Annotated in this window: 104 protein-coding genes and 1 tRNA gene (2 of these 105 cut by a window edge); 56 read left to right on the plus strand and 49 right to left on the minus strand. The window is 64.3% G+C overall.

Features of this window, described 5'->3' with window-relative positions; all coding sequences use genetic code 11:
* Together KXR72_RS14295 and KXR72_RS14300 are read left to right on the plus strand one after the other, a co-directional pair.
* On the plus strand, positions 1 to 367 hold the 3' end of the coding sequence (locus KXR72_RS14295) for a nitroreductase family protein (protein ID WP_437421755.1). Its footprint begins 692 nt before the window's first position; only the last 367 of its 1,059 coding nucleotides appear in the window; its start codon lies beyond the left edge, outside the window; the stop codon is at positions 365 to 367.
* 8 nt (positions 368 to 375) lie between these two features.
* On the plus strand, positions 376 to 1,560 hold the full coding sequence (locus tag KXR72_RS14300) for a polysaccharide pyruvyl transferase family protein (protein WP_437421756.1): 1,185 nt from the start codon (positions 376 to 378) through the stop codon (positions 1,558 to 1,560).
* 69 nt (positions 1,561 to 1,629) lie between these two features.
* On the opposite strand, the gene KXR72_RS14305 is transcribed toward KXR72_RS14300, so the two are convergent.
* From KXR72_RS14305 to coxB, 5 genes are read right to left on the minus strand one after another with little or no spacing between them, the layout of a single operon-like run.
* On the minus strand, positions 1,630 to 2,922 hold the full coding sequence (locus tag KXR72_RS14305; RefSeq protein ID WP_437421757.1) for a c-type cytochrome: 1,293 nt from the start codon (positions 2,920 to 2,922) through the stop codon (positions 1,630 to 1,632).
* Positions 2,903 to 3,532, minus strand: coding sequence for a cytochrome c oxidase assembly protein (locus tag KXR72_RS14310; protein WP_437421758.1), 630 nt, complete (start codon positions 3,530 to 3,532; stop codon positions 2,903 to 2,905). The genes KXR72_RS14305 and KXR72_RS14310 overlap by 20 nt, the downstream gene beginning before the upstream one ends.
* Positions 3,529 to 3,954, minus strand: coding sequence for a hypothetical protein (locus KXR72_RS14315; protein WP_437421759.1), 426 nt, complete (start codon positions 3,952 to 3,954; stop codon positions 3,529 to 3,531). Before KXR72_RS14315 ends, KXR72_RS14310 begins: the two co-directional genes overlap by 4 nt.
* Entirely contained in the window at positions 3,951 to 6,479 is a 2,529-nt protein-coding gene (gene ctaD, locus KXR72_RS14320) for a cytochrome c oxidase subunit I (protein ID WP_437421760.1), read from the minus strand. The genes KXR72_RS14315 and ctaD overlap by 4 nt, the downstream gene beginning before the upstream one ends.
* Positions 6,476 to 7,483, minus strand: a complete 1,008-nt coding sequence (gene coxB, locus KXR72_RS14325) for a cytochrome c oxidase subunit II (protein WP_437421761.1) — start codon at positions 7,481 to 7,483, stop codon at positions 6,476 to 6,478. Before coxB ends, ctaD begins: the two co-directional genes overlap by 4 nt.
* Positions 7,484 to 7,620: 137 nt before the next feature.
* Between coxB and KXR72_RS14330 the strand changes: the two genes are divergently transcribed.
* Positions 7,621 to 8,262 (plus strand): DUF2238 domain-containing protein, encoded by a 642-nt coding sequence (locus KXR72_RS14330; RefSeq protein ID WP_437421762.1) that lies wholly within the window; start codon positions 7,621 to 7,623, stop codon positions 8,260 to 8,262.
* 18 nt (positions 8,263 to 8,280) lie between these two features.
* On the opposite strand, the gene KXR72_RS14335 is transcribed toward KXR72_RS14330, so the two are convergent.
* Positions 8,281 to 8,688, minus strand: a complete 408-nt coding sequence (locus tag KXR72_RS14335) for a VanZ family protein (protein ID WP_437421984.1) — start codon at positions 8,686 to 8,688, stop codon at positions 8,281 to 8,283.
* A 268-nt stretch (positions 8,689 to 8,956) separates the two neighbouring features.
* Between KXR72_RS14335 and KXR72_RS14340 the strand changes: the two genes are divergently transcribed.
* From KXR72_RS14340 to KXR72_RS14355, 4 genes are read left to right on the plus strand one after another with little or no spacing between them, the layout of a single operon-like run.
* Positions 8,957 to 10,144, plus strand: coding sequence for an MlaE family lipid ABC transporter permease subunit (locus KXR72_RS14340; RefSeq protein ID WP_437421763.1), 1,188 nt, complete (start codon positions 8,957 to 8,959; stop codon positions 10,142 to 10,144).
* Positions 10,141 to 10,929, plus strand: a complete 789-nt coding sequence (locus KXR72_RS14345) for an ABC transporter ATP-binding protein (RefSeq protein WP_437421764.1) — start codon at positions 10,141 to 10,143, stop codon at positions 10,927 to 10,929. The genes KXR72_RS14340 and KXR72_RS14345 overlap by 4 nt, the downstream gene beginning before the upstream one ends.
* A 1-nt stretch (position 10,930) precedes the next feature.
* Positions 10,931 to 11,869, plus strand: coding sequence for an MlaD family protein (locus KXR72_RS14350; RefSeq protein WP_437421765.1), 939 nt, complete (start codon positions 10,931 to 10,933; stop codon positions 11,867 to 11,869).
* A complete protein-coding gene (locus KXR72_RS14355; RefSeq protein ID WP_437421766.1) occupies positions 11,866 to 12,489 on the plus strand; it encodes an ABC-type transport auxiliary lipoprotein family protein in 624 nt (207 codons plus the stop codon). Before KXR72_RS14350 ends, KXR72_RS14355 begins: the two co-directional genes overlap by 4 nt.
* A 163-nt stretch (positions 12,490 to 12,652) precedes the next feature.
* Here the strand turns inward: KXR72_RS14355 and KXR72_RS14360 are convergent, their stop codons facing one another.
* A complete protein-coding gene (locus tag KXR72_RS14360) occupies positions 12,653 to 12,901 on the minus strand; it encodes a hypothetical protein (protein WP_437421767.1) in 249 nt (82 codons plus the stop codon).
* A gap of 214 nt (positions 12,902 to 13,115) precedes the next feature.
* Between KXR72_RS14360 and rfbB the strand changes: the two genes are divergently transcribed.
* The 9 genes from rfbB (at position 13,116) to dctM (ending at position 23,249) form a co-directional block, all read left to right on the plus strand.
* Positions 13,116 to 14,186, plus strand: coding sequence for a dTDP-glucose 4,6-dehydratase (gene rfbB, locus KXR72_RS14365; protein ID WP_437421768.1), 1,071 nt, complete (start codon positions 13,116 to 13,118; stop codon positions 14,184 to 14,186).
* Positions 14,183 to 15,055, plus strand: a complete 873-nt coding sequence (rfbA, locus tag KXR72_RS14370) for a glucose-1-phosphate thymidylyltransferase RfbA (protein WP_437421769.1) — start codon at positions 14,183 to 14,185, stop codon at positions 15,053 to 15,055. Before rfbB ends, rfbA begins: the two co-directional genes overlap by 4 nt.
* The gene (gene rfbC / locus KXR72_RS14375; protein ID WP_437421770.1) at positions 15,052 to 15,597 is read left to right on the plus strand and encodes a dTDP-4-dehydrorhamnose 3,5-epimerase; all 546 of its coding nucleotides are present in this window, start codon (positions 15,052 to 15,054) and stop codon (positions 15,595 to 15,597) included. Before rfbA ends, rfbC begins: the two co-directional genes overlap by 4 nt.
* Positions 15,594 to 16,490, plus strand: a complete 897-nt coding sequence (gene rfbD / locus KXR72_RS14380) for a dTDP-4-dehydrorhamnose reductase (RefSeq protein WP_437421771.1) — start codon at positions 15,594 to 15,596, stop codon at positions 16,488 to 16,490. Before rfbC ends, rfbD begins: the two co-directional genes overlap by 4 nt.
* A gap of 72 nt (positions 16,491 to 16,562) precedes the next feature.
* Complete coding sequence (locus KXR72_RS14385; RefSeq protein ID WP_437421772.1) at positions 16,563 to 18,362, plus strand: sensor histidine kinase; 1,800 nt, start codon at positions 16,563 to 16,565, stop codon at positions 18,360 to 18,362.
* Between the two features lies 1 nt (position 18,363).
* Positions 18,364 to 19,752 (plus strand): sigma-54-dependent transcriptional regulator, encoded by a 1,389-nt coding sequence (locus tag KXR72_RS14390; protein ID WP_437421773.1) that lies wholly within the window; start codon positions 18,364 to 18,366, stop codon positions 19,750 to 19,752.
* Positions 19,753 to 20,133: 381 nt separating this feature from the next.
* Complete coding sequence (dctP, locus tag KXR72_RS14395; protein WP_437421774.1) at positions 20,134 to 21,129, plus strand: C4-dicarboxylate TRAP substrate-binding protein DctP; 996 nt, start codon at positions 20,134 to 20,136, stop codon at positions 21,127 to 21,129.
* A 213-nt stretch (positions 21,130 to 21,342) separates the two neighbouring features.
* Positions 21,343 to 21,969, plus strand: coding sequence for a TRAP transporter small permease (locus KXR72_RS14400; RefSeq protein WP_437421775.1), 627 nt, complete (start codon positions 21,343 to 21,345; stop codon positions 21,967 to 21,969).
* Positions 21,969 to 23,249 (plus strand): C4-dicarboxylate TRAP transporter large permease protein DctM, encoded by a 1,281-nt coding sequence (gene dctM, locus KXR72_RS14405; protein ID WP_437421776.1) that lies wholly within the window; start codon positions 21,969 to 21,971, stop codon positions 23,247 to 23,249. The genes KXR72_RS14400 and dctM overlap by 1 nt, the downstream gene beginning before the upstream one ends.
* A gap of 58 nt (positions 23,250 to 23,307) precedes the next feature.
* Here dctM and KXR72_RS14410 read toward each other — a convergent pair whose 3' ends face one another.
* Positions 23,308 to 23,916, minus strand: a complete 609-nt coding sequence (locus KXR72_RS14410; RefSeq protein WP_437421777.1) for a 2OG-Fe(II) oxygenase — start codon at positions 23,914 to 23,916, stop codon at positions 23,308 to 23,310.
* A gap of 107 nt (positions 23,917 to 24,023) precedes the next feature.
* Between KXR72_RS14410 and KXR72_RS14415 the strand changes: the two genes are divergently transcribed.
* The gene (locus KXR72_RS14415) at positions 24,024 to 24,788 is read left to right on the plus strand and encodes a hypothetical protein (RefSeq protein ID WP_437421778.1); all 765 of its coding nucleotides are present in this window, start codon (positions 24,024 to 24,026) and stop codon (positions 24,786 to 24,788) included.
* A 3-nt stretch (positions 24,789 to 24,791) separates the two neighbouring features.
* Here the strand turns inward: KXR72_RS14415 and KXR72_RS14420 are convergent, their stop codons facing one another.
* The gene (locus KXR72_RS14420) at positions 24,792 to 25,730 is read right to left on the minus strand and encodes an alpha/beta hydrolase (protein WP_437421779.1); all 939 of its coding nucleotides are present in this window, start codon (positions 25,728 to 25,730) and stop codon (positions 24,792 to 24,794) included.
* Positions 25,731 to 25,812: 82 nt separating this feature from the next.
* Here KXR72_RS14420 and KXR72_RS14425 point away from each other — a divergent pair, with 82 nt between their 5' ends.
* Positions 25,813 to 26,394 carry a DUF6436 domain-containing protein gene (locus KXR72_RS14425; RefSeq protein ID WP_437421780.1) on the plus strand — a complete coding sequence of 194 codons (582 nt, stop codon included), beginning with the start codon at positions 25,813 to 25,815 and terminating at the stop codon, positions 26,392 to 26,394.
* A gap of 3 nt (positions 26,395 to 26,397) precedes the next feature.
* Here the strand turns inward: KXR72_RS14425 and KXR72_RS14430 are convergent, their stop codons facing one another.
* The 8 genes from KXR72_RS14430 to KXR72_RS14465 all read right to left on the minus strand — a co-directional run bounded on the left by KXR72_RS14430 (position 26,398) and on the right by KXR72_RS14465 (position 35,740).
* Entirely contained in the window at positions 26,398 to 27,291 is an 894-nt protein-coding gene (locus KXR72_RS14430) for an ABC transporter permease subunit (RefSeq protein WP_437421781.1), read from the minus strand.
* The gene (locus tag KXR72_RS14435; protein WP_437421782.1) at positions 27,288 to 28,184 is read right to left on the minus strand and encodes an ABC transporter permease subunit; all 897 of its coding nucleotides are present in this window, start codon (positions 28,182 to 28,184) and stop codon (positions 27,288 to 27,290) included. The genes KXR72_RS14430 and KXR72_RS14435 overlap by 4 nt, the downstream gene beginning before the upstream one ends.
* Positions 28,181 to 29,332, minus strand: a complete 1,152-nt coding sequence (gene potA, locus KXR72_RS14440; RefSeq protein WP_437421783.1) for a polyamine ABC transporter ATP-binding protein — start codon at positions 29,330 to 29,332, stop codon at positions 28,181 to 28,183. Before potA ends, KXR72_RS14435 begins: the two co-directional genes overlap by 4 nt.
* A gap of 103 nt (positions 29,333 to 29,435) precedes the next feature.
* Positions 29,436 to 30,521 carry a polyamine ABC transporter substrate-binding protein gene (locus tag KXR72_RS14445; RefSeq protein ID WP_437421784.1) on the minus strand — a complete coding sequence of 362 codons (1,086 nt, stop codon included), beginning with the start codon at positions 30,519 to 30,521 and terminating at the stop codon, positions 29,436 to 29,438.
* Positions 30,522 to 30,776: 255 nt separating this feature from the next.
* Entirely contained in the window at positions 30,777 to 31,874 is a 1,098-nt protein-coding gene (locus KXR72_RS14450; protein ID WP_437421785.1) for a polyamine ABC transporter substrate-binding protein, read from the minus strand.
* Positions 31,875 to 32,137: 263 nt separating this feature from the next.
* The gene (locus KXR72_RS14455) at positions 32,138 to 33,496 is read right to left on the minus strand and encodes an aspartate aminotransferase family protein (RefSeq protein WP_437421786.1); all 1,359 of its coding nucleotides are present in this window, start codon (positions 33,494 to 33,496) and stop codon (positions 32,138 to 32,140) included.
* Positions 33,497 to 33,591: 95 nt separating this feature from the next.
* On the minus strand, positions 33,592 to 34,950 hold the full coding sequence (locus tag KXR72_RS14460; RefSeq protein ID WP_437421985.1) for a glutamine synthetase family protein: 1,359 nt from the start codon (positions 34,948 to 34,950) through the stop codon (positions 33,592 to 33,594).
* Positions 34,951 to 34,993: 43 nt separating this feature from the next.
* The gene (locus KXR72_RS14465) at positions 34,994 to 35,740 is read right to left on the minus strand and encodes a gamma-glutamyl-gamma-aminobutyrate hydrolase family protein (RefSeq protein ID WP_437421787.1); all 747 of its coding nucleotides are present in this window, start codon (positions 35,738 to 35,740) and stop codon (positions 34,994 to 34,996) included.
* A 251-nt stretch (positions 35,741 to 35,991) separates the two neighbouring features.
* Between KXR72_RS14465 and KXR72_RS14470 the strand changes: the two genes are divergently transcribed.
* The 3 genes from KXR72_RS14470 to KXR72_RS14480 all read left to right on the plus strand — a co-directional run bounded on the left by KXR72_RS14470 (position 35,992) and on the right by KXR72_RS14480 (position 39,384).
* Complete coding sequence (locus KXR72_RS14470) at positions 35,992 to 37,368, plus strand: glutamine synthetase family protein (RefSeq protein ID WP_437421788.1); 1,377 nt, start codon at positions 35,992 to 35,994, stop codon at positions 37,366 to 37,368.
* A gap of 175 nt (positions 37,369 to 37,543) precedes the next feature.
* Entirely contained in the window at positions 37,544 to 38,659 is a 1,116-nt protein-coding gene (aguA, locus tag KXR72_RS14475) for an agmatine deiminase (protein ID WP_437421789.1), read from the plus strand.
* Between the two features lie 47 nt (positions 38,660 to 38,706).
* Positions 38,707 to 39,384, plus strand: coding sequence for a hypothetical protein (locus KXR72_RS14480; protein ID WP_437421790.1), 678 nt, complete (start codon positions 38,707 to 38,709; stop codon positions 39,382 to 39,384).
* A 108-nt stretch (positions 39,385 to 39,492) separates the two neighbouring features.
* Here KXR72_RS14480 and KXR72_RS14485 read toward each other — a convergent pair whose 3' ends face one another.
* From KXR72_RS14485 to KXR72_RS14495, 3 genes are all read right to left on the minus strand, one after another.
* On the minus strand, positions 39,493 to 40,491 hold the full coding sequence (locus tag KXR72_RS14485) for a GGDEF domain-containing protein (protein ID WP_437421791.1): 999 nt from the start codon (positions 40,489 to 40,491) through the stop codon (positions 39,493 to 39,495).
* A 137-nt stretch (positions 40,492 to 40,628) separates the two neighbouring features.
* Positions 40,629 to 41,816, minus strand: coding sequence for a delta-9 fatty acid desaturase DesA (desA, locus tag KXR72_RS14490; RefSeq protein ID WP_437421792.1), 1,188 nt, complete (start codon positions 41,814 to 41,816; stop codon positions 40,629 to 40,631).
* 210 nt (positions 41,817 to 42,026) lie between these two features.
* Positions 42,027 to 42,641 carry a hypothetical protein gene (locus tag KXR72_RS14495; RefSeq protein ID WP_437421793.1) on the minus strand — a complete coding sequence of 205 codons (615 nt, stop codon included), beginning with the start codon at positions 42,639 to 42,641 and terminating at the stop codon, positions 42,027 to 42,029.
* A 645-nt stretch (positions 42,642 to 43,286) separates the two neighbouring features.
* On the opposite strand from KXR72_RS14495, the gene KXR72_RS14500 reads away from it, so the two are divergent.
* The 10 genes from KXR72_RS14500 to KXR72_RS14545 all read left to right on the plus strand — a co-directional run bounded on the left by KXR72_RS14500 (position 43,287) and on the right by KXR72_RS14545 (position 57,070).
* Positions 43,287 to 45,062 (plus strand): PAS domain S-box protein, encoded by a 1,776-nt coding sequence (locus tag KXR72_RS14500; protein WP_437421986.1) that lies wholly within the window; start codon positions 43,287 to 43,289, stop codon positions 45,060 to 45,062.
* Positions 45,063 to 45,157: 95 nt separating this feature from the next.
* On the plus strand, positions 45,158 to 45,544 hold the full coding sequence (locus tag KXR72_RS14505; RefSeq protein WP_437421794.1) for a response regulator: 387 nt from the start codon (positions 45,158 to 45,160) through the stop codon (positions 45,542 to 45,544).
* A 47-nt stretch (positions 45,545 to 45,591) separates the two neighbouring features.
* A complete protein-coding gene (locus KXR72_RS14510; RefSeq protein ID WP_437421795.1) occupies positions 45,592 to 47,994 on the plus strand; it encodes a PAS domain S-box protein in 2,403 nt (800 codons plus the stop codon).
* Positions 47,994 to 48,380: a response regulator gene (locus tag KXR72_RS14515; protein WP_437421987.1), complete on the plus strand. Its 387-nt coding sequence runs from the start codon at positions 47,994 to 47,996 to the stop codon at positions 48,378 to 48,380. The genes KXR72_RS14510 and KXR72_RS14515 overlap by 1 nt, the downstream gene beginning before the upstream one ends.
* Positions 48,373 to 50,001, plus strand: a complete 1,629-nt coding sequence (locus tag KXR72_RS14520; RefSeq protein WP_437421796.1) for a diguanylate cyclase — start codon at positions 48,373 to 48,375, stop codon at positions 49,999 to 50,001. The genes KXR72_RS14515 and KXR72_RS14520 overlap by 8 nt, the downstream gene beginning before the upstream one ends.
* Positions 50,002 to 50,157: 156 nt before the next feature.
* Positions 50,158 to 53,037, plus strand: a complete 2,880-nt coding sequence (locus KXR72_RS14525) for a CHASE3 domain-containing protein (protein WP_437421797.1) — start codon at positions 50,158 to 50,160, stop codon at positions 53,035 to 53,037.
* The gene (locus KXR72_RS14530; RefSeq protein ID WP_437421798.1) at positions 53,034 to 53,423 is read left to right on the plus strand and encodes a response regulator transcription factor; all 390 of its coding nucleotides are present in this window, start codon (positions 53,034 to 53,036) and stop codon (positions 53,421 to 53,423) included. The genes KXR72_RS14525 and KXR72_RS14530 overlap by 4 nt, the downstream gene beginning before the upstream one ends.
* Positions 53,420 to 54,556, plus strand: coding sequence for a YaiO family outer membrane beta-barrel protein (locus tag KXR72_RS14535; protein WP_437421799.1), 1,137 nt, complete (start codon positions 53,420 to 53,422; stop codon positions 54,554 to 54,556). The genes KXR72_RS14530 and KXR72_RS14535 overlap by 4 nt, the downstream gene beginning before the upstream one ends.
* Positions 54,546 to 55,670 carry a HEAT repeat domain-containing protein gene (locus KXR72_RS14540; protein ID WP_437421800.1) on the plus strand — a complete coding sequence of 375 codons (1,125 nt, stop codon included), beginning with the start codon at positions 54,546 to 54,548 and terminating at the stop codon, positions 55,668 to 55,670. The genes KXR72_RS14535 and KXR72_RS14540 overlap by 11 nt, the downstream gene beginning before the upstream one ends.
* Entirely contained in the window at positions 55,667 to 57,070 is a 1,404-nt protein-coding gene (locus tag KXR72_RS14545) for a glycosyltransferase family 2 protein (protein ID WP_437421801.1), read from the plus strand. Before KXR72_RS14540 ends, KXR72_RS14545 begins: the two co-directional genes overlap by 4 nt.
* A gap of 98 nt (positions 57,071 to 57,168) precedes the next feature.
* Here KXR72_RS14545 and KXR72_RS14550 read toward each other — a convergent pair whose 3' ends face one another.
* Positions 57,169 to 58,662, minus strand: a complete 1,494-nt coding sequence (locus KXR72_RS14550) for an aldehyde dehydrogenase (RefSeq protein WP_437421802.1) — start codon at positions 58,660 to 58,662, stop codon at positions 57,169 to 57,171.
* A 202-nt stretch (positions 58,663 to 58,864) separates the two neighbouring features.
* Here KXR72_RS14550 and KXR72_RS14555 point away from each other — a divergent pair, with 202 nt between their 5' ends.
* Positions 58,865 to 60,184 carry an aspartate aminotransferase family protein gene (locus KXR72_RS14555; protein ID WP_437421803.1) on the plus strand — a complete coding sequence of 440 codons (1,320 nt, stop codon included), beginning with the start codon at positions 58,865 to 58,867 and terminating at the stop codon, positions 60,182 to 60,184.
* Between the two features lie 123 nt (positions 60,185 to 60,307).
* Here the strand turns inward: KXR72_RS14555 and rpmG are convergent, their stop codons facing one another.
* Complete coding sequence (rpmG, locus tag KXR72_RS14560) at positions 60,308 to 60,463, minus strand: 50S ribosomal protein L33 (RefSeq protein ID WP_045423166.1); 156 nt, start codon at positions 60,461 to 60,463, stop codon at positions 60,308 to 60,310.
* An 11-nt stretch (positions 60,464 to 60,474) separates the two neighbouring features.
* Complete coding sequence (gene rpmB, locus KXR72_RS14565; RefSeq protein ID WP_025243688.1) at positions 60,475 to 60,711, minus strand: 50S ribosomal protein L28; 237 nt, start codon at positions 60,709 to 60,711, stop codon at positions 60,475 to 60,477.
* 380 nt (positions 60,712 to 61,091) lie between these two features.
* Between rpmB and KXR72_RS14570 the strand changes: the two genes are divergently transcribed.
* Positions 61,092 to 61,880 carry an IclR family transcriptional regulator gene (locus tag KXR72_RS14570; RefSeq protein WP_437421804.1) on the plus strand — a complete coding sequence of 263 codons (789 nt, stop codon included), beginning with the start codon at positions 61,092 to 61,094 and terminating at the stop codon, positions 61,878 to 61,880.
* A 6-nt stretch (positions 61,881 to 61,886) separates the two neighbouring features.
* Here the strand turns inward: KXR72_RS14570 and KXR72_RS14575 are convergent, their stop codons facing one another.
* The gene (locus KXR72_RS14575) at positions 61,887 to 62,465 is read right to left on the minus strand and encodes a TetR/AcrR family transcriptional regulator (RefSeq protein WP_437421805.1); all 579 of its coding nucleotides are present in this window, start codon (positions 62,463 to 62,465) and stop codon (positions 61,887 to 61,889) included.
* A 96-nt stretch (positions 62,466 to 62,561) separates the two neighbouring features.
* On the opposite strand from KXR72_RS14575, the gene KXR72_RS14580 reads away from it, so the two are divergent.
* The 5 genes from KXR72_RS14580 (at position 62,562) to KXR72_RS14600 (ending at position 69,026) form a co-directional block, all read left to right on the plus strand.
* A complete protein-coding gene (locus KXR72_RS14580; protein WP_437421806.1) occupies positions 62,562 to 63,443 on the plus strand; it encodes an alpha/beta hydrolase family protein in 882 nt (293 codons plus the stop codon).
* A gap of 127 nt (positions 63,444 to 63,570) precedes the next feature.
* Entirely contained in the window at positions 63,571 to 64,902 is a 1,332-nt protein-coding gene (locus KXR72_RS14585; RefSeq protein WP_437421807.1) for a spinster family MFS transporter, read from the plus strand.
* 325 nt (positions 64,903 to 65,227) lie between these two features.
* Positions 65,228 to 66,106: an SH3 domain-containing protein gene (locus KXR72_RS14590; RefSeq protein ID WP_437421808.1), complete on the plus strand. Its 879-nt coding sequence runs from the start codon at positions 65,228 to 65,230 to the stop codon at positions 66,104 to 66,106.
* Complete coding sequence (locus KXR72_RS14595; protein WP_437421809.1) at positions 66,106 to 68,016, plus strand: hypothetical protein; 1,911 nt, start codon at positions 66,106 to 66,108, stop codon at positions 68,014 to 68,016. Before KXR72_RS14590 ends, KXR72_RS14595 begins: the two co-directional genes overlap by 1 nt.
* Positions 68,013 to 69,026 carry a hypothetical protein gene (locus KXR72_RS14600; protein ID WP_437421810.1) on the plus strand — a complete coding sequence of 338 codons (1,014 nt, stop codon included), beginning with the start codon at positions 68,013 to 68,015 and terminating at the stop codon, positions 69,024 to 69,026. Before KXR72_RS14595 ends, KXR72_RS14600 begins: the two co-directional genes overlap by 4 nt.
* A 113-nt stretch (positions 69,027 to 69,139) precedes the next feature.
* Here the strand turns inward: KXR72_RS14600 and KXR72_RS14605 are convergent, their stop codons facing one another.
* From KXR72_RS14605 to gabD, 4 genes are all read right to left on the minus strand, one after another.
* Positions 69,140 to 70,282, minus strand: a complete 1,143-nt coding sequence (locus tag KXR72_RS14605) for an acyl-CoA dehydrogenase family protein (protein ID WP_437421811.1) — start codon at positions 70,280 to 70,282, stop codon at positions 69,140 to 69,142.
* Positions 70,283 to 70,294: 12 nt separating this feature from the next.
* Entirely contained in the window at positions 70,295 to 71,491 is a 1,197-nt protein-coding gene (locus KXR72_RS14610; protein WP_437421812.1) for an acyl-CoA dehydrogenase family protein, read from the minus strand.
* A 43-nt stretch (positions 71,492 to 71,534) separates the two neighbouring features.
* Positions 71,535 to 73,640 (minus strand): 3-hydroxyacyl-CoA dehydrogenase NAD-binding domain-containing protein, encoded by a 2,106-nt coding sequence (locus KXR72_RS14615; protein ID WP_437421813.1) that lies wholly within the window; start codon positions 73,638 to 73,640, stop codon positions 71,535 to 71,537.
* 389 nt (positions 73,641 to 74,029) lie between these two features.
* Positions 74,030 to 75,478: an NADP-dependent succinate-semialdehyde dehydrogenase gene (gene gabD / locus KXR72_RS14620; RefSeq protein ID WP_437421814.1), complete on the minus strand. Its 1,449-nt coding sequence runs from the start codon at positions 75,476 to 75,478 to the stop codon at positions 74,030 to 74,032.
* Between the two features lie 329 nt (positions 75,479 to 75,807).
* Between gabD and KXR72_RS14625 the strand changes: the two genes are divergently transcribed.
* The 4 genes from KXR72_RS14625 (at position 75,808) to KXR72_RS14640 (ending at position 80,111) form a co-directional block, all read left to right on the plus strand.
* Positions 75,808 to 75,884: transfer RNA gene (locus tag KXR72_RS14625), tRNA-Arg, on the plus strand.
* Between the two features lie 178 nt (positions 75,885 to 76,062).
* Positions 76,063 to 78,255, plus strand: a complete 2,193-nt coding sequence (locus tag KXR72_RS14630) for an OsmC domain/YcaO domain-containing protein (protein ID WP_437421815.1) — start codon at positions 76,063 to 76,065, stop codon at positions 78,253 to 78,255.
* A 131-nt stretch (positions 78,256 to 78,386) separates the two neighbouring features.
* Entirely contained in the window at positions 78,387 to 79,229 is an 843-nt protein-coding gene (gene yghU, locus KXR72_RS14635; RefSeq protein ID WP_437421816.1) for a glutathione-dependent disulfide-bond oxidoreductase, read from the plus strand.
* Positions 79,230 to 79,397: 168 nt separating this feature from the next.
* A complete protein-coding gene (locus KXR72_RS14640) occupies positions 79,398 to 80,111 on the plus strand; it encodes a hypothetical protein (protein WP_437421817.1) in 714 nt (237 codons plus the stop codon).
* A 58-nt stretch (positions 80,112 to 80,169) separates the two neighbouring features.
* On the opposite strand, the gene KXR72_RS14645 is transcribed toward KXR72_RS14640, so the two are convergent.
* The 3 genes from KXR72_RS14645 to KXR72_RS14655 all read right to left on the minus strand — a co-directional run bounded on the left by KXR72_RS14645 (position 80,170) and on the right by KXR72_RS14655 (position 82,717).
* Positions 80,170 to 80,670, minus strand: a complete 501-nt coding sequence (locus KXR72_RS14645; RefSeq protein ID WP_437421818.1) for a DUF4126 family protein — start codon at positions 80,668 to 80,670, stop codon at positions 80,170 to 80,172.
* 73 nt (positions 80,671 to 80,743) lie between these two features.
* Positions 80,744 to 81,427 (minus strand): potassium channel family protein, encoded by a 684-nt coding sequence (locus tag KXR72_RS14650; protein WP_437421819.1) that lies wholly within the window; start codon positions 81,425 to 81,427, stop codon positions 80,744 to 80,746.
* A gap of 105 nt (positions 81,428 to 81,532) precedes the next feature.
* On the minus strand, positions 81,533 to 82,717 hold the full coding sequence (locus tag KXR72_RS14655; RefSeq protein WP_437421820.1) for a TrkH family potassium uptake protein: 1,185 nt from the start codon (positions 82,715 to 82,717) through the stop codon (positions 81,533 to 81,535).
* Between the two features lie 220 nt (positions 82,718 to 82,937).
* Between KXR72_RS14655 and KXR72_RS14660 the strand changes: the two genes are divergently transcribed.
* Positions 82,938 to 84,749: a bifunctional metallophosphatase/5'-nucleotidase gene (locus KXR72_RS14660; RefSeq protein WP_437421821.1), complete on the plus strand. Its 1,812-nt coding sequence runs from the start codon at positions 82,938 to 82,940 to the stop codon at positions 84,747 to 84,749.
* A 44-nt stretch (positions 84,750 to 84,793) separates the two neighbouring features.
* Here the strand turns inward: KXR72_RS14660 and KXR72_RS14665 are convergent, their stop codons facing one another.
* The 4 genes from KXR72_RS14665 to pnuC form a co-directional block, all read right to left on the minus strand.
* A complete protein-coding gene (locus KXR72_RS14665; RefSeq protein ID WP_437421822.1) occupies positions 84,794 to 85,198 on the minus strand; it encodes a hypothetical protein in 405 nt (134 codons plus the stop codon).
* Between the two features lie 59 nt (positions 85,199 to 85,257).
* Positions 85,258 to 85,779, minus strand: a complete 522-nt coding sequence (locus KXR72_RS14670; protein ID WP_437421823.1) for an AAA family ATPase — start codon at positions 85,777 to 85,779, stop codon at positions 85,258 to 85,260.
* 25 nt (positions 85,780 to 85,804) lie between these two features.
* The gene (locus KXR72_RS14675) at positions 85,805 to 87,640 is read right to left on the minus strand and encodes an ABC transporter ATP-binding protein (protein ID WP_437421824.1); all 1,836 of its coding nucleotides are present in this window, start codon (positions 87,638 to 87,640) and stop codon (positions 85,805 to 85,807) included.
* A 248-nt stretch (positions 87,641 to 87,888) separates the two neighbouring features.
* Entirely contained in the window at positions 87,889 to 88,455 is a 567-nt protein-coding gene (gene pnuC / locus KXR72_RS14680) for a nicotinamide riboside transporter PnuC (protein WP_437421825.1), read from the minus strand.
* Positions 88,456 to 88,670: 215 nt separating this feature from the next.
* Here pnuC and KXR72_RS14685 point away from each other — a divergent pair, with 215 nt between their 5' ends.
* From KXR72_RS14685 to KXR72_RS14725, 9 genes are all read left to right on the plus strand, one after another.
* Positions 88,671 to 89,627: a sugar ABC transporter substrate-binding protein gene (locus KXR72_RS14685; protein ID WP_437421826.1), complete on the plus strand. Its 957-nt coding sequence runs from the start codon at positions 88,671 to 88,673 to the stop codon at positions 89,625 to 89,627.
* Positions 89,624 to 91,192, plus strand: a complete 1,569-nt coding sequence (locus KXR72_RS14690; protein ID WP_437421827.1) for a sugar ABC transporter ATP-binding protein — start codon at positions 89,624 to 89,626, stop codon at positions 91,190 to 91,192. The genes KXR72_RS14685 and KXR72_RS14690 overlap by 4 nt, the downstream gene beginning before the upstream one ends.
* Complete coding sequence (locus KXR72_RS14695) at positions 91,189 to 92,169, plus strand: ABC transporter permease (RefSeq protein ID WP_437421828.1); 981 nt, start codon at positions 91,189 to 91,191, stop codon at positions 92,167 to 92,169. The genes KXR72_RS14690 and KXR72_RS14695 overlap by 4 nt, the downstream gene beginning before the upstream one ends.
* A 6-nt stretch (positions 92,170 to 92,175) precedes the next feature.
* A complete protein-coding gene (locus KXR72_RS14700; RefSeq protein ID WP_437421829.1) occupies positions 92,176 to 93,174 on the plus strand; it encodes a LacI family DNA-binding transcriptional regulator in 999 nt (332 codons plus the stop codon).
* 49 nt (positions 93,175 to 93,223) lie between these two features.
* Entirely contained in the window at positions 93,224 to 94,132 is a 909-nt protein-coding gene (gene rbsK / locus KXR72_RS14705) for a ribokinase (protein ID WP_437421830.1), read from the plus strand.
* Complete coding sequence (rbsD, locus tag KXR72_RS14710; protein WP_437421831.1) at positions 94,129 to 94,533, plus strand: D-ribose pyranase; 405 nt, start codon at positions 94,129 to 94,131, stop codon at positions 94,531 to 94,533. Before rbsK ends, rbsD begins: the two co-directional genes overlap by 4 nt.
* Before the next feature lie 208 nt (positions 94,534 to 94,741).
* Complete coding sequence (locus KXR72_RS14715) at positions 94,742 to 95,116, plus strand: hypothetical protein (RefSeq protein WP_437421832.1); 375 nt, start codon at positions 94,742 to 94,744, stop codon at positions 95,114 to 95,116.
* Positions 95,113 to 95,310 carry a helix-turn-helix transcriptional regulator gene (locus KXR72_RS14720; protein ID WP_019341454.1) on the plus strand — a complete coding sequence of 66 codons (198 nt, stop codon included), beginning with the start codon at positions 95,113 to 95,115 and terminating at the stop codon, positions 95,308 to 95,310. The genes KXR72_RS14715 and KXR72_RS14720 overlap by 4 nt, the downstream gene beginning before the upstream one ends.
* Before the next feature lie 62 nt (positions 95,311 to 95,372).
* Positions 95,373 to 95,771 (plus strand): hypothetical protein, encoded by a 399-nt coding sequence (locus tag KXR72_RS14725; protein ID WP_437421833.1) that lies wholly within the window; start codon positions 95,373 to 95,375, stop codon positions 95,769 to 95,771.
* Between the two features lie 51 nt (positions 95,772 to 95,822).
* Here the strand turns inward: KXR72_RS14725 and KXR72_RS14730 are convergent, their stop codons facing one another.
* The 5 genes from KXR72_RS14730 to KXR72_RS14750 form a co-directional block, all read right to left on the minus strand.
* On the minus strand, positions 95,823 to 96,140 hold the full coding sequence (locus tag KXR72_RS14730; RefSeq protein ID WP_437421834.1) for an antibiotic biosynthesis monooxygenase family protein: 318 nt from the start codon (positions 96,138 to 96,140) through the stop codon (positions 95,823 to 95,825).
* Positions 96,141 to 96,179: 39 nt separating this feature from the next.
* Positions 96,180 to 96,746, minus strand: coding sequence for a DUF1993 domain-containing protein (locus KXR72_RS14735; protein WP_437421835.1), 567 nt, complete (start codon positions 96,744 to 96,746; stop codon positions 96,180 to 96,182).
* A 101-nt stretch (positions 96,747 to 96,847) separates the two neighbouring features.
* Complete coding sequence (locus tag KXR72_RS14740) at positions 96,848 to 97,234, minus strand: ACT domain-containing protein (RefSeq protein ID WP_437421836.1); 387 nt, start codon at positions 97,232 to 97,234, stop codon at positions 96,848 to 96,850.
* Positions 97,235 to 97,628: 394 nt separating this feature from the next.
* The gene (locus KXR72_RS14745; protein ID WP_437421837.1) at positions 97,629 to 99,677 is read right to left on the minus strand and encodes an ATP-binding protein; all 2,049 of its coding nucleotides are present in this window, start codon (positions 99,675 to 99,677) and stop codon (positions 97,629 to 97,631) included.
* A gap of 109 nt (positions 99,678 to 99,786) precedes the next feature.
* A complete protein-coding gene (locus tag KXR72_RS14750; RefSeq protein ID WP_437421838.1) occupies positions 99,787 to 99,984 on the minus strand; it encodes a DUF2934 domain-containing protein in 198 nt (65 codons plus the stop codon).
* A 270-nt stretch (positions 99,985 to 100,254) separates the two neighbouring features.
* Between KXR72_RS14750 and KXR72_RS14755 the strand changes: the two genes are divergently transcribed.
* On the plus strand, positions 100,255 to 102,024 hold the full coding sequence (locus KXR72_RS14755) for a sensor domain-containing phosphodiesterase (protein WP_437421839.1): 1,770 nt from the start codon (positions 100,255 to 100,257) through the stop codon (positions 102,022 to 102,024).
* 38 nt (positions 102,025 to 102,062) lie between these two features.
* On the opposite strand, the gene KXR72_RS14760 is transcribed toward KXR72_RS14755, so the two are convergent.
* The 4 genes from KXR72_RS14760 to pbpG all read right to left on the minus strand — a co-directional run bounded on the left by KXR72_RS14760 (position 102,063) and on the right by pbpG (position 106,931).
* A complete protein-coding gene (locus KXR72_RS14760) occupies positions 102,063 to 103,370 on the minus strand; it encodes a diguanylate cyclase domain-containing protein (protein ID WP_437421840.1) in 1,308 nt (435 codons plus the stop codon).
* Positions 103,371 to 103,513: 143 nt separating this feature from the next.
* The gene (locus tag KXR72_RS14765; protein WP_437421841.1) at positions 103,514 to 103,696 is read right to left on the minus strand and encodes a hypothetical protein; all 183 of its coding nucleotides are present in this window, start codon (positions 103,694 to 103,696) and stop codon (positions 103,514 to 103,516) included.
* Between the two features lie 44 nt (positions 103,697 to 103,740).
* On the minus strand, positions 103,741 to 105,810 hold the full coding sequence (treS, locus tag KXR72_RS14770) for a maltose alpha-D-glucosyltransferase (RefSeq protein ID WP_437421842.1): 2,070 nt from the start codon (positions 105,808 to 105,810) through the stop codon (positions 103,741 to 103,743).
* Positions 105,811 to 105,986: 176 nt separating this feature from the next.
* Positions 105,987 to 106,931 carry a D-alanyl-D-alanine endopeptidase gene (gene pbpG / locus KXR72_RS14775; RefSeq protein ID WP_437421843.1) on the minus strand — a complete coding sequence of 315 codons (945 nt, stop codon included), beginning with the start codon at positions 106,929 to 106,931 and terminating at the stop codon, positions 105,987 to 105,989.
* Positions 106,932 to 107,391: 460 nt separating this feature from the next.
* On the opposite strand from pbpG, the gene KXR72_RS14780 reads away from it, so the two are divergent.
* Positions 107,392 to 107,703, plus strand: a complete 312-nt coding sequence (locus KXR72_RS14780) for a DUF883 family protein (RefSeq protein WP_437421844.1) — start codon at positions 107,392 to 107,394, stop codon at positions 107,701 to 107,703.
* 15 nt (positions 107,704 to 107,718) lie between these two features.
* Positions 107,719 to 108,330 (plus strand): NAD(P)-dependent oxidoreductase, encoded by a 612-nt coding sequence (locus tag KXR72_RS14785; RefSeq protein ID WP_437421845.1) that lies wholly within the window; start codon positions 107,719 to 107,721, stop codon positions 108,328 to 108,330.
* A gap of 6 nt (positions 108,331 to 108,336) precedes the next feature.
* Here KXR72_RS14785 and aroE read toward each other — a convergent pair whose 3' ends face one another.
* Complete coding sequence (aroE, locus tag KXR72_RS14790; RefSeq protein ID WP_437421846.1) at positions 108,337 to 109,158, minus strand: shikimate dehydrogenase; 822 nt, start codon at positions 109,156 to 109,158, stop codon at positions 108,337 to 108,339.
* A gap of 62 nt (positions 109,159 to 109,220) precedes the next feature.
* Entirely contained in the window at positions 109,221 to 110,144 is a 924-nt protein-coding gene (gene hemF / locus KXR72_RS14795) for an oxygen-dependent coproporphyrinogen oxidase (protein ID WP_437421847.1), read from the minus strand.
* A 140-nt stretch (positions 110,145 to 110,284) separates the two neighbouring features.
* Here hemF and KXR72_RS14800 point away from each other — a divergent pair, with 140 nt between their 5' ends.
* A complete protein-coding gene (locus KXR72_RS14800; protein WP_437421848.1) occupies positions 110,285 to 111,262 on the plus strand; it encodes a quinone oxidoreductase family protein in 978 nt (325 codons plus the stop codon).
* Between the two features lie 12 nt (positions 111,263 to 111,274).
* Here KXR72_RS14800 and KXR72_RS14805 read toward each other — a convergent pair whose 3' ends face one another.
* From KXR72_RS14805 to KXR72_RS14815, 3 genes are all read right to left on the minus strand, one after another.
* Positions 111,275 to 111,832: an L-threonylcarbamoyladenylate synthase gene (locus KXR72_RS14805; protein WP_437421849.1), complete on the minus strand. Its 558-nt coding sequence runs from the start codon at positions 111,830 to 111,832 to the stop codon at positions 111,275 to 111,277.
* A gap of 60 nt (positions 111,833 to 111,892) precedes the next feature.
* On the minus strand, positions 111,893 to 112,993 hold the full coding sequence (gene dprA, locus KXR72_RS14810) for a DNA-processing protein DprA (protein ID WP_437421850.1): 1,101 nt from the start codon (positions 112,991 to 112,993) through the stop codon (positions 111,893 to 111,895).
* A gap of 85 nt (positions 112,994 to 113,078) precedes the next feature.
* Positions 113,079 to 113,118 carry the final stretch of a LysM peptidoglycan-binding domain-containing protein gene (locus tag KXR72_RS14815; protein ID WP_437421851.1) on the minus strand. 986 nt of this gene lie beyond the right edge of the window, so 40 of the gene's 1,026 nt are visible here — the last part of the coding sequence; its start codon lies off the right edge, out of view; it ends in the stop codon at positions 113,079 to 113,081.

The following is a 113,118-nucleotide window of genomic DNA, read 5'->3' on the forward strand; positions in this document are numbered from 1 at the left end:
GGCCAAGGCGGCCGACATCGCGCAGTGCGCAGGCGGCACCGGCGGCTTTCACGACAACCTGCCCTGCGTGATCGCCGTGGTCGGCGACCTGGGCTGCTATCCGGAAGCGCGCGACCGCCACGTTGTGTATATCGACGGCTCGCTGGCGGCCATGCAACTCATGCTGGCGTTCGAGAGCCTTGGGCTGTCGACCTGCCCGATCAACTGGCCTGACATCGAGTCGGCCGAGCGCAAGCTGGAAAAGAAACTGGGCCTGGCCTACTACGAACGCACCGTGATGCTACTGGCGGTGGGTTATGCCGATCCAACGGGAGGGATTCCTTATTCGGACAAGAAGACCGAGCACGATTTGATCGTCTACAACTGAGGCAAACGATGATTATCGAGATCAGAAAAGCAGGCTTCGTCAATAAAGGTGCAGAACTGATGCTGCACGCTGCGCTGGAGAAGTTGAAGTCCCGCTATCCCGACGCGACTTTCGTCATGGCCCCGACCACTGAGAAGTCCGACCACCCTTATCGCAAGTTCGTGAAACTGGGCTTCTTCCCCAAAGCCTCGCTATGGCGCTACGGCATTCAGTGGGGCGACCTGGCGAATCTCGCGCCGCGCCAGTTGCGCGAGATGTATGGCGTGGTGCTGGACAAGGAAATCGACGTTGTCATCGACGCGGCTGGCTTTGCCTACAGCGACCAATGGGGCGACGAACCCAGCGCCGAACTCGCTCAATCAGCCAAGCGCTGGAAGAAGAACGGTACCCGCGTCATCCTGCTGCCCCAGGCGCTGGGCCCGTTCAAATCCGAGAAGAACCAGGCGGCGATGAAAACCGCGGTGGAGAACATCGACCTGATCTTCCCGCGTGAGCGTATTTCCTACGACTACCTCACCGAACTGGTCGGCGAGCAGGGCAAGATCCGCCAGGCGCCGGACTTCACCAATCTGATCAAGGGCGTGCTGCCGCCGGACTTCGATGTCGAGCAAAACCGCTTCTGCATCGTCCCCAACTGCCGGATGCTGGACAAGACTGACCAGCAGACCCGTGACGCCTATCTTCCCTTCCTGATCCGCTGCGCCAGCTATCTGGTGGAGAAGGGTGCCAAACCGTTCGTGCTCGTGCACGAAGGTCAGGGCGACCGGCGGCTCGCCGAGCAGGTATCAGCGGCGGTGGGCGGCATCCCGATCGTCAAGGAGAGCGGCCCGCTGGAAATCAAGGGCATCCTCGGCGCCTGCAGCGGAACCCTGGGCAGCCGCTTCCATGGGCTGGTCAGCGCGCTGTCGCAGGGCGTGCCGGCGCTGGCAACCGGCTGGAGCCACAAGTACCAGATGCTGTTCGACGACTACGGCTTCCCCGAGGGGCTGGTACAGGTCACGACCGATGAAGCGGAAATCAAGCGCAAGATCGACCTGGTGCTCGACGAGCGCGACCGGATCGCTGGCGTGATCCAGGCCCGCACCGATCAGCTCAAGCAGCAATCCGAGCTGATGTGGCAACAGGTATTCGATGTCATCGACCAATGCGAGCGCGTGAGCCAGGCCAACCCCAGGACCGCGGGCGCCGCGTAAGACTGCAGGAATGAGCGCCGCCGGCAAGGCCGGTGGCGCTTGGCTGGGCGCTCAACGATGGCGGCGTGCTTACCTGCGCTGTTGGGATGAAGAATCCTGCGCCGCAGTTTCGGCACCTGTTTGCACCGGCTTCTCAAGCGAAGGCGCAGGCTGTTTGACCTCCGGTGCGGACGCAGCCGGCAACGAGGCATAGTAATCCGCCAACGCACCCATCTGCTCCGGCGTGAGCCGCTGCGCAGCGCTGTGCATGATGTGGGCGTATTCGGTGCCGCCACGCTTACCGGCGGAGAACAGCTCTAGCTGCAACTTCAGATAGCGGGCGTACTGTCCGGCGATATTGGGGTACATGGGATTGCGTGGGCTGGCCTTCGGTCCATGACAATGCACGCAGGAAGGTATACCGCGCTCCCGTGCTCCGCGCTCGGCTAGCGACAGGCCCTGGGCAAGAATGTCCGGGGCAGGCTCCGGGGCCTCGGTTCGGCTGACCGGTGGCAGTTCGGCATAGTGCTGGGCCAATGCCCGGAGCACCTCCGGCTCCAGGCCAGCGGCGATCGGCTGCATGACGCCGCTATGCCGCTCGCCGCTGGCGTAGGCCTGCAGCGCACCGAGCAGGTAGGGCTCGCTCTGCCCGGCTAACCGTGGAAAAGCACCCTCGCCCCGGCCTCCGCCATCTTCGGCATGGCAGCGGTTGCAGTTGGCCAACACAGGACCGAGCGGGTCCTTCACCGGTCGCAGATGATCGGGCGTGACGGGCTTGGCTGCCTCATCGCTGCGCCCGCCCAACGCGAGCTGTTTATAGCGCTCGGGGGACATGCTCGGCATCGCCTGAAGGAACGCCACCATGGCCCAGACTTCATCGTCCCGCTTCTGGGCAGGCCAGGCCGGCATAGCGGTGAACTTCACGCCGTTCTTCACGATCCAGAACAGTTCCTGGGGCCCCCAGCGAACGATCCGTGGTGGAAGGTACGGAGGCTCAGGTGTCATCTGCTGAACGATCAACGAGCGCTCCTGGCCTGGACCGCCATGGCAGGCCAGGCAGCCGGTGTGATAGTGCCCAGCCCCTTTGAGCAACAGCGCAGGATCATCCAGCGGCGGCACCTTTATACCCATCGACTGCGTGCTCACCGCACGCCGCATGGCGTAGTGCAGAAGCCAGCCGGTCGCTTTCCAATGGCCCGAGCTGGCACTGATCGAGACCAGCCCCAGCGAAACCATGACGAACGCGCCCGTGCCCGCGAGCGCCGCTATCAACGCGACCGCCGCTATAACCCGCTTCCAGGAGCCACCGGTCAGCCAGCACAGCCAGCGCCGCAAGGGCGCCGACCACCGCCAGACCCTGCGTTTAGCTGATTGAAACGGCATGGCGCTTGTCCTGTAAAAGCCCGAACAGCAGATACAACCCGCCGATGAGATAGGCGCTGCCGCCAAAGGCCAGCATGATCACACCGCCCATCTGCTGGTCCTCCAGCGGGCTCATGCCCGATAGCGCCGAGCCGGTGTGCTCGAACAGCGGTCGGCTGGACATGGCCAGCAGGACGCCGAGCAGCGTCATGTGCATCGACGTCAGTAGCAGGCCGGCAATACCCGCAAGCGCGCGCCGGTGCCGCACGCCGCCAAACGCTGCAAGCCATACCAGCAGGCCGACAAACAGGTAGCTGCCCTGCTCCAGCAGTTGTGCCCATTGCGATGTGCGTGCCGCATGGTGCAGCGCCGGCATGTGCCAGGCCCAGACCACGAACAGTTCGATCACCGAGGCCAGGATCGGTGAGAACAGAAAAGGAATGCGGCTGGAGAAATCAAACCGGCCGCCGGCCAGGCCGATCGCCAATAGCGGCGCCGCAACCGCGACAACCATCACGTGCATCAGCATATGACCGACGAACAGCCTATCCGCCATATCAGGCAACGGCCCGAGCCAGACTGCTCCTAGCGTGGCCAGACCAAGCATCAGCGACAACGGGCGCCAGATCATGCGCAGCTCCTGATAAATACCACGCACAGGGCCACGAATATCGTCGCGACAAAGCTCAGGCCACTGAGTAGCAGCGTCGAAAAACCCAGGAAGCGGTGGCGGTCGCCCGGTGTGTCGAAGTCATGCGGCGCGGTCGCATGCCCGAAGGTGTGCTTGCGCCAACCGCGCCAGCCGGTCAGGGCGATGCCGACCAAGGCGACCAACGTCAGCACACCAATGGCCACGCGGATATCACCCAGCGCGCCGCTGCGGCCCGCGACCTTCGCGCACCATACGGACGTCGCCAGGTAGGACAGCAGGAAGTGCAGCGCCCAGATAGTCGGGCTAAAGGTGATCAGCCAGAGCGAGTCGCGCTCCTGCGGCGGTGCTTCCGGCGCCTGCTGATCGGCCAGCCGTTGCTGTTCGCTCAGGTTCTCGCTCATAGCACCTCCGGAAAGCCGGCGATGACGGCCACGGTCACGCCGACGGTGATGAGCATGAAGTGCCAGAACAACGCGACGTTGCGGATATCGATGTCATGCACCGCCGTCATCCGGCCGGCAGCGCGGCGCGCCAAACAGTAGAGCTGCATGATCAGGCCGATGGACAGGTGTATCAGGCACCAGAGCACCAGCACCCAGACCGTGGCGGGATACACGTGACTGGTGGGGTCGAGGCCACTGAAGTGCGGTCCGGCCCACATCGAATAGGCACCCGCCACGGTGCAGACCGCCGCCAGCCCCAGCGAGCCGTAGAAGCCTGCCGCCTGATCGCGGACATTGCAGCGCCGTGCCAGCAACGTCAGCGCCCAGGACAGGGCAATCAATCCCAGCCCCAGTACCGGCCAGAACACACCTGGGCCGGCCGCATCAGCAGGCGGGAAATCCTCGTGTACGGTCCAGAAGAAGAAGTAGCCGAACACCAGGCTGCCAAAGGCGCTCATGTCACCGATCATGGTGATGAACATCGCCCACCAGCCCACCGACTTGGCGCCCGAGGCATAGAGCGGCACCGTCACGTCCAGGCCGATGTCCTTTTTCGGCTTCTCCGGGATCACGGCCGTGCCGGTCCACAGCCAGATCAAGATGGTGATCAACGCGAGGCCACCACTGACCAGCGCCGCGGCGTACCAGCTGTAGGTCGCAAAGATGAACAAGCCGCCGGTGAAGATCGCCGCCCACATGCTGAGAAAGGTAGGGCCTGGCACGCGCAGGCACTGGATTGGCTCGGCATCGATGATGCTGCTGATCAAGGTCTCGCGCTTTCCCTCCTCGGCATCGGGCAGGTAGAAGCGGCCAGCGTCGACGTCGCGCATCAGGTTGGGCTGGTCCCACAGCGGGTAGCGGCTCTTGATGATCGGAATCGAACGCGCACCCCAGGGCATGCCGGGCATCTCAGCCAGCCATTCAAGCGTCCCGGCGTTCCAGGGATTGCGCTGGCTGTAAGGCTGTTTGCCCTTGGGCCGCAAGACGTCCCAGACGAGCACAGCGACGCCAGCCGCCAGGATAAAAGCACCGACCGTGGACACCATGTTGAGTACATCGAAGCCCATGTCTGGCGCATAGGTGTAGACCCGCCGCGGCATCCCGAGCAGACCGGTGAAGTGCATGGGCAGGAAAGCAATGTTGAAGCCGATGAACATTAGCCAGAAGGCGATGCGGCCGAGGCGGTCGGACAGCGTCTTACTGCGCGCCAACGGGAAGAAGTAGTAGAGCCCGGCGATCACCGGGAACAGCATGCCGCCGATCAACACGTAGTGCAGGTGAGCGACGATGAAGTAGGTGTCATGTGCCTGGAAATCGAACGGCGCCAGCGCCACCATCACACCGGTCAGCCCGCCAAGGACGAAGATCGCCAGCGCACCGGCGACGAACAGCATCGGCACCGATTTGACGAAGCGCCCGGCCAGGGCCGTCGCCAGGAAGCAGAAGATCTGCACGCCAGTGGGAATCGCCACGGCCTCGGAGGCGGCCGAGAAAAAGGCCAGCGAGATACCGGGCATCCCGGTGGTGAACATGTGGTGTACCCACAAGCCGAAACTGATGAAACCGGTGCCCACCGCCGCCAGCACGATAAAGCTGTAGCCAACGATTGGCCGCCCGGCCGCGGTGGGCACGATGGTCGCCACCAGCGCCACGGCAGGCAGGAAGATGATGTAGACCTCAGGATGGCCGAATATCCAGAACAGGTGTTGCCAGAGCAATGGATCGCCACCGCGGGTGTGATCGAAGAATGGCCAGTCGAAAGCACGCTCCAGTTCGAACAACAGGTCGCCCGCGATCAGCGGGGGAAAGGCGAAGAGGATCATCCCGGCCACAACCAGGATGTACCAGGAATACAGCGGGATCAGGTTGATGCGCATGCCCGGCGGCCGGGTCTTCAGCACACCTACGATCAGCTCCACCGCCGCCGCAATCGACGACACCTCGATGAACGACAGCCCGAGCAGCCAGATATCTGCGCCGAGACCGTCCTGATAGGTGGTGGTGAGCGGTGGGTACATGAACCAGCCGCCCTGCGGAGCGACGCCAAAGAAGATCGAGCCGCACACGAACACGCCGCCAATGATGAAACACCAGAAGCCGTAGGCCGACAGCCGCGGAAAGGGCAGGTCCCGCGCGCCGAGCATCTGCGGCAGGATCAGGATGGAAAAGGCTTCGAAGATCGGCACGCCGAACAAGAACATCATCACCGAGCCGTGCAAGGTGAAGACCTGATTGTAGGTTTCGGCAGACAGCAAATCGTTGTCTGGCACCGCCAGCTGAGCGCGGATCAGCATCGCCAGCACGCCGGCAAACAAGAAGAACAGGAACGACACGCCGGTGTACCAGAGGCCCACCTCGGTGTTGTTCACTGCGGACCAGTAACGCCAGCCGGTGGGTGTCTTCCAGGCCGCAGCCAGGCGATCGGCCTGCGCTTTGGCGCGGGCTTCCTCCTGCGGGTCGCTGTACTGGATCGGCTCGCTCATTTAAGTCCGCTCAGGTAGTGCGCCATGGCAGTCAGCTGCGCCTCGGGCAGCATGCCAAAGGCGGGCATTTTCACGTCGGGTTTGATCGCGCTGCTGTGGCCGATCCAGCGTTTGAAGGCTTCAACATCGGCTGGCAGGGTGCCGGCTGCGAGGGTCAGGCGGCTGCCGACGTGAGTCAGGTCCGGCCCGAGCGTGCCGTCCGCCTCGGTGCCTCGCACCTGATGACAGGCACCGCAGCCGTTGGCGAGAAAGGCCTGCTGGCCTGCCTGCTGCAATTCGGTAACCGGCTGCTGCGCAGGCTCGGCCTGCTCGGCGAGCCATTGATCGAAGGCCTCCCGGGCCATCACCACCACGGCGAAATTCATCAGCGCATGGGACGTGCCGCAATATTCGGCGCAGGCACCGCGGAAGGTGCCGGTCTCGGTCGGCTCCAGCACCAGCTGGTTGGTGCGACCGGGGATCATATCGACCTTGCCGCCCAGCGAAGGAATCCAGAACGAATGGATCACGTCCGGACTGGTCAGGCTGAAGGCCACTCGCTCGCCCACCGGCAGGCGAATCTCGTTCGCCAGCTCGACCGCATCACCCGCTTCGGTCTGATAGCGCACCCGCCACCACCACTGTTCCCCCGACACATCGACATGCAGGGCGACGTTTTCTGAGGAGCGCAGCTGGGGCATCAACATCAGCCCGTAGATCAGCAGCCCCGTCAGCACCACCACGGGAAAGACGATTCCGCCACCCATGATCAACCAGCGCGCACTACGGATGCCGTGCGCTTCGGGGTGCGCCTGAGTGGCATACAAGGCGATACCCATCACCACCAGCCAGATGACCAGCGCACCGCCCGCCATCCACCAGAACAGCGTGGCAATGCTCTGCGCGCCGACACCGGCCGGGTCTAACGCGGACTGTTGCCCCTCGCAACCTGCGACCAGCGCCAGCAGCAGCAACCGGCTAATGCCGGGCGCGGGAAGGAGGTCATGTATCGAAGAGCGCCGCATGGTCCGCCTCGCTGGGAGCTAAGGGTTGTGACCCCTGCGTGGCAAGAAAAGTTGGAAATCTGCACCGAACCGAGCGCGCGAGGACCCTCTCACCGCTGCGCTGGTCCTAGCAGAAGAACAACCTGCAAGGAGCACCTATGGAAACAGACAGACATCACCGGCACTTCCTGCTGACACTGGTCGGCTTGTTCCTGGTGATCTGGGGTGTACTGGCGATTGATCCGTTCAATCGGCACGACTGGCTACTAGAGAACCTGCTGGTATTCGGCCTCGCCTTGGCCCTGCTGCTTGGGCACAAGCACTACCTACCCTCGCGTAGCGCGGCGACCTTGATCTTCCTCTACCTGTGCATCCACCAGCTGGGCGCGCACTACACCTACGCCAACGTCCCTTATAACGATTGGTGGCAGACATTGACCGGCGAAGGGCTGAACGAGCAAATGGGTTGGGAGCGCAACCAGTTCGACCGGCTTGCGCATTTCAGCTACGGGCTGTTGCTGGCCTACCCGATGCGCGAGGTGCTGATTCGCCTGGGTGTGCGCCCCGGGCTGTGGAGCCTGATCCTGCCAGTGGACATCGTGCTATCGACCTCAGCCATTTACGAGCTGATCGAATGGTGGGGCGGCGAAATGCTTGGCGATGGGCTGGGCCGCCGATTCCTCGCCACGCAGGACGACCGCTGGGATCCGCAGAAAGATATGGCCCTTGCAGCCCTAGGCGCCGTCATCACCATGATCATCACGGCAATCGCGACACGGGCGCGACGACCGGAGCGCTGATAGAAGGATCAAGTGTCTTCAGGGGCGGGTGGCATCAGCGCTGCGCCCGGCAGGCTCCGCAGCTTCCGGCTCGGTCGTCACGCCGATGCGGCGCAAGTACCAGCGATAGGCAAGGGTCGAAGCCGCCCAGCCCAACAGCACGCCAAGCGTGTTGGCGAGCATGTCACCCATGGACGACTCGCGTGCCGGCAGCAGGCCCTGCGCGATCTCGATCAGCAGGGCAGCGGCGAGGCTCAGCACCACGGTCCAGGCCAGTCGCCATTGCGCAAAGGCCAGGCGCATGGTGAACATCAGCGCGGCGAAGCCAAGCAGGTGATGCAATTTGTCCTGCTGGTCGAAGGCCTGCGGAATCGGGTCGGGGCGCAGGCCAGTGAAGAGGATGACGACCAGCACAGCGAGAAAGGGCAGGTAACGCAGAAGATTCATCGACAAGGCAAAGGCTCTCGCGGGTCGGTGGAAGAAGGTACGAACGGCAGGGCCTCAGGGAGGCGGTAGAAGGCGGGTCGTCAGGACGACCAGCTCAGCAGCCGTCGAGCGCGGCTTGCCCGCTATGAGGCCGGCGCGGGGCGATAGTTCGCCGGCGTGCTGTAACAAATTGCGCCGCGCCGACGGGCGCACAACCTGCCTTGGCAAAACGGAATCACGTCTCACCGGTCGAACTGATAGCATTCGCCAACGTTACGGCGACAGGCGCATGCCTCGCACGCCACAAGCCAAACGGGACAGCACCTTGACGCAACCCTCCTCGCCGCCCGGCAGCCTGCAGCGGCTCTCGACAAGCGATTCACCGGCCGCGACCCTGGCCATCGCCGGTGACTGGACGCTGCGCCACTACGCCAGCTTGCGCCGTGAAATCGAGCGCAACCGCCGGCTTGTCAGCGACACCGACCGCATCGAGCTGAGCGCCATCGGCGAACTGGATACCGCCGGCGCCGGCCTGCTGGTCGAGCTACTCGGCCCCAGCCGCGCGCGGCAGGTCGACGACTGGGCGCCCCATCTACCCGCCGAGCGCAAAGCGTTGCTGCGCACCGTCGCCAACGCGCTGGACAAGCCCGAGGCCGAACTGCCGCAGCCGACCAACGCGCTGGCCGACGTCCTCGCGCACATCGGCGGCACGGTGTCCGGCGTCTGGAACCAGCAGCGCACCTTGCTCGGCTTCATCGGGCTGACGCTGCAGACGCTGTTCACGGTGCTGCCCAACCCTCGGCGCTGGCGCATCACCGCACTGGTCGCGCATATCGAGCAGACCGGCCTGGATGCCATCCCCATCGTCGCCCTGCTGACCTTTCTGGTCGGTGCGGTGGTGGCCTTTCTCGGCGCCACGGTGCTGGCCGACTTCGGCGCGACCATCTACACGGTCAACCTGGTGGCCTTTTCCTTCCTGCGCGAATTCGGCGTGTTGCTGGCCGCCATTCTGCTCGCCGGGCGCACCGCCAGCGCCTTCGCCGCGCAGATCGGCGCGATGAAGTCCAACGAAGAGATCGACGCCATCCGCACCCTGGGCCTGAGCCCGATCGAGCTGCTGGTGCTGCCGCGGGTGCTGGCGATGCTGATCACCCTGCCGATCCTGACCTTCATCGGCATCCTCAGCGGCATCGTCGGCGGGCTGGTGGTCTGTTCGCTGGCACTGGATATCTCGCCGACCATGTTCTTCACCATCCTGCAGCGCGACATTCCGCTCAATCACTTCCTGGTGGGCATCGGCAAGGCGCCGGTGTTCGCCTTCCTGATCGCCGTGATCGGTTGCCTGGAAGGCTTCAAGGCTAGCGGCAGCGCGCAGTCGGTGGGCGAGCACACCACCTCCAGCGTGGTGCAGTCGATCTTCATGGTGATCCTGCTCGACGCGGTGGCCGCGCTGTTCTTCATGGAGATGGGCTGGTGAACGCAGACGATCCCGTGATCCAGGTCCGTGGCCTGGTCAACCGCTTCGGCAAGCAGGCGGTGCACGTCAATCTGGACCTGGACATCCGCCGCGGCGAGATCCTCGGTGTGGTCGGCGGCTCCGGCACCGGCAAGTCGGTGCTCTTGCGCAGCATCGTCGGCCTGCGGCGGCCCAACGCCGGCAGCGTCAAGGTGTTCGGCGAAAACCTGCTGAAGCTCTCGACCCAGCGGCGCTCGGAAGTCGAGCGTCGCTTCGGCGTGCTGTTCCAGGGCGGCGCGCTGTTCACCTCGCTGAATCTGCAGGAGAATGTCGCCCTGCCGCTGATCGAGCACGCCGGGCTCAAGCGCAGGGATGCCGAACACCTGGCACGACAGAAATTGGCGCTGGCCGGGCTGCCGCCCGAGGCGGCCTGCAAATACCCGGACGAACTGTCCGGCGGGATGGTCAAGCGTGCGGCGCTGGCCCGCGCGCTGGCGCTAGACCCGGAAGTGCTGTTTCTCGACGAGCCGACTGCCGGCCTCGACCCGATCGGCGCGGCGGCCTTCGACCAGCTGATCCTGACCCTGCGTGATGCGCTGGGCTTCAGCGTATTCCTGGTCACCCACGACCTGGACACGCTCTACACCATCTGTGACCGCGTCGCCGTGTTGTCACAGAAGCGCGTGCTGGTGGTCGACACCCTCGAACGGGTCGCCGCCACGGACGACGCCTGGATTCGCGATTATTTTCACGGCCCACGTGGCCGCGCCGCGCAAGATGCTGCGCTGAAGCTGGAGATGCCCTGAGATGGAAACCCGAGCCCATCACGTCCTGATCGGACTGTTCACCGTGGTCGCCGTCGGCTGCGCCCTGCTGTTCGCCCTCTGGTTGGGCAAGTCCAGCATGGACCGCGAATACGCCTACTACGACATTGGCTTCAGCCAGGCGGTGAGCGGGCTGTCGAGTGGCAGCTCGGTGGAATACAGCGGTATCAAGGTCGGCGACGTCACCGAACTGTGGCTAGAGCCCGACGACCCGCGCAAGGTGCGTGCGCGCATTCGCGTCTATGGCGGCACGCCGATCAAGGAAGACACTCAGGCACGCCTGGCGCTGGCCAACATCACCGGCAGCATGGTCATTCAGCTACACGGCGGCACGCCGGAAAGCCCGCGCCTGGAAGGCGACCGCGACGACCCGCCGCTGATCGTCGCCGACCCGTCCTCGCTCAATGCGCTGTTGGAAAACGGCGAAGACCTGATGAGCAACATCAACAACCTCTTGCTCAGCGCCAACCAGATCTTTTCCGAGGACAACATCAACCGCCTGAGCGACACGCTCGAGCATCTGGAGCAGGCCACCAGCGTGTTGTCCGATCAGCGCGGCGACCTCGCCCAGACGCTGCAGCAGTTCAACCAGCTAAGCCAGCAAGCCAACACCGTGATGGGTGAACTGTCGAGCCTGGCGCGCAACGCCAACGGCTTGCTCGACGATCAGGGCCGCAGCGTGCTGACCAGCGCCGCGCAGTCGATGCAGACGCTCGACCGGACCACCGCCCGCCTCGACCGGTTGCTGGAAGAAAACCAGGGCGCGCTGAACAACGGCATGCAGGGCTTCAATGAACTTGGCCCGGCGATCAACGAGCTGCGCACCACCCTCGGCGCGCTGCGCCGAGTCACCCAGCGCCTGGAAGACAACCCCAGCGGCTTCCTGCTCGGCCGCGACAAACTGCAGGAGTTCACACCATGAGCCTTCGCCCGCTGTCCCGCCTCGCCCTGCTCGGGCTGTTCTCCCTGTTGGCCGCCTGCTCCATTTTTCCGGAGTCGGAAACGCTGCGGATCTTCCTGCTGCCCACCACCACGCCGCCACCGGAAAGCGCGCAGCCACAGATGCAGCAGTCACTGCGAATCAACACGCCGCAAGCCAGCCGCATCCTCGCCAGCCAACGCATCGCCGTGGTGCCACAAGGCAACGAAATCAGCGCCTACAGCGGCGCACGCTGGGGCGATGCGGCACCGGTATTGTTGCGCGACCGCCTGATCGAAGCGTTCCAGCGCGACGGACGCATGCCCTCGGTGAGCAACGAAGACGCCAATCTCTACGCCGACCTCAGCCTGCACAGCGATTTGCGTGCCTTCCAGAGCGAATATGTGGATGGGAAGCCCGTGGTGGTGATCCGTCTCGACGCGCGCCTGGTGGATCGCAACAACCAACACACCCTGGCCAACCGCCGCTTCGAGGTCCGTCAGCCCAGCACCGGCACCGACGTGGAACGCGTCGTCGAAGCCTTTGGCCAGGCCAGCGATCGGCTCAGCGCCGACCTATTGCAATGGACCCTCGAACACGCCCGCACGCTAGACCGCCGTTGATGGGCAGAGCGTCGGACGCGTCAATTGGGAGTCGGCACGGAGCGTGCCTGCTTCAGACCCTGGCGCAGGCACACTAAGCGCGCCGAAAGGCTCGGTAGCGCCTCGCCTGCTCGTGATTGCAGGCGCTGGCTGTCTCCAGACGCGTGCGCCGCTCGCAGAAGGCTCAGCGGCCGTCTTCAGGCTGAACGATTTCCGACGTATCGGTGAGCAGGCCCGCCTGGCGCCAGCGTTGCTCGAAGCCCGCCTGGACCTCGGTGATACGGCCCACCATCCGGCGGCTGGCGATGCGCACGGCCGGATCCTCGCTGGCCATGAGTTCAAAGGACAGTGCGTTCAAGGCTTCGGTCAATTGCGCGATACTGCGCGCGGTGAAAATCAGCAGGTCGTCGAGCTGTTCGTTTCGGTCGGGCATTCCATTGCTACCGGCAGTTGCGGGGCCGCGATAGTACTGCATACGTCAACCGCGTCACAGTGCCGCAGATCAACACCCTACCTCGTGTCCTCCCGCAGCGAAACCGCCCGGAAGCCGGCGCGGCGGGCATGGGAATTTTTACAGTCGCAATCGGTCTATCAGCCGACATGCCTGGAGCCTGAAGCTCTGTAGCGCGCCAAGGAAGCCTATCGTCATGCGCATTCTCGTTACCGGCGGAGCCGGATTCATCGGCTCTGCTCTGATCCGCCATCTCATCCAAGACACCGAGCACAGCGTCCTCAACCTGGACAAGCTGACCTACGCTGGCAACCTCGAATCATTAGCCGAAGTCGACGGCAGCGACCGCTACCGGTTCCTGCAAGCCGACATCGCCGACCGCGACCGCGTCAGCGAGGCCCTGTTGGAGTTCCAGCCGGACGCCATCATGCACCTGGCGGCTGAATCCCATGTCGACCGCTCCATCGACGGCCCGGCCGAGTTCATCCAGACGAACATCGTCGGCACCTACCAGCTGCTCGAAGCGGCCCGTGGCTACTGGCAGAGCCTGCCGGCCGAGCGCCGCGAAGCCTTCCGCTTCCACCACATTTCCACTGACGAGGTGTACGGCGACCTGCATGGCGTGGACGACCTGTTCACCGAGACCACGCCCTACGCACCCAGCTCGCCCTACTCGGCCAGCAAGGCCTCATCGGACCATCTGGTCCGCGCCTGGCAACGCACCTACGGCCTGCCGGTGCTGATCACCAACTGCTCGAACAACTACGGGCCCTATCACTTCCCCGAGAAGCTGATCCCGCTGGTGATCCTCAACGCGCTCGATGGCAAACCGCTGCCGGTCTACGGCAACGGCACCCAGGTGCGCGACTGGCTGTTCGTCGAAGACCATGCGCGTGCCCTGTTCAAGGTGGTCAGCGAAGGCAAGGTCGGCGAGACCTACAACATCGGCGGCCACAACGAGCAGCAGAATATCGACGTGGTACGCGGCATCTGTGCCCTGCTCGAAGAGCTGGCACCGCAGAAACCTGCCGGCATCGAGCGCTTCGAAGACCTCATCACCTTCGTCAAGGACCGCCCCGGCCACGACCTGCGCTACGCCATCGACGCCAGCAAGATCGAGCGCGAGCTCGGCTGGGTCCCGCAGGAAACCTTCGAAACCGGCCTGCGCAAGACCGTGCAGTGGTACCTGAACAACCTCGAATGGTGCCGTCGCGTTCAGGACGGCAGCTATCAACGCGAGCGCCTTGGCGCACTGGAGAACGCATGAAAGGAATCATCCTCGCCGGAGGCTCCGGCACCCGTCTGCACCCCATCACCCTGGGCGTATCGAAGCAGTTGCTGCCGATCTACGACAAGCCGATGGCCTACTACCCGATCTCGGTGCTGATGCTGGCCGGGATTCGCGACATCCTCGTTATCTCGACCCCGCAGGACCTGCCGCAATACCGCAACCTGCTAGGCGACGGCAGCCAATTCGGCGTCAACTTCAGCTACGCCGAGCAGCCCTCGCCGGACGGCCTCGCCCAGGCGTTCCTGATCGGCGAAGAGTTCATCGGCAATGACTCGGTGTGCCTGATCCTGGGCGACAACATCTTCCACGGCCAACACTTCACCGAGAAGCTGCAGCGCGCGTCTCATCAGGAGAAGGGCGCAACGGTCTTCGGCTACTGGGTCAAGGACCCGGAGCGCTTCGGCGTGATCGATTTCGACGAGAGTGGCAAGGCCCTTTCCATCGAAGAAAAACCAGCCAAGCCCAAGTCCAGCTATGCGGTGACCGGCCTGTACTTCTACGACAACGATGTGGTCGAGATCGCCAAGTCGATCAAGCCCTCGCCCCGCGGCGAGCTGGAGATCACCGACGTCAACATGGCCTACCTCAAGCGTGGCGACCTCAATGTCGAGCGCTTCGGCCGTGGCTTCGCCTGGCTCGACACCGGTACCCACGACAGCCTGCTCGAGGCCTCGCAGTACGTGCAGACCATCGAGCACCGCCAAGGCCTGAAGGTCGCCTGCCTGGAAGAAATCGCCTTCCAGAACAAGTGGATCGACCGCGAGCAACTGCTGCGCCGCGCCGACGCCCTGGGCAAGACCGGCTACGGCCAATACCTGTTCAAGCTGGCCGGTGAGCACGCATGAACGTCATCAAGACCGACATACCCGATGTGCTGATCATCGAGCCGAAGGTCTTCGGTGACGAACGCGGTTTTTTCTACGAGAGCTTCAACGCCGCGGCCTTCGAGGCCGCGACAGGCGTCAAACGCAGCTTCGTGCAGGACAACCACTCCAAGTCCCAGCGTGGCGTGTTGCGCGGCCTGCATTATCAAATCCAGCAACCGCAGGGGAAGCTGGTTCGGGTCGTGGCCGGCGAGGTCTTCGATGTCGCCGTTGACCTGCGCCGCCGCTCGCCGACCTTCGGCCGCTGGGTCGGCTGCCACCTGAGCGCTGCGAATCAGCGCCAGCTGTGGATCCCGGAAGGCTTCGCCCATGGCTTCGTGGTGCTCAGCGAAAGCGCCGAGTTCCTCTACAAGACCACGGACTACTACGCACCGGCGCACGAACGCTCGCTGTTGTGGAACGACCCGCAGATTGGCATCGACTGGCCGATCGACGAGCCGCCGCAACTGTCGCAGAAAGACATCGACGGCAAGGTCCTTAGCGAAGCGGAGTTGTTCGCGTGAGGATTCTCGTCACCGGCAGCCGGGGGCAACTGTCCCGCGAACTGCAACTGGCCTTGGCCGGTGAAGGAGAAGTGCTGGCGCTGGGGCACCAGGCGCTAGATCTGGCCGACTCGGCGCAGATTCGCCAGCAGGTTCGCCTGCTGCGCCCTGACCTCATCGTTAACGCGGCGGCCTACACCTCCGTGGATGCGGCCGAACACAACAGGGCGGCCGCATTCGCCGTGAACGCCACCGCCCCAGGGGTGCTCGCCGAGGAGGCCGCCAAACTCGGCGCCGCCCTGATTCACTATTCCACCGACTATGTGTTCGACGGCCTCAAGCCGACGCCCTATGTCGAGACCGACACGACTTCGCCGCTGGGCGTGTACGGCGCCAGCAAGCTGGCCGGCGAGCAGGCGATCCAGGCCGTTGCCGGGCAGCACCTGATTCTGCGTACGAGCTGGGTCTACTCGACCCACGGACGCAACTTCCTATTGACCATGCAGCGGCTGATGCAGGAGCGCGATGCCTTGCAGGTCGTCGACGACGAAATCGGCGCGCCGACCTGGGCCGGCACCCTGGCAGGCGTGACCGCCGAACTGATCCGCAAATGGCGCAACGGCGCCAACGGGCCAACAGGCCTGTATCACCTGACCGCCACCGGCGAGACCTCATGGTTCGGCTTCGCCCAGCGCATCGCCGAGCACCTTCGCCAGCAGGGTCGCCTGCGCGCCAGGCTCTCGCCGATTCCGGCACGGGATTACCCCACCGCCGCCCAGCGGCCGGCCAACTCACGCCTGTGCTGCGATCGGCTGCAGCGCGACTGGGACGTCCAACTGCCCGACTGGGATGCTGCGCTGCGCCTGTGTCTGGCTAGCCCGCGCACGGCAATCGACGAACGCGGCGCAGCCTGATCTGCGACGTTGACCGGCACGCTTCGGGCGTGGTGAACGTGCATAATGTGCCGCACTCACAGGCGCATCCGCATGACTCCAGTCCAATCTCCCCGTCGCCCGCGCTGGCGCAACCTGGCGCTCCTAGCCGTCCTGCTGTTTCCGCTGCTCTGGCCGTTGCAGCAACTGGCCGAGCGCTACTACAGCAATGAATTGATCGAGCAGAACCGCCAAACGCTCGATCTCTATGTCGCCAACCTGCTCGGTTCGCTGCGCCGCTACGAAGTGCTGCCCCGCATTCTCGGTGACCTGCCGACGTTGCGCACCGCGCTGCGCGACGCGCAGGACCCGGGCGCGCGGGACGCGGCCAACCGGCTGCTGGACCAGTTACGCAAGGAAACTGGCGCTGACGTCATCTATCTCATGGCACCGGACGGCACCACGCTGGCCGCCTCGAACTGGAACGACGAGGACAGTTTCGTCGACCGCAACTTCGCCTTCCGTCCCTATTTTCGCCAGGCGCTGGCCGGCGAACTGGGGCGCTTTTTCGGGCTCGGCACCACCTCCGGTAAGCGCGGCTACTACTTCGGCGCCGCGGTGCGCGACGGCGACCAAACCCTCGGCGCACTCGTGGTCAAGGTCGACCTGGACCACACCGAGACGCTCTGGGGCAATACGCCAGAACAACTGTTGGTAACAGACAACTTCGGCGTGGTGATCCTCACCTCGCGACCGGAATGGCGGTTTCGCGCCAGCCGCGCGCTGGACCACGACGAACGTGAACAGATCGCCTTCGACCGCCCCTATCCGACGCTGGAACCGCAGGATCTGACGCTGGACCTCGACGCCTGGCTGATCCAGAGCCGCGAGCTCAAGGAAACGGGTTGGACGGTGCGCATCCTGGCGCCCATCGCGCTGGTCGAGCGGCCCGTGCGCACCGTGGTCGCCATCGGTGCCGCGACCTTGGCCGCGGTGCTCCTGTTGCTCGGCCTGATGATGCAGCGGCGTCGCCATTACGTGGAGCGTATCGCGCTGGATGCCAAGGCGCGCCAGCAGCTCGAGCGCCGTGTGCAAGAGCGGACCCAGGATCTGGAGGCGTTGAACAGCCGACTCAAGCAGGAGGTACTCGAACGCGAACAGGCGCAGCAGGAACTGGTCCGGGCACAGGATGAGTTGTTGCAGGCCGGCAAGTTGTCAGCGCTGGGCACCATGTCGGCGAGCATCAGCCATGAACTCAATCAACCGCTTGGTGCTATCCGCAGCTACGCCGACAACGCCGGGGTGTTGCTCGATCAACAACGCAACGAGGAAGCGCGCGACAACCTCAAGCTGATCAGCGAACTCACCGCACGCATGGCCTCGATCATCGCCCACCTGCGCGCCTTCGCCCGCCGCGACCGCCACGCTCCCGAGCGCGTGGCGCTGCAACCCGCTCTGGACGATGCGCTGGCGCTCTTGGCCAAGCGCCGTCAGGCAATGAATGTCGAGCTGATCCGCGACCTGCCGGACGCCACGCTCTGGGTGCAGGCCGGCGAAACGCGGCTGCGACAGATCCTTTCCAACCTGCTGGCCAACGCGCTCGATGCGCTCAACGAGCGCCCACCGGGGCGGCGTATCTGGCTGCGTGCCGAGCGCCAGGGCGAGGGCGTGCTCCTGACCCTGCGCGACAACGGCCCCGGCTTCTCCGCAGAAGCGCTGCAGCGCGCCCGCGAGCCTTTTTTCACGACCAAGACCAGCACCCAAGGGCTGGGCCTGGGTCTTGCCATCTGCGATACGCTGGCGCGCGCGCTTGACGGCGAGCTGACCTTGGGCAATCACCGCGAGGGCGGCGCCCAGATCACTCTTTTCCTGCAATCGGCCGACCCCGGCGTGGCCTTTCCCAGCGAGGACTAGCATGACCAGCCACATCGACCCGCAGACCCAGGTAGTCCTGGTCGACGATGACGCCCATCTGCGCAAGGCGCTGAGCCAGACGCTCGATCTGGCCGGCCTCAAGGTGATCGGTCTGGCCGATGCGCGCGGGCTGGCCGCCATGATTCCGCCAGATTGGCCGGGCGTAGTGGTCAGCGACATTCGCATGCCCGGCATCGACGGCCTGCAACTTCAGCAACAGCTGCAGGCGATTGACGGCGAGCTGCCGGTGCTCCTGATCACGGGCCATGGCGACATCCAGCTCGCCGTCCAGGCGATGCGCGCCGGTGCCTACGATTTTCTCGAAAAGCCCTTCCCCAGCGAGGCCCTGCTGGATAGCGTGCGGCGGGCCCTCGCCCTGCGCAAACTGGTGTTGGATAACCGCAGCCTGCGCCTGGCACTTGCCGACCGCCAGCAGCTGTCCGGCCGGTTACTCGGGCAATCGCCTGCCATGCAACGCCTGCGCGAACAGATCGGCGCGCTGGCCGGCACCCAGGCCGATGTGCTCATCTTGGGCGAGACCGGCGCGGGCAAGGAGGTGGTCGCGCGTGCCCTGCATGACCTGTCGAGCCGCCGCGGCGGCCCCTTCGTCGCGATCAATGCCGGCGCGCTGGCCGAATCGGTGGTCGAAAGCGAGCTGTTCGGCCACGAGGCCGGTGCCTTTACCGGCGCGCAGAAACGGCGGATCGGCAAGTTCGAGTTCGCCAACGGCGGCACCCTCTTTCTCGACGAGATCGAAAGCATGAGCCTGGATGTGCAGGTGAAGCTGCTGCGCATGCTGCAGGAACGGGTGGTCGAACGCCTCGGGGGCAATCAGTCGATTCCGCTGGACATCCGGGTCATCGCTGCCACCAAGGAAGACCTGCGCCAGGCCGCCGACCAGGGCCGGTTCCGCGCCGACCTGTACTACCGGCTGAACGTCGCGCCGCTGCGCATACCGCCGCTTCGTGAACGAAGCGAAGACGTGCTGCTGCTGTTCCGCTATTTCGCTGAAGCTGGTGCCAACCGCCACGGCCTGCCGCTGCGCGAACCGCGACCCGAGCAACGTGCGCAGTTGCTGCGGCACGCCTGGCCGGGCAACGTGCGGGAGCTGCAGAACACCGCTGAACGCTTTGCCCTGGGCCTCGAACTCGGGCTGGATGATGCGCAGCCCGCGCTACCAGTCGGCGCCACTGCCGGCCGTTCGCTGGGCGATCAGGTCGACGCGTACGAGCGCGCCCTGATCGCGGCCGAGTTATCACGCCCGCATTCGTCCCTGCGCAGCGTCGCCGAAGCGCTCGGGCTACCGCGCAAGACGCTGCACGACAAGCTGCGCAAGCATGGCTTGGTGTTCACCGATGCTGGCGGAACCTCGCCCGATTCCGGCGAATAGATGGCGAATTTCCGCCACCAAGCATTGGTTTCAGCTTAATCCACTCATATATCCGCCCCGGCTGACATGCGACGGACACAATCGTCCGCTTACATGTGCGCTCCTGGTGTCGGCAGACGGCCCGACGGAAACATCGTGCTAGACAGGCTGCGTGAGAATTAATCGTCAGCTTTTTGCCATCACCGGGGTAAACTCGCCCGTCACGGGAGCACGATGCGGCCAATTGGCACAAGCCTTGCTCCCGCTAACCCCCACGAGTCAGTGAAACGGGCCTGCATAGGCACAGCGGCCTTGCCGATTACGCCTAGACTTGTCTTGCTGGCTACAGCCGAGTGATCGCTCGATGCGGTCACTCAATTCACAACAAGAGGAAAAACAACAATGTTCAAGCTGACCGCCACGGCACTCGCCTGTGCACTGTCCCTGGGTATGGCAAGCCTCGCGCAGGCCGCCGATCCCATTCTGATCAAGTTCTCCCACGTAGTAGCTGAGAACACCCCGAAAGGTCAGGGCGCCCTGATGTTCAAAAAGCTCGTAGAAGAGCGTTTGCCGGGCAAAGTGGAAGTGCAGGTCTACCCGAACTCCTCGCTGTTCGGCGATGGCAAGGAAATGGAAGCGCTGCTGCTGGGCGACGTCCAGCTGATCGCTCCGTCTCTGGCCAAATTCGAGCATTACTCCAAGGGCGTCCAGGTGTTTGACCTGCCGTTCCTGTTCGACAACATCCAGGCGGTCGACCGCTTCCAGAAGAGCGATGCCGGCCAGAAGCTGCTGAGCTCCATGGAAGACAAGAACATCACCGGCCTGGCCTACTGGCACAACGGCATGAAGCAGCTGTCCGCCAACAAGGAGCTGCGTGAGCCGAAGGATGCCCGTGGCCTAAAGTTCCGCGTACAGGCTTCCGCCGTACTGGACGAGCAGTTCAAGGCCCTGCGCGCCAACCCGCGCAAGATGAGCTTCGCCGAGGTCTACCAGGGCCTGCAGACTGGTGTGGTCAATGGTGCAGAGAACCCGTACTCGAACATCTACTCGCAGAAGATGCACGAAGTGCAGAAGCACATCACCGAGTCCGACCACGGCCTGCTGGACTACATGCTGATCACCAACACCAAGTTCTGGGACGGTCTGCCTGAAGACGTGCGCTCCGAACTCGACGACATCATCGAAGAAGTCACTGTCGAGGTGAACAAGCAGGCTGACGACCTGAACCAGAAGGCGAAGCAGGACATCTTGGCAGCCGGCACTACCGAAATCCTCGTACTGACCCCGGAAGAGCGTGCCAAGTGGCGTGAAGCGATGAAGCCGGTCTGGAAGAAGTTCGAAGGCGAAATCGGCGCCGACCTGATCAAGGCCGCCGAAGAAGCAAACAAGGCCCAATAAGCCTTGCCGGAGGGCGGCCCGGCCGCCCTCCCACCACCCTTGCGGTAGCGACAGCCCAGTGAAAAGACAAGCGGCCAATGGCGACAGGGTTCATCAACGCCATGGCACGACACGCGTTTTTCATTGCACTGTCGACCGGTCACCAGACCGGCTAATGGCGCACCCTCCGTACGCCTCATCGAACAAAATCAACTCCATCGGGAGATGTCATCCATGAACGCCCTCTGGCGCGTCTGGGACCACTTCGAGGAAGGGTTCATCGCCTTCCTGCTGGCCGCCATGACGCTGGTGACCTTCGTTTACGTGGTTCTGAACAACCTCTACACCGTTTTCTATACGGCGGCCGACACCTTTCCGGCCGCGGAAGACCTCTTCTTCAGCATCGGTGATTTCGTCATCGGTCTGGCCCAGGCGATGACCTGGAGCACCGCGCTGACCAAGGCGCTGTTCGCCTGGCTGATCTTTTCCGGCCTGGCTTACGGTGTACGCACTGCCGGGCACATCGGCGTGGACGCCCTCGTCAAGCTCGCGTCGCGCAGCGTTCAACGCTACATCGCGATCGTCGCCTGCCTATTCTGCCTCGGCTACGCCGGCCTGCTGACCATTGCCAGCTATGAGTGGATCAACGCCCTGTTCGTCGCCAACATCGGTGCCGAAGACCTTGGCCACATTGGCATCAAGCAGTGGCATATCGGGATGATCGTGCCATTTGGCTTCGCCATGGTGTTCATCCGTTTCGCCCAGATCTTCGTGCGCATCCTGCGCAACGAGCAAACCGGGCTGGGCCTCGCCGACGAGGCCGCCGAAGCAGCCAAGCTTGGTGAAGAGGAGCCGAAGTAATGACTATCCTGTTCCTCTTCCTCGCGCTCTTCGCGCTGATGTTCATTGGCGTGCCGGTAGCGATTTCCCTTGGTCTGGCCGGCTCGCTGACCATCATGTTCTTCAGCCAGGACTCGGTGCGCTCGCTGGCGATCAAGCTGTTCGAGACGTCAGAGCACTACACCCTGCTGGCAATTCCGTTCTTCCTGCTCGCCGGCGCCTTCATGACCACCGGCGGCGTGGCCAAGCGTTTGATCGACTTCGCCAACGCCACCGTCGGCCACATCCGCGGCGGCCTGGCAATCGGTGCGGTCATGGCGTGCATGCTGTTCGCGGCATTGTCAGGCTCATCCCCGGCGACGGTAGCGGCCGTTGGCTCTATCGCCATCGCCGGCATGGTGCGCTCGGGCTACCCGCAGGCATTCGGCGCGGGCATCGTCTGCAACGCCGGTACGCTGGGCATTCTGATCCCGCCGTCGATCGTGATGGTGGTCTATGCCGCTGCGACTGAAACCTCTGTCGGCAAGCTGTTCATGGCCGGTGTCGTGCCGGGGCTGTTGCTCGGCGTGGGCCTGATGGTGGCGATCTACATCGTCGCGGTGAAGAAGAATCTGCCGGCCATGCCGCGCGCGACCTTCCGCGAGTGGTTGTCTGCCGCACGCAAGGCGATCTGGGGCCTGCTGCTGATGGTGATCATCCTCGGCGGTATCTACACCGGTATGTTCACCCCGACCGAGGCAGCCGCCGTCGCCGCGGTGTATTCGGCGTTCGTCGCGCTGTTCGTGTACAAGGACATTTCCCTGCGCGACTGCCCGAAGGTGCTGCTGGAATCCGGCAAGCTGTCGATCATGCTGATGTTCATCATCGCCAACGCCATGCTCTTTGCGCACGTGCTGACGACCGAGCAGATCCCGCAGCAGATCACCGCGATGGTGCTGGAAGCTGGCCTACAGCCCTGGATGTTCCTGTTGGTCGTGAACATCGTGCTGTTGATAGCAGGCGCCTTCATGGAACCTTCGGCGATCATCCTGATCCTGGCGCCGATCCTGTTCCCGATCGCCGTTCAGCTTGGCATCGACCCGATTCACCTGGGCATCATCATGGTGGTGAACATGGAGATCGGCCTGATCACACCTCCGGTCGGCCTCAATCTGTTCGTTGCCTCCGCCGTGACTGGCATGCCGGTGACCCAGGTCATCCGCGCCGTACTGCCATGGCTTGCGCTGATGCTGAGCTTCCTGGTGCTGATCACCTACGTGCCGTGGATCTCCCTGGCGCTGCCGAACCTGCTGGGCATGTAATAGCCCCAGCGTCACGCCTGAAGCCCGGCCCCGTGCCGGGCTTTTTGCGTTTTAGCGGTTACAGGTTGAGGATGTCGGCCGGGCGCCGACGGAACCAGCCGGTGAGCGAAAGGCGATCCGCGTGGGTCACCCTCACCTCGTGCGGAAAATCCCCCGACAGGAATACCACCAGGTCGCCGCCCAATGGCGGAATGTCGCGCTGGGTACCGTCGGCGAAATGCATGCGCAGCTCACCGCCATCGGCCGGCTGCCAGTCCGGGTTCAGGTAGAGCACGGCAGTGACGCAGCGACTATCGTCATCGCGGAAGCGGTCGAGGTGGGTTTGGTAAAAGGCGCCTGGCGGGTACAGGGCGAAATGGCATTCGAACTCTTCCAAACCGAGGAACAGCGCCTGATTGAGCGCCTGGCGAAGCGCGTCCATACGCTCGAGGTAACCATCGCAGAGCGCCGATTGGCCCGGCTCGAGCCACTGAATTTGGTCCCCACGGATGCCTTCGCGCACCGCCACGGCCTCGCCACGGCCAATGCCCGCCGGCGCCAGCGCGCCCTGCGCCTCGCGTCTGCGGCACTCTGCCGCCAGATCAAGGGTCACATCGCTAGTAAGGAAACGACGCTGCAACGACCAACCGCGTTCGGCCAGGTCGTCAATGATGGTATCGAACTGCAAGGAAGAGACTCCAAGGGGACTGTCAGGAGTCTATCAGCAGCCCTTTCGCGCCTCGACAGCAACCGTCGGGGCGCTGAAAATAATCTGCCCGCCCGACAGGAGTTTCCATGCGCGCCCTTATTGCCATTGCATTACTAGCCTTTAGCTTGAACAGCTTCGCCGATACGTACGACGAGCTTTACGAGACCGCTGGCTGGACCGAACAACGCGCCAATTTCAAGGACGCACTGCTGGCCGCACAGCAGCGCTACAAGAACACACTGCCGCCGGCGGTCTACCAGGCACTTGTGACTAACAGCAACCGCCGCTTTGCCGTCGACGCGATCGATTTCCGTGCGAAGCAGGCGCTGCGGCAAACGCTCGACAACCCGCAGCCGGCACTGGAGTTCTTCCAGTCGCCGCTGGGCCATAAGGTCGTAGCCGCCGAGACGCTTGCCGGGCGACGGGAGCAGCTGGCCCGCTACGAGAATGGCATTCCCCGGATGGAGGCGGGCAGCAACCGACAGTTGTTGATCCGCCACCTGGCCCAGGCGCTACCTGCAGCCGAGGCCGGCGCGGAAGTCAGCCTTGCGCTGGCCGGAGTTGCGGCCGACAGCCTCAGCCAGATGATTCCCGGCCTGCTGGGCGGCAACCAGGCCCAGGGCTTGCTGGATAGCCAGCGCCAACGCATGCAGCAACAGGTTGAAAGCGATCTGGACAACACCCTTCTGTTCATCTATCGCGAACTGTCCGATGCCGAGCTAGAGGAGTTCGTCGAGTTCGCGCGCTCAGATGCCGGCCAGGCCTATTACCAGGCCGCCTTGCAAGCGCTCCGCGCCGGACTCGCGGTTGGGCTCAGCAGTGAAGAAATCCAGGCGCAGCGCGGCGCCTGAGGTTCAGCGCAGGCGCTCGCCGAGAAAGCCGAAATACCGCTTACGCAGGCCTTCCACTTCGTTCGCCAGGTGATGACGTGCTTCGGGTAGGCGCAGGATCTCCGGCGCCGCGAACTTGCTCTGGAGCACCGGCAGGTTGTGCTGCCAGTCCACCGTCATGTCTGCCTCGCCTTGAACGATGAGCGGGCTGTGGTCGCTCGGCGGAGCCCCTTCGATACGCGGGATCCACCGCGCCAGCGCACCGACCCAGGCGGTCGGCAGGATGTCCGGCTGCAGCGGGTCATGGGTGCGGATGAAGGCGAGGAAATCCGGATCATTGGAGTTATCGCTGAAGCGCCGCGGAATCTGGGTGGCGAAACGGCGCACCACCTCGTAGGTCACGCGCGACCAGCGCCAGGCGCAAGGCCGTACCAAGGGTGCGAGCAGGATGCCGCGCCCAAGCTCGGGGCCTACAGGCTGATGCAACAGATGATCGACAACGATAGCCGCACCGGTGCTCTGCCCAAGAAGGTGCCACGGGCGCGGTAGGTCGAGCTTCTGCGCCTCGCCGAGCAGCGCCTGAAGTACCGCCTGGTATTCATCGAACTCGTTGATGCTGGCCCGCGGTCCGCTGGACAGACCATGCCCAGGCAAGTCGCAGGCCACGACCACGAAGCCCATCTGCAAGCCCCAGTCCACCACGTGCCGGTAAAGGCCCGTGTGATCGTAGTAACCATGAAAGATCAGCAGCGTCGCCACCGGCTGCTCGGGATACCAGGCTTGCGCAACGATTTCGTAATCATGAACGGCCAGGCGCCCAAGGTGCCGCCTGATGTTGCTGCGATGCGGCAGGTCCAGGCCGTAGTAGGCCTGGTAATGCACGCCATCGGGCGTCGGCTCGGTGAGCGTATCGAACGCGGCGAGGCGGGTGCGTAGCTGGTCGGGATCGATGGCAGGTGACATAAGGGCATCTATTTCGGACAGGGGCCGATATTCAGCTCTATGCCCAGTCATGGCAAGCTGGCGCCCCCAACGAGAGACCGCCATGTCGAAGAAATGCACATTCGTTATCGCCAGCCTGATTGCCCTCGTCTGGGGCGGCGCCATGCTCGCGGCGTTCCGCTGGTTCGAGTCCCGGTACTTGCGCACTTTCGAAGGCGAGCGCGCGGAGCTTTTTTCCGGCGACGCACTGGTACTGCCCGCGGCGCTACAGGGGCTAGGGCCGGTGCGCTTCGTGCACTTCTGGGACCCGGCGTGCCCCTGCAATGTCGGCAACCAGCGGCACCTCGAAGAGTTGCTGTCACGCTATGGGGGCAAAGACGTGAAGTTCTACGTCGTGCAGAAGCCTGGCAGTCAGGGCCGCCTGCCGTCGCAGCTCTCCGCGCTCGAGCCGCTGGCGGCCTTCTCCGGCGCGGACGCCCTGCCCGCCAGCCCAGCGGTCGGCATTTGGGATACGGAAGGGAAACTGGCCTATCTAGGGCCCTACAGCGAGGGCGCGGTGTGCAGCTCGGACAACAGCTTCGTGGAGCCCATCATCGAAGCCATCCTCGCCGGACGCAGCGTACGCGCCAGCCATTCGCTGGCGGTCGCCTGCTTCTGTGCCTGGCAGGAGGCCGCCAGGCAGTAACACTCAGCTGTGCGCAGCGGGCGGCGTGCGTACGGTGTCATCCAGCGGCTGCATGCCCTGCCCGGTGGTTTCGTCCATCGCCTGGCGCATTGCCCGAACGCGACGCTTCTCGGCGCGCCGGCCGAGGTACCAGGCGATGAAGGTCGCCAGCGACACGACCAGCAGGATCAGGCTGGCTACGGCATTGATCTCCGGCTTCACGCCCAGCCGCACGGCGGAGAAAATCTCCATCGGCAGGGTGGTCGAGCCGGGGCCGGAGACAAAGCTCGCCAGGACCAGATCATCCAACGAGAGCGCAAACGACAGCATGCCGCCGGCGGCCAGCGAAGGTGCGATCATCGGCATGGTGATCAGAAAGAACACCTTCCACGGCCTGGCGCCCAGGTCCATCGCAGCTTCTTCGATCGACTGGTCGAGTTCGCGCAGGCGCGCCATCACGATCACCGCGACATAGGCCGAGCAGAACGTCGTGTGCGCGATCCAGATGGTGACAATGCCGCGCTGGGCCGGCCAGCCGACCAGTTGCGCCATGGCCACGAAGAGCAACAGCAGTGAAAGACCGGTGATCACTTCAGGCATGACCAGCGGCGCGGTCACCAGCCCACCGAACAGGGTGCGCCCCCGGAAGACCGGGATACGGGTCAGCACGAAAGCCGCCATGGTGCCCAGCGCCACCGCGGCGACGGCGGTGTAGGCGGCGATTTCCAGCGAACGCATCACGGCGCCCATGAGCTGGTTGTTGTCCAGCAAGCCGACGTACCACTTGACCGACCAGCCGCCCCAGACCGTCACCAGCCGCGAGGCGTTGAACGAGTAGATGACCAACAGCACCATCGGCAGGTAGATGAACAGCAACCCGAGCACCAGCATCAGGTTGGAGAAGCTGTAGCGCTTCATAGCTTGCCCTCCAGTTCCTTGCTCTGGTTGCGGTTGAACAAGATGATCGGCACCAACAGGATCGCCAGCATCACCACCGCCAAGGCGGACGCCACCGGCCAGTCACGGTTATTGAAAAACTCTTGCCAGAGCACTTTGCCGATCATCAACGTCTCCGGCCCACCGAGCAGCTCGGGGATGACGAACTCCCCCACCACCGGAATGAACACCAGCATGCAACCGGCGATGATCCCGTTCTTCGACAGCGGCACGGTGATCTTCCAGAACGCGCTGAGGTTGCTCGCGCCCAGGTCGGACGCAGCCTCCAGGAGGCTGAAGTCATGCTTCACGAGGTTGGCGTACAGCGGCAGGATCATGAAAGGCAGGTAGGAATACACCACACCGATATAAACCGCGACATCGGTATTGAGGATCTGCAACGGCGCGTCGATCAGCCCCAACCCCTGTAGCAGGCCGTTGAGAATGCCGTTGCTGCTGAGGATGCCCATCCAGGCGTAGACGCGGATCAGGATGGCGGTCCAGGTCGGCATCATCACCAGCAACAGCAGGACGGTCTGCACGTCCTTGCGTGCGCGCGCAATGGCATAAGCCATCGGGTAGCCGATCAACAGGCACAACAGGGTGCTGAAGAAGGCGATCCGCAGCGATCCGGCGTACGCGGCCCAGTAGAGATCGTCCTCGCTGAGGAAAATGTAATTGCCCAGATTGATCAGCACCTGCAGCTGCTGGTCGGCGTAGGCAAAAATATCCGTATAGGGCGGGATCGCCACATCGGCTTCGGAAAAGCTGATCTTCAGCACGATGGCGAACGGCAGCAGGAAGAACAGCGTCAGCCACAGGAAGGGCACGCCAATGACCAGGCGGCGGCCGGCGTTCAGCGGTGAGCGCCTCATGCCTGCAGCACCACGCCGCTGTCGTCCCACCAATAGACGAATACCTCCTCTTCCCAGGTCGGCAGTTTCACGTGACGTTCGGCGTTGGCCATGAACGCCTGGAGCATGCCGCCAGACGGCATCTTGATGTAGTACACCGAATGGCCGCCCAGGTAGGCGATGTCATGGACGACGCCCTTGGCCCAGTTGTATCCGGGCCGCTCGAGTTCCGGTAACTCGGTTCCGATCAGCAGCTTTTCCGGCCGGATCGCGTAGGTGATGTGCTTATCCTGTGCCCGGGTGCTGATGCCATGGCCTACATAGATCGGGTTTTCAAGGCCGGGCGAAGCGATGACGGCATGGTCGCCCATGTCCTCGATCAGTTCGCCCTCGAACAGATTCACGTTGCCGATGAACTCGCACACCAGCCGGCTCGCCGGGGTCTCGTAGATGTCCATGGGGCTGCCGACCTGGGCGATCCAGCCGAGATGCATGATGGCGATGCGTTCGGCCATCGTCATGGCCTCTTCCTGGTCATGGGTAACCATCACGCAGGTCACGCCGACGCGTTCGATGATCTGTACCAGCTCAAGCTGCATCTGCGAGCGCAGCTTCTTGTCCAACGCGCCCATGGGCTCGTCGAGCAAGAGCAGCTTGGGCCGCTTGGCCAGCGAGCGAGCCAGCGCTACCCGCTGACGCTGCCCGCCCGAAAGCTGGTGCGGTTTGCGCTTGGCGTACTGAGTCATCTGCACAAGGCTGAGCATTTCATTCACCCGCGCCTGGACCTCGTCCTTCGGCAGGCCGTCCTGCTTGAGCCCAAAGGCGATGTTCTGCTCCACCGTCATATGCGGGAACAACGCATAGGACTGGAACATCATGTTGATCGGCCGCTCGTAGGGCGGCATATCGGTGATGTCCTGGCCATCAAGAAAGATGCGCCCCTCGGTGGGTCGCTCGAAGCCGGCCAGCATGCGCAGCAACGTGGACTTGCCCGAGCCGGAACCGCCCAATAGCGCGAATATTTCGCCTTGGTGAATGCTCAGCGAGACATCATCGACCGCCACCGTTTCGTCGAACTTCTTGGTGACGCGATCGATCTTCAGCAGCACCTGCTTGCTTTGGCTCTCACCAGTGAGGGCCTTTTTGTAGGCGCTGGAGGCTACGGCCATGCGCGAACTCCCGAATGAAAAATAGAAACCGGCACGGCCGGAGGAATCGTCTGTGTGCAGGCGCCGCGGATGGCCGAAGCCAGGCCCGTGGCGCCCGGTATTGTCATTGGCCGGACTTGACCTTGGTCCAGCTGCGCGTCATCAGGCGCATCACCTTCGGTGGCAGCTCCGCCGACACATAGAGGCGGTCAAGCACCGCTTGCGGCGGATACACAGCCGGGTCGTTGCGTACTTCCTGGTCCATCACCGTGTCCGCCTTCACATTGGGGTTGGCATAGCCGACGTAGTCACTTACGGAGGCGATCACCTCAGGCTTGAGGAGGTAGTTGATGAAGGTATGCGCTTCGTCGACGTTCTGCGCGTCGGCCGGGATGGCCAGCATGTCGAACCAGAGGTTGCCGCCCTCTTTGGGAATCGAATAAGCGATGTCGATGCCTTTACCCGCTTCGTCGGCGCGTGCGGCGGCTTGGAAGACGTCGCCCGAGAACCCGGCGGCGATGCAGATATTGCCGTTGGCGAGATCGGAAACGTACTTGGACGAGTGGAAATAGCGTACGTAGGGGCGAATTTCCAACAGTTTGGCTTCTGCTTTGGCGTAGTCCTCGGGATTCTCGCTATTGGGATCGAGCCCCAGATAGTTGAGCATGGCAGGGATCATCTCGTCGGCCGAATCGAGCAGCGCGATCCCGCAGCCGGCAAGCTTCTTAGCGTTCTCCGGCTCGAAGATAACGGCCCAGGAATCGACCTTCTCAATGCCCAGCGCACTGGTCACCTGTTCGACGTTGTAGCCGATCCCGTTGGTCCCCCACAGATAGGGTGCTGCATAGGCGTTACCCGGGTCGTTCTTCTCCAGCTGCTTGAGCAGGGCCGGATCGAGGTTTTCCCAGTTCGGCAATTTGCTCTTATCAAGCTTCTGGAAGGCACCAGCCTTGATCTGCTTGCCGAGGAAATGATTGGACGGCACCACCACGTCGTAGCCGGTACGGCCGGCGAGGAGTTTGCCTTCCAGGGTCTCGTTGGAATCGAAGACATCGTAGACCGGCTTGATGCCCGTCTCCTTTTCGAACTCTTCCAGCGTCGTTTCGCCGATGTAGTCCGACCAGTTGTAGATATGTACGGAGGCAGCCTGGGCCGATACGGCCCCGCTAACGGCAATGGCGGCGATGAGCGACTTCAGTGTCGTGCGCATGGAATAGTCCTCTTTGTAGCAGCTGCCGGACGCTCAGCGGGGCGAAAGGCGGGCTGTTTATTTGAAAAACCTCGAAAAATCAACAGGCGGAACGCAACTGGCGATGCGTTCGAGCCGGCGAAGTACTGCGCGTGGCGCTCATCAGCCAGTACAGCGAGCGTCAAGCCTTACATCCTCAGGTCCCACAATGCCGGCGTGGAGACGCCAGCTAACCCTTTCGGCCAGACCTACGAGCCTGGCCGAAAGGGCCACTCATCAACGACCGGACTTGATCTTCGTCCAGCTGCGAGTCATGGCACGCTGGGTCTTGGGTTCCAGGTCAGGGAAGGTGTACAGCTTCTTCAACACATCCTGGCTCGGGTAGACGCCCGGGTCGGTACGGATCGCTTCGTCAACCAGCGGCGTGGCTTTGGCGTTGCCGTTGGGGAACTGCACGTAGTTGGTGATCGAAGCCATGACCTCAGGCTTCATCAGGTAGTTGAGGAAGACATGGGCGTTGTCGACGTTCTTCGCATCTGCCGGCACGGCCAGCATGTCGAAGAAGGTGCCGGCGCCTTCTTTCGGAATGTTGTAGCTGACCTTGATGTTGCCACCGGCTTCTTCGGCGCGTGCCTTGGCCTGGTAAATGTCACCTGAATAGCCAATCGCAACGCAGATGTTGCCGTTGGCCAGGTCGGAGATGTACTTCGAGGAGTGAAAATAGGCGACGTTCGGGCGGATCTGCATGAACAGTTCCTCGGCCTTCTTCAGCTCGTCGCTCTTGCCACTGTCCGGCGCGTAGCCTAGGTAATGCAGCGCGGCTGGCAGGATCTCGGTCGGCGAGTCGAGGAAGGAAACGCCGCAGGACTTCAGCTTCTCCATGTTCTCGGGCTTGAATACCAGGTCCCAGGAGTCGACCGGCGCGTTCTCGCCGAGCACGGCCTTGACCTTCTCGGCGTTGTAGCCGATGCCGATGGTGCCCCACATGTAAGGGACGGCGTACTGGTTGGCGGGGTCGCTCGGCTCGAGCGCCTTGAGCAGGTCCTGGTCCAGGTTTTCCCAGTTCGGCAGCTTGGACTTGTCCAGCTTCTGGAACACGCCAGCCTTGATCTGCTTGGCCAGGAAGGGGTTGGACGGCACCACCACGTCATAACCGGAGCTGCCAGCCAGCAGCTTGGCTTCGAGCACCTCGTTGCTGTCGAACACGTCGTAGACGACCTTGATGCCGGTTTCCTTCGTAAAGTTTTCCAGCGTGTCTTCGGCGATGTAGTCGGACCAGTTGAAAACGTGCAGTACCTTGTCTTCGGCCTGTGCAGCGCCGGCGGCCGCGCCAGCCAGCGTCAATGCGAGAAGGGTCTTGGCAAAGGGTTTCATCCGTGCAGCTCCTGTTGTCATCGTTTATATCGGGGCTAGGGACAGGTCACGCAGGGCCCGGCTCGCTCGCCAACCCCCATTGCGCCTGGGTTGCTAGTGTGGCTGTGCCGGCATCGACACACCCCTCGGTAGGTCAGGCCAGAACACGCGCGCAGTCTGGCAAGGTCGGCAGCGATTTTTCAACAGGCCGGACACGCTTTGCGCCGCTTTGACGGGTGCCGCCAACGCCAGACCTTTCGGCCAGGCTGGCAGCGCCCTGCCGCTCATCCGCGTACGTCCTTCGCGGTGGCGTCCAGGCACAGCCGAACCTTATCGATCAGCTCGTCGATCTGCGCCTCGTTAATCACAAGCGGCGGCGAGATGATCATGGTGTCCCCCACCGCGCGCATCACCAGGCCGTTGCGGAAGCAATGCTCACGGCAGAGCATGCCGACGCCCGAATCGGCGAAGCGCTCGCGGGTTTTCTTGTTCTTGACCAGCTCCAGCGCACCGAGCATGCCGACGCCACGCGCCTCGCCCACCAGCCGGTGCTCGACCAGCTCACGCCAGCGAGACTGCAAATAGGGTGCCGTCTGGCTCTTCACCCGCTCGACAATTTTCTCCTCGCGCATGATGCGGATGTTTTCCAGCGCCACCGCGGCGGCGACCGGGTGCCCTGAATAGGTAAAGCCGTGGTAGAACTCGCCGCCTTCATTGAGTGTGTGCACCACTTCGTCGCGCACCACCACGCCCCCCATCGGCAGGTAGCCGGACGTCAAGCCCTTCGCGATCGGCATCAGATCCGGCGCATTACCGTAGTAGTCGCTGCCGAACCACTCGCCGGTGCGACCGAATCCACAAATGACCTCGTCGGCGACGAAGAGGATGTCGTAGCGCGCCAGGATCTCGCGGATCTTCGGCCAGTAGCTGTCCGGAGGAATGATGACGCCACCCGCGCCCTGGATCGGCTCCGCGATAAAGGCTGCCACCTTGTCCTCGCCGACCTCGCGAATCTTCTGCTCCAGCTGCTCGGCGACGCGCACGCCGAATTCGTCCGGGTCCATGTCGCCGCCTTCACCGAACCAGTAGGGCTGGTCGATGTGCTCGATCCCCGGGATCGGCCCGTCGCCCTGCTCGTGCATGGCCTTCATACCGCCGAGGCTGGCACCCGCCACCGTCGAGCCGTGGTAGCCGTTCCAGCGGCCAATCACCACTTTCTTCTGCGGCTGGCCCTTGATTGCCCAGTAATGGCGCACCATGCGCAGCACGGTGTCGTTCGCCTCGGAACCGGAACCGGTGAAGAACACATGGTTCATGCCTTCGGGCGCGATTTCGGCGATGGCCTTGGCCAGTGCGAGCGCCGGGGGGTGGGCCGTCTGGAAGAACAGGTTGTAGTAGGGCAACTCGCGCATCTGGCGGGTTGCCGCCTCGACCAGCTCCTCTCGCCCATAGCCCAGGTTGACGCACCAGAGCCCGGCCATCGCATCGAGGATCCGGTGGCCTTCGCTGTCCCACAAGTAGACGCCCTCGCCTCGGGTGATGATCCGGGTGCCTTTGGCGTTCAGCGCCTTGTAGTCGGTGAACGGCGGCAGGTGATGGTCACGGCTCAGGGCTTGCCACTGCAGGGTTTGCGATTCGCTCATCAATCACCTCTTGGTTGTCATGCTTGAGCAGATGCTTGAAACGCACCCACCCAGGATTTGCTGTCCGTCCAGCCGTTAGCCTTCTCGCCTCGCGTTTACACAGACAGCATGAGGAACTCGCGCTCCCAGGAACTGATCACGCGGTTGTAGTTCTCCTGCTCGGCGCGCTTGACCGCGATGTAGCCCGTGATGAATTTCGGGCTGAGGTACTTGCGCAGTTCACGGCAGTTCTCCATTCGCTCCAGGGCGGTTTCCAGGGTCAACGGCAGGCGCAGGTTGCGCCGCTCGTAGCCACGGCCACGTACCTGCGGGCTGGGATTGAGCTCCTCGACCATGCCGATGTAGCCGCACAGCAGGCTCGCAGCGATGGCCAGATACGGGTTGGCATCGGCGCCGGCCAGGCGATTCTCGACGCGGCGGTTCTGCGGGTCCGAATCCGGCACACGAAGCCCGACGGTGCGGTTTTCCTCGCCCCACTCTACGTTCACCGGTGCCGAGGTATCGGGCAGGAAGCGGCGGAAGGAGTTCACGTTCGGCGCGAACATCGGCAACAGCTCCGGGATGTATTTCTGCAGGCCGCCGACGTGATGCAGGAATAGCTGGCTCATCGAGCCGTCCGGATTGGAGAAAATGTTTCGCCCGGTTTCCATGTCCACCACGCTCTGGTGCAAGTGCATCGCACTGCCCGGCTCGCCGGTCATGGGCTTGGCCATGAACGTGGCCGCCACGTTGTGCTTCAACGCCGCCTCGCGCATGGTGCGCTTGAATACGAGGATCTGATCGGCCAGGTGCAGCGCCTCGCCGTGACGGAAGTTGATCTCCATCTGCGCGGTGCCTTCCTCGTGGATCAGCGTATCCAGGTCCAGCCCCTGCGCCTCGCACCAGTCGTACATATCCTCGAACAACGGATCGAACTCGTTGGCCGCGTCGATGGAAAATGATTGCCGGCCCGTTTCCTGCCGACCCGACCGGCCAATGGGCGGCTGGAACGGCAGGTCCGGGTCCTCGCAACGCTTGGTCAGGTAGAACTCCATTTCCGGCGCAACGATCGGCTGCCAGCCTTTGTCGGCATACATTTTCAGCACGCGCTTGAGGATATTGCGCGGCGAGATCTCGATGGGGTTGCCCATCTTGTCGTAGGTGTCGTGGATGACTTGAGCGGTGGGTTCGATGGCCCAGGGCACCAGGAAGACGGCATCGGCATCGGGGCGGCAGAACATGTCGATGTCCGCCGGGTCGAGCAATTCGTAATAGATGTCGTCCTCGACGTAGTCGCCCGTTACCGTCTGCAGCAGGACGCTCTCAGGCAGGCGCATGCCCTTCTCGTCGAGAAACTTGTTCGTCGGGGAAATCTTGCCGCGGGCGATGCCGGTCAGGTCACTGATCAGGCATTCCACCTCGGTAATCTTGCGTTCTTTCAGCCAGCCGGTGAGCTGGTCGAGTTTGCTGGACATATCGACCTCGAAATTGATGAAGCGAGCGCCGTGCCGGCTGCGCTCAGCGCCGTCCTGCGCGTTCCCGGCAAGCGCGGGCAAAACCCTCGAACAACGCCAGGTAGTGTGGGTGCTCATGCACCTTCCATTCTGGATGCCACTGTACGCCGAGGGCGAAGCTGCGTGCGCCCTCGACAGAAAACGCTTCGATCAACTTGTCCGGGGCCAGTGCCTCGATGCGCAGCCCCTGGCCTAGCCGCTCGACGCCCTGACCATGCACCGAATTGACCTGGATCTGCGCCGGCAAGCCGAGCTGCTCAAGCAGGCCGCCTGGCTGAACGTGCAGCGGATGGCTGAGCCCGTACTGGACCTCGACCGGATCGTCGGCGCGCTCGCGGTGATCGGCGTAGGGGCCGACCTCGTGCACCTTCTGGTGCAGGCTGCCGCCGAACGCCACGTTCATTTCCTGATACCCCCGGCAGACCCCGAACACCGGCACGCCCGCGTCTACCGCCGCGCGAATAAGCGGCAGGGTGAGGCGGTCGCGGGAGGGGTCGTGTGGCGTACCTTCGGCGCTGGCCGGGCCGCCGTAGTGGTGGGGTTCGACATTGGATGGCGAGCCGGTGAAGAGCAGACCGTCTACGCTATCGAGTAGGGCCTCTGGGTCGATCAGTTCGCCGAGTGCCGGAATCACCAGTGGCATGCCGGCAATAGCCGCCGCACGCAGGTACTTGTCACCGGCGATATGAAAATTGTGGTGGCCGATCTGCCTGGTACAGGCCGAAACGCCGATCAATGGCACGCGAGGCATGTGATACTCGTCTTTTCGGATGGGGCTCGTCGGAGAGTAGTCTTGTTCATTTTTATAGACAATAGCCAAGCATTGGCACTTCGGAAAGCTGTCGCCGCTTCGCATCGGCCACGCACCAATTGCCCCAAAAACGCCCATTGTGGGCCTTCACAGGGCATTTCCGAGGCCTATTGACAGCGACAGGGCTTTTCGATTGACTCCGAGACGAGCCATTTGATGATTGAAATTTTTAACAATTAAGGTGCTTCATCATGCTTCCCCCGCCGCGTGCCGTTCAGCTCAACGAAGCGAACGCGTTTCTCAAGGAACACCCGGAGGTCCAGTACGTCGACCTGCTGATCGCAGACATGAATGGCGTCGTCCGAGGCAAGCGCATCGAGCGCGCCAGCCTGCACAAGGTTTATGAGAAAGGCATCAACCTCCCCGCCTCGCTGTTCGCCCTAGACATCAATGGCATCACCGTCGAGAGCACCGGGCTGGGCATGGACATCGGCGACTCCGACCGGACCTGCTTCCCCATCCCCAACACCCTGAGCAACGAGCCCTGGCAGAAGCGCCCTACCGCGCAGCTGTTGATGACCATGCACGAGCGTGACGGTTCGCCCTTCTTCGCCGACCCGCGCGAGGTGCTGCGCCAGGTGGTCAGCAAGTTCGACGCCCTGGGCCTGACGATCTGCGCCGCCTTCGAGCTCGAGTTCTACTTGATCGACCAGGAGAACGTGAACGGCCGGCCGCAACCACCGCGCTCGCCGATCTCGGGCAAACGCCCGCACTCGACTCAGGTCTACCTGATCGATGACCTCGACGAGTATGTCGACTGCCTGCAGGACATCCTCGAGGGTGCCAAGGAACAGGGCATACCCGCCGATGCCATCGTCAAGGAAAGCGCGCCAGCGCAATTCGAAGTGAACCTGCATCACGTCGCCGATCCGATCAAGGCGTGCGACTACGCCGTCCTGCTCAAGCGCCTGATCAAGAACATCGCCTACGACCACGAGATGGACAGTACCTTCATGGCCAAGCCCTACCCGGGCCAGGCCGGTAACGGGCTGCACGTGCATATCTCGCTTCTCGACAAGAGCGGCAACAACATCTTCGCGACCGACACCCCGCTCGAAAGCGCCAAGTTGCGCCACGCCATCGGTGGTATCCAGCAGACCATGGCGGCTTCGATGGCCTTCCTCTGCCCCAACGTCAACTCCTACCGGCGCTTCGGCGCGCAGTTCTATGTACCGAACGCGCCCTGCTGGGGCCTGGACAATCGCACCGTCGCGCTGCGCGTACCCACCGACAGCCCCGACGCGGTGCGCATCGAGCATCGCGTCGCCGGCGCGGACGCCAACCCCTACCTGCTGCTGGCCGGTGTGCTGGCTGGCATCCATCACGGCCTCACCAACGAGATCGAGCCCGACCAGCCCATCGAGGGCAACTCATACGAACAGGTTGAACAAAGCCTGCCAACCAACCTGCGCGATGCCCTACGCGAGCTCGACGACAGTGAGATCATGGCCCGCTACATCAATCCGGACTACATCGATATCTTCGTCGCCTGCAAGGAAAGCGAACTGGCGGAGTTCGAACACTCGATCTCCGACCTCGAATACAACTGGTACCTGCACACCGTCTGACTGCCCCGCCCGGCGGATTGCACCGCAGGGCGGCTTGGCGTCCAATAGCGCCCGATACGCCTGCCTCCCTTCACACGCGGCACCCTCCGCCTGGCTACGGCCGGGCGGGTGACGTTTCGGGCGGCTGGCCTCGCCACAGCGCCGTCCCAACCGCCTTGTCATCACAGGATCCGCCATGACCACCCTGACCTCCACGCCCCGCCAAGACGGCTATTTCATGCCCGCCGAATGGGCGCCGCACAGCCAGACCTGGATGGTCTGGCCGCAGCGCCCGGACAACTGGCGCGACAACGGCGCGCCGGCCCAGGCCGCCTTTGCCGCGGTGGCCAAGGCCATCGCCCGTTTCGAGCCGGTCACCGTGTGTGCGATGCCCGCACAATTCCTTGCCGCCCGTGATGCGCTGGACCATGCAAGCATCCGAGTGATTGAAATGAGCACCGACGACGCCTGGGTCCGTGACACCGGGCCGACGTTTATCTGCGACGGCAAGGGCGGGCTGCGTGGCGTGGACTGGACGTTCAACGCCTGGGGCGGCCATGACGGCGGGCTGTATGCCGACTGGGCGCGTGACGACGAGGTGGCCCAGAAGATTCTCGAAATCGAGCGTTGCGACCGCTACCGCACGGAAGGCTTCGTGCTCGAAGGCGGCTCCATTCATGTCGATGGCGAAGGTACGCTGATTACCACCGAGGAATGCCTGCTCAACAAGAACCGCAACCCGCACCTGTCGCGTGAAGCCATCGAGGCGGTGCTGCGTGATCACCTGTCGATCGAAACCGTCATCTGGTTGCCACACGGCCTGTTCAACGACGAGACCGACGGCCACGTCGACAACTTCTGCTGCTTCGTACGCCCCGGCGAAGTCCTGCTAGCCTGGACGGACGACCCGGCCGACCCCAACTTCGAGCGTTGCCAGGCCGCCATGGCCGTGTTGGAGAAGGCTCGTGACGCCCAGGGCCGCGCGATCACCGTGCACAAGATGCCCATCCCCGGCCCGTTGCACGCCACCGAAGCGGAGTGCGCCGGAGTTGTCGCGCTGGACGGCAGCCAGCCACGTGACCCCTCGATCCGCCTGGCCGGCAGTTACGTGAACTTCCTGATCGTCAATGGCGGCATCATCGCCCCGGCCTTTGGCGACCCCTTGGACGCCGAGGCCGAACGCATCCTCGCTGAGGTCTTCCCGGCGCATCAGGTAGTCATGGTGCCCGGCCGGGAGATCCTGCTCGGCGGCGGCAATATCCATTGCATCACTCAGCAGCAACCGGCGCCGCTGAACCGCTCAATGAGGTAGCCGGATGCCTCCGGGCAAGCCGGGTTGTACTGGGGAGGCCAAACGCCGTGCGAATCGGAGCCGTTCTGCTAGGCATGCTGCTGGCGCACTCAACGCAGGCAGCCGAGCCCTACTCCTGCCGTAATGGCTTCTTTCCAGCGTTCGCTGGCGCGGTACGGCCAGCGGAGGTTGTGGCCGATGCCGGTCAACGTGTGCATTTTCGCGATGACGCGGTTGGCTGCCCGGAGCAGGCGTCCTGCATTCGACGCGCCTATCTCGTTAACGGTGACGAGCTCCTGGTCGGCCGGGAAGAGGACGGTTGGGCATGCGGCTGGTACTTCTCCAGCACGCGAGAGTTCGTCGGCTGGCTGCCGTCACGTCACGTCCGTACCGACGATGCAATGCCAGCACCGACCGCCAGTGACTGGGTTGGTCGCTGGCTTCCCATCGCAGGTGGCAATCGCATCCTCATCACCCATCCCTCGCCCGACAGCCCCTTGACCGTTGAAGGCGAGGCCATGTGGCAAGGCGGACGCAACAGCGACGGAGAGCCCATCGTTCACATTGGCGCCTTCTCCGGCCATGCCCGGCCTTCAGGCGACCTGCTGACGATCAGCGAAGGGGATGATGAATTCGATTGTCAGGTGACGCTGCAGCATGTCGCCGGCCATCTTGTGGTCACGGATAACAGCCGATGTGGCGGGCTCAACGTCCGGTTCGACGACGTCTACCGCAAAGCGGATTGATGCCGGTTCGAGACTGCCCGCCGAATGAAGCGCCGCCGATCTGCCCGCCAGTGAACGCCGGGGGCCGGCTGCTAGCCGGCCAGGCCAATCGGTATGTTCCGCCGCCAATCAGCCAACGATCACCTGGTTCTTGCCCAGGCGCTTGGCGGTGTACATAGCCGCATCGGCGCGAGCGAACAGCACGCTGAGATCGGGATCGCTGGCCCGCAGGTAGGTGACGCCGAGGCTCACGGTCACGCCGAAACGCTGGCCGTCGGCACTGGTGAAGACCAGGCGCTGAATCTCGCGCTGCAGGCGCTCGGCGATCTGTTCGGCAAGATCCGGCTGGCAGCCGGGCAGCAGCAGCGCGAATTCCTCGCCACCGATGCGTCCGAACAGGTCGCCGCGGCGCAGCACCGACGAGCCACACTGGGCCACGCGCTGCAAGACCTGATCGCCCATCTGGTGACCGTGGGTATCGTTGATGCGCTTGAAGTCATCGATGTCGAGCAATTGGAACGCCATGGGCGTGGCGTACTGGCGTGCCAGGTCGAACTCGCGCTGGGCACATTCGAAGAAGTGGCGGCGGTTGCTGCTCTGGGTCAGCACATCGATGGTGGCCAGACGCTGCAGTTCACCTTCAAGTTGCTTCTTTTCGGTGATGTCCTCAGCGATGCCAACGATGATCGGCCCGTGAGCGGTATCGGCGCGGCGCGCGACGAAACATTTGTCGCTGAGCCAACGCAGCTGCCCATCGGCACGGATGATGCGGTACTGGCGTTCTTCGACGGCGCCCTTCTCGAGCACTTCGAGCATGGTCTGCTGAGCATATTCGACGTCGTCGGGGTAAACGCTGTTGCGCCACTCGTCGAAGTTGGCCAGCAAGAGCGCGGCGGAGCGACCGAAGATCTGCTCGTAGGCCGGGCTGACATAGATCATCTGCTGAGCCTTCCAGTCGAACGCCCAGAGCACCGCATTGACCGCGCCCATGAGCGTGCTGAACAGCTGCTCGCGCTCGCTCAGCCGCTCGACCTCCGCCCGCGCATGCATCAGCGCTAGAAGGGTTTGTGTCTCGGACGGCGGGACGATGCCCTGGCCTGTTTCTCTGCGCTGCTTCAACAGATTCATACCTGCGTTCCGGAAAGGCGGCAGGCACCGGCGGCGCCGGGGCAGCTGTCGCTGACAAAAGAATGCAGTTGAGAGAGTGCCGCCTAACTAAAGTTCCGGCCGGCGCGATTGCCGCCAATCGCGCCGATCAGAGGTCGTCAGCGGGCGATGGCCGGCGCCAACGAGTAGGTCCGCAGCTGCTCGGCGAACTCGCGAAGCGACTGAATGCCACTCGCTTCGGCGTCCTGCACCCATTGTTTGATGGCGTTGAGCATCTCGTGACCATTGGCGCTGGTGCGCGTCCAGATCTGTTGCAGCGCCAGGCGCTGTTCGTAGATCACCTTGAGCGATTGGCTCTGCTCCAGAATCACCGCGATGCGAGCGTGCTGGTCGTCTTGCAGCAAGCTTGGCTCACGCGCCAACAGGCGCTTGGCGCGGCGCAGGTGGTGACGCACCGAGGCGTCCGCACGCTCGACTTCCAGGCGCACCAGCGGGCCGATTACCTGCTTGCGGTACTGGGCCATGATCTGAAAGCGGTTGTTAAGGATCGCCATGGCGCTGTCCATGTCGAGCTGGTGCTTGTCGTCGACCCGATGCGCGATGGGTGCGGTGCGGTTGACCTTGGCCAGCCCCAGCAGGCTGAACAGCTTGATCCAGGCCCAGCCCATGTCGAACTCCCATTTGCGCACCGAGAGCTTGGCCGAGTTCGGGTAGGTGTGGTGGTTGTTGTGTAGTTCCTCGCCACCAATGAGGATGCCCCAGGGCACCAGATTGGTCGCCGCGTCACGGCATTCGAAGTTGCGATAGCCCACCGCGTGGCCGAGGCCGTTCACCACGCCGGCGGCCCAGAACGGAATCCAGATCATCTGCACCGCCCAAACCGTCAGGCCGAGGGCGCCGAACAGAGCCAGGTCGATGGCCAGCATCAACACAATGCCTAGGTTGGGAAAACGCGAATAGAGGTTGCGCTCGATCCAGTCGTCCGGGCAGTTCTTGCCGTAGATGCGCAGGGTGTCCTCGTTTTTCGCCTCTTCCATGTAGAGCTCGGCGCCACGCCGCAGGACGGTACCCAGCCCCTTCTGCACAGGGCTGTGCGGGTCTTCGGCGGTCTCGCATTTAGCGTGGTGCTTGCGGTGGATGGCCGTCCACTCGCGGGTGTTCATGGCCGTGGTCAACCACAGCCAGAAGCGGAAGAAGTGCTTGAGCCCGCCGTTCAGCTCGAGCGAACGGTGCGCCGAGTAGCGGTGCAGGTACACCGTCACGGAGACGATGGTGACGTGAGTCAGAAGCAACGTGACCGCCACCACTTGCCAGGCGGAGAGGCCAAGAAAACCGGAATGCCACATAGAAGGTGCTGCCTCGTATTGGAAACGCGGGCCCGCGATCTCGGACCTGCCCACATTATTCGCTGCTGTGCGCCGAGATACGTCCCCCGTCCGTCGTTCATCCATGCTTTTTCGTTTCAGGGTCTGACAGAAATCATTCAAGCCGCCGATAAGCCAAGCATGCCACCAGGCGGCAGCACCACATATCCAAGGCTCGTTGCGATAATGGCATCACGCCACTAACCTGCCGCACCGGCCCGGAACCCCTTGGGGATCACGAGTCCAATCCTTACATGCAGCGATGTCCGGTCCCCTTTCTCGATGAAAACGATGCCCCGCACCACCGACCCGCGCTGGATTCTGAGCGTCGGCAGCCTCCTGCTGGCGTTGCTGTTTGGTGGGCTGGCCGTCAATGACTACCGCGCACGCGGCGCGCTCCAGGCGCTGCAGATCGAGCAGCAGGGCGAGCTGCAAGCGCTGGCGCTGCGCAGCGCGCAACGGGGGCTCGAGGAGCGTGCGCGGGTATTGGCGACAGCACTGAGCGCGAGCCCGCAGACCCTGCGGCTGGTCCGCCAGGCTGACCGGGCCGTCAATGCCGGTGCCGAGTGGGACGGCCCGCGCCTTGGGCGCATCCGCGCACAATTGATCAGCTCGCTCACCCCGACCTGGACCACCATGACGGCCAATGGCGCGCTGCAGCTGCAGATTTACTGGGGCAAGACCGGCATCGCCCTGGTCCGCATGAACGACGTCGACGCCTATGGCGACGCCGTGGCCGACCGCCGACCGCTGCTCTACCGCGCGCTGACCCAGGGTCAGGTCGTCTCCGGGCTGGATATCGGCCACCACAGCGCCGGCAACCGCGCCATCGTCCCCATCCGCGCCAGCAGCAGCCTGGACAGCGAAATAATCGGTGCGCTGGAAGTGGGCTTCGGCATCCTGCCACCGCTCGACGCACTTGGTGACGAACTCAACGCCGGGGTGGGCCTGATGGTCAATCGCTACGAGCTCGAAGAAGTGCTCTGGAAATTGCCCATCGGCATTCAACTTCCCGGCCTCGACGGCTGGCTGCTCAGTGCCCACTCAGCGCCGCAGATCCTGCACTGGGCGCAGCAGCGCACACTCCCCGCACCGGATTCCGGCCAGGCGCTGCGCCTGCTCGAAGCCGGCGGGCGCCGCTTCCTGTTCAATCAGGTGCCCTTGCACGACGTGCGCGCGGAGGATGACCCGACGCGCCTGCCCATGGCCGTCGCCGTGGCCTGGCGCGACGTTACCGAAGCACTGGGCGAACACCAACGGGCAGAGCGGCGAATGCTATTCAAATGGGGCCTGGCCTGGCTCACCGCCGAGGCACTCCTGCTCACCCTGGCAATCTTGCTGCATCGCCGCGGCGTGGTGCAGCGCGCCCACCGCATCAGCTCGCTCAAACAGGAGCGCAAGCGCAAGCGACTGTTCGAGCGCGGCCAGAAGATTGCCAGCTTGCTGCCCGGCATGGTGTACCAACTGCGCCGCACGCCCGACGGCCGCTTCAGCTTCCTCTATGCCAGCGCCGGCTCGCGCGACCTCTATGGCATCGAGCCCGAGCAGCTGATGAACGACGCCTCCGTGGCGTTTTCAGCGGTCTACGAGCCTGATCGCCAGAGCCTGCGCGCCGCGATCGAGCAGTCGGCCACGGCACTCGGCGGCGCCAGCACACGCTATCGCATCAACCACCGCGACAAAGGGCTGATCTGGGTGGAAGTCCGCGCCACCGCCGAGCGCCTGCGCGACGGCTCGACCCTCTGGCACGGCTTCGTCGCCGACATCACCCCGCTCATGAGCACTACCCTGGCCTTGACCGAGAGCGAGAGCCGCTTCCGCAGCATGGTCAGCAACCTGCCCGGCGCGGTCTACCGGCGCGGCGCCGACCGCTCGCTGCGCTACCTCAGCGACGGTATCGAGCGGCTGACCGGTTTCCCGGCGACCGACTTCCTCGCGCCGGGCACGCGCGACTACGCCAGCCTCGTCCACCCCGAAGACCGTGGCGAACTGCTGCGCAACGGCCAGGACCAGACCGAGCGCAGCTACCGCCTGATCAATGCCAGCGGCGAAACGCTATGGGTGCAGGAGATCAGCCGCGCGCTGCGCGATGCCGGCGGCAAGCTGCAGGGGTACGACGGCTTCGTCTGGGACGTCACCGCACGCACCCTTGCCGAGCGCGAGGCCCACGAACGCGAGCGTTACGTACGGCTGCTGATCGCCAACGTGGTCGACGCGATCATCATCATCAACCAGCGCGGCGAGATCGAAACCTTCAACCATGCAGCCGAGCGCACCTTCGGCTACAGCGAACAGGAAATGCTCGGGCAAAATCTCTCGATGCTCATGCCCGAGCCGCACCGCGCCGCACACGATGGCTATCTCGACGCCTATGAACGCCGTGGCGAAGGGCGCGCGCTGGAGCAGAACCGCGAATTGCAGGCAGTACGTCGCAACGGCGAGCTGTTCCTCATCGAGCTGCGCGTCTCGGAAATTCGCCACCGCGGCGAGCGCAAGTTCATCGGCCTGGTGCGCGACATCACCGAACGCAAGCGCATCGAGCAGATGAAGAGCGAGTTCGTTTCCATCGTCAGCCACGAGTTGCGCACCCCGTTGACGTCCATCTCGGGCGCCCTGGGCCTGGTCAACGGCGGCGCCGTCGGTGAAGTGCCGCCAGCGATCGGGCAGATGCTGACCATTGCGCAGCAAAACGCACAGCGCCTCGGCCTGTTGATCGATGACCTGCTGGACATGGAAAAGCTGATCGCCGGCAAGATGACCTTCAACCTCGATGTACAACCCCTGGAGCCGCTGCTCGCCGAGGCCTTGCGCGCCAACCAGGGCTACGCCGACCAACACGGCGTGCGGTTCGAATTCGGCGAGCGGGTGACCGCCCTGGTGCGAGTGGACGCCCACCGGCTGCAGCAGGTGCTGGCCAACCTGCTGTCCAACGCGGCGAAATTCTCACCGCCCGGGGCAGTCGTAACCCTGAGCAGCCGCCGCCAAGGCGATCAGGTCCGCGTGGCCGTCCGCGACGTGGGGCCGGGCATCCCGCAGGCATTTCGGCACCGGATCTTCCAGAAATTTTCCCAGGCCGACTCCTCCGACACCCGCCAGAAGGGCGGCACCGGGTTGGGGCTGGCAATCAGCAAGGAGCTCGTCGAGCAGATGCACGGGCACATTGGCTTTGATTCCGAGGCGGGCCAAGGCGCCTGTTTCTGGTTCGAGCTGCCCGCACACGACGCCTGATAACGGACTATTTTCTCTGGGACGGCATGAACGCACGCAGCGGAGATGGCACACTGCTGCATCGTTCGCTGCGTACAGACCGATGGAGGCACCGCATGACCGAGCTGAAGCGGATATTGCACGTCGAGGACGACCCGTCCATCCAGGCCGTGGCGAAAGTCGCGCTCGAAGCCATTGGCGGTTACGAGGTGCTGTCCTGCTCATCCGGTGCGCAGGCGCTGGCGGAAGTCGAGCGGTTCGCCCCGCAGTTCATCCTGCTGGACGTGATGATGCCCGGCATGGGCGGCCCCGAGACCCTGGCGCGGCTGAGCGAGCGCGTGGATCTCAGCCAAGTGCCGGTGGCTTTCATGACCGCCAAGGTTCAGCCCAGTGAGATCGATTACCTGCGCAAGCTCGGCGCGCGCGACGTGATCATCAAACCCTTCGACCCGATGCGCCTGGCCGGCCAGATCCGGACGATCTGGGAAGACAGTCGCGCCTGACCAATGGCGTTCCATTTACATGCGAGCACGCGAGGCAGGGTAGCCACATGAAGCCAGACGAGACGCCGACCAGCGTACCGACCCCGCCGCGCGAGTTGTCCCGGCTGGCCACCCTGCTGCGCTACGAAATCCTCGACACACCGGATGAATCGGCCTTCGACGATTTCACCCACCTCGCGTCATACATCTGCCAGACGCCCATCGCGCTGATCTCGCTGCTCGATGATCGCCGCCAGTGGTTCAAGAGCCGCCAGGGCCTGGAGGCGAGCGAAACGCCACGCGAAATCTCTTTCTGCACGCACGCCATCGAGGGCCCGGAGGTTTTCGAGGTGACCGATGCGCTGCAGGATCAGCGTTTTTGCGACAACCCACTGGTCCAGGGCGATCCGAAGATCCGCTTTTACGCCGGCGCGCCGCTGACGACGCCGGACGGCTACAACCTGGGCACCCTGTGCGTCATCGACCGCAAACCGCGCCGCCTCAGCACCGAGCAGCGCGAGGCGCTGGCCACGCTGAGCCGGCAGATCATGCGGCTGTTCGAGGAGCGCCTGCAGTCGCACCGCTATGCCGAGCAGGCGGCCATGCAGCAAGCACTGCTCAACAGCGCGGCCAGCGCCATGCTGGTCACGTCCGCCGACGGGCGCATCTCCGGTGCCAATCCGACGGCCGAGCGCCTGTTCGGCTATTCCGAGCCCATGCTGATCGGCCAATCGCTGACCGACATGCTGTTCCCGCGCGACGCTCTGAGCCGCCGCGCGAAAATCCTCAGCAACGAGTTGGGCGAAACCGTCGAGCCCGGCTTCGGCGTGCTCACCGCCCCGCTCATCGAAGGCCGCCGGGAGATGCGCGAGTGGCGGCTGCTGCACCGCAACGGCGGCAACGTGCCGGTGCTGCTGAACGTCTCGGCCATCCATGACGAGCGCGAGCTGCTGCGCGGTTACGTCGTCAGCGCCTACGACCTGGCCCACCAGGAGCACTTGCAGCTGCGCCTGCAGCAGATCGCCGCCCAGGTACCGGGCATGCTCTTCCAGTTCTGCTGGCGACCGGACGGCAACAGTTCCTTTCCCTATGTCAGCGAGGGCGTCGAGGACATTTACGGCCTCAATGCCTCGGAGATGGACCCGAGCATCGGCCCGGTCTACAACAAGATCCATCCGGACGACCGGACGCGCGTCCTGCAAAGCATCCGCCAGGCCGCCAACACGCTATCGCCCTGGCATCAGGAGCACCGCATCGAGCACCCACGCAAGGGCCTGATCTGGGTCGAGGCGCGTGCGACGCCGCTGCGCCAGGCTGACGGTTCGGTGCTCTGGCATGGGCTGGTCACCGATGTCACCGAACGCAAAGCCGAACAGTTCGAACTGGACAAGCAGCAGGAGATGAACCGCCGGCTGCTCGACGCTCTGTCTGAAGCCGTGGTGGCCTGCGATGCCGAAGGCCATTTGACGCTATTCAACAACGCCGCCCGCATGTGGCACGGGCTTGATGTGCAGAACGTCCCGCCGGAACGGTGGGCCGAGCACTACCAGCTGTTTCATGCTGATGGGGAAACGCTCCTCAGCGCCGATGAAGTTCCGTTGATGAGGGCGTTGCGCGGCGAGCGCATTCGCAATCTCGAGATGACCATCGTCGCAAATGGCACGCCACGCTACCTGCTGGCCAACGCCGACCCGATGTATGCCTCCAACGGCGAGCAGAGCGGCGCCGTGGTGGTTTTGCATGACATCACCGAACGCAAGCAGATCGAAATACTGCAGCGTGATTTCGTTTCAACTGTCAGCCATGAACTGCGCACGCCGCTGACATCCATCACCGCCTCGCTCGGGCTCATCTGCGGGGGTGTCATGGGGGAGGTGCCCGAAGCGCTGGTCGAGCTGCTCGACATCGCCCACCAGAACAGCAAGCGTCTCAGCGCACTGATCGACGACTTGCTCGACATCGACAAACTCTATGCCGGCAAGATGCGTTTCGAACTGGAAGTACAGCCGTTGCGCCCGTTGCTCGAACAGGCGGTGCGCAGCAATCAAGGCTACGCCGACAGCTATGGCGTCAGCATCCTGCTCGGCGACAGCCCGGAGGTGGAGGTCAAGGTCGACACCATGCGCCTGCAGCAGGTACTGAGCAACCTGCTATCCAACGCGGCGAAATTTTCGCCTCGCGGGGAGTCGATCGAACTCTGGGCAAACCCCTGCGCTGACGGCGGTGTGCGCGTCAGCGTGCGCGACAAGGGCCCCGGCATCGCGAACGCCTTCCGAGACCGCATCTTCAGCAAGTTCGCCCAGGCCGATTCGTCCGACACACGCCAGCAGGGCGGCACCGGCCTGGGCCTGGCGATTAGCAAGGAACTCATCGAGCACATGGGCGGGCAGATCGGGTTCGATTCGGTCGAAGGTGCCGGCGCCTGCTTCTGGTTCGAACTGCCCGGTGAACCGCAGGAGGCGTCGTCATGATGAAACCGCTCAAGCGCATCCTGCACGTCGAGGACGTGCCATCGATCCAGGTGGTGACGCGCATCGCGCTGGAAAAGCTCGGTGGTTTCCAGGTCTTGAGCTGCGCAACGGCCCAGCAGGCGCTCGACGAGGTCGAGGCCTTCGCCCCGGACATGATCCTGATGGACATGCTGCTGCCGCAGATGGACGGCCTGGAGCTGCTCCGTCAGATGTCCACACTGATCGACCTGCAGCAGATCCCGGTCGTCCTTCTGACCGGCCAGAACCAGCCCGCCGAACTCGCCGAGCTGCGCACGCTGGGCGTGCGCAAGCTGCTGCAAAAACCCTTCGATCCCTTGCAACTGGCCACACAGCTGAACGAGATATGGGAAACAGAGCATGACTGATGGCAGTGACACGCTGCTCAACCAACTGCAGGCCCTGACCGACCGATTCGCCGAACGCCTGCAACAGGAACTTCCGGAACTGGCCGCCCTCGCCGGGCAGCTGCAACAGGCCCGGGAACACGAGCAGCGCCGCGAAAGCGTGCGCGAGATCCGCGAGCGGCTGCACCGGCTCGCTGGCGCCGCTGGCACCTTCGGCTTCGCCACGCTCGGCCAGCAGGCACGGCAGTTGGAACAAGGCGCAGACCGCTGGCTGGATGCCGCCAAGCCGGGCGGCCAGGCGTTACGCGAGTTCGCCCAGTTGGTCGAGCAATGGGTGACGCAAGCCCTGGCCGCACCCGCCAACCCCACGGCCAAGCTGCCCGACCCGGAGGCGTCACACCCGGCCGGCTGCCGCGTCTACCTGCTCGAAGCGGACCGCCAGGCCGGCGAGCAGATGTGCCAGACCCTCGGCAATTTCGGGTACGACATGCTCCAGTTCGCCGAGCTCGGCACGCTGGAAGCCGCCATGCTCGCGCAACGGCCTGACGCGCTGATCGTCAGCCAGCACGATGGCGAGCTGCAGCCCATCGCCGACCTGCAACACGCGCTGACCGCGCCGGTGCCGCTGATGGTGATCAGCCAGCACCTGGACTTCGACAGCCAGCTCGCGGCCGTACGAGCCGGCGCCCACGGCTATTTCACTCGACCGGTGGACATCACCGCGCTGGAAAACAGCCTCGAGCACTGCCTCAATCTGCAGCTGAGTGAGCCGTACCGCATCCTCATCGTCGACGACGATGCCGACCTGGCCGCCCGCTACAGCCTCGTCCTGCGCAATTCGCAGATGCTGGTGGAGATCCTCAACGACCCCAGCGAGCTGTTCGAGACGCTGCATACCTTCAACCCGGAAGTGCTGCTGCTGGACGTCAACATGCCCGGCTGTTCGGGCCCGGAGCTTGCGCAGATGATCCGCCTGCACGCCGAATGGCTGCGCGTGACCATCATCTACCTGTCCGCGGAAACCGACATCAACCGGCAAATGGCCGCGCTGCTCAAGGCTGGCGACGATTTCATCACCAAACCGATCAGCGACAACGCCCTGATCGCCGCAGTGTTCTCCCACGCCAAGCGCGCGCGTTCGCTGAGCAATGCACTGGCTCGCGACAGCCTGACTGGGCTGCTCAAGCACGCCGACATCAAGGAACAGGTCGCGCTCGAAGTGCAGCGCGCGCAGCGCAACGGCAAGCCGGCCAGCGTGGTGATGATCGATCTCGACCACTTCAAGCGGGTCAACGACCAGTACGGCCACGCCGCCGGCGACAACGTCATCCGCTCGCTCGCCAACCTGCTGCGCCAGCGCCTGCGCCGTATCGACAGCCTCGGGCGCTACGGCGGCGAGGAGTTCGTGGCAGTCCTGCCGGACTGCACCGCCGAGCAGGCTCAGCGGGTGCTCGACGAGATCCGCCAGCGCTTCGCCGCGCTGACCTTCCACGCCGGTGATCGCACCTTCAGCGTCTCGCTCAGCGCCGGCATCAGCGAAGCCGGCAGCAGCGTCCCACCGGGTAGCCTGTTAGAGCAGGCCGACCAGGCGCTCTACGAGGCCAAGCACAACGGGCGCAACCAGGTGCGAATCGCACGGTAGAACGGATCGGCCGCGAGCGAACCGCTTCCCTCTCGCGCGACTCCAACTACACTGAGCAGGGCCGGCTAGCGCATCACCGGCTCTAGCCTGCCGTGTTGGCGCCTGTAGAAGCCTGTGCTCCAATACGGCGCACCGCCCTGCTGAAGGAGTCCGGTTTTGCCTGCAAGACCTGCGATTAGTTGGCACTCGCTCGCGTTCCTATCCGCGTTCATCGTGCTCGTCGCGCTGGGCTGGCAAGGCAAGCGCACCCAAGATGCCGTCCTTGAGACCAATCAGTCGGTCAGCCAGAGCCTGGAAATCATTACCGCGGCCCAGGCCATGCTGTCCTCGCTGCAAGACATCGAAACCGGTTCACGCGGGTTCGTGCTGACGGGCGAGCCGAGCTACCTGGAGCCCTACGAGATCGGGCTAGAGCAAATCGAGACGCACCGTCGCAGCCTCGAACCCCTTGTCGCGCAACGTGATTTCCCCGATCAGCGCTGGTTCGAACAACTCGACCGCAACATCGCCGAACGGCTGGTGATCGCCGACGCGAATATCCAGGCGCGCCGGGAACTGGGCCTGCAGGCGGCAGCCGAGCGCCTGCAACGCGCCGGCGGCAAGCAGATCATGGACCGCCTGCGCGTCCTGCTGAACGCGGTGGAACAGCGCGAGCGCCAGCGACTGGCCGCCGCCAACCAGGCCGTCGCCGATACGCTCGACCGCAGCCGCCACCTCGCCGTGATCGGCACGCTGCTGATCGCCGCGCTGTTCCTCGCTGCGATGTGGGCAATCCGCCGTAACCTGAGCATCCGCCAGGCGTTGGCGGTCAAGGCGCAGGCCGGAGAAGCCCGGCTCGGCGCCTTGCTGCAGGCCATCCCCGACGACCTCTACGCGCTCGACCCCAAGCGCCGGGTAACCGCGCTGTCTGCAACGAACGGCACGCGCACACCGGCCCCCGCCGCGATCGAGCCCGTGCTGATCAATCTGCTGGACCAGGCCGACCACTCGCTCGAGCTGCGCGAGACCAACTGGTGCGAGATCGATGGCCAACGAACCTTCGAGGTACGCCTGGCCCCGACCGGGCTGGGCGACCATCTGGCCATCGCGCGGGACATCACCGAACTGCAGCGCAACCGGGACATACTCGAGGACCAGAAAGTCTTTCTGCGGCGGGTCGTCGACACTGATGAAAACCAGATCTTCGTGCGCGACGACCAGGGTCGTTTCCTGCTCTGCAACACCGCCTTCGCCGAATTGCTGGGCTGCCAACCGGAAACCATCGAGGGGCATCGAAGCGAGGAAATCGCACAGGCGCACCTCGTGCTGCCATTACTGCAAGGCGAAACCGACCTGCTCTGCGGCAGTGGCGAGCTGCGCATCACCGAGGTCAACGTGACCGACACGCAAGGCCACGAGCGTTGGCTGCAGGTGGTCAAGCGGCCCATGACGCTGTCCGACGGCGCCTGCTACGTGGTCACGGTCGCGGTCGACATATCCTTGCGTCGCCGCATCGAGCAGATGAAGACCGAGTTCATTTCTACCGTCAGCCACGAGCTGCGCACACCGTTGACCGCCATTCGCGGCGCCCTCGGCATGCTGGTCGGCGGCGTGGCCGGGGCGATCGACGACGGCGCCCGTCCGCTCCTCGACATCGCACATAAGAACAGCGAGCGCTTGGTGCGCCTGATCAACGACATCCTCGACATCGAGAAGCTCGAAGCCGGCCGTTTGCCGTTCCATTTCAGCCGTTGCGACGTGCGGGCGCTGATCGAGCAGGCCCTGGCCGATCTCAAGCCATACGGCGACGAGTATCGCGTCAGCCTCGTGTTCGACCTGCCGGCGGACACAATGCCGACCGAAGTGAACATCGACCCGGATCGCTTCGTGCAGGTAATGGCTAACCTGCTGTCCAACGCGATCAAGCATTCACCTGCCGGCGGCGTGGTCAGCGTCGACCTGCGCCGCGACGGGAACACGCTCGAAGTGGGCGTTCAGGATCGCGGGCAAGGGATTCCGGAGAGTTTTCGGTCGCGAATCTTCGAACGGTTTGCCCAGGCCGACTCGTCGGATGCCCGCAAGCGCGGCGGTACCGGCCTTGGCCTGGCAATCACCCGCTCGCTGGTGCAACAGATGCACGGACGTATCGGCTTCGACTCGCAAGAAGGCCAAGGCACCCGCTTCTGGCTGCGCCTGCCGCTGGAGTTGACCCCGGCGCAACCGACCGGCCCGGCTAAACCGGCACCGCTGTTGGTCCCCGAGCCACCGGCGGCGCGGCGCCAGGCGCGGATCCTGGTGCTCGAACCCGATCCCTCGGCCGCCGAACAGCTGGCCTCGGCCTTGCAGCAGCACGGCTACGCCACGCTGGTCGCCGAGACGGGCTTGCAGGCACGGGAGCTCCTGGCCGAGTTCAGCATTCAGGCGCTGACCCTGAGCCCGGCACTGAGCGACGAGGACAGCATCGCCTTCCTGCAGAACCTGCGCAGCCAGAGCGCCTATCGCCACCTGCCGGTGCTGATCGTCAGCCTGCAGCCGCAACGACGTGACAATGACGATGGCGTGCTGCGTGGCGGCGCGGTGGGCGTGATCGACTGGTTGCACAAGCCGATCGATCCGTCGCGCGTGATGGACGTGGTGCGTGCGTGCCTGGCGAGCAAAAGCGAACGCCCGCGCTTGCTTCACGTCGAAGACGATGAGGACTTGCGCGTGTTGCTGGCGCGCCTGGTCGAGCCGTTGGAGATCGACCTACAAGGCGCCGGCTCACTGGCCGAGGCGCGCCGGCTGATCGACCGCGAGCACTTCGACCTGGCGATTATCGACCTGATGCTTCCAGATGGAGACGGCAGTGAATTATTCGACCAACTGGCTCAAACGCTTCCGCCGCCGCCAGTCATCATTTTTTCGGCAATGGATTCCCCTGTGCACGATAGCCGCCTGGCCTTGCGCCAACTGGTCAAGTCACGCCACGACGGCAACGAACTGGCCGCGCTGATTCAGCAACTGCTGCACCACTGGCCACCCGGCCAGCTACCGGAACATGACGAGGTCAATGCATGAGCGAATCCGCCAACCCGCGCATCCTGATGGTGGAGGACGAGGAGGACATCGCCTTCCTCATCCGTTTCATGCTCGAGCGGCACGGATTCAGCGTCGAGCACGCCGCCGATGGGCGCCAAGCACTGGACAAGCTGGCCAACTCAGCGCCGCCAGACCTCACACTGATGGACATCATGCTGCCCTACCACGATGGGCTCGAACTGGTCGAACGCCTGCGCGCACAGCCGGGCTGGGAAAGCGTGCCGGTGCTGATGCTCACCGCCAAAGCCCGCGAAGTGGACATCGTCCGCGCCCTGGAACTGGGCGCCGATGATTACGTAACCAAGCCCTTCCAGCCCGAGGAGCTGCTCGCCCGCATCCGCCGCCTCATGAGGCGGCCGCGATGAGAGGAGCCTGCCTGGCCGTTGCCGCATCCGCCGCCCTGCTCGCCCCGCTGGCCCTGGCCGACGTCGCCACCGCGCGGCAGCAGGTAGAAGCAGAGCAGCTCGACGCCGCCGAAGCCACGCTGCGCGCCCACCTGGCCGAGCAACCTTCCGATGGCGAGGCGCTGTTTCTGCTGGCACGGGTTCATGCCTGGCAGGGCCGCCCCGAACAGGCACTGCCCCTCTACGAGCGCCTGTTGAGCGAGGAGCCCGGCAATGCCGACTACTTGCTCGGCCAGGGTCAGGCGCTGCTCTGGGCCGGTCGCCCGCAAGCGGCGCTGGAGCCGCTGGAGCGCGCCGCCGCCATCGCGCCGGACTATGCCGAAGTCCAGCAGGTCATCCAGCAGGCACGCGCCGCGCTGACTTCGCCGGTGACCACGACCAGCCCGGTCGCCACGGTGCCGACCCAACGTCGTCACGAGCTGGAGCTGTCGGCCCGCCAGGACTGGCTCGATAACGGCTTCGACGACTGGCGCAGCCAGCGCCTGGACTACACCTCGACCCAGCCGGAGGGCCTTGGCTGGTACGGTGCCCTGCTGCGCGAGCAACGTTTCGGCGAGTGGGACGAAGGCGTCGAGGCCGGCGCGGTGATTGCGCTCGACGAGAACTGGACGCTGCAGCCGGAAGTCGGCTTCCAGCCGTCGCCCTATTTTCTGCCCGAATGGCATGCCGACCTGCGTCTGCAGCGACGCTTGCCCGCGGGCTACCTCGGTGCCGCCAGTATCCGCCGAACCGAATACGAGACGACGCGCGTCGATCGCCTGGCGCTGAGTGCTGAACGTTACTGGGGCGCCTGGCGCGCCGGTTACACGCTGAACATCACTGATGTCGCCAACGCCGGCACGCCCATCGGCCACGACGTTGCGCTGGATTATTTCTATGGCGGCCTGAGCTACGCTGGCCTGCGCCTGACCGCGGGCGAGGAAGAGGCCGTCGAGGAACAGCAACTGATCACCAGCGACGTCAGAGCCATCAGCTTGCAAGGGCGCCACTGGCTCGACAGCCGCTGGGCGCTGACCTGGGAACTGGGCCATCACGAGCAGGGCGATTACTACACGCGGCGCTGGCTGCAGATCGGTCTGCGGCATGCTTTCTGACCTGATCACCCAATGCCCGCCCTGGCTGTGCGAGCTACCCGCCCAAGCCTGGCTGTCGATCTGGCCAGAAGACGGCATCCTGCAATTGGCACTCTGGTGCGCGCTGGGTTTGGGCGCGCTGACCATGCTGGTGATGGTGCAAGTGATGCTGCTGGGCGAGGTGTCCCGGCGCCGCGCCGCCCGCCGCCAGCAATTCAACGACCAATGGCGGCCCTTTTTCGCGCTGTGCTCGCTCGGCGATGAACTGCCCGAGCCGGTACCCGCCCTGCCGCGCGGCCGCCAGCTGTGGTTTCTGCTGCAATGGAACCGCACCCAGCTGCAGTTGCGTGGCGCCGCGCGTGAACGAATGAACCGCGCGCTGATCGCCCTCGGCATGGACCGCCAGGCGCTGGCGCTGCTGCGGGGGCGCGTGCGCAGCAAGCTGATCGGCCTGACCTGTTTGCGCAACCTCGCAGACCCAGCGCACTGGGACGCGACGCAACCCCTGCTGATGAGCCGCAACCTCACCGTCTCGCTCGCCGCGGCCCAAACCCTGATCGCCATGGACGCCACCCGCGCGATGCGATTGATCCTGCCTGCTGCCGTGACCCGGCCGGACTGGGCATTACCGCGCCTGGCCAACCTTTGCCAGCAAGCTGGCGAGCAGACCGTGACCCAGCCGCTGCTGATTGCCCTAACCAGCTCGGAGGATCCACGCCGCGAACGGCTTATCCCCTTGTTGGCTCACGGCGAACCCCGGTACGCCGCGCCCTGGGCACGCGCGCGCCTGGAGGAAGAAGCGCCGCCGGAACAGCTGCAGGTCGCACTGCGCTGCCTGAGCGAGCTGGGCGATCCACGGGATCGCGGCCGTCTCCTGCGCGCCCTGCAGCATGACCAACCCAACGTACGGCTGGCGGCACTGCAAGCATTGGACAAGCAGGCCCGCAGTGAAGATAGCGAAGTCTTCCTGCCGCTGCTCGCCGATACCAGCTGGTGGGTCCGTCAGGCCGCCGCGGACAGTCTAGCGCGGCTCCCCGGCGTCACGCCCGAACAGCTACAGACGCTGCTCATGCAGGTCGAGGACCGCTACGGCCAGGACGCCCTGCGCCGCGCGATTGCGGAGGTCAGGCGTTGACGATTGACTGGCTGTGGTGGCTACAACTGGGCTTCATCCTCTATTTCCTGCTGCTCAACGGCATGTACCTGCTGCTCAACGTGCTGTCGATGATCAGCCTCATGGGCTATATCCGCCAACGCGCCGAGACGGGCGAGATTGCGCCCTACCTGGGTGTCGAACCTCCCGTCTCGGTGCTGATGCCGGCGTACAACGAGCAAGCGACGATCCGCACCTCGGTCCGTTCGATGCTGCAGCTGCAGTATCCCGAGTTCGAAGTGGTGGTGATCAATGACGGCTCCAAGGACGACACCCTTGCCGTTCTGATCGAAGAATTCGAGCTGGTGCCGCACCCCGAACCCCTGCGCCAGGCCGTGCAGCATCAACCAGTGTTAGCGATCTACCGTTCGCGGCGCTACGCCAACCTGCGCGTCATCGACAAGGCCAACGGAGGCAAGGCTGATGCGCTCAATGCCGGAATCAACGCGGCGCGCCACGGGCTGTTCTGCGGCGTGGATGCCGACTCCATCCTGCAGCGCGACAGCCTGCTGCGGGTCGTTCAGCCCTTCCTCGAGGACGAGCGAACTGTAGCGGCCGGGGGCACCGTGCGTATCGCCAACGGCTCAGAAGTGCGTGGCGGTTTTCTAATCCGCGCCGGGCTGCCGCGTAACTGGCTGGCACGCTTTCAAATCGTCGAATACTTGCGCGCCTTCCTCTTTGGCCGCCTGGGCTGGTCGCCGATGAATGCCGTGCTCATCATCTCCGGCGCCTTCGGGCTGTTCGCCCGCGAGCGGGTGATGGCTGTCGGTGGCTATCGCACCGACACCGTCGGCGAGGACATGGAACTGGTGGTACGCCTGCATCGCTATCACCGCGAACACCGCATCCCCTACCGCATCCGCTACCTGCCCGACCCGATCTGTTGGACCGAATGCCCTGAAGACCTCGGCACCCTCGGCCGCCAGCGCAGCCGCTGGCAACGCGGCCTGGCCGAAAGCCTGGGCCGCCACGCACGCCTCGCCTTCAGCCTGCGCGGCGGCACGCCTGGCTGGCTGGCATGGCCCTTCATGGCCTTGTTCGAATGGTTGGGGCCGCTGATCGAGCTGGTCGGCTATGGCTTCATGATCGGCGGCTTCGTGCTCGGCGTCGTGTCCTACGCAGCGCTGGCCGCCTTCCTGCTCGTCGCGATCGGCATGGGCATCCTGCTCTCGGTCAACGGCCTGCTGCTGGAAACCATGTCGTTCCGCGTCTACGAGCGCCGCCGCGACATGCTTCGGCTGTTTCTGATGGCCGTGCTGGAGAACTTCGGCTATCGCCAGCTCAACACGCTATGGCGCTGTCGCGGCCTGTGGCAGTGGTTTTCACGTCGCAAACATCAGTGGGGCGCGATGCGCCGCAGCGGGCAGTGGGGGCAAGGCTAGCTGACCGTTAGAACAGCAGGGCGGAGCACGCCTCATCGATCCACCGAAGCTGTGCAACAAGGTGGATGTCAAACGCGACATCCACCCCACGGGTGTCGTCAGATCTTGATCCAGGTCGCCTTCAACTCCGTGTACTTGTCGAATGCATGCAACGACTTGTCCCGACCGTTGCCGGACTGTTTGAAACCGCCAAAGGGTGCGGTCATGTCACCGCCGTCATACTGGTTGACCCAGACGCTACCGGCCCGCAACGCACGGGCTGTGCGGTGGGCTTTGGATATATCGGCGGTCCATACCGCGGCGGCCAGCCCGTAGAGGGTGTCATTGGCAATGCTCACGGCCTCGGCCGCCGTATCGAAGGTGATCACCGACAGCACCGGGCCGAAAATTTCCTCGCGGGCGATCTTCATCGCATTGCTGACGCCATCGAAAATGGTCGGTTCGACGTACAGGCCGCCGGTATCCTGCATCGTCCGCTGCCCACCGATCAGCACCTTAGCGCCATCGTTGCGACCGGCCTCGATGTAGCCAAGCACGGTATCGAGCTGCTGGGTATCGACCAGTGCGCCGACATTGGTCGCCGGGTCCAGCGGATTGCCCGGCTTCCAGCCTTTGAGCGCCTCGACCACCATCGGCAAGAAGCGCTCCTTGACCGAGCTTTCGACCAGCAACCGCGAACCGGCCGTGCAGACCTCGCCTTGGTTGAAGGCGATGGCGCCGGCGGCGGCCTTGGCGGCAGCCTCGAGGTCCGGCGCGTCGGCGAAGACGATGTTCGGGCTCTTGCCGCCAGCCTCCAGCCAGACGCGCTTCATGTTCGACTCACCGGCATAGATCATCAGTTGTTTGGCGACGCGGGTAGACCCGGTAAAGACCAGGGTGTCGACGTCCATGTGCAGCGCCAGTGCCTTGCCCACGGTATGGCCGTAGCCGGGCAGCACGTTGAGCACACCCGCGGGGATGCCTGCCTCGATGGCCAGCTGTGCCACGCGGATGGCGGTCAGCGGGGACTTCTCGGACGGCTTGAGCACCACGGAGTTGCCCGCGGCCAAGGCGGGGCCGAGCTTCCAGCACGCCATCATCAACGGGAAGTTCCACGGCACGATGGCCGCCACCACGCCCACCGGCTCGCGCGTAACCAGACCAAGCTGGTCGTGCGGCGTCGGTGCGACTTCGTCGTAGATCTTGTCGATCGCCTCGCCTGCCCAACGCAGCGCATTGGCCGAGCCGGGTATGTCGACGCCCAGCGAATCGCTGATCGGCTTGCCCATGTCGAGGGTTTCCAGCAGCGCCAGCTCCTCGGCGTTGGCCTGGATCAAGTTGGCGAAGCGGATCATGGTCGCCTTGCGTTTGGCTGGCGCCATGCGCGACCAGACACCGGATTCGAACGCCATACGCGCACTGATCACGGCGCGGTCGGCGTCGGCCTCGTCGCAACTCGCCACTTGTGCCAGCACCCGCCCGTCGACCGGGCTGATGCAGTCGAAGCTGGCGCCGGCGCTGGGCGCGGTGTATTCGCCCTGGATGAAGGCCCGGCCTTCGATGCGCAGGTCGCGGGCACGCTGTTGCCAGTCGGCGAGAGTCAGGGTGGTCATGGGGCGTCCTCGGTGTCTGTCGAATGATCGGTAGGGCACCCTAAACCAGCGGCGCCGGGGCTATCAATATTTTTTACGCGGCGCGCTCCATCGCCTTGTTTTGTTCGTTTTATTAAACATAGACTCGCCGAAACCGCTGTGCGCCCGGGTGCTGTCGCGCTACAGCATAGCCGCCCAACCCGACGTCCTGCCGGAGCCCTCCATGACCACCGATCGTGCCGCATCAGCCGAACATTTCTGGATGCCCTTCACCGCCAACCGCCAGTTCAAGGGCAACCCGCGCCTGCTGGAGCGTGCCGAGGGGATGTACTACACCGACACTGAGGGCCGACAGGTCATTGATGGGACGGCCGGGCTCTGGTGCTGCAATGCGGGCCATGGTCGGCGTGAAATTACCGAGGCGGTAAGCCGGCAAATCGCCCAGCTCGACTTCGCCCCAACCTTTCAAATGGGCCACCCGCTGCCCTTCGAGCTGGCCGAGCGCCTGGCGTCGATCAGCCCAGCTGGACTGAACCGCGTGTTCTTCACCAATTCGGGATCGGAATCGGCCGATACCGCGCTGAAGATCGCGCTGGCCTACCAGCGCGCCATCGGACAGAGCAGCCGCACCCGGCTGATAGGCCGCGAACTGGCGTATCACGGTGTGGGCTTCGGTGGTGTCTCCGTCGGCGGCATGGCGAACAACCGCAAGGCGTTCGGCACCCTGCTTCCCGGCGTCGACCATCTGCCACACACGCTCGATCTCCCGCGCAACGCGTTCTCCCGTGGGCTGCCAGTTCACGGGGTAGAAAAGGCCGACGAACTGGAACGGCTGGTCACGCTGCATGGCGCCGAAAACATTGCCGCGGTCATCGTCGAACCGATGTCCGGCTCGGCGGGAGTGATATTGCCGCCGGTGGGCTACCTGCAGCGGCTGCGGGACATCACGCGCAAGCATGGCATTCTGCTGATCTTCGATGAAGTGATCACCGGCTTCGGTCGGGTCGGCGAGGCGTTTGCCGCGCAGCGCTGGGGCGTCACGCCGGACATCCTCACCTGCGCCAAGGGGCTGACCAACGGGGCCATTCCGATGGGCGCGGTGTTCGTCGACGAGACGATTCACGACGCCTTCATGCGAGGCCCGGAAAGCACCATCGAGTTCTTCCACGGCTACACCTATTCCGGTCACCCGGTGGCTTGTGCCGCGGCGCTGGCAACCCAAGAGATCTATCAACGCGAGAACCTGTTCCAGAAGGCTATCGAGATCGAAGGCTATTGGCAGGACGCCTTGTTCAGCCTGCAAGGACTGCCGAACGTGGTGGATATCCGGACCGTAGGTCTGGTGGCTGGCATCCAGTTCGCTTCCCATCCTGACGGTGTGGGCAAGCGCGCCTACGAGATATTCAGCCAATGCTTTGCCGACGGCCTGCTGGTGCGCGCCAGTGGCGACACCATCGCCCTGTCGCCCGCACTCATCGTCGAGCACGAACACATCGACGCGATCATCGACCGCCTGGCCGACGCCATTCGCAAAACGGCCTGAACGATCCGCTGGCCACGGGCGGCGCCAACCGAAGGGGCCGCCTGCCACGGCGCGATGCGTAACCGGATGCCAGAAACGAAAAAACCCGCCAATTGGCGGGTTTTCCTTCAAGGGGCCGATCAATTACTTGATCTTGGCTTCCTTGTACATCACGTGCTTACGCACGACCGGATCGTACTTCTTGATCTCGATCTTGTCGGGCGTTGTGCGCTTGTTCTTGTCGGTGGTGTAGAAGTGGCCGGTACCGGCGCTGGACACCAAACGGATCAGGTCACGCATGATAGTTCTCCTTAAACCTTTTCGCCGCGAGCGCGGATTTCAGCCAGGACAGCGTCGATGCCGCGCTTGTCGATGACGCGCATGCCTTTGGCAGTCAGGCGCAGACGAACGAAGCGGTTCTCGGACTCGACCCAGAAGCGATGATGCTGCAGGTTCGGAAGAAAACGACGACGGGTTTTGTTGTTTGCGTGGGAAATGTTGTTCCCGGTTACCGGACCCTTACCGGTAACTTGACAGACTCTCGACATGCCTCAGCCCTCTAAAACCACATGCCCAACCCGGCATGGGTTGGCCGCTTGAAATCACTTGTCTTTCGGCGCTCAGCGCCACGTTTCATTGGGGTCTTACCGGCTACGCAGCAAGCGAAGAAACCGGGCCCCTAGAAAAGAGCGCTGCTTTATATCAGAAAGCCCCCCACGCAACAAGCACGGATTCACCCTAGGAAACGGCCACGGATGCCGCAGCGCCGCCGGGCTGCAGGGTTGCGCCGCCTCGGCGGCTAGCGCCATTCGTCGCCGCGTCGCGCCTTTGTTTTACTCTGCGAAATCAACGGCCGTTTTGGTTACCATGGCGACCACCGTTACCTTGGCGGCGCGATGCCTGCCGCCCACAGACAGACCGAGACAGCATGAGCGACGTAGAAGACATCGATACCGAGAACCCCAAGGACCGCAAATTCGTCGAGGCGCTGTCGCGCGGGCTGGACGTGTTGCGCGCCTTCACCCACGGCTCGGTGGTCATGGGCAACCAGGACATCGCGCGTATCACCGGGCTGCCCAAGCCAACGGTTTCGCGCATGACCTACACCCTGACCAAACTTGGCTACCTCAGCTATTCGCAGCAGCTGGAAAAATATCAGCTCGACTCCGGCGTGCTCGCACTGGGCTATGCCTATGTCTCCAATCTGCGCGTACGCCAGCTGGCCAAGCCCTACATGGACGAATTTGCGCGCAGGACCAACACCACCGTGGGCCTGACCTGCCGCGACCGACTGTCGATGATCTACATCGAGAACTGCCGCCCCGCTGAGGTTTCGACGCTACGCATGGATGCCGGGGTGCGCCTGCCGCTGGCCACCACCGCTGCCGGCCGCGCGTTTCTCGCCGCCACACCCGATAAGGAACGCGGCCATTTGATGGCTGCACTGGAGACCAAGTACGGCGATCAGTGGCCCGCAATGAAGCAGTCGCTGGAGGAGTCGTTCGAGGAATTCCAGCAACACGGCTTCTGCCTGTCGCTCGGCGACTGGGACCGCAATGTCAAGGCCGCCGGCGTGCCGTTGCACCTGGCTGACGGCAGCATCATGTCGCTGACCTGCGGCGCGCCCTCGTTTCAGCTCAGTGAGGAAACGCTGAAGGGCTCGCTGGCGCATCAGCTGGAGATGCTCGCCCGAGATATCGAAAGCCTCGGCGTGTGACCCCACTCAAGCCCGGACGCTGGCCCAGGCGATCTCAGCGAGCAGCTCGCGACAATCCGCCAGCGCCGTGCGCGAGCGACCGGCCAGCCAGTTGCGCGCCATGTCGTGGCACGGGCCGATGACTACGGCGAGAAAACAATCGCCTGGCATTCGCCGGAATGCACCGCTTTCACGGTGGCGTCGTAGGATGGCCCCGACCCGCTCGCCATGGGCGCGGTTGACGTCCCGTAGCTGCTCCCCCAGCTCCCCTGCCTCGACCCGGCCGCGGTTGTGCAGGACGAAGCGCGCCCAGTCCGGATTCGCCACTACCCAGTCGATGTAACTGGTCACGAACAAGCGGACACACGCCTCCGCATCCAGCGTTTCGATCAGCCCGGCTTCTAGTAGCGCGGCATATTCCCCAATGCCTTCCATATAGAGGGCCGCAATGATCCGCTCGCGGTTGCCGAAGTGATGGTAGAGGCTGCCAATGCTGGCGCCCGAGCGGTCACGGATCATCTCGATGGTGGTCGCCTCGACACCGAATTCGGTGAAACAGGCGAGCGCGGCCTGAAGAATTTCCTGTTTGCGGCTACTGCGGGCCATCCGGCCTCCATTACTAGAATTATTTTCTAGAGTAATTTTCTTCTCGCCCTATACTGCACCGATCGCGACGGTCCAGAAAGCGTGGAGAACAACAAGATGGCGACGATACAGGTAGAAGAACATTCGATCGATAACGGCAATGGCCACCAGCTGGCGAGCCAGTGGTACCGTCCGGCAGGCGCGTTTCAGGGTGCGGTATTGATCGCCCCAGCCATGGGCGTACCGCAGCGCTTCTACACGGACTTCGCTCGCTGGCTGGCCGAGCGCGGCTATCTCGTGGTGACGTTCGACTACCTGGGCATGGGCCGCTCGCGCCAGGTGCCGCTGCGGCAGCTGGACATCGACATCCTCGACTGGGCGCGCCATGACTGCAGCGCCATGCTGGCCCGCCTGACCGACGCGGCGGCGGGCCGCCCGCTGTACTGGATCGGACACAGCGTCGGCGCGCAAATCCTGCCTTTGGTGAGCGGCCATGAACGCCTGGCCCGCATCGTCACCATTGCCGCCGGTAGCGGCTACTGGCGCGAAAACAGCCCGCAGATCCGTCGCAAAGCGTGGCTGCTCTGGCACGGTCTGGCCCCTACGTTGACGGCTATCGCTGGGTACTTCCCAGGCGGCCGCATCGGGGCGGTTGGCGACCTGCCCGCCGGCGTGATCCGCCAGTGGCGCCGCTGGTGCCTGCACCCGGAGTACCTGATTGGCGTGGAGGGGGAATCTGTTCAGCGCGCCTTCGACGCCGTTCGCACGCCGCTAACCTCGCTGTCGTTCAGCGACGACGAAATGATGTCGGCACGCAACACTGAATCGCTGCACAGCTTCTATCGCTCCGCGCCAAAGACCATGCACCGCATCGATCCGCGAGACGTGGGTGCCAAGCGCATCGGACACTTCGGCTTTTTTCGGCGCAGCTTCGCTGACAGCCTCTGGACCCGCTGGTTGCTACCGGAGCTGAGCGAAAAAGGCCGCACGGCCGCCTAGGATAATTTCGCACAGCGAAACACTTGCAGCATATTTCGAAACATATGCGGCCGTTATTGATCTTGCCCTCTGGCTGATCTCCTACAAGAGTGAGGAGGCTGAAAAGCCACTTGCTATCGGAGCTGCCATGTCCAACAACAATAACGGCTATCCGTCGAGCACCCGCGCCTGGATGACGGTCGCGATCCTGATGCTCGCCTACGTCCTCTCGTTCGTCGACCGGCAGATCCTGAACCTGCTGGTCGAGCCGATTCGGCGCGATCTCGATATCACCGACACCCACATGAGCCTGCTGATGGGCTTCTCGTTCGCAGTGTTCTACACCATCTGCGGTGTTCCTATCGGGCGCCTCGCCGACCGCAAAAGCCGCCGCGGCATCATCGCGATCGGCGTGTTGGTGTGGAGCCTGATGACCGCCCTGTGCGGCACGGCGCGCACGTTCTGGCAATTTTTGCTGTTTCGTATCGGCGTAGGCGTGGGCGAGGCCGCGCTGTCGCCCTCGGCCTATTCGCTGATCGCCGACAGCTTTCCGCCCAAGCTGCGCGGCACAGCGATGAGCGTGTATTCGATGGGCATCTACATCGGCTCGGGCCTGGCCTTCCTACTGGGCGGGCTCGTGGTCAAGTTCGCCTCGGCGCAGGGCGATGTCGCCCTACCCATACTGGGCATGGTGCGCCCCTGGCAGCTGATCTTCCTGGTACTGGGCGCCGCTGGCGTGCTCTTTACCGCGGTACTTCTGGTGATTCGCGAACCTTCACGCAAGGGCGTCGGGGCGGGCATCGAGGTTCCGCTGAGCGAAGTGGCTGGCTACATTCGGCAGAATCGCTGCACCGTGCTCTGCCACAATTTCGGCTTCGCCTGCCTGGCGTTCGCCGCCTATGGCAGCTCGGCCTGGATTCCCACCTTCTTCATCCGCACCTACGGCTGGTCGGCCAGCGACGTCGGCGTGCTCTACGGCTCGGTGGTGGCGGTGGCTGGGTCATTGGGCATCATCGCCGGAGGGCGGCTATCCGATCTGCTGCACCGCCGCGGCTACCGCGATGCACCGCTTAGAGTCGCGATCGTCTCTGCCGCGTTGACCTTACCGCTCAACCTCGCCTACCTCGCTGGCAGTGGCGAGCTTGCGCTGACGCTGATCGCCTTCCACGTCTTCACCATCGCCATGCCCTTCGGCGTCGGCCCGGCGGCTATCCAGGAGATCATGCCCAACGCCATGCGCGGCCAGGCGTCCGCGGTCTACTTGTTCGTCATCACCATGGTTGGCCTCGGCATCGGCCCGACCGCCGTCGCGCTGGGTACCGACTTCGTCTTTGGCGACGACAACGCCCTGCGCTACTCGCTGCTGATCGTCACCGGCATCGCCCTGGTCGGCGCAATCATTCTGCTCAGCATCGGCCTCAAGCACTACCGCGCCAGCCTGGATCGGTTGGAGGCGTGGAAGCCGAAGGCCGCGACATAGTGCACAGGCCGAGCATCAGCAGCAGAATAAGGATTAACCCTGGCTAGACGAAAACTCCCGGCAAACACCGGGCGTTTCGCTTCTTTTAGCCGCATCTGCGCTTGGCCTATAACCGAAACGGGTTATCCGACCGCGACCGAGCGCGCCCGACTTAATCCCTCCTATACCGCTGAAACCCTCGTGCTAGAGCCTTTCGGTTTGTGATACCGGTGAGAATTGTGTGTAATTGCTCGCCACTTCATGGATTGAACGGCAGCCCTTCGGCGTGGCACCTGCCGTCGCATCAGTCCGATCATCAGCCGGCCATTCGAAGAAGGACAGCTCCATGGGCTTCGTCAAGAAAACCAGCACCCTGCTGCTTGGCAGCGCACTCGCAATCAGCTCCGGCTGCGCCAACATGGCGGACAACGAGTGGGCCAACAAGGAAAACATCGGCACGCTGGTCGGCACCGCGGCCGGCATTCTCGTCGGTAGCCAGGTCGGCGGTGGCAGCGGGCGAACTGCGGCGATGATCGCCGGCGCATTGGCTGGCGGTTATCTGGGCAAGACGATCGGCGCCAAGCTGGACGCACAAGACCGCGAAGCACTGGCCGTCCAGACCCAGCAGGCGCTGCAGCACGCCAGCGATGGCCAGGCGACGCAATGGTCATCGACCCACAGCGACGCCAAGGCCACCATCACCCCGATCAAGACCGAAACAGTCGAGCGTCAAATCGCCATCAAGCGCACACCGAAGGTGCAGCCGGTCGCCAACATGACGCTGATCAACCAGCCATACCGCGCCCTGAAGTCGGCCAACGTACGCAACGCGCCTGACCTGAACGCCGACAAGGTGGCCGGGCTGCCGACCGGCACCACCTTCACGGCCATCGGCCGCACCGACAACGACTGGATCATGGTCGGCCGCCGTGGCGTGACCATCGGTTATGTCTACGCGCCGCTGGTAGCCAAGGTGGAGGCGCAAACGGCACAGACGGCCAAAGCGGACACCGCCACCGACCTCGACAGCATCGATGTCGCCACCGCCTCGAGCAAAGGTATCGACCTGGACGCCGTGGATCTCGACGCATTGCCGGTCGAACAGCCTGTGACAGCACAAACCACCTGTCGCACGATCCAGTACGACGTCACGACCCAGGGCAGTAACGAAGTCGAAACGGCCAAGGCTTGCCAGGCCTCGGACGGCGCCTGGGAGCTGATCTGATGAATGCACGCACCGGCGCCCTGCTGGCCCTTCCGCTACTCACGATCGCCGTCTCCGTACAGGCGGCCACACACCGCCTCGCGTACTCGAAAGCCGAGAAGGTCGAAGTATTCGTCGACCACGCCGACGGCCAACCCTGGTGCAGCGACGCCCTCAAGCTGCGTTTCGTCTTCGACGGCGAGGTCGAGCAGGCCGCCGTCGACCGGCTGTTGCCCAAGCTCGGCGGACTGATGCGCAGCCAGTGCCCGGCGGCGACTGCGCTTAGCTGGACCGCCACGACGCCGAGCAGTGCCGCCGCGCTGACAGGCACCGCGAGCCGCGCCAATGACTGGGCAGCGCAACAGGCAACGGCCCCCGCTACCGATGCAGTCGCGACCAAAGCACCCGCGCCGGAACCCGCATCACCCCGCGAAGAACCAGCACAAGACATCGCCAACGCCGCTGCCGAGGCCACTCCTCCTGCCAAGCCGACCGAACCCGCTCCGGCGCCGTCTCCATCGCCTGACACCGCTACCAAGCAGGCCGAGCCCATCATTACAGCCGCGCCGCGACCGTCGCCCACCGAGGACAACACCCAGGCAGCGCCTGCGACTGAGCCAACCGCCGAGCAGCCGGATGCAAGCCCAGTGGCGAAACCCTTCAGTGTCGCTGGCTGGCAGCCGGAGGCGCCCGAAGCGGTATTCGCGAAGGCGGATTTCCTGAACGAGATCGCCGACCAGAACGGCTGTCGCTTCCGCCTGGCCTTTACGCCCAAGGACGGCCTCGCGAATGTCACCCTGCGCTCGACTGACACCGCTTGCGGCCCGGATGGCTATGCCCAGGGCAAAGGCCGATTCGAGCTCATCCGCCGGGACGGCGTGCGGGTGCACAGCTTCAATGGCACCTTCATCAACGGCCTCGCGATACACGGCAAAGCCCCGCAATTGCCGGTGGTCGGTATGGCCGCCAATCACGACCTTTACCTGCTGCTGCACAGCGAGCCGGCCAGCAAGGTGCATTACCTCATCCGCTTGCAATTCCAGCGCTACGGCGGCCACTGGAGCGGCGGCAGCGCCTCGCTGGTTGGCCTCACCGAGAACCGGGATCTGTTCCGCGAGCTGGACAGCATTCGCCTGACCCTCGACCTCGCGACCGCCTACCTGACCCAGAAAGCCCCTGAAATCGGCGCGATCGAGTTCGTCGGCGTTCGCGACCTGGACAAGGCGCTGCAGGCGCACGACCGTGACTACTGGCTCTACGAGATCGGTCTGAACCGTCACTACCGGACCAAACAATGGGAATACAACCCTGCCCGCGCGCAGAATCACCTCTTCTCCTTCGAACGCAAGGAGGCCGAACGCCAGCGCCAGGCCGAGGCTGAGCGCGAGCGCAAGGCGCAGCTGGAGCGCCAGCTGGCAGGGCGCCAGGCCGAACAACGCCTGCAGCTCTACGAGCAGATGCAGGACCAGGCGCGGGACCCGCAAATGCTCTACCGGCAGCTGCTGACCGACGCGAGCTATACGCCCTTCGGCGGCGGTGGCTACGGCGCGATGATGCGGGGCGGCGAGCAAACGTATAGCCAGATCGTGCATATCGACGGTAAAGCAGACGGCGGCTGGACGCTCGACTACCCCTACGCGGCGGAACTCGAAGCCGACCAGAAGCAGCCCGCACTCGACGAAGGCTGGTTTCTGGTCAAGGGCAAAGCCCGCCTGGACAGCACCCGCAAAGATGAGCAAGGCCTGCCGCTCACTCGGATCACCGCCGCCTCGGTCCAGCCCTGCGAGAAAGACGGCTGCACGGATCTGCTCGACCCGCTGGCGCTGGTCCGCCACCAGATCGGCGACCCCGAATGGACGCCAGAACTGGCGCGACAACGCATCGAACAGGCATGGCCAGAGCGCGCCGCCCAGCAAGGAGACAATCAATGAGCCGCCTTCCCCTTATCCTCGGCGCCGCCGTAGTGGTCATCGCCGGCGGCTATTTCGGCCTCAGCGCCTACAGCAGCAGCCAGGCCGACAGCCTGCTCGAGGACTGGGTCTACGACCACGACCTGGGCAACAACCTGAGCTGGGAATCGGTCTCCTCGAGCCCTCTCGGCGGACGAGTGACGCTTAATGGGGTCCGCGCTGAGTTTGGCAAAAACGATCCGCAGCTCTACATCGAGCAGCTTGTGATCAGCGATCGCGACATCAGCGACGAGCGCACCCGCGTGCGCCTGCAGCTTGAGGGCGTACAGGCTGACCGCTCCGCCTTGGGCGCGCTGAACTCCCTGGCCGGGGGGTTCGGCCTGCTACGCGGATTTAGCCCGGCAGTGAGCAGCGGGCTGACCGACCTCGAACCCTTCACGCTCGAGCTGTACCTGGACATCGACGATGACAACGGCACGCTCGAAACGGACCTGTCCGTTGGCATGCCCAAGCTGTTCGATTCACGCGTCAGTTACCGGCTGAGCAACCTGCGCGACCTCAACCGTACCTTGCGTCGGCTGGCCGATGAGCTTGGCGAGGCGAAGACGCCGTTCGGCCTGACCAACCCGCTCGGCGCGCTGGCCTCGAGCGTCGAGCGTGCCGAGCTGGGCGACACCATGGTCAGCCTGGAGGACCGCGGCGCGGCCGCCCGCAGCATCGCCCTCTATCAGCGCTACAACACGCCGCTAGACCCCGGCGCCGGAGACGCCGATGCGCAACGCAAGGCGCATTACCGCAAGGTCGTGGCAGACACGCAGAAAACCTGCGAGCGCGAGTCCGCCAGTTTCCCGGCGGGGTTCGAGGATGCCTGCGAACTGCTGGGTGAAGCCATGCTGGGCGAGATCAGCGGTGTCCGCCTGACCATCGAGCCGAAGGAGCGCATCCGCCTGACCGACCTCATGTCGTTGCAGGACCCGAGCCGTCAGGAGCGCATGCTCGAGCGCCTGAATCCGCAGCTGGACAGTCTGTAAGCTCACGACGGGCTTCGTAGCGAGAGGGCCGCTTAAACGACCAGGGGAACCGGGTAGGTCTGGTTCCCCGCCGCTCGACTGCCAGGGAAAGGTCTGCGCCCGCTAAACGCGCCTCATGCCACCTGCATCAATCCCGCAAACGCCTTGACGTGATGGTCCTCGTCACCGAACTCATGGCCGATCATGACCAGCCGTTTGGCGTGGTGGGCGAGGTTGTATTCCCAGGTCATGCCGATGCCGCCGTGTAGCTGGATGGCTTCCTCGGCGATCTTGCGGCCGGCGCGGGTGCAGATGTACTTGGCGGCGGCCAGCACGCGGCGACGGTCGTCGTTGTCTTCGGCGTCGGCGAAGGTGGCTGCGAGAATCGCCATGCTGGTCGCCTGCTCCAGTTCGGTCTGCATGTCGACCATGCGGTGCTGCAGCACCTGGAACTTGCCGATCGGCACGCCGAATTGCTTGCGGGTTTTCAGGTAGTCGAGGGTCAGCTTGCAGGCCTCGTCCATGTTGCCCAGCGCTTCGGCACATTGGGCAGCGATGGCGCGGCCCTGCTGGTACCGCAGTGCGGCGAAGGCCTGGCCCGGCGCGCCGAGCACGGCGTCGGCACCGACCTCGACATTGTCGAGGAACAGCTCGCAGCCCTTGCGCCCGTCGATGGTCGGATAAACGCGGCGGGTCACGCCCTGTGCGCTCGGGTCGACGAGGAACAGGCCGATGCCCTGCTCATCGAAACGCTCGCCGCTGACCCGTGCCGAGACGATGAGCGTGCCGGCGGTGTGCCCGCCGATAACCACCGCCTTGCGCCCGGACAGTTTGAAGCCATCGCTGGCGGCTTCTGCGCGGGTCTGCACGTCGTTCAGGTAGTAGTGGCTCTGGGGTTCTTCGAGGGCCACTGCCAGTTGCAGCGAGGCAGCCGCGACTTGGGGCAGCAGGCCCTGCTTCTGGGCATCGCTGCCGAGCTGGTCGATCAGGCCGCCGCCGAACACCACCGAGTGCAGGTAGGGCTCGAGCGTCAGGCCGCGGCCCAGTTCGGTCATCACCAGCATGGTTTCCACGCCGCTGCCACCGAAGCCGCCGAACTCTTCGGCGAAGGGCACGGCAGTCAGGCCCAGCTCGCCGAGCTGGTTCCAGAACGCCTGGGAAAAGCCCTGCTCGGATTCGCGATATTTCTCGCGCTGCTCGAACGGGTAGGCGTCGCGTACCAGCCGCGCCGCGGTGTCCTGCAGCATTTGCTGCTCTTCAGTCAGTTTGAAGTCCATTGCGGTGCCCCCTTACAGCTCGAGAATCATCTTCGAGACGATGTTCTTCTGAATTTCGTTGGAGCCGCCGAAGATCGACAGCTTGCGCATGTTGAAGTAGTCACCGGCCAGCGAAGCGCTGTAGTCCTCATGCAGCAGCTCGCCCTCGTAGTCGAGTTCCAGCTCTTCCTCCAGGAACGGCAGCGCGTAGGGGCCGATGACCTTGCGCAGCAGGTGGGTGATCGCCTGGCGGATCTCGGTGCCCTTGACCTTGAGGATCGAGGATTCGGCGCCCGGCACGCCGCCTTCCTTCGCCGCAGCGAGAATGCGCAGGGTGCTCATCTCGATGGCCATCAGCTGCATCTCCACCTCGGCGACCTGGGCGCGGAACAGCGGGTCTTCGAGCATCGGCTGGCCACCGGCAGTTTCCTTCATGGCGATGCGCTTGAGGTGCGCCAGCGCCGCCTTCGAGGCGCCGATGCCGGCAAGGCCGGTGCGCTCATGCGTCAGCAGGTACTTGGCACAGGTCCAACCCTTGTTCTCTTCGCCGACCAGGTTTTCCACCGGCACGCGGACGTTATCGAAAAAGACTTCGTTAACCTCGTGGTCACCGTCGAGCGTGATGATCGGCCGCACGCTGATGCCCGGCGTGCTCATGTCGATCAAGAGGAAGCTAATGCCGCGCTGCTGCTGGGCTTCCGGGTCGGTGCGCACCAGGCAGAAAATCATGTTGGCGTACTGGCCGAGGGTGGTCCAAGTCTTCTGGCCGTTGACGATGTAGTGGTCGCCATCGCGTACCGCGCGGGTCTTCAGGCTCGCCAAGTCGGAGCCGGCGCCCGGCTCGGAATAACCCTGGCACCACCAGTCTTCGCCCGAAAGAATGCGCGGCAGGTAGTAATCCTTCTGCTGCTGGGTGCCGAACTTAAGGATCACCGGGGCGACCATGTTCGGGCCGAACGGGATGGTGCGTGGCCCGCCGTACGCGGCCAGCTCTTCGTCGAAGATGTGCTTCTCGACCGGTCCCCAGGTGGTGCCGCCAAACTCCACCGGCCAGCCGGGCACGTACCAGCCCTTCTTCGACAGGATCTGCTGCCAGCGCTGGTGGTCCTCTTTGGACAGATGCTTGCCGAGCTTCACCTTGGCGGCAATGTCCGCCGGCAGCTCGCTTTCGAGGAAGGCCCGCACTTCGTCACGGAACGCGAGCTCTTCGGCTGTGAAATTGACGTTCATGAATACATCCTCTGATCGTTCAGCATGGTTGTGGCGCGCGGGCTCATTGGCCGGCTTGCCAGTCCGAGAACTTGCGGCCTTCGGCGGCCAGTTTTTCCAGCAGCGGCGCAGGCTTCCACCAGTCGCCGCAACGTGCGTGCAGTTCCTTGACCCGCGCCAGCACCTGGTCCAGGCCGACGCTGTCGGCATAGAACATCGGGCCACCGCGGAACGCCGGGAAGCCGTAGCCGTTGAGGTAGATGACATCGATGTCGCCGGAGCGCTGGGCAATGCCTTCCTCGAGAATTTTCGCGCCCTCGTTGACCAGCGCATAAATCGTCCGCTCGATGATGTACTGCTCATCGAGCTCGCGCCGCTCGATACCCTTTTCGCGCGAAGCGGCTTCGAGCATCGGCGCGAGATCGGGGTTTTCCAGCGGCATACGATTGCCCGGCTCGTAACGGTAGTAGCCGGCGCCGGTCTTCTGCCCGAGCATGCCGGCTTCGCAGAGCTTGTCCGACACGGTGGGAAAGTCGCGATCGGCCGGTAGCTCGGCGCGCTGGCGCTTGCGGATCGCCTGGCCGATGTCGAGACCGGACAAGTCGCGCATCGCGAACGGTCCCATGGCCATGCCGAAGTTGCGCAGTGCACCGTCCACCTGCCCTGGCGTGGCGCCTTCTTCGAGCAGGAACTCCGCCTCGCGCCCGTACTGGAACACCATGCGGTTGCCGACGAATCCGTCGCAGACGCCAACCACCACGGAAACCTTCTTCAGCTGCTTGCCGACCGCCATCGCAGTGGCGAGCACCTCGTGGCTGGTTTTCGCGCCACGCACCACTTCCAGCAGGCGCATGACGTTGGCCGGGCTGAAGAAATGCAGGCCGACCACGTCCTCGGGGCGCTGGGTAAAGGCGGCAATCTGGTTCAGGTCCAGCGAAGAGGTGTTGCTAGCGAGGATCGCGCCCGGCTTGCACACCGCATCGAGGCGTTCGAAGACCTGCCGCTTGACGTCCATCTCCTCGAATACGGCCTCGATCACCAAGTCAACGTTGCCCAACGCGGCGTAGTCGGTGACGCCTTCGACGAGCGCGAGACGCTTCTCCATCGCCGCCTCGGTCAGGCTGCCGCGCTTGACGCTGGCGCCATAGGTATCGCGGGCGCGCTGCAGGGCGCGCGCGAGCGCGTCCCCGTTGATTTCCAGGAGCTTGACCGGAATGCCAGCGTTGGCGAAGCACAGCGCGATACCGACGCCCATGGTGCCACCACCAATCACTGCGGCGGATTTGACCGTGCGTGGCTTCACGTCCGACGGCAGGTCAGCGATCTTGCCGGCCTGGCGTTCCGCGAAAAAGCTATGCACCAAGGCCCCGCGTTGCGGCGAGTTCAGGCATTCGACGAACAGCTCGCGCTCGCGCTTGAGGCCTTCGGCCAGCGGCAGCGTCGTCGCCGCTTCGACCGCAGCAACGCAGCGCAGCGGTGAGAACAGCCCGCGCATGCGCTTGGCGACTTCAGCGTGTTTGGCGGCGATGAGCTCGGCGTTGTCCGCCCCTTCCAGCCCGCTCGTCTGCTCGCCGGTGCGCCGCGGGGCACGGCCTTCGTCGATCAGGCGCTGCGCATAAGCCAGGCCGGCCTCGACCAGATCACCTTCGAACAACTCATCGACGATGTGGTGCTCGACTGCCTCGCTCGCACCGATCGGCTCGCCGCTGACGATCATGTCGAGCGCCTTGGCCACGCCCGCCAAGCGCGGCAGCCGCTGGGTGCCACCCGCACCGGGCAGCAAGCCGAGCTTAACCTCCGGCAGGCCAACCTTGGCATCTTCACGTGCGATGCGGTAATGGCAGCCCAGCGCAACCTCCAGGCCGCCGCCCAACGCGGTGCCGTGGATTACAGCGACGCTCGGCTTATGGCTGTTTTCGATCACATCGATGACGTCTGGCAGACTCGGCGCCTGCGGCGGCTTGCCAAACTCCTTGATGTCGGCACCGGCAATAAAGGTGCTGCCGTCACACACGAGCGCCACGGCCTTTACGTCCGGGTCGGCGTCGGCCGCCTGAAAGGCCTGCTGCAGCCCCTGGCGCACCGCCACGCCGAGCGCGTTGACCGGTGGGTTGTTGACCGTGATAAGGGCAATCGAGCCCCGGCGTTCGAGGTGAACGACATCGGACATGGCAGACCTCCGTCTATAGCGAGAGATTAATTGGACTTATTTTTACGAAACCATGTTTCGCACAGCAGAATAGTCGAGCCATTTCTGGATGTCGATAGGTGAGTCAGCACCCGCCCTGGTTGAACAACCTTAGAGGCGTCCAGACGGTGACGCGAAAGATCAGGTTGCCGAGAGACGAGCGGCGAGCAAGGCAAGGCGCCGTGATGCGCGCGAGCGTGGGCGAACAAGTTCGCCCCTACAGACAGACGCCGCCCGTTTGGGGGCGATTTCGCCCCACAGCCAAACGCAAACGCCCGTAGGGGCGAATTTATTCGCCCGGATAGCCTGCGAAACCCGCCAGGGCGAATTCATTCGCTCCTACAAAAACGGCCGGGCGCGACGGATGGGTGTTACAACCCCAGGCAGAGGTACTTGATCTCAACGTAGTCCTCGATGCCGTATTTCGAGCCTTCGCGGCCGAGGCCAGAGGACTTCACGCCGCCGAAGGGCGCGACCTCGGTGGAGATCATGCCGGTATTGATCCCCACCATCCCCGACTCGATCGCCTCGGCCACGCGGAACACCCGGCCCAGATCACGCGCATAGAAGTAGGCGGCCAGACCAAACTCGGTGTCGTTCGCCAGGGCGATGCCCTCGGCTTCGTCCTTGAAGCGGAACAGCGGCGCCAGCGGGCCGAAGGTCTCTTCCTTCGCTACCTTAGCGGTGTGCGGCACGTTGACCATCAAGGTCGGCTCGAAGTAACTGCCGCCCATTTCGTGCGCCTTGCCTCCGGTGAGCACCTGGGCGCCATTGGCGACGGCGTCCTCGATGTGCTCGCGCACCTTGGTTGCCGCACGGTCGTCGATCAGCGGGCCAATGTCGACGCCCTCGTCCAGGCCGTTGCCGACCTTCAGCTTCTCCACTGCCGCCTTGAATTTTTCGGCGAAGGCCTCGTAGACGCCGTCCTGCACATAGATGCGGTTGACGCAGACACACGTCTGCCCGGCGTTGCGGTACTTGGACTGCATGGCGCCCTTGACCGCCTCGTCGAGGTCCGCGTCATCGAACACCAGGAACGGCGCGTTGCCGCCCAGCTCCAGCGAAACTTTCTTGATGCCCGGCGCGCACTGCTCCATCAGCTTGGCGCCGACCTCGGTGGAGCCGGTAAAGGTGAGTTTCCGTACCGTCGGGTTGGCCGTCAGCTCGTTGCCGATGTCGCCGGCCGATCCTGTGATCACGCTAAAGACGCCCTTCGGAACGCCGGCACGCTCGGCCAACTCGGCGAGCGCCAGCGCGGAAAACGGTGTCTGGCTAGCGGGCTTGAGCACCATTGTGCAACCCGCGGCCAGTGCCGGGCCGGCTTTACGGGTAATCATGGCCGCCGGGAAGTTCCACGGCGTGATGGCTGCGGTCACGCCGATCGGCTGCTTGATGACGATGATGCGCTTGTCTTTCTGATGACCCGGGATGGTATCGCCATAGATTCGCTTCGCTTCCTCGGCGAACCATTCGATGAAGGAGGCAGCGTAGGCGATCTCGCCCTTGGATTCGGCCAGCGGCTTGCCCTGCTCAAGTGTCATCAGCCGGCCCAGGTCGTCCTGGTTCTCCATCATCAGCTCGAACCAGCGACGCAGCTTCTGCGAGCGCTCCTTGGCGGTCAGGTCGCGCCAGGCCGGCAAGGCGCGCTCGGCCGCCTCGATGGCGCGGCGGGTTTCGGCGGCGCCCATTTTCGGCACGGTGCCAAGGATCTCGTTGCTGGCCGGGTTGTTGACCTTGATGGTCTCGCCACTGTCCGCGTCCTGCCAGGCTCCGTCGATATAGGCCTGCTGGCGGAACAACGAAGTGTCTTTGAGTTGCATGGCAGTCTCCTGAGCGCCGGCAAGGAACCGGATGTGAACCAAGGCCGTGAGGCCACTAGGGGGCAATAGCAGTGGAATTCCGACTGACCTTAGTCAGAACGAGCGAAGGCCTCGGGGTTCCTCCTGCATGACAGAGCGTTTGAAATCTCGAACGAATCCTAGGCCTAACGCCGGTTAGCAGACAACACCATGTTCGGAAAAATTAACGCGCCATAGCCCAGCCTGATGACCGGCCGGATCGCCGCCCCATGGTCCGCACCATCACCCACGCAGCCGCCGAAGCGCCATGGACGACCGCAGACGACATGCGTATGATTGCGCCCCGCAACGCATCCGTAGCTCAGCTGGATAGAGTACTGCCCTCCGAAGGCAGGGGTCGTGGGTTCGAATCCCGCCGGATGCGCCAGCTGCAAAAGCCCCAGGTCAATGCCTGGGGCTTTTTCGTTTCTGCGGGCGCAACTGCCCTACCCGTTTAATCCGGGCTGCCGCGTTCAAGCCCTCCCGACGGCCGATCCGAAAGGAAAAGACATCTCGGCGAGAAGCCGGATAATGGCCGGCCCACTCGCGTCGCTCTGGTAATCCCCATGGAAATCAAAGTCAATTTTCTCGACAACCTCCGCCTCGAGGCCAAGTTCGATGATTTCACGGTGGTTGCCGACCAGCCGATTCGCTACAAGGGCGACGGCTCGGCGCCGGGGCCATTTGATTACTTCCTCGCGTCCTCGGCGCTGTGTGCGGCCTACTTCGTCAAGCTGTACTGCCAGACGCGCGGCATCCCCACTGAGAACATTCGGCTGTCGCAGAACAACATCGTCGACCCGGAGAATCGCTACAACCAGATCTTCAAGATCCAGGTCGAGCTGCCCGCAGACATATCCGACAAAGACCGTCAGGGCATCCTGCGATCGATCGACCGCTGCACCGTGAAAAAGGTGGTGCAGACCGGGCCGCAGTTCGTCATCGAGGAGGTCGATAACCTCGACGCCGACGCCCAGGCCCTGTTGATTCCCGCCGACGCCGAGACGCGCACCTACATTCCAGGCAAGGACCTGCCCCTCGAGCAGACCATCGCCAACATGTCGGCGATCCTCGCCGGCCTGGGGATGAAGATCGAGATCGCCTCCTGGCGCAACATCGTGCCCAACGTCTGGTCGCTGCATATCCGCGATGCGCAGTCGCCGCTGTGCTTCACCAATGGCAAGGGCGCGACGAAGGAAAGCGCACTGGCTTCGGCGCTGGGCGAGTTCATCGAGCGGCTGAACTGCAACTTCTTCTACAACGATCAGTTCTGGGGCGAAGAGATCGCCAACGCCCCGTTCGTGCATTACCCCAACGAGCGCTGGTTCAAGCCGGGCCGCCGGGATGCGCTGCCCAAGGAAATCCTCGACCCCTATTGCCTGGACATCTACAACCCGGACGGTGAGCTGCGCGGCTCGCACCTGTACGACACCAACTCCGGCAACGTCGAGCGTGGCATTTGCTCGCTGCCCTTCGTGCGCCGCTCGGACGGCGAGACGGTGTATTTCCCGTCCAACCTGATCGAGAACCTCTTCCTCAGCAACGGCATGAGTGCGGGCAACACATTGGCCGAGGCGCAGGTGCAGTGCCTGTCGGAGATCTTCGAGCGCGCGGTGAAGCGTGAAATTCTCGAGGGCGAGATCGCGCTGCCCGATGTGCCGCAGGACGTGCTGGCAAAGTACCCGGGCATTCTCGCCGGCATCCAGGGCCTCGAAGAACAGGGCTTCCCGGTATTGGTGAAGGACGCCTCGCTCGGCGGCGAATACCCGGTGATGTGCGTGACCCTGATGAACCCGCGCACCGGCGGCGTGTTCGCCTCCTTCGGCGCGCACCCGAGCTTCGAGGTGGCGCTGGAGCGCAGCCTCACCGAGCTGCTGCAGGGCCGCAGCTTCGAGGGCTTGAACGACCTGCCGCAGCCGACCTTCGAAAGCCAGGCGGTGATGGAGCCGAACAACTTCGTGGAGCACTTCATCGACTCGAGCGGCGTGGTCTCCTGGCGCTTCTTCAGCGCCAGGGCCGATCACGCATTCGTCGAGTGGGATTTCTCCGGCCAGGGCGACGACTCCAACGCCGAGGAAGCCGCAACGCTGTTCGGCATCCTCGAAGCGATGGGTAAGGAAGTGTACGTCGCCGAATACAACGACCTCGGCGCACCGGCCTGCCGCATCCTGGTGCCGGGCTACTCGGAGATCTACCCGGTCGAGGACCTGATCTGGGACAACACCAACAAGGCGCTGCACTTCCGTGCCGACATCCTCAACCTGCACCGCCTCGACGATGACGAACTCCAGGCCCTGATCGAGCGTCTGGAAGACAGCGAGCTGGACGACTACACCGACATCAAGACGCTGATCGGTATCGAATTCGACGACAACACCGTCTGGGGCCAGCTGACGATCCTCGAATTGAAGCTACTCGTTCACCTCGCCCTCAAGCAGTTCGACGAGGCCAAGGAGCTGGTCGAAACCTTCCTGCAGTTCAACGACAACACCGTCGAGCGCGGCCTGTTCTATCAGGCCCTGAATGCCGTGCTGGAAGTGCAACTGGACAGCGACATGGCGCTGGCCGATTACGAGGTGAATTTCCGCCGCCTGTTTGGCGATGCGCGGATGGACGCAGCGATCGGCTCGGTGGAGGGCAGTGTGCGCTTCCACGGTCTGACACCGACGAGCCTGCAGCTGGAAGGTCTCGACCGGCACCAGCGCCTAGTCGAAAGCTACAAGAAGCTGCACGCGGCGCGAGCCAGGGCGGCGGGCTGATCCGGCGGCGGCGCGCGCGGGCACCCTCATCGACTTCATGCGGTCGGAAATGGCAGGCTTCATGTCTGCGCAGGTGATACCTACCCTTCAGGTAAACCCGCGTTCCACTTTCGACGCGTCGAGGATATGCCATGAGTGACCCCACTTACGTTCCGCCCAAGGTCTGGACGCACGACGCGCCCTCTGGGGGCAAGTTCGCCAGCATCAACGCACCAACCGCCGGCGCCCGGGAGCAGAAAGCATTGCCGGTCGGCAAGCATCCGCTGCAGCTTTATTCCCTGGCTACGCCCAACGGTGTGAAGGTCAGCATCATGCTCGAAGAGCTGCTTGCGCTCGGCCACCGCGGCGCCGAATACGACGCATGGCTGATCAAGATTGGCGATGGCGATCAGTTCGGCAGCGGCTTTGTCGAGATCAACCCCAACTCGAAGATCCCCGCGCTGGCTGATCATAGCGTCGAAGGCGAGCCGCTGCGGGTGTTCGAGTCCGGCTCGATCCTGGTCTACCTCGCGGAGAAGTTCGGCGCCTTCCTGCCGACCGAAGCTCGCGCGCGCACCGAGACGCTCAACTGGCTGTTCTGGCAGATGGGCTCGGCGCCCTTCCTCGGCGGTGGCTTCGGGCATTTCTATGCTTATGCGCCAGAAAAGTATGAGTACCCGATCAACCGCTACGCCATGGAGGTCAAGCGCCAGCTCGATGTGCTCGACCGCCAATTGGCCGAGAACCGCTTCATCGCCGGAGACGACTACAGCATTGCCGACATGGCGATCTGGCCCTGGTACGGCGTGCTGGCCCGTGGCGAGCTGTACGAGGCCGGCGAGTTTCTCTCGGTGCAGGACTACAGGCATGTACAGCGCTGGGCAGCCGAGATCGCCGAGCGCCCAGCCGTGGTACGCGGACGCAAGGTCAACCGCACCTGGGGCGAGGAATCGGAGCAGGCACCAGAGCGGCACCAGGCGTCTGATCTGGACTGAGCGCAGGGTGGCGCTCCGCCCTCTGGGCCGACCGCTGATCACGCGCGGCTGAACTCTCACCCGGCGGTCCGACCCAAACTTTCATGGGCGTTGCGCCCTGCCGCCGGGATCCGGCCGGCGCGGCGCACGCTCACCTACCCAGTTGTTCAACACAACGAGAGGTGAACCATGAAACACACACTGGTAGCCGCATTCGCCAACCTGACCGATGTCAACCGCACCCGCGGTGACCTGATGTCACGCGGCATCGCTCGCGAGCGCATTCATTCGGTGGGCGCCGACAGCGCCGAGATCCACAGCTACGACGCCCCCTACTCGACCACCGAAGGCAGCCTGGACCGCGACCATCATGAGTCCAAGGTCGCTCATTTCTTCAAGTCGCTGTTCGGTCACGAGCCGCACGAACATCATCGCCGCCATGCCACCGCCTATCCGGACGCGGTGCGTCGCGGTGCGCTGGTGATCGCGGTGGACGCCGATGACGAGGACCAGCTCGCCAAGGCCCGCGATGCGTTGGAGTACAACGGCGCGATTAGCATCGACGATCGCGGAACCGGAACCGGAACCGGCCGTGCGGGCTATCCCGGGCCGAGCAGCCCTTATGCCGGCGCGACGGGCGGAGACAGCCATCTCGACAAGCACTTCACCAGTACCGCGGCGGCCGGCTCCGCCTCATCGGTGCCCCCAGCCGACGGCCATGGTGTAGGCAGCAGTGCCAAGCGTGCCGGTACGGACTACCCGAATACAGCCGCCACGGCGAACCCCACCGGAGGCGGCGTGGCGGGGCCGGGAACGGGCGCTACCGAAATGCCGCAAGGGGTCGGCTCACGCGAAGCCGGCACCTGTACCGACCGCGTCTGCGTGATCCAGCGGCCAAGTTGACCATCGGCCAGTACACCCACCACCGCAACGGGCCGCATAAGCGGCCCGTTGTGCGTTCTCAGGCAGACCGACCGTTGCCCAGCGCCTGACGTATGCCAGCCGTGCCAATGGCCAGGGCGATGCTGTCCTCGGCCAGCCCGAGCGCCGCATTTGTCAGCGCATGAGGCTGATAAGGCTTGCGCAGGGCTAGCCCGATTTTCGAGGCCACCAACGCTGCCGTCGCGCCGACGATCGCCGGCAACCAGATTGGCTGTCGCTGCGCACCGGCAAGGGCAGCCGCCGTCACGCCGCCGGACAGGGCGCGAAACAGCATCGAAGGCGCGATGGTCCGGTCCGGCGCGAAGGGCATCTTGTCGCCCAGCAGCTCGCCGGCGGCCAGCGGCATAAGGATCTGCCGGGTACGGTGCGCGCCCAGCGTGCGAGCCGGCTCATCGGCGAACTCAAGGTCGTCGCGGTCGGCCAGCGCACGGCTGACCAACGTGGGTGCCAGCGTGCTGCGCATGCCAGTCACAAGGCCGAGGGCAAGCGCGCCCAGTAGGATGCTGCTGGTTCGGGTCATGGTGAGTGTCTCTCGGAGGCTTTCAAGTGCGACCGATCGACAACGGCCGCCGTTCCCCCGGGGCTCCGAGCGGTCAGGCAGTGACCGCGGCGAACTTCTCTACTCGCTTGGTTTCACCCGCGACGATGAGAATGTCGCCCGAGTGAATCCTGGTTTCCGGCTTGGCGTAGATGAAATCGGTCCGGTGCCGCTTCACGCCGATGATGGTCACGCCATAGCGCTCGCGCACGCCGGCCTCCGCCAGGGTCTGGTCGTGGATCACCGCGGGCGCATGGGTCGAGGCGATGGCAAAGCCGTCGTCGAATTCGATGAACTCGAACATCTTGCCGGTCACTAGATGCGCCACGCGCTCACCCATGGAGGTTTCCGGGTAGACGACATGGTGCGCGCCGGTGCGTTCGAGGATCAGCCCGTGGCGCTTGCTCAGCGCCTTGGCCCAAATGTCCGGCACGCCCAGCTCCTGCAGCGCGAGAACGGTCAGCACGCTGGCTTCGAGGTCGGTGCCGATGCTCACCACGACGTGCCGAAACTGATCGACGCCGAGCTGGCGCAGCGCGCGGATGTCGGTAGAGTCAGCCTGCGCCACGTGGGTCAGCCGATCGACCCACTGCTGGACGTTCGCGTTATTGCTGTCGATGCCAAGCACTTCGTGGCCCATCGAGGTGAGGGAATCGGCGACGGCCGAGCCGAATCGCCCCAGGCCAATGACCGCGACGCTGTCATTCTCGAATTTCTTGCCGAACAGATTAGCCAACAATGGGGCGCTCCTCCGGGTAGCGATAGTGTTTGGTCACGCTGCGTAGCGCGAGGGCTGTCGCCAGCGTAATGGTGCCGACCCGGCCGATGAACATCAGCGCGATGATCACCAACTGGCCGGACGGCGGCAGGTGGCAAAGGCGGATATGGCCTCGAAGAGCACCACCCCCAGTTCCAGATTCGTCACGCTGAGCAGCAGCATGGTGCCGACGGCCACCGTGAGTGAGCCGAGGAACAGCACCGTCAGCGCCTGGCGCTGCGTCTGATAGGAAATGCTGCGGCGGAAAGCCACGGTATCGGCGTTGCCACGGATTTCCGCCCAGATGAAAAAGAACAACAGAAAGAAGGTCGTCACCTTGATCCCACCGGCAGTGCCTGCGCTGCCGCCACCGACGAACATCAGGAAATAGTGCACCGCCAGCGTCTGCGCCTCGAACTGGCCGACGTCCAGGCTGTTGAAGCCGGCCGTGCGTGCCACCGCGGAGCTGAACAGCGCCGACAGCAACTTGTCGCCCAGGCTCATGCCACCGAGCGTGTTCGGGTTGCCCCACTCGTAGCCGAGAATGGCGACCGTGCCGCCGAACAGCAGAAGCGCCGAGCCCCAGAGCGTGATGCGCGTGTGGATGGTCCACGGCTTGCCGCGCTGGTCCCGGCGGAACTCGTAGAGCACCGGAAAGCCGAGGCCGCCGATGATCACCGCGAGCATGATCGGCACCAGCACCACCGGGTCCGTGGCGAAGCTCATCAGGCTGTCGGAGTAGGTTGAGAAGCCGGCATTGTTGAAGGCAGAGACGGCATGAAACAACCCGTTCCAGAACGCCTCCGGCAACGGCTGGCCGTAGCGGACATGCAGCTGAGCGGTGAGGATCGCCATGACCGCCAGCTCGACACCCAAGGTCACCAGGAGAATCAGCCGCAACACGCCGGTAACGTCACCGAGCCCGAGCGAACGCGTCTCCTGCTGCGCGACCAGTCGGCTGCTCAATTGCAGGCGTCGCTTGACCATCAAACCGAGCAGGGTCGCGCCGCTCATGATGCCGAAGCCTCCGATCTGGAACAGCAGCAAGATCACGCACTGGCCGAAGAAGGACCAGTAGGTGGCCGTGTCCTGCACGATCAGCCCGGTCACGCACACTGCCGAGACGGCTGTGAACAGCGCCGTCAGCAGCGGCGCGCTATCCGGCCCGGCAGTCGCCACTGGCAAGGACAGCAGCAGCGTACCCAGCACGGTGGCAGCGAGAAAGGCGAGGGGAATGAGGCGGGCCGGTCGGCGAACGGCGTTGCTGAGCACGCGGGCAATTCCTGTGACAGTGGATACCGGGCGAGCTACAGCTGGGGCCCGGCACGATGCTCGCCACCATAGCAAAAGCCCGGCGCGTCGGCGCGGCCGGCTGAGCAAGCTGCCGCGCCAACCGCCCGTCGCCTCTCGAAGAAACGCCAGCGGAACGTCATCAGCCTGCCATTTGCGCTTTCTAGTGTCGGTCGCACCCCACCGCACCGAGGAATTCGCAATGCGTACGCGCATCAAGGAATGGCTAATCGCAGCCAGCCTGGTCGGCATCGCCACCCCGACGCTGGCACAAACCGAGACACCCCACGGCTCCACCGAGCGGGACACCCGTCAGGAACAGCAAGAGAGCTTCAAGGCGCGCCAACAGGCGACCGAACGGCGCAGCTGGCGTGACCCGCAATGGCGTCCCGAGCCAGTGGTTTCGCTGAACATCCTCAGCATCAACGATTTCCATGGCCAGCTTTCCCCACGCGCCGTGGCCGGTCGGCCAGCGGGCGGCGCGGCCGTGCTGGCGGCCTACCTGAAGGCAGCGAGCAACGACAACACACTGATCGTGCATGACGGTGACCAGGTCGGCGCCTCGCCACCGAACTCCGCGCTGTTGCGCGACGAACCCTCGATCAGCTTTTTCAACCTGCTGGCGAACCCGCACTGCCGCCCGTTCGGACGTCAATTGGAGATGCCGCGCCACACCCAGCCCTTCGCCCAGCAGCGCTGTAACCTGCTCGGCACGCTTGGCAATCATGAGTTCGATAACGGCAAGACAGAACTGCTGCGTCAGCTCACCGGCGGCAACCACCCCAACGGCCCGTTTCTGGAAGACCCATGGCAAGGCGCGCGCTTTCCGATGGTGTCGAGCAATGTGATTGACGAATCCGCCGGGCAATCGCTGCTGCCGCCCTACTCCATCCATTACCGGGACGGCGTACGCATCGGCGTGATCGGTGCCGTACTCAAGGAAACGCCCAGTATCGTCTCGCCCACCGGCGTGGCAGGCCTGCGCTTTGTCGATGAGGCCGATGCGATCAACCAGTCGGTCGCCGACCTGCGCCGCCACGGCGTGCGCGCCATCGTCGTCGCGCTGCACCAGGGCGGCCAGCAGACCAGCTACAACGGCCCGACCAACCCGGAAGCAGACACCCTGACCGGCCCGGTCGTCGACATCATCGAGCGCCTTGATGACGAGGTGGATGTGGTCATCTCTGGCCATTCCCACGGCTTCAGCAACGCCCTGGTGCCCAACGCCAACGGCAAGCCGATCCTGGTGACCCAGGCGTTCTCGGCCGGCACCGCTTACGCGGACATCCAGCTCCAGATTAGCCGCCGCAGCCGCGACATCGTCGAGAAGTCCGCGGCCGTGTACACCACGTGGGCCGACCAGGGCGCCGGGCTGACACCCGATCCTGAGGTCGCCGCGCTGGTGGCACAGGCCGATAACCGGGTCGAACCGCTGGTGGCGCGCGTGGTGGGCCTGGCCCAGGGCGACATCACCCGTGTTGAAACGCCGGCCGGTGAGTCGGCACTGGGCAACCTGATCGCCGATGCCCAGCGTGTGGCGACCGATGCGCAGATCAGCTTCATGAACCCGGGCGGCATTCGTGCGGATCTGCCAAGTGGTGAAGTCACCTGGGGCGAGCTGTTCGCCATCCAGCCCTTCGCCAACGATCTGGTGTCCATGGACCTGACCGGTGCGCAGATCAAGACACTGCTCGAACAGCAGTGGATCGGCCAGAGTTACGCGCGCCTGCTCAAGCCTTCTGGCATCCAGTACAGCTGGTCCGCCAGCCGCCCCGAAGGCAACCGCGTGATCGAAATGCGCGACGCCACCGGTGCGCTGATCAACCCTGCCGCACGCTACCGCGTTACGGTGAATTCCTTCCTCGCAGGCGGCGGCGATAACTTCACCATCCTTACCGAAGGCCAGAACCGCGTCGTAGGCCCGGTGGACCTGGATGCGCTAGTGACCTACATCGAAGGTTTGCCGCAGCCGTTTACCGGCCGCATCGAAGGGCGGATTCAGCGGGTGGATTGAACGGTCCGCACCAGGGAGGGCACTGCCCTTCCTGGGGCGCAGTCTCACCAGTCGTAGACCCCGTACCCCAGCACACCCAGGCCAAAGCCCATCTGCGCGATCAGCAGGGCGCGGATGGCGAAGGTGTAGCTGATCACCCGGCTCTGCCCCAATGCATCGATGGCGAACAGGCGGTGGCTCGCGGGGTACTCGGCCTCGATTTCCTTCAGCGCGGTGATGGTGATCTGCAGCAGCTGGCGACTGCGCGCATCGACGAGCCAGAAGACCATGGCCAGCAGCACGGTAAAGGCGCCCAGCAACGTCAGCACCCCTGCCGAGAAACCGCGCTCCAGCGCGGCGAGCACGCCGCCATCGGCGAAGATCGCCAACACGACGAAGAAGTTGAAGCCGCGCAAACGCTGCTCGGCGTTGAGTTTGAAGTGCGCCCAGACAAACCCTCGTCCATCCACGTTTGGCTCCTCCGTCGCTGAATCATCTGCCTCTATCAGACGTCTCGTCGCCGCGTTCGTTACCCGAGCAGCGCCTGCACATGCGCGATGGCTGCGGCCTCCCGGCTCGACCAGTCGCCGGCTATCTCCACGAAGGATTGATCGTGGCGCTCGAGCCAGCTGCGGCAGGCACCGTGAAAGCGCAGCCGCTCGGCAGCGTCTGGTTGGCAGCGCTGGCCATCGGCATGCCACTCAGCGCCCTCTGGCGAGAGCAGCAGGTGTTGGTCGTAGTGACGGGCGAGCAGTTCGTCCTCGAGCCACGCGGGGCAGCTGCCGAACAGCGTCTGGCTCCAGAGCATGTTGCTCAAGAGGTGGGTGTCGAGGATCAGCAGTTCAGGGCACTGGCGGCGGGCGGCGTCTTCCCAGGCCAGTTGGCCACGGGCAATGGCCGGGATGTCGCCCAGACAGGTGTCGCGCCGCTCGCTGTCGATGAAATGCCGGACGTACTCGCCCACCACCAGCCCACCGAAGCGTTGTTGCAGGCGCGCGGCGAGCCAGCTCTTGCCGGTCGATTCGGCGCCGGTCAGCACCAGCACCTTCATTGCAGGGGCCACCTGGCGCTGCGCATCAATCCACACCCACGAAACCGCCGGTCTGGTGCTGCCACAGGCGCGCGTACAGGCCGCCCTGCGCGATCAGCTCGGCATGGGTGCCGGTCTCGATGACCTGGCCCTTATCGATCACCACCAGACGATCCATGCGGGCAATGGTGGACAGCCGGTGCGCGATGGCGATGACCGTCTTGCCTTCCATCAGGCTGTCGAGGCTCTCCTGAATCGCTGCTTCGACTTCCGAATCCAGCGCCGAGGTGGCTTCGTCCAGCACTAGAATCGGCGCGTCCTTGAGCAGCACCCGGGCAATGGCGATGCGCTGACGCTGGCCGCCTGAGAGCTTCACGCCCCGCTCGCCAACCATCGCCTCGAAGCCCAAGCCACCCTGGCTGTCGTCCAGCGTTTTGATGAACTGATCCGCACGGGCTCTGCGCGCTGCCGCCCAGAGCTGATCATCACTGGCATCGGGCTTGCCGTAACGGAGGTTGTCGCGGATCGACCGGTGCAGCAAAGAGGTGTCCTGCGTGACCACGCCAATATTGGCACGCAGGCTTTCCTGGCTGACCTCGGCGACATTCTGGCCGTCGATGAGGATGCGCCCGCTTTCCAAGTCATAGAGGCGCAGCAGCAGGTTGACCAGCGTGGACTTGCCCGCACCCGACGGCCCGACCAGGCCGATTTTCTCGCCGGGGCGAATGTCGATGCTGAGCCCACTGATCACGCCGCCCTGCTTGCCGTAGTGGAAATGCACGTCCTCGAAACGCACACCGCCCTGCTCTACCTGCAGCGGCTTGGCGCCTTCGCGGTCGAGCACGTGGCGTGGCTGGACAATGGTCTGCATGCCGTCCTGCACGGTGCCGACGTTTTCGAAGATGCCGTTGACCACCCACATGATCCATTCGGCCATGTTGTTGATGCGGATCACCAGGCCCAGCGCCAGGGCGATGGCGCCGGTGGTGATCAGCGCCTCGCTCCACAGCCACAGCGCCAGCGCGCCGGTGCCGACGATCAACAGGCCGTTCATGCAGGTGATCAGGAAATCCAGGCTGGTGATGGTGCGCGACTGCAGGCGGAACTTGCCGAGCAGCTCCTGCATCGCCTCGCGCGCGTAGCCTTCTTCTTCACGCGAATGGGCGAACAGCTTGAGCGTGGCGACGTTGCTGTAACCGTCCACCACCCGGCCCATGACCTTCGAGCGCGCCGACGAAGCTGCCGCCGAGCGCGCCCGGATGCGCGGCACGAAGTACCACAGCGCCGCGCTGTAGCCGATGATCCACAGCACCAGCGGCACGATCAGCCGCAGGTCGGCAGCCGCGAACAGATACAGCGCGCTGCCGGCGTAGACCACCACATGCCACAGCGCGTCGATCACCTGCATCGCTGAATCACGCAGCGACGGGCCGGTCTGCATGATGCGTTGGGCGATGCGCCCGGCGAAATCGTTCTGGAAGAAGTTCAAGCTCTGCTTGAGCACGTAGCGGTGGTTCTGCCAGCGGATCAGGTTGGTCAGCCCCGGGTTGATGGCCTGATGGGTGAGCAAGTTGTGCAGGCCGGACATAAGCGGCCGGATAACCAGCGCGACCAGCGCCATCCACAGCAGCTCGTTGCGGTGTTCGCTGAAGAAAGCGCGCGCATCGCCCGTCGCCTGCGCCAGGTCGATCAGCCGCCCCAGAAAGCTGAATAGCGCAACCTCGATCACCGCGACGAAGAAGCCAACCACCAGCAGCGCTGTCATCGGCGGCCACACCTGCTTCAGGTAATGCGCATAGAACCGCAGCATGCCGTCGGGCGGCGCAACGTCCGGGCTGGGCTTGAAGACGTCGATCAGGTTTTCGAAACGGCGGAACAGCATGAGGTGGGTTCTGCTCTTGGCGAGTGAGTGTCGCTGCGATGCAACACAGCGGACACTTGGGAATAGGAGTGAATCGAAGCGCTCTGGCACGTGGGTTTCGCCGATGCAGCCTAGCAGCATTCATGACCAACGGCGTTGCAGGGCCAGCGGCGTTGCAGGGCCAGCGGCGTCACGCCCTGCCCGTTGGACGCCACCGGCTCAGCCACGTTTCCGCATCGGCAGGCTTTGATGACCATTCCGACGAGCGATCACGTCGCGCCCGTCGTTAACCTCGTCTGCCGCCATTCACGCAAACCCATGATCGCCAGCAAGGTAAACAACCCGTACAGCCCGGCGGTGAGCCAGTAGTCCTGGAAGATGAAAAAGGCTACATAGAGCACGTCGACGACGATCCACAGTACCCAGCACTGCCAACGCTTGAGCGCCATCCACAGCTGCGCCAGCAAGCTGAACGCTGTAAGCGCCGCATCCGGCCAGGGATAAGCCGCCTCGGTATGCGTCATCAACAAGCCCAGCCCGACGCTACCCAGCGCCGCCACGACCAACCCAACGCCGGCTTCGATCGCCGTCACGCCCACCACCGGCCGCCCGCCTTCGTGACCGCTGCCGCGCGTCCACTGCCACCAGCCATACACCTGCATCGCCGCAAAGACGCCGTTGAGCAGCACTTGCGAATACAAGCGCACCTCGAAAAAGAACCACGCGTAGAGCGACACCATCACCAGCCCGATGGGCCAGCACAGCGGGTTCTGTCGCACGGTGAGCCAGACGGCGAGCACGCCAAGGGCGGAGGCGATGAGTTCGAGGGGGGTCATGGAGCCTGATCTAAGCTGAAGTGGATGCGCATGATACGGGTGTGCGAAGCCTTTGGAGGCGCGTTGAGCCGCCCGGTAAACCAACGAGACGGCACCCCCGATTAAAGTGAGCACGTCGAAAAGCCGGTTTGACAAATTCCCGACTGATTCTTAGCTTTATGCAAGCGCAAACGTTTGCGTATGCACAATAACGACAATAGCTAAGGAGTTTGACCATGTCTGGTTTTCGTCCTGCCCGTCTCGTCGCGGCCATCGCCCTCGGCGCTGCCGCCCTTGTCAGCTTTTCCAGCGCCCATGCCGCCGACAGCGAGCCGCCCCGGGTCGCGCTGGTGATGAAATCCCTGGCCAACGAGTTCTTCCGCACCATGGAAGACGGTGCCAAGGCCTATCAGAAAGAACATCCCGACCAGTTCGAGCTGATCGCCAATGGCATCAAAGACGAGACGGACACTTCCGCCCAGATCCGCATCGTCGAGCAGATGATTGTGGCCAATGTCGATGCGCTGGTGATCGCCCCGGCCGACTCTAAAGCGCTGGTGCCGGTAATCAAGAAAGCCAGCGATGCCGGCATCAAGGTCGTCAACATCGACAACCGCCTCGACCCTGAGGTGGTGAAGAGCAAAGGCCTGGACGTGCCGTTCGTGGGCCCGGACAACCGCAAGGGCGCGCGCCTGGTCGGTGAATACCTGGCCAAGGAGAAACTCAAGGCCGGCGACGAAGTTGGCATCATCGAAGGCGTGTCCACCACCACCAACGCCCAGCAGCGCACCGCAGGCTTCAAGGACGCCATGGAAGCGGCCGGCATGAAGATCGTCGGCGTGCAGTCCGGCAATTGGGAAATCGACCGGGGCAACGCGGTGGCCTCGGCCATGCTCAATGAATACCCGAACCTCAAAGCGTTGCTGGCCGGTAACGACAGCATGGCGCTCGGTGCCGTCTCGGCCGTGCGTGCAGCGGGCAAGAAGGGCCAGGTCGAGGTGGTGGGCTATGACAACATCAACGCCATCAAGCCGATGCTCGAAGACGGCCGCGTACTCGCCACCGCCGACCAGTTCGCCGCGCGCCAGGCGGTGTTCGGCATTGAGGCGGCGCTCAAGCTGGTCAAAGGTGAATCCACCGATGCCAAAGACGGCGTGATCGAAACCCCCGTCGAACTCGTGACCAAGCCGTGACCCAAGCCGTAGCGGCCGGCGAGACCGTTCTCGCCGCCTGCAACATCGGCAAGACCTACGTCCAGCCTGTGCTGGGCGGGGTCGAGCTGGAGCTGCGCGCCGGTGAAGTGCTGGCGCTGACCGGCGAGAACGGCGCCGGCAAAAGTACCCTGTCCAAGATTTTCTGCGGCCTGGAGCAACCGACCACCGGTTCCCTGACCTATCTTGGCCAGCCCTATGCGCCAGCCAGCCGCCGAGAGGCCGAGCGCCTCGGTGTGCGCATGGTGCTGCAGGAACTCAATCTGCTGCCCACCCTGACGGTGGCCGAAAACCTGTTCCTCGACAACCTGCCGAGCCGTGGCGGCTGGATTGCCCGCGGGCGTCTGCGTGAGATGGCGCGCCAGGCCATGGCCCAGGTCGGCCTCGATGCGGTCGACCCGGACACGCCGGTCGCGGCATTGGGCGTCGGCCATCAGCAAATGGTCGAGATTGCTCGCAACCTGATCGGCGAGTGCCGCGTGCTGGTGCTCGATGAGCCCACGGCGATGCTGACCGCCCGCGAGGTGGACCTGCTGTTCGAGCAAATCCAGCGGCTGCGCGCGGCAGGCGTGGCCATCGTCTACATCTCCCATCGCCTCGAAGAACTGGCGAAAGTCGCGCAGCGCGTGGCCGTGCTGCGTGACGGCCAGCTGGTGGCGGTAGAGCCCATCGACCGCTACAGCAGCGACGAGCTGGTCACCCTGATGGTTGGCCGCGAGGTCGGCGACTCAATCGACCTGGGCGAGCGGCAGATCGGCGCCCCGCTGTTGCAGGTCAGCCACCTTAGCCGCCGGGGCAAGGTCGAGGACGTTTCGTTCAGCGTTCGGGCCGGGGAGATCTACGGTATTTCCGGCCTGATCGGCGCCGGCCGTACCGAGTTGCTGCGCCTGATCTACGGTGCCGACCGCGCCGACGGCGGCGAGGTGGCCATCGGCAATCCGCCGGTACCCGTGCAGGTGCGCTCACCGGCCGAAGCGGTGCGCCACGGCATCGCCTTGATCACCGAAGATCGCAAGGGCGAAGGCCTGCTGCTCGGCCAGCCGATCGCGGCCAACCTTGCGCTGGGCAATATGCCCGCCGTATCCCGGCATGGCGTGATGCGCCCGTCGGCGGAGCAGGCATTGGCGCAGCGGCAGATCGATGCCATGCGCATTCGCTGCAACGGCGCTCACCAGGCAGTGGCCGAGCTGTCGGGCGGCAACCAGCAGAAGGTCGTGATCGGCCGCTGGCTGGAACGTGACTGCCAGGTGCTGCTGTTCGACGAGCCGACTCGCGGCATCGACGTTGGCGCCAAATTCGAAATCTACGGCCTGCTCGGCGAATTGGCGCGCCAGGGCAAAGCCCTGGTGGTCGTGTCCAGTGACCTGCGCGAGCTGATGCTGATCTGCGACCGCATCGGCGTGCTGTCCGCTGGCCGCCTGATCGAAACGTTCGACCGCGACAACTGGACCCAGGACCGTCTGCTGGCCGCCGCCTTCGCCGGCTACCGCAGCCGCGACGCCATGCTCGGCGAGGTCGCCCCCCCGTTACAGGAGCTTTCCCAATGACCACTCCATCCGTCACGCCGGCCAAGCGCAGTGGCACGCACCAGGGCCTCGGCACCTACCTGGGCTTGGCCGGTGCGCTGCTGGCGATGATCGTGCTGTTTTCCTCGCTGAGCAGCCATTTTCTGTCCTACGCGACCTTCACCACCCTGGCCAACCAGATTCCCGACCTGATGGTCCTGGCAGTGGGCATGACGCTGATCCTGATCATCGGCGGCATCGACTTGTCGGTGGGCTCGGTACTGGCGCTGGCCGCGGCGGTCGTCAGTGTGGCCACCCTCGGCTTCGGCTGGGGAATTCTGCCGGCCGCGCTGTTGGGGATGGCCTGCGCGGCGCTCACCGGCAGCGTGACCGGGATCATCACCGTAGCCTGGGGCATTCCGTCGTTCATCGTCTCCCTTGGTGTGCTGGAAATGGCACGTGGCCTGGCCTACCAGCTCACCGATTCGCGCACCGCATACATCGGCGATGCCTACGCCTGGTTGTCGACACCGTTCGCCGCGGGCATCTCACCTTCGTTCGTGATTGCCCTGCTGGTGATCGTCGCCGCACAGCTGCTGCTGACCCGCACGGTGTTCGGCCGGTATCTGGTCGCGATCGGCACCAACGAAGAGGCCGTTCGCCTGGCCGGCATCAACCCAAAGCCGTACAAGGTATCGGTGTTCGCCCTGATGGGCCTGCTCGCCGGCCTGGCGGCGCTGTTTCAGATTTCCCGCCTGGAGGCCGCCGATCCAAATGCCGGCTCCGGCCTGGAGCTACAGGTAATCGCGGCGGTCGTGATCGGTGGCACCAGCCTGATGGGCGGGCGCGGCTCGGTGATCAGCACCTTTTTCGGTGTGCTGATCATTTCCGTGCTGGCGGCGGGCCTGGCGCAAATTGGCGCCACCGAGCCGACCAAACGCATCATCACCGGCGCGGTGATCGTCATCGCGGTGATCCTCGACACCTACCGCAGCTACCGCGCCAAGCGCCGGGCCTGACCGCGCATGGCTACCATCAAGGACGTCGCCGCGCGGGCGGGCATTTCCTACACCACCGTGTCTCACGTGGTGAACGGCACGCGGCCGGTGAGCGACACCGTGCGCGAAAAGGTCGAAGCTGCCATCGCCGAACTGGGCTACGTGCCCAGCGGCGTAGCACGTTCGCTCAGAGCCCGCGCCACCGGCACCATTGGCCTGTTGTTGCCGAACGCCAGCAACCCCTACTTCGCCGAGCTGGCCCGTGGCATCGAAGACCATGCCGAGCGCAACGGCTACAGCGTGATCCTGTGCAATTCCGACGACGACCTCGACAAGCAGTTGCGCTACCTGCGCGTGCTGCTGGAGCGGCGCATCGACGGCCTTATCGTCGCCACCGTGGCCAGCGATGCCGCCTTCGCGCGGGCACTGGCGACGCTGCGGGTGCCGCTGGTGCTCGTCGACCGCTCGTTAGACGGTGTCAGCGCGGACCAGCTGCGGATCGATCACGAGCAGGGCGGATACTTGGCCACTCGCCATCTGCTGGGCCTCGGGCACACGCAGATCGTCTGTATCGGTGGGCCGGCCAGCACGCAGGTCGCCCAGCTGCGGGCTGCTGGCTACCGGCGCGCGCTGCAAGAGGCCGGTATCGCACCCCTGGCGGTAGTCGATTGCCCATTCACCAGCCCGGCGGGGCACGCCGCCGCCCTGGCGCTGCTGGCTGGGGAGCACCGGCCCACGGCGATCTTCGCCGGTAACGACATGATCGCCCTGGGCGTGCTGCGCGCCGCCGCCGAACGCGAGCTGCAGGTGCCGCAGCAACTGTCGGTGGTGGGCTTCGACGACATCGAAGTGAGCCGCTACCTGCATCCGGCGCTGACCACGGTCGGCCAGTGCATCGGCCAGCTCGGCGAACAAGTGGCCGCCCGGCTGCTGGAACGCATCCGCACGCCGGACCTTGCTGTCACGCAGCGGCTGCTCGAACCCACTCTGGTGCTGCGCGAATCCAGCGCAGCGCCCGGCGCATGACCTGCGGAAGGCCCGGCGCCTGCCCGTTGACGGAAGAGGAACACCTGCAATGCAAGCGAACGTAGTGGTGATGGGCAGCCTGAACATGGACCTGATCGTGCGTGCGCCGCGGCTGCCGATCGGCGGCGAAACCCTGGCCGGGCACGGGTTTTCCACGGCGCCGGGCGGCAAAGGTGCCAACCAGGCGGTAGCCGCGGCACGCCTGGGCGCTTGCGTGGCGATGATCGGCTGCGTCGGCGACGACACTTATGGCAGCGAGCTACGCAGTGGCTTGCTGGCCGAGGGTATCGACTGCAGCGCGGTCGATGTTGCTGCCGGGGTGCCCAGCGGTATCGCCTCGATCCTGGTCGATGACGCCGGCCAGAACGCCATCGTCATCGTCGCCGGCGGCAATGGCGAGATGACGCCCGCGCGCATCGCCCGCCACGAGGGCCTGCTGGCGGCGGCCGATGTGGTGATTGCGCAACTGGAAGTGCCGGCGGCCACCGTCGAGGCCACCTTGTCCCGCGCCCGCGCGCTGGGGCGCACGGTCATCCTGAACCCCGCTCCCGCTGTCGGCCCTTTGCCGGCGCACTGGTACGCGCTGGTGGATTATTTGATTCCTAACGAAAGCGAGGCCGCGCTGCTAACCGGCCTGCCTGTCGACGCCCCCGAGACGGCCCTTCGCGCCGCACGGCGATTGCTCGAGGCAGGCGCCCCGCGCGTGCTGATTACCCTCGGCCGCCAGGGCGTGTTGTATGCCGACCCCACCCGCCACCTCCACGTGCCCGTCGCGCCGGTGGTAGCCGTCGACACCACCGCCGCTGGCGACACCTTCGTGGGCGGCTTCGCTGCGGGCCTGGCGGAAGGCATGGGCCTTGAAGGCGCCATCGCCCTTGGCCAGCAAGCCGCCGCGCTCGCCGTCACCCGGCCGGGCGCTCAACCCTCGATTCCCCATCGCCACGAGTTGCCCACATGAAAAAGACGCCACTGCTCAATGCCGAACTGTCTGCCGCCATCGCCCGGCTCGGGCATGGCGACGTTATCGTCATTGGTGATGCCGGCATGCCGATCCCGCCCGGTACGCCATGCATCGACCTGGCACTCACCGCCGGCGTACCGGATTTCGTGACCACGCTGGAGGTGGTGCTGAGCGAAATGCAGGTACAGAGCCATCTGCTGGCGCGCGAGACCCTGGAGGTGTCACCCCTGGCCCTGGAAGCCATTGAGGCGCTGACCGCCAAGGGTGAGTTGGGTGAGCGGCAAGTTGTCAGCCATAACGACCTCAAGGCCGCATGCCGCACCGCGCGCGTGCAGATCCGCACCGGTGAGTGCCGCCCCTACAGCAATATCGCGCTGATTGCTGGCGTAACGTTCTGAGGCGGTTAGCCCGCACCATGGCCCTGAGTAAGTCCCCAGGTTGGGCACCGGGTAGGTTGCATCCTGTCGCCTGAGTGACGCACAGGCCTCAAGCCCATCCATTCAGCGGCTCCCGTGCAGTGAGACGCGGCCTTATGTAAAGCGAACTTGACTCGTCAATTAATGCGGCCTTACTGTAAAGCTCACTTTCCATACGGAGCCGGGCAGCATGGCGCATCAGCGTTTTCTTATTCAGTTTTCTTTCGCGATGGGTGCCTATGTGGTCGCCGTCGTGATCAGCAGCCTGCTGCTCGCCAACGTCCACGGCGCCGTGTTGCGCACCCTCTCCGCTCTGCTGCCGATCCTGCCGATGCTTGCGGTCGCGACCGTCGTGATCCGCCAAATCCGCCACCTCGACGAGCTTGCGCGATTGATTCATCTGGAGGGCTTGGCGGTTGCATTCGTTGGCACCGCGTTGATCACCTTCAGCTATGGCTTCCTCGAAACCGCCGGCTTCCCGCGGCTGTCCATGTTCGCGGTCTGGAGCCTGATGGGCCCGCTGTGGGCAATTGGCAGCTTCTTCGCCTGGAGGCGCTACCGGTGATCAATCACGTGCGCGAGCGGCGCACCGAGCGCGGCTGGTCGCAGGCCGACCTGGGCGCGAAGCTGGGCGTCTCGCGGCAAACCGTCAACGCCATCGAAACCGGCCGCTACGATCCCAGCCTGCCGCTGGCCTTCAAGATTGCGCGGTTGTTCGAAGCGCGTATCGAGGAGCTGTTCGAAGGGCCGGATACGTGATCGAGCCTCGCCATCTGGCGCGCCCGCCATCAGCCTGCCGAAACGTTGCTCGGCAGAAATCTATGCTCGTTGGCTGCAGTTTGCTCACGGCGCTCGCCCTGCTCGTTGGCTGGAGCGTGATTGATGCGCTGAACGCGCCGCCGTCGATTTCGCAAATCAGCCCGGGGGGTGGTTACTTGATCGAAAGCGTGCCGGTACAGGGCTTACTGGCCCCTGGCGGTGGCCTGTCCTATCTGCGCATCGTCGACCGTGCGGATGGGTCGAAGGTCTTTCGTAGCCCGCTCTTCGCCACGCGCTCTGTAGACATGCGGGCAAGCGAGGACAGCCAAAGCCTGGGCGTGACCTGGATTGCCTTCGACAAGCGCACCCAAGGCTTTACGCTGAGCATCCCTCAATGGCGCTCGGACTGGCGCAACATCTTTTTCAGCAATACGCCCTACGAGGTCGTGCCGAATGGCTGAGCCACAAAGAGAGCGGAGGGGGCGGATAAATAAATCGGCCTCTCCTTTTTCCTATACCCCGTAGTCGCGCTCGACCCAGGCGATCCGAACCTTAAACGTCGAGTACCAGCGCTCGCGGCCTAGCCGTTGCGCTTCCAGATGCTCGGCTTGCTGCTTCCAGCGCCGGATCGCCTCCAGGCTCGCCCAGTACGAAACCGTGATCCCCACACCATCGCGGGCCGACTCAACGCCGAGAAAGCCCGGCTGCATCGCAGCCAACTCCAGCATTCGCCCGGCCATCGCGCCGTAGCCCTGATCGCCCTCGGCCCTGAGCGAGGTGAATATCACGGCGTAGTACGGCGGTTCGGGTGTCTGGGCAATCTGAGTCATGGTCGCCTCGGGGAGTGGCGTTCGGTCGGGATAGGTTCATTAACCCTTTGGAATCGTTTCCGGACGCACAAGAGGCAGCATGTGCGCCACGTAATCCGCCTTGCCGAGATTGATGCCTTCCTTACGCAAGATCGAATAGGCGGTCATGACGTGGAAATAGAACTGACCCAGCGTCCAGTCACGGGCGTATTGGTCGGCGGTCAGATCCAGGACCATCCCGTTCGGGAGCTCATGGGCGATGGGCTTATCCCCTGCTACATCGAGCGCATCGACGGCGAGGCCGTCGAGCAACGCGACCGTCTCATCGATACGGGCATAGGCCTCAGCGAGCGATCCGGGGCTTTTGACAGCCTGCCGCCCCTCGTTCAATAGCTCGTTGATAGCCGGCGGGAACGCCTCGCCCCGCAACCGGCACATGGCCTCTCGCGCCTGCACACAAGCAAAGCGAACCTGAGTCGACAGCGGATACATGTCGGGCGCCAACCGTGCGGATAACAGGGCTTGTGCTTCGGCTTCCGGCAGCTGCGCCTGCGCTTTCCTCAGCCAGCCGGCGAGCGTCTTGAGCATCTGCGTGTAGGTTGGGACCAGGAGTGACGTTAGCTGCATGGATTCTTACCTTGGGATTGAAGACTGATTTATGCCGAACAAAGTGACGGGGTTGTAGCTAGGCGAGCTTCGGGCAGGCAAACCACTCTGCCCTCTCACCTTCATTCTCCCAAGAGCCGGTGTCCGGCTTCTTTCAAAGCCTCTACCGCTTTATCCAGATTCTCTAACTTGACCAATATGTAGTCCGTATCGAACGTGCTCATCGCGAAGATGCCGACGCCAGCAGCCGCGAGCGGGTCAAGAAAGGACGCCAGAATTCCAGTTTGATCAAAGGCAAACGGGCCCTGCACCTTGATCGCACGCCAAGGCCCATCCACTCGGGTGGTTCCGGTTGCGACACCCTCAGCGCAGACAACGGAAAGTTCATCGCCCGTCCGAGTGATCGAAAAGAACTCAGGTGACGCCAACACCGCGCTCGGCAGGTCAGCATTTGGCTCTAAACGTGCGATCACGAAACTTTGCGGGAGCAAAGAAAACGACTGTTTCATGACATGTGACCTTGTAATTAAGCGAACGGGGCGCTGAAGGAAGAGCGTAGGTGGCTTTGAATGAACGCTCTATCTTCCAGCGGAGAGCGTGATAAATAGATCTGTCCCCCTTATTCCCGCCGGCATCATGGCCAGAGAGCAGTTCGGTGGCGAAGACAGGGAAAAGCGCGCCATCTGTACCTTCCGTGGTAGTGGTCGATGCCCGCGCTGGGGCTGGGCCGGTGGGCAAGTGTGATGCTGCGTGCATGCTTCACGAGTGCGCCACGTTACCGCCGAGCGTCTGAGCCGGTAAAGCGGTGCGGCAGATTAATCCTTTCTTTTCGTGCGGCTACCCGATGTGCGGTTCGGCTTTGCGCGGTGTTGCCGAGGCGGTCGGCGGCAGAGGAACAGCCATTCAGCGGCCGGTTTGGGCGCCCAGCATTTCTCCCACTTTTGTCGCAAACGCATCGATGGCGAACGGCTTGGCGATCAACGCCATGTCGGTGTCGAGGAATTCGCTGGAGGTGGCGCTTTCAGCGTAGCCGGTGGCGAAGAGGATCTTCAGGCCGGGGCGTTGCAGGCGGGCGAATTCGGCGAGTTGACGGCCGTTCATGCCGGGCAGGCCGACGTCGGAAATGAGCAGGTCGATGCGTTGCGGGCTTTCGATGATGGGCAGGGCTTCGGTGGCGTCGCCGGCTTCGAGGGTCTGGTAGCCGAGGTCATCGAGCACTTCGACGACCAGCCCGCGCACGACGGGTTCGTCTTCGACGATCAGGATGGTTTCGCCGGTGCCACGGGGCGTCTGCTCGGCTTCGGCCGTGGGGCTCGCGGTGTCGCCGTGGTGGACGGGCAGGAACAGGCTGACGCTGGTGCCGCGGCCGGGCTCGGAGTCGATGTGGATATAGCCCTTGGCTTGTTTGATGTAGCCGTAGACCATCGAGAGCCCGAGCCCCGTGCCCTGGCCGATGGGTTTGGTGGTGAAGAACGGCTCGAAGGCGCGCTCGATGATTTCATCGGTCATGCCGGAGCCGGTGTCCGTCACGCTGAGCAGCACGTAGTCACCTTCGCTCAGGCCGCGGCGCTTGGGATCGGGCGTGGCGTCTTTGCTGTAGCTGCGGGTGGTGACGGTAATGCGGCCGCCGTGGGGCATGGCGTCACGCGCGTTGATGACGAGGTTGAGCAGGGCGCTTTCAAGTTGGTTGACGTCCATGCAGGCCGGTTGCAGGCCGGCACTGAGGTCGGTGACTACGGTGACGTTCTCGCCCGTGGTGCGGCGCAGCAGGTCTTCCAGCGAGGCAACCAGGCGGTTGACGTCCACCGGCTTGAGGTCGAGCGTCTGGCGGCGTGAAAACGCCAACAGCCGTTGCGTCAGTGCGGCGGCGCGCTGGGCCGAGGTGACGGCCGCGTTGATATAGCGCTCGACTTCCTGACCGTCGCCCCGGCTGTACCGCCGCTGCATGAGGTCGAGGCTGCCGATGATGCCGGTCAGCAGGTTGTTGAAATCATGGGCGATGCCGCCGGTGAGCTGGCCGACCGCTTCCATCTTCTGTGCCTGACGCAGGGCTTCTTCGGTACGGCTGCGTTCGGCGACCTCGGCGGCGACGCGTGCTTCGAGGGTTTCGTTGAGCTGGCGCATCCGCTGCTCGCTGACGCGCAGCGCTTCCTCTGCATGTTTGCGGGCGCTGATGTTGGTGCAGGCACCAGCGACGTAGGACAGGTGCCTGTCAGCATCACGAAACGCCCGTGCCTTGCACGCCAGCCATTGCTCGGGCCCGGATCGCGCCAGGCGGAATTCGACAGCGTGGTCATGACCATTCGCGTAACGCTGGAAAGCCTCGCGCACGGACTGGCGATCCTCATGATGGATCTGTTCGAAGAAGTGTTCGAAGGTGTCGGCCTGGTGGTGCAACGGCAGCCTCAGCATCTGCGCCAGGGCGCTGTCCAAATGCAGGCTGTTGTCGTCGGGATACCAATTGAAGGTGCCGGTGCCGGAGGCGAGCAGGGCGGCGCGAAAACGTTCATCGAGGTGCCCAAGCGTGCCTTGCTGGCTGAGCACCTCGGCGGTCACGTCTTCGACCTGGTGGATGATGTAGCGCAATTCGCCGTTCTCGCCCAATACAGGCACGTTGAGAGGCTTCCAGTACCGCACCTCGAAGCCGCCGCCCTGGTCGGCCGGTCGAGGGATGTCGTACTTGGTGATCGCCATGCTGTCCGCCGTGCGGGTGCACCGAACGCGTTCCAGCGAGGCGCGCAGCACGGCGGTGCCGAAGTCTTCTGGGTCGTCCGGGTTCTTGCGGAACACCTCGAAGACGGGCCGGCCGACGCTTTCCTCGCGGCGGGTATTGGTTGCGCGTAGCTGGGCGTCGCTGGCCGCCAGGATGGTGAACTCCGGGTCGGGCGCGAGCACCAGGTGCAAGTTGGGCACGGCCTGGAAAATGGCCTTGTAGTCGAGCGGTGGTGTCATGGTGAGGACGGACCCATCAAGTACGGCTAAGGTTTTCGGCGATCGAACGTCGCGCCACGGCGAGGCGCGCGCATGATCGGTGCGTCGTGCGCACGCTGCCACGTCTTCATCATTCCGAGGATTCCGAGCGGGGCATCGGAATCGCGACGCTGCTTTCTACGCTGCCCGCGGTTGCGTCGCCTTCCTTGTAGAACGGTTCGATCTCCTGACGGGCCTGGGACCAATGCTCGAACTCCTGGCCCTCGGGCCGCCCGTTGGCTTCCCACAATTCATAGGCGCGTTGGCGAATACGCTCTTCCAAAGTCATGGCGGATACCTCGTCGTTGCGGCCAGAACGGTGCGTTGGCCGGGTGCGCGGTTTTCACGCAGGTACATCAGCAGAGGCTGCGAAACGCAGGATGGTTCCAGCTGTTGGATGGAAGGCGCAGGCCTGTACGTGCGCGCTCGTCGCCAGCGCGGTCAAGGAACGAAACGGCCCGCCGATACGCAGGGATGCGCGCTCGCTTCGTTTAAGCGATGGCCGCTCCGCTGACGTCAACCGACGGCACGGTCACCGATTCGCAGGCAGTACATCCTTATGGCTGGTGCCCCCATCCCCATCAACGAAGCGCAACGGCTGCAGCAGGTGAGTGCGCTGTGCCGGCTGGATTCGACGCCGGATGCGGTGTTCGAGCAGATCGTGACGATGACGGCGGAGTACTTCGACGCGCCGATCGCCCTGATTTCCATCGTCGACGAGCAGCGCCAGTGGTTTACCGCACGGGTTGGCCTGAAGGCGCAGGAAACGCCTCGGCGGGATTCGTTCTGTGCCTATGCAATCCTGACCAACGAGCCGTTCGAGGTGCTGGACGCCACGAAGGACCCGCGTTTCAAGGACAATCCTCTGGTCACCGGTGAACCCGGCATACGGTTCTACGCCGGCATGCCGCTGGTCACGCCGGACGGCTTGGGGCTGGGCAGCCTGTGTGTGATCGACACCCAGCCGCGCGAAGCGTTGAGCGACCGTGACCTGTCCATGCTCGGCCATCTGGCGCGGCTGACCATGGCGCGCATCCTGTCACTGCGCAGCGAGAACTTCATCGATCAGCCCACCCGCCTGTTCAACCGCTCTCGGCTGGAGGAGGACGTGGCGCACGGCGCTGCGGAAGAGCCCGGGATGACGCTCGTGGTGGTCGATGTCATCGCCCCGACGCGCCTGAACGATATCGTCCGGGTGCTGGGGTACGACTTTTCCCAGGCCGTCATGCAGTGCATGAAGGCCACCCTGCAGGCGCAACTCTCGACCGGATGCGACCTGTACCGCATCAGCCCGACGCGCTTCGCTTTTCTGCTCGCACCCACGGAGCAGAGGGAGCTGCACGCGCTCAACGACCGCATCATCGGAGCGTTCGAGGCCCCGGTGGCGTGCAAGGGCATCCCGGTCAAAACGCAGGTCGGCATCGGCGTGATGCCTTTGCAGACCGGCGCACAGGAGCAGGATTGGCTGCGCCTGGCGATCACCTCGGCGGACGATGCGCGTGGCCGTGGCATCGGCTGGGCGAAATACGAGCCGCGCCTGGACGTCGCCCAGCAACGCGCGTTCAGCCTGTTGAGCGGCTTGTCCGACGCGTTGCTATGCGACGGCCAGCTACGGCTGGTCTACCAGCCGCGTATCAGCCTCGCGGACGGGCACTGCACCTCGGTCGAAGCGTTGCTGCGCTGGACCCACCCCGAACTCGGCCCGATCGGCCCGGCGGAATTCATTCCCCTGGCCGAGAAAACCGCACTGATCCGCGAACTGAGCCTGTGGGTCGCCGAGCGCGCCATCGAGCAGGGGGCGGCGTGGCGGCAGCAGGGCGCGCAGTTCAAGGTAGCGATCAACGTATCCGCCGCGGATCTGGACGGCCCTGCCTTCGCCGACCGCATCACCGGCCTGCTGGCGCGGCACGCGCTGCCCGCCGAAATGCTCGAGATCGAATTCACCGAAAGCGCGCTGATGCGCAATCCGGCCGAGGTGAGACGCCAGTTGTTGCGCCTGCGCACCTTGGGTATGGATGTGGCGATCGACGACTTCGGCACCGGCTACAGCAATTGGACGTACCTGCGCGACCTGCCGGCGACGACCCTGAAACTGGATCAGTCTTTCATTCGCCACCTGAGCGACGACGAGAAGGACCGGCGCCTGGTCCGCACGCTCATCGACCTGGCCAAGCGCCTCGATCTGCGGGTCGTAGCCGAGGGCATCGAGACGCAGCACGTGTTGGAATTGGTTGCCCAGTGGGGCTGCGAGGAAGGGCAGGGTTACCACATCGCCCGGCCGATGGAGGCCGATGTGCTGCTCGGCTGGGTGCACGGCCACACGCGCTGACCAGCCTGCTGGCCCACGTAGGGCCAGGCCGCCGACGCTTAGCCGGCGGTCACTTCGCAGATGAACTTCACTTGCGACCGGCCGGCGCGCTTGGCGGCATAGAGCGCTTCGTCGGCGCGGCGCAGCAAGGTGTGCGCCGAATCGCCGTCACGTGGGTAGAGCGCGACGCCTACCGAAGAGGTGGTGTTCAGCGCCCCACAACTCAGCGCCCAGCTGTCCTGCAGCCGTTGGCACAGCCGCTCGGCGATCTGTCGGGCCTCGGCCTGGTCGACGTCGGCCAGCACGATGACGAACTCATCCCCACCGATGCGCGCCAGCAGGTCCTGCGTGCGCAGCCCCTGTTGCAGCCGCTCGACGACTCGGCAAAGCAGCTCATCGCCAATATCGTGGCCGAGGGTATCGTTGATGCCCTTGAACCGGTCCAGATCCATATAGAGCACGGCAAAGCCACGCTGGCGTGCGGCGGGCGCGGTCAGGCGGGCGTGCAGCTGATCCATGAGGTAGCGGCGGTTGTGCACGCCGGTGAGCGGGTCCTGGTTGACCATCAGACGCATCAGCTCGTCGTGTTCCTTGCGCGCGGTGATATCGCGGCAGGCGAACACCACGCCTTCCAGCGTCTGACCGTCGCTCGCCAGCACCGTGGAGAAGCCGACCTCAAACCAGAGGTAGCGCCCTTCGAGCGTGCGCAGGCGGCCCTCGACCTTTTCCTGCTGCGCGTTACGTTCGAGCAGCAGTCGAAAGGCCCGGCTCATCGCGGCCTGCTCGTCGGGGTGCACGATGCTCATTACCGATTCGGCCGTCGCCGCGTTGGCGCGGTAGCCAAGCACGGGCTCCAACGACGGCGACACGTACTTGAGCGAGCCGTCGACATTGAACACACCGATGATGTCGCTCATGTTCTCGGCGATCAGCCGGTATTTGCGTTCGCTTTCCAGCTGAGCCTGTCGCGCCTCGATTCGCTCGGTGATGTTGCGGCTGACGATGACCAGCCGTTCACGCCGACCCTGGGCATCGAAGATGGGGGTTTTAACGACTTCCCAGGTATTGATGCGCCCGTCGCGGCCCATGAACGACTTCTCGATCATCAGCGCGCTGCCTTTGCGCCAGGCCTGCTCGTCGGTGTCCAGGTTGTAAGCGAAGGCCTCGGTGAACTGCGGGCTATGAGCCGCGAGCTCGAGATCGGTCTTGCCAACGTAGTTCACGCCGTTCAGCGCGTACGCTTCGAGGACGATCCGGTTGACGATCAGCCAGCGGCCGTCGCCGTCCTTCATGACGATGAATTCCTGAATGGCGTCGAGCAACGCCTGGACCAGCACCGGATCGGGTGACGATGTAGCAGATTCCATGACCGCTGAACCTCTCGCGGGCGAGGCGTGGAGACGCCGATGTGTAGATCATGGATATCGGCCCCGACAGGGCGAAGTTGACCGGCCGGGCAGGTCGGTTTTAGTGCATTTCGAAATAACCCGACGTGCGGCCTGCTAGGCGGTTACGCGTCCGGGTTGCGCTGCGCCTCGCTGGCCTGCACAGCCACCTTGGCCGCCTCCACGTCATCGAGCAGATAGCGCTCCTGCCCCTGCTCGTCGAGCACGCGGAAAACAACCTCCACGCCGGGCTGACGCAGGTGTTCTGGGATGTCCTGACCCATCAGCTTGGTCACGGTGACTGGCATGGCGGTTCCGTCTGGGCCCGGCCGCATGCGGCCGGGCGGTTGGCTCAGAGCACCGTAGGCGCGGCGCTGACGACACGCAGGGCGAGGCCCTCGTACGGGTCGAGGTTGAGCTCCATCTCACCGCTTTCGGTCAGGTCGCCCTCGATGCGCTCGTGAATGATGTCGACCACCGGGCCAGGGGCGATGCCGGGCAGGGTAATCGTCTCGCTGATGGGCTCGGCGCTGAAATTGAGCGCGGTGATTTGCACGCCCTTGCCAGCGGGCAGTTCATGAACCATGACCAGCAGCCCGGGCGCCTGAACATCGGGAATCATGATCTGCTTGCTGGCGGCGATGTCGTAGGCGCGGCGTACGTTGAGGATGCGCTTTAGCTGGCAGGCGAAGGAGCCCGGTTGCTGCAGCTGCTCGACCAGGCTGCCATACAGCGAGCGTGCCTTGGGCAGGCCTTCGCTGGAGGTTTCGGCTTCCGGTGCGAGGTCGGCCAGGTCATAGCCGCCACGGTGCAGCCAGCGGGTATCGCCGTCGCCCATCAGATGCTCGACTTGTTCGGCTTCCAGCGGCAGCGCGCCCACCAGATCCCAGCCGGAGAGGGCGAAGACGCCGGGCTGCATGGCATTGAACATGACCAGCAGCAGGTGCAACCGCTGGACTTGCTCGACGTCCGCTGGGGTGAGCGCGGAAAGATCACGGATGCCCAGCGCCGCGGTGATGACGCTGACGGTGGTGCAAGCCACCCCGTTGGTGACGAACTTGAGGTTGTAGGGGGCGTGTTCGCCGGTCAGCCGCTCGTACATTTCCTCGCGGATATGCTCGCGCAGGATGCCGCCGGACAGCGTCTGGCCGTGGTAGTGGTAATGGTCGTAGGCATGTAGCGTCCAGAAATGGACGAGCTCTAGCGTCAGCTCGTCGTGATTCTGCATCGCATGGATCAGCGAGGCCGGGTCGATGCCAAACGCGTGCACCTCGCGCAGCATCAGGCGCAGGAACTCGGTGTCGCCGGTCAGCAGCGCGTGGTGGTAGGCCGGGCGGGTGATGAAGTCATAGGAGAGGTCGGCACCGCCGTGAGACATGGCGGCGATGTCGTCGATGGTCAGGTTCAGCTCCTGGAAGCTGAAGCCACCGGCCTTGCGAATCGCCCCCGCGAGCAGCTGGTTACCGGTGACCGACAACGGATGGCCTTCTGACCAGGCGGTGCCCTCGGCACGGCGCTCCACCCCGAGGAAACCATTGGCATCCAGGCGCAACACCCGCGCACCCGCGACGTCGATCGCGTGCAGCGCATCGCCAATGATCAGCTGCTGCGCGGCGAAGGTCGGGTCGAGCCAGTTCAGCGAGGGCTGACCTTCCTTGAAGTAGTGCAGATAGACCCAACGACGGCGCTTGCCGTCGACACCTGTGACGATTCCGGTGGCGCTCCAGTCGGTGTCCTTGATGCCGGGTTCGAAAAAGATCACCCGCTGCAGCTGGCCGACGATGTAGTGCTTGTCCTTGAGCTGGTCGACGACGACGGGTGAGAGGTTCACCGAGTCGCGGCCCTTGGGTACGTCCGGCAGCAGCGGCCAGTCTTCCTCGTTGATCTCGACCATGTGGTAAAGGCCGGGATAGTCGCCGACGGCCATCTCGGCCAGGCGGAAGTCGGCGCCCTTGCCGGTGTGCGCCGGGACGATGTCATCGATGACGATGGCGTTATGTGCGGCGGCCATTCGGCTGAGCTGCAGCATCTCGGCCTCGGTGCCGAGGTTGGGGTCGATCTCGAAGCTGATGCGGTCGAAGTTGCCGTCGATGGTTGGCGTGTACTCGCGTCCGCGCAGCCCGCCGGAGCGCTTCATCGGCCCGTTGTGTATGCCTTGCACACCCAACTCCGACAGCGCACTCCAGAGCCGCTCGTCACCGAGCGCCTGAAGCACCGAGCCGCCTTCGGGGGTGATGATGGCAGCGGGGTAGGCTGTGAACCAGACCGAGGCGATGGCGCTTGCATCGCGCGGTCGCGCCTGCGCGTAAGGGCGCTGCCAGAGGCGCGCCTGGCCGGCGTAGAGACGCGCCCGCTCGCGGGCGGCATGGAGCATGGACTGGTTTTGCAGCCACTCGATGTAGGTGTTGTCTGGCGTGCTCATAACGGCCTTCGATTCCCCGTTGCGCTCTGGGTCAATGTAGACGTTTGAGTCGACTGCCCCGGCATCGTTGCATCGAAAACGCACTGAGCATCAGGCGACCGCACCGGACAGGGCCGGCGCGATTGAATCGCTGGGAACGACGCGGGCTTGCGTCAGGCGGCCCTACGGCCCTTCGATCAGCGCGCGCCGGCCACCGCCGCTGCTGCGTCAGCCGGCTGCCCAGCCAGTTGCCGCTGCGCCATCTTCTGTTGCTTGTAGGCCAGCGCCGCCGGGGCGACCGGAGTGACCTTGCCGGTCTCAAGCCATTTCTTCAGGCGATTGGCATCGGCCATGTGGGTGTACTTGCCGAAGGCATCCAGGACCACGAAGGCGACGTCACGACGATTCATCACGGTGCGCATCACCAGGCAATGCCCGGCAGCGTTGGTGAAACCGGTCTTGGTCAGCTGGATGTTCCAGTCCGGTTTGCGTACCAGCGCGTTGGTGTTGCGAAAACCCAGCGTGTAGTTGGGCTTGCGGAAGGCGACCGTTTTTTCGCTGGTGGTGCTGAACTGCTCGATCAGCGGGTAGGCCTTGCTGGCCTTGAGCAGCTTCACGAGATCGTTGGCACTGGAGACGTTCTGCTCCGACAGGCCGGTCGGCTCGACATAGCGGGTATGGGTCATGCCGAGCGCCTTGGCTTTGGCGTTCATAGCCTGGATGAAGGCCGAGTAGCCGCCCGGGTAGTGATGGGCGAGGCTTGCCGCGGCGCGGTTCTCGGACGACATCAATGTCAACAGCAGCATGTCACGGCGGCTGATCTCGCTGCCGATGCGTACTCGTGAGTACACATCCTGCATCTCGCGCGCGTCGCGGATGGTGACCGTCAGCGGCTGCTCGAGCGGGAGCTTGGCATCGAGCGCGACCATGGCGGTCATCAGTTTGGTCACCGAGGCGATGGGCACCACCATGTCGGGGTTGCTGGAATAGAGGATTTCGTTGGTCTTCAGGTCGACCAGCAGTGCGCTGCCGGAGGCCAGTTCCTGCTGGACAGGCGCCTTGGGTGCGGCGAAGGAAACAGGGGAGGACAAGGTACTGCCGCAGACCAGCAGCAGGCTCAGGAGGGTATGACGTAGTTTCAAGACAGACACCGATGAATTGGCCGTTAAAAAAAAGCGCCCGGGGTTCGGGCGCGCCGCGCAGTATACGTCAAGCACACCTGCCGGGAGGGCTGCAGCCCAGCTATTTCGGCGCCTGCAGGCGCCACGAATAGGGCAAGGCACATGCCTTGTGCAGGTCGCGACACGCGCCTTCCTACCCAGCACTGCGCAACTGCCCGCAGTGTAGAAGAACAATCGCCGGCTCGCCTGCGCCGCTGCCGTTCTCACTCATCGGCCATGCGGCGCTTTTCCGCACCCGACACGACGGGCGGAACCCGACGCCCGCCCTCTGGTCCGCTACTAGTGGCCTTAGCGAACGCCACCGGTATGCAGCACCGCTACTGTGCAAATTCAGCCGGGCCGAAGGCCGTCACACGCGCAAGAGCGCACCTTCGCCGCTTCGTAAGGTCCAAAACTGCACACACTTCGAGGGAGAAACGACATGTCCCGCTTCAGCCGCCGACCCACCACCCGCGACGAAATCGAAAGCGAAATCCAGAACCTGATGGCCGCGCTCGACGAGCTCAAGCACGACGCCTCGCGTGAATCACGTCATCGCTTCAATTCCCTACGCGCACGTGCCGAGTCGCTGTGGCATGACGCCGACCTGGACGGCCATCGCGAGCACCTGACCCGCCGTGGCCGCGAAGCTGGCCGTATGGCCCGTGACTGCGCCCGCGAGCATCCGCTCAGCACCCTTGCGCTCGCTGCTGGCGCGGTTGCGATGATTGGCTACCTGGTGACTCGCCGCTAATCCCGGCCGCCCGTCATGCTCAACGCCGAGACACCCAGGCTCAAATTCGCGCTTTTCGGTGCCCATTCGAGCTTGGGCAACGCCTTGCTGTGCGAGCTGCTAAGCCGTCAGCATGAAGCCGTGACGCTGGTGGACGATCTCAACTCGATGACAGTGCGCCCTGGCCTGCGCGCCAAAACCGGCGACCTGTTCGATGCCATCAGCGTGTCGCAAAGCGTGGCCGGGATGGATGCGGTGATCTGCCTTTATGACAGCCCCTCGGTGCCCTCCGCATCAGGTGAGGCGGCGGCGCATCAGCCGAAGGGGTTCTACGCGGCGGTCGATGCGCTGCTGTCGGGCATGCCCAAAGTCGGGGTGGAACGCCTGCTGCTGGTCAGCGATTTCAGCGCACACAGGGGCGGGCCAGAGGTGGATGCCGCGCTGCAGCGCATCGCGGCGCACCCGTCTCGCTGGACATTGGTCGATATACCCACCTCCGGCGAAGACCTGTCCATCGAGGATTTCGCCGAGCTCGGCGGCCTCGCGCCTGACGACCGGCGTGTCCAGCTGCGGCGCATCGCAGCCGGCATCGTCGATGAGCTGGAGAATTCCCAACATGTTCGCGAGCAGATCCGCCTGCGTCTTTGATTCGCTTTAGCGCGCAGCCAGTTGCGCGCGAAGCTGCTCCAACACTGGCCGCGTATCCGGTCGCACACCCCGCCATAGTTCGAACGCCGCGCCGGCCTGCTCGACCAGCATACCCAGGCCGTCGCGCGCGCGGGCGCCACGCTCGCTGGCCCAGCGGCAGAAGGCCGTGGGCTCGGCGCCGTACATCATGTCGTAGCACAGGCAGTCGCCCGCAGCGACCAGCCTGTCGGCCAGCGGCGGCAGCCCGCCGGCGAGGCTGGCGGAGGTGCCGTTGATGATCAGATCGAACGGGCCCACAAGCGCCTCGAAGGTGCTCGCACGCACCGGCCCAAGATCGGCGAACGCCTCGGCCAACGCCTCGGCCTTCTCCGGTGTACGGTTGGCGATGACCAGCGCTGCCGGAGCCTGCGCCAGCAAGGGCTCGAGCACGCCGCGCACCGCACCGCCTGCTCCGAGCAGCAGAATCCGTTGGTCGCGCAGCGCAATGCCCGCGTTATCCAGCAGGTCGCGGACCAGGCCGACCCCGTCGGTGTTGTCGCCGAGCAGCTGCCCGTCGTCGAGCTTCTTCAAGGTGTTCACCGCACCGGCTCGTTGAGCGCGGGCAGTCAGCTGATCGGCCAGGCGAAACGCCTGTTCCTTGAAGGGCACGGTGACGTTGGCGCCCTGGCCCTGTTGAAAGAAGGAACGGGCAAAGCCGGGGAAATCGTCCAATGGGGCCAGCAGCGGCTCGTAGCTCAGCTGATGGCCGGCCTGCTCAGCGAACAACTTATGGATCTGCGGGGACTTGCTGTGCCCGATGGGATTGCCGAATACACCGTAACGGTCCATGAGTTACCTGAATCGAATAGGGAAAAGGTCGAGGCGTGCTGGGTCTGGCGCGGCTGTCCGGCTCAAGCGGCCGGTTCAGCGCCCAGCCAGTCGCGATCCTGCAGAAAGTATTCGGTCAGACGCGCCTCGGCAGTGCCCGGTTCGGGATGCTTGTCGTAACCCCAGCTCACCAAAGGCGGCAACGACATCAGGATCGACTCCGTGCGCCCGCCCGATTGCAGGCCAAACAGCGTGCCGCGGTCGTAGACCAGGTTGTATTCGACGTAACGCCCGCGGCGCAGCGCCTGGAACTCGCGCTCACGCGTGCCGAACGGCATAGCCTTGCGCTTCTGCATGATCGGCAGGTAGGCCTCGAGGTAGGCGTCACCCACGGCGCGCATGAAGGCAAAGCAGGTGTCGAAATCCCACTCGTTGAGGTCGTCGAAGAACAGCCCGCCAACCCCGCGCGGCTCGTTGCGGTGTTTGATGTGGAAGTAGCGATCGCACCATTGCTTGTAGCGTGGGTAGACGTCGGCGCCAAAGGGCGCGCAGGCGTCGCGCGCGACCCGGTGCCAGTGCACGCAGTCTTCCTCGTTGCCGTAGTAGGGAGTCAGGTCGAAGCCGCCACCGAACCACCAGACCGGCTCTTCACCTTCCTTCTCGGCGATGAAGAAGCGCACGTTGGCATGCGACGTCGGCACGTAAGGGTTGTGCGGGTGGATCACCAGCGACACACCGAGCGCCTCGAAACCGCGGCCAGCGAGTTCCGGCCGGTGGGCGCTGGCCGACGGCGGCAGGCCGCTGCCGTGAACGTGGGAGAAGTTCACGCCGCCTTTCTCGATCACCGCGCCGTTCTCGATCACCCGGGTCCGACCGCCGCCACCGGCAGGGCGGGTCCAGGCGTCCTCGACGAAGCGGGCGCCGCCGTCCTCGGTTTCGAGATTGGCACAGATACGATCCTGCAGATCGAGCAGGTAGGCTTTGACGGCTTCGGTACGCTCGTTCACGAATTCACCTTGGCAAGTGCTTGGCGGCCGCCGGCACGGTCGCGTGGGAACAGAAGGGCGGCAAGCATAGCACCGGCCGATTGACGGATACGCCCGGGAGGGGTTGGATAGGCTCCTTTGCCTTCATCTCAGGAGCCGACATGTCGCAGCGCATTCAATTCAGCCAGCACGGCGAACCCGACGTTCTGGAACAAGTCGAGGTGCCCGTGCCCACCCCTGGCGCCGGGGAAGTCTGCGTGCGCAACCACGCGATTGGCCTGAATTTCATCGATACCTACTACCGCAGCGGTCTGTACGTACCGCCGAGTCTGCCCTCCGGCCTGGGCACAGAAGGCGCTGGCGTGGTCGAAGCGCTGGGTGAGGGTGTCAGCGATTTCGCGGTCGGCGATCGCGTGGCCTATGCCACCGGCCCTCTGGGCGCCTATGGCGAGCATCACTGCCTCCCGGCACGCCACCTGGTCAAGCTGCCCGACGCGATCAGCTTCGAACAGGCCGCGGCCGTCATGCTCAAGGGCCTCACCACGCAGTACCTGCTGCGCCAGGTGCATGAGCTGAAAGCCGGCGAAACGGTGCTTTTCCATGCCGCGGCGGGTGGCGTCGGCTCGATCGCCTGCCAATGGGCGAACGCCATCGGCGCGCGACTCATCGGTGTCGTGGGTTCAGCCGAAAAGGCCGAGCGGGCCAAGGCACTCGGTGCCTGGGCGACCATCGACCGAAACAGTGAAGACGTCGTCAAGCGGGTCCAGGAGCTAACCGACGGCAAAAAATGCCCGGTAGTCTACGACTCGGTCGGCAAGAGCAGCTGGGAGGTCTCACTCGATTGCGTGGCGCCGCGCGGCCTGTTGGTCAGCTTCGGCAACGCGTCGGGCGCCGTAAGCGGCGTGAACCTTGGGATCCTGGCACAAAAGGGCTCGCTGTTCGTCACCCGGCCGACGCTGGCCGGCTATGCGGATTCTGCCGAGCGGCTGCGCGCCATGGCCGACGAGCTGTTCGCAATGATCGCCAGCGGCAAGATCAAGGTTGACGTTGGGCAACGCTATCCATTGGCCGAGGCGGCCGAGGCGCAGCGCCAACTCGCCGCTGGCAAGACCACCGGCTCGACCATCTTGCTGCCCTGACGGCACCTGCGGCTAGCTGGCGCGTATCAGCTCGCCGCTGCGCAGGTCGCGGATGGTGCTGGGGTTGCGCCGCCCTCCGAGGCGGCCTCCGAGCACGGCGTCGAGCTCACCAGGGAAGTATTGCTCGACGCGCAGGCGCGTACGTGCCGAAGGGCGGCCGGCAGGGTTGGCGGACGTCGAAACCAGCGGGCCGGTGAAGTCGCAGAGACGGGCAACGAGCGGATGATCGGTGACGCGCAGGGCAACGCTGTCATGCCGGCCGGTGATCCATTCGGGCAATCGGTCACGGTGCGGAACGAGCCAGGTGTTGGGCCCCGGCCAAGTACCCGCCAGGCGGTCCAGCCAACGCTCGGGCAGGTCCTCCAGCAGGAAATCGAACTGGTCGATATGGGCGGCGACGAGGATCAGGCCCTTCTCGACGGGGCGTTCCTTGAGCGCCAGCAACCGATCGACCGCATCGCCATCCCAAGGATCACATCCGAGCCCCCACACCGCCTCGGTCGGATAGGCAATCACCCCGCCGCGCCTGACCACCCGAGCCGCCCGCTGTACACGCCAGTCCCCGACCATTTGCACCTCCGCTTGTTGACCGGCGCAGTGTACCCAAGCCCGCCGCTCGCCACAGCCGCGTCAGCCGGCGCACGCCACCCATAGCCCGTGCTCGCTGGCGACCCGGTCGTCGATCTCCAACTCGGTGAGTTCGGCCAAGACCTGCGACAGTGGTTGGCGAGCCGCTACGGCCAAGGCTTCGCTGGTCATCGGTGCCGCCCGCAGCTGAACGAGCAGGGGATGGCTCGATGCCTGTTGCACCTGCGGAGGTGCTTCGTTACTCGGCGCGCCCTGCTGCCAACCTCGCAGGGCCTGCAGCACATCCTCGACGCTTTCGACCAAGGCGGCACCTTGGCGAATCAGCTGGTGGCAGCCACGCGCGCCTGGATGATGGATCGAACCGGGAATGGCATAGACCTCGCGCCCCTGCTCGGCGGCCAGCCGGGCGGTGATCAGCGAGCCACTGGACGGACTTGCCTCGACCACCAGCACGCCCAGCGAAAGACCGCTGATAATGCGATTGCGGCGCGGAAAGTTCGCTGCCTGGGGCGCGCAATCCAGCGGCATTTCAGACACCAGCGCCCCTCCGGATTCGATGATCCGCTCGGCAAGCCCGACATGGCGGCGGGGGTACAGGCACTGCAGACCGGTGCCGAGTACCGCGATGGTCTTGCCGCCAACATCCAACGCGCCCTGGTGGGCGGCACCGTCAATGCCCAACGCCAGCCCGCTGGTAATCACGAAGCCGCCGCGCGCCAGGCTTCGGGCAAAGGCGGTGGCATTGTCCAACCCGGGTCTCGAGGCACGCCGGCTACCCACCATCGCCAGTTGCGGCTGCGCCAGAAGCGCCGGATCACCGGCGATGAACAGCAGCGGTGGTGCATCCGGCAGCTCTTCCAACAGGCCTGGATAAGTCGGGTCGTCCCACATCATCAGGTGATGGCCAGGCTGTTCCAGCCAGGTCATCGCCGCGGCGGCGCGATTACGTACGTCCGGGCTACGGCGTGGCTCGGCACAAGCGGCAGGCAGACCCAATGCACGCCAGGCGGCGGCAGGTGCGCTGAGCGCTGAAGCGGCATCGGGAAAGGCACTGAGCAGTTTGCGCAGGCGCCGAGGGCCTAGTTCGGGCAAGAGATGAAGGCGCAGTCGCGCCTCGAGTTCGGCAGGGGATACCGCAACCATTGGAAACGTTCCTTCGTGTCAAGGCGCCACATCCGTGCGGCGCAGGTATAAAGCATGAGCCCTGCAATTGCAGGGCTCATTCGACTCAGGGGTTACGCACCTTGTCCATTACCGCCAGCGACCGG

The organism is Stutzerimonas chloritidismutans (assembly GCF_051486945.1).
GTDB lineage: Bacteria > Pseudomonadota > Gammaproteobacteria > Pseudomonadales > Pseudomonadaceae > Stutzerimonas > Stutzerimonas chloritidismutans_B.

What these genes read in the sequence shown, in the direction of transcription:
- KXR72_RS14300 (WP_437421756.1), top strand. Translation starts at nt 376, where the DNA reads ATGATTATCGAGATCAGAAAAGCAGGCTTCGTCAATAAAGGTGCAGAA.
- KXR72_RS14305 (WP_437421757.1), bottom strand. Translation starts at nt 2,922, where the DNA reads ATGCCGTTTCAATCAGCTAAACGCAGGGTCTGGCGGTGGTCGGCGCCC.
- KXR72_RS14310 (WP_437421758.1), bottom strand. Translation starts at nt 3,532, where the DNA reads ATGATCTGGCGCCCGTTGTCGCTGATGCTTGGTCTGGCCACGCTAGGA.
- KXR72_RS14315 (WP_437421759.1), bottom strand. Translation starts at nt 3,954, where the DNA reads ATGAGCGAGAACCTGAGCGAACAGCAACGGCTGGCCGATCAGCAGGCG.
- ctaD (WP_437421760.1), bottom strand. Translation starts at nt 6,479, where the DNA reads ATGAGCGAGCCGATCCAGTACAGCGACCCGCAGGAGGAAGCCCGCGCC.
- coxB (WP_437421761.1), bottom strand. Translation starts at nt 7,483, where the DNA reads ATGCGGCGCTCTTCGATACATGACCTCCTTCCCGCGCCCGGCATTAGC.
- KXR72_RS14330 (WP_437421762.1), top strand. Translation starts at nt 7,621, where the DNA reads ATGGAAACAGACAGACATCACCGGCACTTCCTGCTGACACTGGTCGGC.
- KXR72_RS14335 (WP_437421984.1), bottom strand. Translation starts at nt 8,688, where the DNA reads ATGAATCTTCTGCGTTACCTGCCCTTTCTCGCTGTGCTGGTCGTCATC.
- KXR72_RS14340 (WP_437421763.1), top strand. Translation starts at nt 8,957, where the DNA reads ATGCCTCGCACGCCACAAGCCAAACGGGACAGCACCTTGACGCAACCC.
- KXR72_RS14350 (WP_437421765.1), top strand. Translation starts at nt 10,931, where the DNA reads ATGGAAACCCGAGCCCATCACGTCCTGATCGGACTGTTCACCGTGGTC.
- KXR72_RS14355 (WP_437421766.1), top strand. Translation starts at nt 11,866, where the DNA reads ATGAGCCTTCGCCCGCTGTCCCGCCTCGCCCTGCTCGGGCTGTTCTCC.
- KXR72_RS14360 (WP_437421767.1), bottom strand. Translation starts at nt 12,901, where the DNA reads ATGCCCGACCGAAACGAACAGCTCGACGACCTGCTGATTTTCACCGCG.
- rfbB (WP_437421768.1), top strand. Translation starts at nt 13,116, where the DNA reads ATGCGCATTCTCGTTACCGGCGGAGCCGGATTCATCGGCTCTGCTCTG.
- rfbA (WP_437421769.1), top strand. Translation starts at nt 14,183, where the DNA reads ATGAAAGGAATCATCCTCGCCGGAGGCTCCGGCACCCGTCTGCACCCC.
- rfbC (WP_437421770.1), top strand. Translation starts at nt 15,052, where the DNA reads ATGAACGTCATCAAGACCGACATACCCGATGTGCTGATCATCGAGCCG.
- KXR72_RS14385 (WP_437421772.1), top strand. Translation starts at nt 16,563, where the DNA reads ATGACTCCAGTCCAATCTCCCCGTCGCCCGCGCTGGCGCAACCTGGCG.
- KXR72_RS14390 (WP_437421773.1), top strand. Translation starts at nt 18,364, where the DNA reads ATGACCAGCCACATCGACCCGCAGACCCAGGTAGTCCTGGTCGACGAT.
- dctP (WP_437421774.1), top strand. Translation starts at nt 20,134, where the DNA reads ATGTTCAAGCTGACCGCCACGGCACTCGCCTGTGCACTGTCCCTGGGT.
- KXR72_RS14400 (WP_437421775.1), top strand. Translation starts at nt 21,343, where the DNA reads ATGAACGCCCTCTGGCGCGTCTGGGACCACTTCGAGGAAGGGTTCATC.
- dctM (WP_437421776.1), top strand. Translation starts at nt 21,969, where the DNA reads ATGACTATCCTGTTCCTCTTCCTCGCGCTCTTCGCGCTGATGTTCATT.
- KXR72_RS14415 (WP_437421778.1), top strand. Translation starts at nt 24,024, where the DNA reads ATGCGCGCCCTTATTGCCATTGCATTACTAGCCTTTAGCTTGAACAGC.
- KXR72_RS14420 (WP_437421779.1), bottom strand. Translation starts at nt 25,730, where the DNA reads ATGTCACCTGCCATCGATCCCGACCAGCTACGCACCCGCCTCGCCGCG.
- KXR72_RS14425 (WP_437421780.1), top strand. Translation starts at nt 25,813, where the DNA reads ATGTCGAAGAAATGCACATTCGTTATCGCCAGCCTGATTGCCCTCGTC.
- KXR72_RS14430 (WP_437421781.1), bottom strand. Translation starts at nt 27,291, where the DNA reads ATGAAGCGCTACAGCTTCTCCAACCTGATGCTGGTGCTCGGGTTGCTG.
- KXR72_RS14435 (WP_437421782.1), bottom strand. Translation starts at nt 28,184, where the DNA reads ATGAGGCGCTCACCGCTGAACGCCGGCCGCCGCCTGGTCATTGGCGTG.
- potA (WP_437421783.1), bottom strand. Translation starts at nt 29,332, where the DNA reads ATGGCCGTAGCCTCCAGCGCCTACAAAAAGGCCCTCACTGGTGAGAGC.
- KXR72_RS14445 (WP_437421784.1), bottom strand. Translation starts at nt 30,521, where the DNA reads ATGCGCACGACACTGAAGTCGCTCATCGCCGCCATTGCCGTTAGCGGG.
- KXR72_RS14450 (WP_437421785.1), bottom strand. Translation starts at nt 31,874, where the DNA reads ATGAAACCCTTTGCCAAGACCCTTCTCGCATTGACGCTGGCTGGCGCG.
- KXR72_RS14455 (WP_437421786.1), bottom strand. Translation starts at nt 33,496, where the DNA reads ATGAGCGAATCGCAAACCCTGCAGTGGCAAGCCCTGAGCCGTGACCAT.
- KXR72_RS14460 (WP_437421985.1), bottom strand. Translation starts at nt 34,950, where the DNA reads ATGTCCAGCAAACTCGACCAGCTCACCGGCTGGCTGAAAGAACGCAAG.
- KXR72_RS14465 (WP_437421787.1), bottom strand. Translation starts at nt 35,740, where the DNA reads ATGCCTCGCGTGCCATTGATCGGCGTTTCGGCCTGTACCAGGCAGATC.
- KXR72_RS14470 (WP_437421788.1), top strand. Translation starts at nt 35,992, where the DNA reads ATGCTTCCCCCGCCGCGTGCCGTTCAGCTCAACGAAGCGAACGCGTTT.
- aguA (WP_437421789.1), top strand. Translation starts at nt 37,544, where the DNA reads ATGACCACCCTGACCTCCACGCCCCGCCAAGACGGCTATTTCATGCCC.
- KXR72_RS14485 (WP_437421791.1), bottom strand. Translation starts at nt 40,491, where the DNA reads ATGAATCTGTTGAAGCAGCGCAGAGAAACAGGCCAGGGCATCGTCCCG.
- desA (WP_437421792.1), bottom strand. Translation starts at nt 41,816, where the DNA reads ATGTGGCATTCCGGTTTTCTTGGCCTCTCCGCCTGGCAAGTGGTGGCG.
- KXR72_RS14500 (WP_437421986.1), top strand. Translation starts at nt 43,287, where the DNA reads ATGGTGTACCAACTGCGCCGCACGCCCGACGGCCGCTTCAGCTTCCTC.
- KXR72_RS14505 (WP_437421794.1), top strand. Translation starts at nt 45,158, where the DNA reads ATGACCGAGCTGAAGCGGATATTGCACGTCGAGGACGACCCGTCCATC.
- KXR72_RS14510 (WP_437421795.1), top strand. Translation starts at nt 45,592, where the DNA reads ATGAAGCCAGACGAGACGCCGACCAGCGTACCGACCCCGCCGCGCGAG.
- KXR72_RS14515 (WP_437421987.1), top strand. Translation starts at nt 47,994, where the DNA reads ATGAAACCGCTCAAGCGCATCCTGCACGTCGAGGACGTGCCATCGATC.
- KXR72_RS14520 (WP_437421796.1), top strand. Translation starts at nt 48,373, where the DNA reads ATGACTGATGGCAGTGACACGCTGCTCAACCAACTGCAGGCCCTGACC.
- KXR72_RS14530 (WP_437421798.1), top strand. Translation starts at nt 53,034, where the DNA reads ATGAGCGAATCCGCCAACCCGCGCATCCTGATGGTGGAGGACGAGGAG.
- KXR72_RS14535 (WP_437421799.1), top strand. Translation starts at nt 53,420, where the DNA reads ATGAGAGGAGCCTGCCTGGCCGTTGCCGCATCCGCCGCCCTGCTCGCC.
- KXR72_RS14540 (WP_437421800.1), top strand. Translation starts at nt 54,546, where the DNA reads ATGCTTTCTGACCTGATCACCCAATGCCCGCCCTGGCTGTGCGAGCTA.
- KXR72_RS14550 (WP_437421802.1), bottom strand. Translation starts at nt 58,662, where the DNA reads ATGACCACCCTGACTCTCGCCGACTGGCAACAGCGTGCCCGCGACCTG.
- KXR72_RS14555 (WP_437421803.1), top strand. Translation starts at nt 58,865, where the DNA reads ATGACCACCGATCGTGCCGCATCAGCCGAACATTTCTGGATGCCCTTC.
- rpmG (WP_045423166.1), bottom strand. Translation starts at nt 60,463, where the DNA reads ATGCGTGACCTGATCCGTTTGGTGTCCAGCGCCGGTACCGGCCACTTC.
- rpmB (WP_025243688.1), bottom strand. Translation starts at nt 60,711, where the DNA reads ATGTCGAGAGTCTGTCAAGTTACCGGTAAGGGTCCGGTAACCGGGAAC.
- KXR72_RS14570 (WP_437421804.1), top strand. Translation starts at nt 61,092, where the DNA reads ATGAGCGACGTAGAAGACATCGATACCGAGAACCCCAAGGACCGCAAA.
- KXR72_RS14575 (WP_437421805.1), bottom strand. Translation starts at nt 62,465, where the DNA reads ATGGCCCGCAGTAGCCGCAAACAGGAAATTCTTCAGGCCGCGCTCGCC.
- KXR72_RS14580 (WP_437421806.1), top strand. Translation starts at nt 62,562, where the DNA reads ATGGCGACGATACAGGTAGAAGAACATTCGATCGATAACGGCAATGGC.
- KXR72_RS14585 (WP_437421807.1), top strand. Translation starts at nt 63,571, where the DNA reads ATGTCCAACAACAATAACGGCTATCCGTCGAGCACCCGCGCCTGGATG.
- KXR72_RS14590 (WP_437421808.1), top strand. Translation starts at nt 65,228, where the DNA reads ATGGGCTTCGTCAAGAAAACCAGCACCCTGCTGCTTGGCAGCGCACTC.
- KXR72_RS14595 (WP_437421809.1), top strand. Translation starts at nt 66,106, where the DNA reads ATGAATGCACGCACCGGCGCCCTGCTGGCCCTTCCGCTACTCACGATC.
- KXR72_RS14600 (WP_437421810.1), top strand. Translation starts at nt 68,013, where the DNA reads ATGAGCCGCCTTCCCCTTATCCTCGGCGCCGCCGTAGTGGTCATCGCC.
- KXR72_RS14605 (WP_437421811.1), bottom strand. Translation starts at nt 70,282, where the DNA reads ATGGACTTCAAACTGACTGAAGAGCAGCAAATGCTGCAGGACACCGCG.
- KXR72_RS14610 (WP_437421812.1), bottom strand. Translation starts at nt 71,491, where the DNA reads ATGAACGTCAATTTCACAGCCGAAGAGCTCGCGTTCCGTGACGAAGTG.
- KXR72_RS14615 (WP_437421813.1), bottom strand. Translation starts at nt 73,640, where the DNA reads ATGTCCGATGTCGTTCACCTCGAACGCCGGGGCTCGATTGCCCTTATC.
- gabD (WP_437421814.1), bottom strand. Translation starts at nt 75,478, where the DNA reads ATGCAACTCAAAGACACTTCGTTGTTCCGCCAGCAGGCCTATATCGAC.
- KXR72_RS14630 (WP_437421815.1), top strand. Translation starts at nt 76,063, where the DNA reads ATGGAAATCAAAGTCAATTTTCTCGACAACCTCCGCCTCGAGGCCAAG.
- yghU (WP_437421816.1), top strand. Translation starts at nt 78,387, where the DNA reads ATGAGTGACCCCACTTACGTTCCGCCCAAGGTCTGGACGCACGACGCG.
- KXR72_RS14640 (WP_437421817.1), top strand. Translation starts at nt 79,398, where the DNA reads ATGAAACACACACTGGTAGCCGCATTCGCCAACCTGACCGATGTCAAC.
- KXR72_RS14645 (WP_437421818.1), bottom strand. Translation starts at nt 80,670, where the DNA reads ATGACCCGAACCAGCAGCATCCTACTGGGCGCGCTTGCCCTCGGCCTT.
- KXR72_RS14660 (WP_437421821.1), top strand. Translation starts at nt 82,938, where the DNA reads ATGCGTACGCGCATCAAGGAATGGCTAATCGCAGCCAGCCTGGTCGGC.
- KXR72_RS14670 (WP_437421823.1), bottom strand. Translation starts at nt 85,779, where the DNA reads ATGAAGGTGCTGGTGCTGACCGGCGCCGAATCGACCGGCAAGAGCTGG.
- KXR72_RS14675 (WP_437421824.1), bottom strand. Translation starts at nt 87,640, where the DNA reads ATGCTGTTCCGCCGTTTCGAAAACCTGATCGACGTCTTCAAGCCCAGC.
- pnuC (WP_437421825.1), bottom strand. Translation starts at nt 88,455, where the DNA reads ATGACCCCCCTCGAACTCATCGCCTCCGCCCTTGGCGTGCTCGCCGTC.
- KXR72_RS14685 (WP_437421826.1), top strand. Translation starts at nt 88,671, where the DNA reads ATGTCTGGTTTTCGTCCTGCCCGTCTCGTCGCGGCCATCGCCCTCGGC.
- KXR72_RS14695 (WP_437421828.1), top strand. Translation starts at nt 91,189, where the DNA reads ATGACCACTCCATCCGTCACGCCGGCCAAGCGCAGTGGCACGCACCAG.
- KXR72_RS14700 (WP_437421829.1), top strand. Translation starts at nt 92,176, where the DNA reads ATGGCTACCATCAAGGACGTCGCCGCGCGGGCGGGCATTTCCTACACC.
- rbsK (WP_437421830.1), top strand. Translation starts at nt 93,224, where the DNA reads ATGCAAGCGAACGTAGTGGTGATGGGCAGCCTGAACATGGACCTGATC.
- rbsD (WP_437421831.1), top strand. Translation starts at nt 94,129, where the DNA reads ATGAAAAAGACGCCACTGCTCAATGCCGAACTGTCTGCCGCCATCGCC.
- KXR72_RS14715 (WP_437421832.1), top strand. Translation starts at nt 94,742, where the DNA reads ATGGCGCATCAGCGTTTTCTTATTCAGTTTTCTTTCGCGATGGGTGCC.
- KXR72_RS14725 (WP_437421833.1), top strand. Translation starts at nt 95,373, where the DNA reads ATGCTCGTTGGCTGCAGTTTGCTCACGGCGCTCGCCCTGCTCGTTGGC.
- KXR72_RS14730 (WP_437421834.1), bottom strand. Translation starts at nt 96,140, where the DNA reads ATGACTCAGATTGCCCAGACACCCGAACCGCCGTACTACGCCGTGATA.
- KXR72_RS14735 (WP_437421835.1), bottom strand. Translation starts at nt 96,746, where the DNA reads ATGCAGCTAACGTCACTCCTGGTCCCAACCTACACGCAGATGCTCAAG.
- KXR72_RS14740 (WP_437421836.1), bottom strand. Translation starts at nt 97,234, where the DNA reads ATGAAACAGTCGTTTTCTTTGCTCCCGCAAAGTTTCGTGATCGCACGT.
- KXR72_RS14745 (WP_437421837.1), bottom strand. Translation starts at nt 99,677, where the DNA reads ATGACACCACCGCTCGACTACAAGGCCATTTTCCAGGCCGTGCCCAAC.
- KXR72_RS14750 (WP_437421838.1), bottom strand. Translation starts at nt 99,984, where the DNA reads ATGACTTTGGAAGAGCGTATTCGCCAACGCGCCTATGAATTGTGGGAA.
- KXR72_RS14755 (WP_437421839.1), top strand. Translation starts at nt 100,255, where the DNA reads ATGGCTGGTGCCCCCATCCCCATCAACGAAGCGCAACGGCTGCAGCAG.
- KXR72_RS14760 (WP_437421840.1), bottom strand. Translation starts at nt 103,370, where the DNA reads ATGGAATCTGCTACATCGTCACCCGATCCGGTGCTGGTCCAGGCGTTG.
- KXR72_RS14765 (WP_437421841.1), bottom strand. Translation starts at nt 103,696, where the DNA reads ATGCCAGTCACCGTGACCAAGCTGATGGGTCAGGACATCCCAGAACAC.
- treS (WP_437421842.1), bottom strand. Translation starts at nt 105,810, where the DNA reads ATGAGCACGCCAGACAACACCTACATCGAGTGGCTGCAAAACCAGTCC.
- KXR72_RS14780 (WP_437421844.1), top strand. Translation starts at nt 107,392, where the DNA reads ATGTCCCGCTTCAGCCGCCGACCCACCACCCGCGACGAAATCGAAAGC.
- KXR72_RS14785 (WP_437421845.1), top strand. Translation starts at nt 107,719, where the DNA reads ATGCTCAACGCCGAGACACCCAGGCTCAAATTCGCGCTTTTCGGTGCC.
- aroE (WP_437421846.1), bottom strand. Translation starts at nt 109,158, where the DNA reads ATGGACCGTTACGGTGTATTCGGCAATCCCATCGGGCACAGCAAGTCC.
- KXR72_RS14800 (WP_437421848.1), top strand. Translation starts at nt 110,285, where the DNA reads ATGTCGCAGCGCATTCAATTCAGCCAGCACGGCGAACCCGACGTTCTG.
- KXR72_RS14805 (WP_437421849.1), bottom strand. Translation starts at nt 111,832, where the DNA reads ATGGTCGGGGACTGGCGTGTACAGCGGGCGGCTCGGGTGGTCAGGCGC.
- dprA (WP_437421850.1), bottom strand. Translation starts at nt 112,993, where the DNA reads ATGGTTGCGGTATCCCCTGCCGAACTCGAGGCGCGACTGCGCCTTCAT.